Annotated in this window: 80 protein-coding genes and 2 pseudogenes (1 of these 82 only partly in view); 36 read left to right on the forward strand and 46 right to left on the reverse strand. The window is 71.7% G+C overall.

Annotated elements, in window-relative coordinates; all coding sequences use genetic code 11:
- Positions 1-455: the 5' portion of an EF-hand domain-containing protein gene (locus tag ACIBK3_RS41590; protein ID WP_399373410.1), read on the reverse strand. Its footprint begins 58 nt before the window's first position; 455 of the gene's 513 nt are visible here — the first part of the coding sequence; it begins with the start codon at positions 453-455; the stop codon falls past the left edge of the window.
- A 195-nt stretch (positions 456-650) separates the two neighbouring features.
- Positions 651-1031 carry an STAS domain-containing protein gene (locus ACIBK3_RS41595; protein WP_399373411.1) on the reverse strand — a complete coding sequence of 127 codons (381 nt, stop codon included), beginning with the start codon at positions 1029-1031 and terminating at the stop codon, positions 651-653.
- Positions 1032-1401: 370 nt separating this feature from the next.
- Between ACIBK3_RS41595 and ACIBK3_RS41600 the strand changes: the two genes are divergently transcribed.
- The gene (locus tag ACIBK3_RS41600; RefSeq protein WP_399373414.1) at positions 1402-1983 is read left to right on the forward strand and encodes an RNA polymerase sigma factor; all 582 of its coding nucleotides are present in this window, start codon (positions 1402-1404) and stop codon (positions 1981-1983) included.
- Between the two features lie 233 nt (positions 1984-2216).
- Positions 2217-3434: a zf-HC2 domain-containing protein gene (locus ACIBK3_RS41605; RefSeq protein ID WP_399373516.1), complete on the forward strand. Its 1218-nt coding sequence runs from the start codon at positions 2217-2219 to the stop codon at positions 3432-3434.
- Between the two features lie 68 nt (positions 3435-3502).
- On the opposite strand, the gene purU is transcribed toward ACIBK3_RS41605, so the two are convergent.
- Both purU and ACIBK3_RS41615 read right to left on the reverse strand, forming a co-directional pair.
- Positions 3503-4384 carry a formyltetrahydrofolate deformylase gene (gene purU, locus ACIBK3_RS41610; protein WP_399373415.1) on the reverse strand — a complete coding sequence of 294 codons (882 nt, stop codon included), beginning with the start codon at positions 4382-4384 and terminating at the stop codon, positions 3503-3505.
- Between the two features lie 73 nt (positions 4385-4457).
- Entirely contained in the window at positions 4458-4958 is a 501-nt protein-coding gene (locus tag ACIBK3_RS41615; protein WP_399373416.1) for a hypothetical protein, read from the reverse strand.
- Positions 4959-5146: 188 nt separating this feature from the next.
- On the opposite strand from ACIBK3_RS41615, the gene ACIBK3_RS41620 reads away from it, so the two are divergent.
- Positions 5147-6448, forward strand: coding sequence for an ABC transporter substrate-binding protein (locus ACIBK3_RS41620; RefSeq protein WP_399373417.1), 1302 nt, complete (start codon positions 5147-5149; stop codon positions 6446-6448).
- A gap of 46 nt (positions 6449-6494) precedes the next feature.
- Here ACIBK3_RS41620 and ACIBK3_RS41625 read toward each other — a convergent pair whose 3' ends face one another.
- Both ACIBK3_RS41625 and ACIBK3_RS41630 read right to left on the reverse strand, forming a co-directional pair.
- Positions 6495-8666 (reverse strand): hypothetical protein, encoded by a 2172-nt coding sequence (locus ACIBK3_RS41625; RefSeq protein ID WP_399373418.1) that lies wholly within the window; start codon positions 8664-8666, stop codon positions 6495-6497.
- Positions 8667-8902: 236 nt separating this feature from the next.
- Entirely contained in the window at positions 8903-10288 is a 1386-nt protein-coding gene (locus ACIBK3_RS41630) for a transcriptional regulator (RefSeq protein WP_399373419.1), read from the reverse strand.
- A 369-nt stretch (positions 10289-10657) separates the two neighbouring features.
- On the opposite strand from ACIBK3_RS41630, the gene ACIBK3_RS41635 reads away from it, so the two are divergent.
- The 3 genes from ACIBK3_RS41635 (at position 10658) to ACIBK3_RS41645 (ending at position 13876) form a co-directional block, all read left to right on the forward strand.
- Positions 10658-11311 (forward strand): bifunctional DNA primase/polymerase, encoded by a 654-nt coding sequence (locus tag ACIBK3_RS41635; RefSeq protein ID WP_399373420.1) that lies wholly within the window; start codon positions 10658-10660, stop codon positions 11309-11311.
- A 145-nt stretch (positions 11312-11456) separates the two neighbouring features.
- On the forward strand, positions 11457-12251 hold the full coding sequence (locus ACIBK3_RS41640) for an ABC transporter ATP-binding protein (protein WP_399373422.1): 795 nt from the start codon (positions 11457-11459) through the stop codon (positions 12249-12251).
- Positions 12248-13876, forward strand: coding sequence for a transporter (locus ACIBK3_RS41645; RefSeq protein WP_399373423.1), 1629 nt, complete (start codon positions 12248-12250; stop codon positions 13874-13876). The genes ACIBK3_RS41640 and ACIBK3_RS41645 overlap by 4 nt, the downstream gene beginning before the upstream one ends.
- 66 nt (positions 13877-13942) lie before the next feature.
- Here ACIBK3_RS41645 and ACIBK3_RS41650 read toward each other — a convergent pair whose 3' ends face one another.
- Positions 13943-14842, reverse strand: coding sequence for an alpha/beta fold hydrolase (locus ACIBK3_RS41650; protein ID WP_399373424.1), 900 nt, complete (start codon positions 14840-14842; stop codon positions 13943-13945).
- A gap of 638 nt (positions 14843-15480) precedes the next feature.
- Positions 15481-16173, reverse strand: coding sequence for a metal-dependent transcriptional regulator (locus ACIBK3_RS41655; protein ID WP_399373425.1), 693 nt, complete (start codon positions 16171-16173; stop codon positions 15481-15483).
- Positions 16174-16510: 337 nt separating this feature from the next.
- On the opposite strand from ACIBK3_RS41655, the gene ACIBK3_RS41660 reads away from it, so the two are divergent.
- Positions 16511-17266: an SIS domain-containing protein gene (locus tag ACIBK3_RS41660; protein WP_399373426.1), complete on the forward strand. Its 756-nt coding sequence runs from the start codon at positions 16511-16513 to the stop codon at positions 17264-17266.
- A gap of 44 nt (positions 17267-17310) precedes the next feature.
- Here the strand turns inward: ACIBK3_RS41660 and ACIBK3_RS41665 are convergent, their stop codons facing one another.
- Positions 17311-18726 carry a PAS domain-containing protein gene (locus tag ACIBK3_RS41665; RefSeq protein ID WP_399373427.1) on the reverse strand — a complete coding sequence of 472 codons (1416 nt, stop codon included), beginning with the start codon at positions 18724-18726 and terminating at the stop codon, positions 17311-17313.
- A gap of 335 nt (positions 18727-19061) precedes the next feature.
- Between ACIBK3_RS41665 and ACIBK3_RS41670 the strand changes: the two genes are divergently transcribed.
- The 3 genes from ACIBK3_RS41670 to ACIBK3_RS41680 all read left to right on the forward strand — a co-directional run bounded on the left by ACIBK3_RS41670 (position 19062) and on the right by ACIBK3_RS41680 (position 25731).
- Positions 19062-22925: a helix-turn-helix domain-containing protein gene (locus ACIBK3_RS41670; protein ID WP_399373429.1), complete on the forward strand. Its 3864-nt coding sequence runs from the start codon at positions 19062-19064 to the stop codon at positions 22923-22925.
- 273 nt (positions 22926-23198) lie between these two features.
- A complete protein-coding gene (locus ACIBK3_RS41675) occupies positions 23199-24389 on the forward strand; it encodes a hypothetical protein (RefSeq protein ID WP_399373431.1) in 1191 nt (396 codons plus the stop codon).
- A gap of 631 nt (positions 24390-25020) precedes the next feature.
- Positions 25021-25731, forward strand: a complete 711-nt coding sequence (locus tag ACIBK3_RS41680; RefSeq protein WP_399373432.1) for a PucR family transcriptional regulator — start codon at positions 25021-25023, stop codon at positions 25729-25731.
- Positions 25732-26118: 387 nt separating this feature from the next.
- On the opposite strand, the gene ACIBK3_RS41685 is transcribed toward ACIBK3_RS41680, so the two are convergent.
- A complete protein-coding gene (locus tag ACIBK3_RS41685) occupies positions 26119-27219 on the reverse strand; it encodes a citrate synthase 2 (RefSeq protein ID WP_399373433.1) in 1101 nt (366 codons plus the stop codon).
- 232 nt (positions 27220-27451) lie between these two features.
- On the opposite strand from ACIBK3_RS41685, the gene pdxH reads away from it, so the two are divergent.
- Positions 27452-28138, forward strand: a complete 687-nt coding sequence (gene pdxH, locus ACIBK3_RS41690) for a pyridoxamine 5'-phosphate oxidase (RefSeq protein WP_399373434.1) — start codon at positions 27452-27454, stop codon at positions 28136-28138.
- On the opposite strand, the gene ACIBK3_RS41695 is transcribed toward pdxH, so the two are convergent.
- The 11 genes from ACIBK3_RS41695 to ACIBK3_RS41745 form a co-directional block, all read right to left on the reverse strand.
- Complete coding sequence (locus tag ACIBK3_RS41695) at positions 28128-28766, reverse strand: TetR/AcrR family transcriptional regulator (protein WP_399373436.1); 639 nt, start codon at positions 28764-28766, stop codon at positions 28128-28130. The two genes, pdxH and ACIBK3_RS41695, sit on opposite strands and share 11 nt — an antisense overlap.
- Positions 28751-29491, reverse strand: coding sequence for an enoyl-CoA hydratase family protein (locus ACIBK3_RS41700; RefSeq protein ID WP_399373437.1), 741 nt, complete (start codon positions 29489-29491; stop codon positions 28751-28753). Before ACIBK3_RS41700 ends, ACIBK3_RS41695 begins: the two co-directional genes overlap by 16 nt.
- The gene (locus tag ACIBK3_RS41705; protein ID WP_399373439.1) at positions 29488-31056 is read right to left on the reverse strand and encodes a 4-coumarate--CoA ligase family protein; all 1569 of its coding nucleotides are present in this window, start codon (positions 31054-31056) and stop codon (positions 29488-29490) included. Before ACIBK3_RS41705 ends, ACIBK3_RS41700 begins: the two co-directional genes overlap by 4 nt.
- 29 nt (positions 31057-31085) lie before the next feature.
- Complete coding sequence (locus ACIBK3_RS41710; RefSeq protein ID WP_399373441.1) at positions 31086-32240, reverse strand: acyl-CoA dehydrogenase family protein; 1155 nt, start codon at positions 32238-32240, stop codon at positions 31086-31088.
- Positions 32241-32297: 57 nt separating this feature from the next.
- Positions 32298-34151, reverse strand: coding sequence for an acetyl/propionyl/methylcrotonyl-CoA carboxylase subunit alpha (locus ACIBK3_RS41715; RefSeq protein ID WP_399373442.1), 1854 nt, complete (start codon positions 34149-34151; stop codon positions 32298-32300).
- 8 nt (positions 34152-34159) lie between these two features.
- The gene (locus tag ACIBK3_RS41720) at positions 34160-35800 is read right to left on the reverse strand and encodes an acyl-CoA carboxylase subunit beta (RefSeq protein ID WP_399373443.1); all 1641 of its coding nucleotides are present in this window, start codon (positions 35798-35800) and stop codon (positions 34160-34162) included.
- The gene (locus tag ACIBK3_RS41725) at positions 35755-37437 is read right to left on the reverse strand and encodes an acyclic terpene utilization AtuA family protein (protein ID WP_399373445.1); all 1683 of its coding nucleotides are present in this window, start codon (positions 37435-37437) and stop codon (positions 35755-35757) included. Before ACIBK3_RS41725 ends, ACIBK3_RS41720 begins: the two co-directional genes overlap by 46 nt.
- Positions 37434-38228 carry a TIGR03084 family metal-binding protein gene (locus ACIBK3_RS41730; protein WP_399373446.1) on the reverse strand — a complete coding sequence of 265 codons (795 nt, stop codon included), beginning with the start codon at positions 38226-38228 and terminating at the stop codon, positions 37434-37436. Before ACIBK3_RS41730 ends, ACIBK3_RS41725 begins: the two co-directional genes overlap by 4 nt.
- A gap of 109 nt (positions 38229-38337) precedes the next feature.
- Positions 38338-39276 carry an EamA family transporter gene (locus ACIBK3_RS41735; RefSeq protein ID WP_399373448.1) on the reverse strand — a complete coding sequence of 313 codons (939 nt, stop codon included), beginning with the start codon at positions 39274-39276 and terminating at the stop codon, positions 38338-38340.
- A gap of 166 nt (positions 39277-39442) precedes the next feature.
- Positions 39443-40564 (reverse strand): lipid II:glycine glycyltransferase FemX, encoded by a 1122-nt coding sequence (locus ACIBK3_RS41740; protein ID WP_399373450.1) that lies wholly within the window; start codon positions 40562-40564, stop codon positions 39443-39445.
- 119 nt (positions 40565-40683) lie between these two features.
- Positions 40684-43557, reverse strand: a complete 2874-nt coding sequence (locus ACIBK3_RS41745; protein ID WP_399373451.1) for an FAD-binding and (Fe-S)-binding domain-containing protein — start codon at positions 43555-43557, stop codon at positions 40684-40686.
- Positions 43558-44124: 567 nt separating this feature from the next.
- On the opposite strand from ACIBK3_RS41745, the pseudogene ACIBK3_RS41750 reads away from it, so the two are divergent.
- Both ACIBK3_RS41750 and serC read left to right on the forward strand, forming a co-directional pair.
- A pseudogene (locus tag ACIBK3_RS41750) lies at positions 44125-44247 on the forward strand (cytochrome P450); the annotation flags it as partial.
- Between the two features lie 135 nt (positions 44248-44382).
- Positions 44383-45501, forward strand: coding sequence for a phosphoserine transaminase (serC, locus tag ACIBK3_RS41755; protein WP_399373453.1), 1119 nt, complete (start codon positions 44383-44385; stop codon positions 45499-45501).
- Positions 45502-45594: 93 nt separating this feature from the next.
- Here the strand turns inward: serC and ACIBK3_RS41760 are convergent, their stop codons facing one another.
- Entirely contained in the window at positions 45595-46644 is a 1050-nt protein-coding gene (locus ACIBK3_RS41760; RefSeq protein ID WP_399373454.1) for an NAD(P)-dependent alcohol dehydrogenase, read from the reverse strand.
- A gap of 97 nt (positions 46645-46741) precedes the next feature.
- On the opposite strand from ACIBK3_RS41760, the gene ACIBK3_RS41765 reads away from it, so the two are divergent.
- From ACIBK3_RS41765 to ACIBK3_RS41780, 4 genes are all read left to right on the forward strand, one after another.
- Positions 46742-47341 (forward strand): TetR family transcriptional regulator, encoded by a 600-nt coding sequence (locus ACIBK3_RS41765; RefSeq protein WP_399373455.1) that lies wholly within the window; start codon positions 46742-46744, stop codon positions 47339-47341.
- A gap of 219 nt (positions 47342-47560) precedes the next feature.
- On the forward strand, positions 47561-48451 hold the full coding sequence (locus tag ACIBK3_RS41770) for an alkaline phosphatase family protein (RefSeq protein WP_399373457.1): 891 nt from the start codon (positions 47561-47563) through the stop codon (positions 48449-48451).
- Between the two features lie 5 nt (positions 48452-48456).
- Entirely contained in the window at positions 48457-49740 is a 1284-nt protein-coding gene (locus ACIBK3_RS41775) for an MFS transporter (protein ID WP_399373459.1), read from the forward strand.
- A complete protein-coding gene (locus ACIBK3_RS41780) occupies positions 49737-50759 on the forward strand; it encodes a TolB family protein (RefSeq protein WP_399373460.1) in 1023 nt (340 codons plus the stop codon). The genes ACIBK3_RS41775 and ACIBK3_RS41780 overlap by 4 nt, the downstream gene beginning before the upstream one ends.
- 87 nt (positions 50760-50846) lie before the next feature.
- Here the strand turns inward: ACIBK3_RS41780 and ACIBK3_RS41785 are convergent, their stop codons facing one another.
- The 4 genes from ACIBK3_RS41785 to ACIBK3_RS41800 form a co-directional block, all read right to left on the reverse strand.
- The gene (locus ACIBK3_RS41785; RefSeq protein WP_399373461.1) at positions 50847-51110 is read right to left on the reverse strand and encodes a hypothetical protein; all 264 of its coding nucleotides are present in this window, start codon (positions 51108-51110) and stop codon (positions 50847-50849) included.
- Between the two features lie 10 nt (positions 51111-51120).
- On the reverse strand, positions 51121-52011 hold the full coding sequence (locus ACIBK3_RS41790; protein WP_399373462.1) for a hypothetical protein: 891 nt from the start codon (positions 52009-52011) through the stop codon (positions 51121-51123).
- Between the two features lie 104 nt (positions 52012-52115).
- Positions 52116-53618, reverse strand: coding sequence for a cellulase family glycosylhydrolase (locus ACIBK3_RS41795; protein ID WP_399373464.1), 1503 nt, complete (start codon positions 53616-53618; stop codon positions 52116-52118).
- Positions 53619-53791: 173 nt separating this feature from the next.
- Positions 53792-54778: a WD40 repeat domain-containing protein gene (locus ACIBK3_RS41800; RefSeq protein WP_399373465.1), complete on the reverse strand. Its 987-nt coding sequence runs from the start codon at positions 54776-54778 to the stop codon at positions 53792-53794.
- A gap of 98 nt (positions 54779-54876) precedes the next feature.
- On the opposite strand from ACIBK3_RS41800, the gene ACIBK3_RS41805 reads away from it, so the two are divergent.
- From ACIBK3_RS41805 to ACIBK3_RS41815, 3 genes and pseudogenes are all read left to right on the forward strand, one after another.
- The gene (locus tag ACIBK3_RS41805; protein ID WP_399373466.1) at positions 54877-55551 is read left to right on the forward strand and encodes a GDSL-type esterase/lipase family protein; all 675 of its coding nucleotides are present in this window, start codon (positions 54877-54879) and stop codon (positions 55549-55551) included.
- Positions 55552-55572: 21 nt separating this feature from the next.
- Positions 55573-55683: pseudogene (locus ACIBK3_RS41810) on the forward strand (Uma2 family endonuclease); the annotation flags it as partial.
- Between the two features lie 585 nt (positions 55684-56268).
- Positions 56269-57264, forward strand: a complete 996-nt coding sequence (locus tag ACIBK3_RS41815; RefSeq protein ID WP_399373467.1) for an aldo/keto reductase — start codon at positions 56269-56271, stop codon at positions 57262-57264.
- Between the two features lie 161 nt (positions 57265-57425).
- Here the strand turns inward: ACIBK3_RS41815 and thpR are convergent, their stop codons facing one another.
- From thpR to ACIBK3_RS41830, 3 genes are all read right to left on the reverse strand, one after another.
- A complete protein-coding gene (thpR, locus tag ACIBK3_RS41820) occupies positions 57426-57998 on the reverse strand; it encodes an RNA 2',3'-cyclic phosphodiesterase (RefSeq protein WP_399373468.1) in 573 nt (190 codons plus the stop codon).
- A gap of 126 nt (positions 57999-58124) precedes the next feature.
- Positions 58125-59549, reverse strand: a complete 1425-nt coding sequence (locus ACIBK3_RS41825; protein ID WP_399373469.1) for an MFS transporter — start codon at positions 59547-59549, stop codon at positions 58125-58127.
- Positions 59550-59576: 27 nt separating this feature from the next.
- Positions 59577-60014, reverse strand: coding sequence for a MarR family winged helix-turn-helix transcriptional regulator (locus ACIBK3_RS41830; RefSeq protein ID WP_399373471.1), 438 nt, complete (start codon positions 60012-60014; stop codon positions 59577-59579).
- A 173-nt stretch (positions 60015-60187) separates the two neighbouring features.
- On the opposite strand from ACIBK3_RS41830, the gene ACIBK3_RS41835 reads away from it, so the two are divergent.
- A complete protein-coding gene (locus ACIBK3_RS41835) occupies positions 60188-60370 on the forward strand; it encodes a ribbon-helix-helix protein, CopG family (RefSeq protein ID WP_399373473.1) in 183 nt (60 codons plus the stop codon).
- Between the two features lie 127 nt (positions 60371-60497).
- On the opposite strand, the gene ACIBK3_RS41840 is transcribed toward ACIBK3_RS41835, so the two are convergent.
- A complete protein-coding gene (locus ACIBK3_RS41840; protein ID WP_399373474.1) occupies positions 60498-61949 on the reverse strand; it encodes an NCS2 family permease in 1452 nt (483 codons plus the stop codon).
- Between the two features lie 116 nt (positions 61950-62065).
- On the opposite strand from ACIBK3_RS41840, the gene ACIBK3_RS41845 reads away from it, so the two are divergent.
- Both ACIBK3_RS41845 and ACIBK3_RS41850 read left to right on the forward strand, forming a co-directional pair.
- Positions 62066-62365 (forward strand): DUF2530 domain-containing protein, encoded by a 300-nt coding sequence (locus ACIBK3_RS41845; RefSeq protein ID WP_399373475.1) that lies wholly within the window; start codon positions 62066-62068, stop codon positions 62363-62365.
- Between the two features lie 230 nt (positions 62366-62595).
- Positions 62596-64986, forward strand: a complete 2391-nt coding sequence (locus ACIBK3_RS41850; RefSeq protein WP_399373476.1) for an HAD-IC family P-type ATPase — start codon at positions 62596-62598, stop codon at positions 64984-64986.
- Positions 64987-65017: 31 nt separating this feature from the next.
- Here ACIBK3_RS41850 and ACIBK3_RS41855 read toward each other — a convergent pair whose 3' ends face one another.
- The 5 genes from ACIBK3_RS41855 to ACIBK3_RS41875 all read right to left on the reverse strand — a co-directional run bounded on the left by ACIBK3_RS41855 (position 65018) and on the right by ACIBK3_RS41875 (position 72493).
- Complete coding sequence (locus ACIBK3_RS41855) at positions 65018-65860, reverse strand: hypothetical protein (RefSeq protein ID WP_399373477.1); 843 nt, start codon at positions 65858-65860, stop codon at positions 65018-65020.
- 229 nt (positions 65861-66089) lie between these two features.
- The gene (locus ACIBK3_RS41860) at positions 66090-66980 is read right to left on the reverse strand and encodes a hypothetical protein (RefSeq protein ID WP_399373479.1); all 891 of its coding nucleotides are present in this window, start codon (positions 66978-66980) and stop codon (positions 66090-66092) included.
- A gap of 148 nt (positions 66981-67128) precedes the next feature.
- Positions 67129-68007: a calcium-binding protein gene (locus ACIBK3_RS41865; protein WP_399373480.1), complete on the reverse strand. Its 879-nt coding sequence runs from the start codon at positions 68005-68007 to the stop codon at positions 67129-67131.
- Between the two features lie 211 nt (positions 68008-68218).
- On the reverse strand, positions 68219-71353 hold the full coding sequence (locus tag ACIBK3_RS41870; RefSeq protein WP_399373482.1) for a sacsin N-terminal ATP-binding-like domain-containing protein: 3135 nt from the start codon (positions 71351-71353) through the stop codon (positions 68219-68221).
- Positions 71354-71566: 213 nt separating this feature from the next.
- Complete coding sequence (locus ACIBK3_RS41875; protein WP_399373483.1) at positions 71567-72493, reverse strand: DUF3027 domain-containing protein; 927 nt, start codon at positions 72491-72493, stop codon at positions 71567-71569.
- Positions 72494-72784: 291 nt separating this feature from the next.
- Here ACIBK3_RS41875 and ACIBK3_RS41880 point away from each other — a divergent pair, with 291 nt between their 5' ends.
- The 4 genes from ACIBK3_RS41880 to ACIBK3_RS41895 all read left to right on the forward strand — a co-directional run bounded on the left by ACIBK3_RS41880 (position 72785) and on the right by ACIBK3_RS41895 (position 76771).
- Positions 72785-74245 carry an MFS transporter gene (locus tag ACIBK3_RS41880; protein ID WP_399373484.1) on the forward strand — a complete coding sequence of 487 codons (1461 nt, stop codon included), beginning with the start codon at positions 72785-72787 and terminating at the stop codon, positions 74243-74245.
- 451 nt (positions 74246-74696) lie between these two features.
- A complete protein-coding gene (locus ACIBK3_RS41885) occupies positions 74697-75191 on the forward strand; it encodes a hypothetical protein (RefSeq protein WP_399373485.1) in 495 nt (164 codons plus the stop codon).
- A gap of 31 nt (positions 75192-75222) precedes the next feature.
- Positions 75223-75936 (forward strand): futalosine hydrolase, encoded by a 714-nt coding sequence (locus tag ACIBK3_RS41890; protein ID WP_399373486.1) that lies wholly within the window; start codon positions 75223-75225, stop codon positions 75934-75936.
- A complete protein-coding gene (locus ACIBK3_RS41895) occupies positions 75920-76771 on the forward strand; it encodes a 1,4-dihydroxy-6-naphthoate synthase (RefSeq protein WP_399373487.1) in 852 nt (283 codons plus the stop codon). Before ACIBK3_RS41890 ends, ACIBK3_RS41895 begins: the two co-directional genes overlap by 17 nt.
- 31 nt (positions 76772-76802) lie before the next feature.
- Here the strand turns inward: ACIBK3_RS41895 and ACIBK3_RS41900 are convergent, their stop codons facing one another.
- On the reverse strand, positions 76803-77186 hold the full coding sequence (locus ACIBK3_RS41900; protein WP_150947923.1) for a cold-shock protein: 384 nt from the start codon (positions 77184-77186) through the stop codon (positions 76803-76805).
- Positions 77187-77352: 166 nt separating this feature from the next.
- On the opposite strand from ACIBK3_RS41900, the gene ACIBK3_RS41905 reads away from it, so the two are divergent.
- On the forward strand, positions 77353-77601 hold the full coding sequence (locus tag ACIBK3_RS41905) for a hypothetical protein (protein WP_399373488.1): 249 nt from the start codon (positions 77353-77355) through the stop codon (positions 77599-77601).
- On the opposite strand, the gene ACIBK3_RS41910 is transcribed toward ACIBK3_RS41905, so the two are convergent.
- The 3 genes from ACIBK3_RS41910 to ACIBK3_RS41920 all read right to left on the reverse strand — a co-directional run bounded on the left by ACIBK3_RS41910 (position 77580) and on the right by ACIBK3_RS41920 (position 81063).
- A complete protein-coding gene (locus ACIBK3_RS41910; RefSeq protein ID WP_399373489.1) occupies positions 77580-78215 on the reverse strand; it encodes an HAD family hydrolase in 636 nt (211 codons plus the stop codon). The two genes, ACIBK3_RS41905 and ACIBK3_RS41910, sit on opposite strands and share 22 nt — an antisense overlap.
- Before the next feature lie 39 nt (positions 78216-78254).
- On the reverse strand, positions 78255-79364 hold the full coding sequence (locus ACIBK3_RS41915; protein WP_399373491.1) for a hypothetical protein: 1110 nt from the start codon (positions 79362-79364) through the stop codon (positions 78255-78257).
- A gap of 76 nt (positions 79365-79440) precedes the next feature.
- Positions 79441-81063 (reverse strand): substrate-binding domain-containing protein, encoded by a 1623-nt coding sequence (locus ACIBK3_RS41920; RefSeq protein ID WP_399373492.1) that lies wholly within the window; start codon positions 81061-81063, stop codon positions 79441-79443.
- Between the two features lie 184 nt (positions 81064-81247).
- Between ACIBK3_RS41920 and ACIBK3_RS41925 the strand changes: the two genes are divergently transcribed.
- The gene (locus ACIBK3_RS41925; RefSeq protein WP_399373493.1) at positions 81248-83929 is read left to right on the forward strand and encodes a helicase-associated domain-containing protein; all 2682 of its coding nucleotides are present in this window, start codon (positions 81248-81250) and stop codon (positions 83927-83929) included.
- Between the two features lie 81 nt (positions 83930-84010).
- Positions 84011-85654, forward strand: coding sequence for a DNA repair helicase XPB (locus ACIBK3_RS41930; RefSeq protein WP_399373494.1), 1644 nt, complete (start codon positions 84011-84013; stop codon positions 85652-85654).
- A gap of 59 nt (positions 85655-85713) precedes the next feature.
- Here the strand turns inward: ACIBK3_RS41930 and ACIBK3_RS41935 are convergent, their stop codons facing one another.
- Positions 85714-85899 carry a hypothetical protein gene (locus tag ACIBK3_RS41935; RefSeq protein ID WP_030672980.1) on the reverse strand — a complete coding sequence of 62 codons (186 nt, stop codon included), beginning with the start codon at positions 85897-85899 and terminating at the stop codon, positions 85714-85716.
- A 186-nt stretch (positions 85900-86085) separates the two neighbouring features.
- On the reverse strand, positions 86086-87498 hold the full coding sequence (locus tag ACIBK3_RS41940) for an NAD(P)/FAD-dependent oxidoreductase (RefSeq protein ID WP_399373496.1): 1413 nt from the start codon (positions 87496-87498) through the stop codon (positions 86086-86088).
- A 262-nt stretch (positions 87499-87760) separates the two neighbouring features.
- Here ACIBK3_RS41940 and ACIBK3_RS41945 point away from each other — a divergent pair, with 262 nt between their 5' ends.
- Positions 87761-89857: a HelD family protein gene (locus tag ACIBK3_RS41945; protein ID WP_399373497.1), complete on the forward strand. Its 2097-nt coding sequence runs from the start codon at positions 87761-87763 to the stop codon at positions 89855-89857.
- Between the two features lie 48 nt (positions 89858-89905).
- Here the strand turns inward: ACIBK3_RS41945 and ACIBK3_RS41950 are convergent, their stop codons facing one another.
- Together ACIBK3_RS41950 and ACIBK3_RS41955 are read right to left on the reverse strand one after the other, a co-directional pair.
- Positions 89906-90598 carry a copper homeostasis protein CutC gene (locus tag ACIBK3_RS41950; protein WP_399373499.1) on the reverse strand — a complete coding sequence of 231 codons (693 nt, stop codon included), beginning with the start codon at positions 90596-90598 and terminating at the stop codon, positions 89906-89908.
- Between the two features lie 142 nt (positions 90599-90740).
- The gene (locus tag ACIBK3_RS41955; RefSeq protein WP_399373501.1) at positions 90741-91433 is read right to left on the reverse strand and encodes a maleylpyruvate isomerase family mycothiol-dependent enzyme; all 693 of its coding nucleotides are present in this window, start codon (positions 91431-91433) and stop codon (positions 90741-90743) included.
- 107 nt (positions 91434-91540) lie between these two features.
- On the opposite strand from ACIBK3_RS41955, the gene ACIBK3_RS41960 reads away from it, so the two are divergent.
- Together ACIBK3_RS41960 and ACIBK3_RS41965 are read left to right on the forward strand one after the other, a co-directional pair.
- A complete protein-coding gene (locus ACIBK3_RS41960) occupies positions 91541-92200 on the forward strand; it encodes a hypothetical protein (protein ID WP_399373502.1) in 660 nt (219 codons plus the stop codon).
- A gap of 27 nt (positions 92201-92227) precedes the next feature.
- The gene (locus ACIBK3_RS41965; protein WP_399373503.1) at positions 92228-93307 is read left to right on the forward strand and encodes a GNAT family N-acetyltransferase; all 1080 of its coding nucleotides are present in this window, start codon (positions 92228-92230) and stop codon (positions 93305-93307) included.
- Here ACIBK3_RS41965 and ACIBK3_RS41970 read toward each other — a convergent pair.
- Positions 93289-93567 (reverse strand): DUF4031 domain-containing protein, encoded by a 279-nt coding sequence (locus ACIBK3_RS41970; protein WP_399373504.1) that lies wholly within the window; start codon positions 93565-93567, stop codon positions 93289-93291. The genes ACIBK3_RS41965 and ACIBK3_RS41970 overlap by 19 nt on opposite strands.
- Positions 93564-93947 carry a hypothetical protein gene (locus ACIBK3_RS41975; RefSeq protein WP_399373505.1) on the reverse strand — a complete coding sequence of 128 codons (384 nt, stop codon included), beginning with the start codon at positions 93945-93947 and terminating at the stop codon, positions 93564-93566. The genes ACIBK3_RS41970 and ACIBK3_RS41975 overlap by 4 nt, the downstream gene beginning before the upstream one ends.
- Positions 93948-94197: 250 nt before the next feature.
- On the opposite strand from ACIBK3_RS41975, the gene ACIBK3_RS41980 reads away from it, so the two are divergent.
- Both ACIBK3_RS41980 and murQ read left to right on the forward strand, forming a co-directional pair.
- Positions 94198-95073 (forward strand): MurR/RpiR family transcriptional regulator, encoded by an 876-nt coding sequence (locus tag ACIBK3_RS41980; RefSeq protein WP_399373518.1) that lies wholly within the window; start codon positions 94198-94200, stop codon positions 95071-95073.
- 76 nt (positions 95074-95149) lie between these two features.
- On the forward strand, positions 95150-96085 hold the full coding sequence (gene murQ, locus ACIBK3_RS41985; protein ID WP_399373507.1) for an N-acetylmuramic acid 6-phosphate etherase: 936 nt from the start codon (positions 95150-95152) through the stop codon (positions 96083-96085).
- A 32-nt stretch (positions 96086-96117) separates the two neighbouring features.
- Here the strand turns inward: murQ and ACIBK3_RS41990 are convergent, their stop codons facing one another.
- Complete coding sequence (locus tag ACIBK3_RS41990; protein WP_399373509.1) at positions 96118-96516, reverse strand: hypothetical protein; 399 nt, start codon at positions 96514-96516, stop codon at positions 96118-96120.
- 300 nt (positions 96517-96816) lie between these two features.
- Between ACIBK3_RS41990 and ACIBK3_RS41995 the strand changes: the two genes are divergently transcribed.
- Positions 96817-97373, forward strand: a 557-nt coding sequence (locus tag ACIBK3_RS41995; protein ID WP_399373510.1) for an RNA-guided endonuclease InsQ/TnpB family protein, incomplete at its 3' end; no start/stop codon positions are given.

Raw genomic sequence — 97373 nt, forward strand, 5'->3', positions numbered from 1 at the left:
TTGCCGTCGGCGTCCGTGTCGAGGGCGGCGGCGGCCGTGCGGGCGGCCTCCTCGCTCGCGCCGAGGGCCTTCAGCACGCGGGCGGTGTCCTCGACGGTGGCCCGGCCGTCCCCGTCGGCGTCCGCGACGGCGAGCGCCGCGTGCAGGAAGGGGCGGGCGATCTCGGCGAACCGCTCGGGGTTGTCGCGCAGCCGCTTGACCGCGCCGCCCACGAACTCCTCCCGGGTGATCCGCTGGTCCCCGTCGCGGTCCGCTATGCCGGCCATGCCCTGCCAGAACGCCTCGGCACCGATGTACAGGGACTGTCCCTTGTCGGAACGGGCCGCCGTTCCGAACTCGGCGAGCACCGCCTTGGCCGCCACGCTGAAGTCCGCACGGTCGATGTAGCCGTTGCCGTCCTGGTCGAAGGTGGCGAACCGGGCGGCGATCCTGCGCTCGTACTCGCTGCTGACCATGTCTGTTCGGACCGCCTTACTCACGTCGGGTGCATCTGGCACGGAGCGTACGACGGGAAGGTCGCCGAGGGCGCGCGAACGTGACGCTTGTGCCAAGACCGGGGGAATACCGGGACAACGGTGTAGCACTCGCACGGGGTAGCACTCACACGGTGGAGCAGTCACGTCGCCCGGGGCCGGCGGCGCGGACGCCGCTCACACCGACAGCGGGTCCGCGTCCTCCTGGACGGCGGAGTCCACGTCCGGATGGACGTCGAACAGGCGGCGCACGCCCAGCGCGCCCAGCACCCGGTTGACGTGTGAGCCGTCCTCGGCACCCTGGGCCGGGAGTATCAGGCGCAGCCGGCCCTGGCAGGAGCTCATGAGACGGCGGGAGGCGATGAGCACGCCGACGCCGCTGGAGTCGCAGAAGAACACCTCGGAGAGGTCGAGGACGAGACTGTGGCGGCCCTCGGCCACCTCGTCGTGAACCCGCTGCCGCAGCACCGGGGACGTCACCAGATCCAGCTCGCCCGACACCTGGAGCACGGCCCACTCACCCTGCTCACCGCCGGTCACATTGAACGCCACCACCATGCCTTTCGTTCGCCCGAACGTAAACGGAAGCTTTCCCTTCGCTTCCTTGCAGCGCGGCTGCCCAGCGGCCGTTCCCTGAAACACCGGCCCAGAAACGGAAACCGATCGGAAGGGGCTTGTTTTAGTCGACTTCGATCCTGTTCGATCGGGTCTGATCAACCGAGGGCCGGGTAGACGGGGACGAAGGCGAGGCGAGGGTCCCCTACCATCCACGGCTGCCCAGGGGGCGCTCATTGCGACAAAGGGGCGTGCGCTGTCTCAGGTGCCGACTACATTCGAGGAGACGGTGGGCGCAGGCTTGACAGGGACACGGGCTGGTACAGGGCCGGGGACAGAGCCGGGACACGGGCAGGCAGGCTGAGGGGGCCGCATGGCGAAGAAGGACGCACCGCCCCGCTGGGACCGCAAGATGCAGCAGCGGCTCGCGCACGGTGAGGCGGCCGCCCTCGGCGAGCTCTACGACCGTTTCGCTTCACTTGTGCACGGACTCGCCCACCGCGTGCTCGACGATGAACGCGCCGCCGACAGCATCACCCGCGAGGTCTTCGCCCACGTCTGGGAACACCCCGACTCCTACGATCCCAAGCAGGGCCCCCTGCGCACCTGGGTCGCCACCCTCACCCACCGCCTCGCCGTGCAGCGGCTGCGCGCCACCGAGACCGCCGCGCTGACCCAGGAGGGCCGCGGCACCCCCGAGGACCTGGAGCGCAAGGTCCGCCACGCCTCGGTCGCCGCCCGCGCCGACTACATCGTCCAGTCGATGCCCGCCCCGCTGCGCGCCGCCCTGGAGCTGGCGTACTTCCAGCGCCGCGACTACCGCCAGGCGGCCGTCGTCCTCGGCGTCACCGAGGACGAGGCCCGCCGCCGCCTCCGCCTGGGCCTGCAACTCCTCTCCACGGCCCATGACGCCGCCGCACCCGGAGCACCCCCCGGATACGGGGGTGCGGCGTGAACGACGCGGACGGGTTCGAGGCGTATGCCGGGGACGATGGGGACAACGGGACGGACAGGTACGACGACTACGACTACGACGCCTACGACGAGAAGGACGGGAAGGAGGCCGGGGAAGGGGCCGAAGGCTCCGAGGAGCAGAAGCGGTACGGCGCTCTCGGTGACGGCGACGGCGACGGACCGGGGAGCGGCCCCGGCGACGCTCCCGTCCCCGAGCCTCACCGCCCGCCCCGCATCCCGATGCCCCGCGCCTCCGTGGAGAACGGCGGACGTCCGCTGTCCGCACTGGAGGGCCTCGGCGACCTGACAACACCTCCCGTGCCCGCCCCGCCCGCCCCGCCGGTCCTGGAACACCACGTCCTGAAGGCCCTCCTCGGGGCGTGGGCGCTGGCCGCCTGCTCGCCCGAGGAGACCGCGGCCGTCGAGGAACACCTGGGCGGCTGCGGAACCTGCGCGGACGAAGCCCTGCGGCTGCGCGGGGCGGTCGGCCTGCTGCACCGCCCGGAGAGCCTCGATCTCGACCCGGGTCTGCGCACCCGCGTCCTGGGCGGCTGCCTCGACCGGCGCCCGCCGCGGATCCCGGTGCCCGAGTGGGCGACGCCGTACGACGCCGAGACGGCCCGCCTCGACGCCCTGCTCCAGGACATAGGCGACGCCGAGTGGCACGCGCCCGTGCGGCTGCGCTGGTTCCAGGGCGACGGCCCGACAAGCCGCCGTACGACGGTCGCCGGGGTCATCGCGCACCTGCTGACGGTCGACGGCCTGGTCGCGGTCACGCTCGGCCTCGACGACCCGCTGGGCGTCGTCGAGTCGCCCGCCCCGACACCGGCCGCGCGAACCGAGGCGTACTGGCGGGCCTCGCACTTCCCGCCCACCCGCGCGGTCCGGGCCCCCTGGCGGGAGCAGAGCCACGACCTGGTGCGCACGGTGTCGTTCCCGGGCGACGGCGCCGCGAAGCCGGCGGTCTCGTACGGCGACTTCGAGCTGCCGCTGCACGACGCGATGCTGGACCGCGCCTTCGAGTGCTGGGTGCACGCGGAGGACATCGCCGAGGCGGTGGACTACCCGTACGACCCGCCCTCGCCGCGCCACCTCAACCGCATGATCGACCTCGCCGCCCGGATGCTCCCCGGCGCGCTGGCACTCCGCCGCCGCACGGGGCGGGCCGCACCCGCCCCGGGCCGCCATCTCGTCCCGGCCGGCCGACCCGGCCGCAGCCTCCGGCTGGAGATCGAGGGCCTGGGCGGCGGCGACTGGCTGATCCCCCTGGACTCCCCCGCCGCGGTGGGCTCAGCCGACCACGAAGTGGCCCACGTCGCCCTCGACGGCGTCGAGTTCTGCCGCCTGGCGGCGGGCCATGTGTCCCCGACGGAGGCGGCGGCGGGGCAGGACGGGGACCGGGAGGCGATCAGGGACCTACTGTTCGCGGCGGCGTCACTGAGCCGCATGTGAGGCTGGGTGCGGGTGGGCTGTGCCCGCGCGCACCCCCGAACGCCCAGGCGTTCCGAGCCCCCGGACGCCTAGGCGAAGACCACCGTCCGCCGCCCGTTCAGCAGAATCCGCCGTTCCGCGTGCCACTTCACGGCCCGGGCCAGCGCCTGACACTCCACATCGCGTCCGACAGCGACGAGCTGGTCCGGCGTCACGTCATGCCCGACCCGCTCGACCTCCTGCTCGATGATCGGCCCCTCGTCGAGATCCGCCGTCACGTAGTGAGCCGTGGCCCCGATCAGCTTCACGCCCCGGGCATGCGCCTGGTGATACGGCTTCGCGCCCTTGAAGCTCGGCAGGAAGGAGTGGTGGATGTTGATGATCCGCCCGCTGAGCTGCTTGCACAGGTCGTCGGAGAGCACCTGCATGTACCGGGCGAGCACCACCAGCTCGACGTCCAGCTCGCGCACCAGCTCCAGCAGCCGCGCCTCGGCCTCCGCCTTGGTGTCCTTCGTCACCGGAATGTGGTGGAAGGGAATGTCGTACGACCCCACGAGCTCGGCGAAGTCGGTGTGGTTGGACACCACGGCCGCGATCTCCACCGGCAGCGCGCCGATCCGCGCGCGGAACAGCAGGTCGTTCAGGCAGTGGCCGAACTTGCTGACCATCAGGACGATCCGCATCCGGTCCTCGGCCCGGTGGATCTGCCACTCCATGTGGAAGGCGTCACCGATCGCCGCGAAGCTCGCCCGCAGCTTGTCCACGGTCACCGGCGCCTCCGCCGAGAAGTGGACGCGCATGAAGAACAGTCCCGTGTCGTGGTCGCCGAACTGCTGACTGTCCTCGATGTTGCACCCGGTCATGAACAGGTAGCTCGACACGGCGTGCACGATGCCCTGCTTGTCGGGGCAGGACAGGGTGAGGACGTACTGGTCCGCGGGGGCGGGGGCTCGGGTGGACTGCTCGTTCATGCGGCCCAGGGTCCCATATCGGCGGATCGGGGCGTTGTGCCGTCTCGCTCCGCAGACCGCGTACGTCCGTCCCCTACGCGGTGCGCGTCATGATCCGCAGTACCTTGAGGGTGCGCGGCGGGGCGTCCGGTTCGTCGCCGTCGGCCGCCGCCATCCGCACGTGCGCGTCCCGCGCCGCCCGCACCGCCTCCGGCCAGCCGGGGTGGTCGACGTACGCGGAGACCGGGGCGTCGGGCCCGACCTGGTGCATGATCCGCAGCACTCGCAGGACGGCGGTGTCGACGAGCGCCGCTTCCTGGGAGTCCCGGAAGATCGTGCCGACGTACTTCTCGGCGGACCAGTTGTCCAGCCAGGTGTCCTCGACGAGGCGGTACACGGCGTCGGTGACGTCGCCGTACCCCTCGACTCCCGCCAGCCAGACATCCCGCTGGAACACCGGGTCGGAGAGCATGTGCAGCGCCGAGCGCACATTGCTGCGCCAGCGCCACCAGGGCATGTCGTTGTGTGGCATGCCGCCCATGGTGGCCGAGCGACTGCCGCGACGGGAAGAGTTCTCCGAACCTTGCACGGTCATCGATCGTACGTTCCTTTTCCCGGAGGGCTCGCCACCCCCCGCCCGCAGAGGGCTCACCACCCCGTTTCCGGAGGGCTCACCACACTCTTTCCCGGGCAGATCGCCACTCCCCCTGTTCACCTTCACGTCACCCCTCACTAACCGAGGGTCACATTCGGGTTAGTGATGTGACGGAAGCGTGTATGCCCATGACCGGCAGGCGACGCATCCGCAGCACCTTCCTCCCCACGTTCACCCGGCCCGTGAGAGCGGCCGCCGTCTCGGCGGCGGCACTGGTGGCGGGCGCGTCGCTCACCACCGGTTGCGGGGTGGTCCCCGGTGCCACGGGGGGCTCCGGGGACGACCAGATCAAGGTCATGACCTGGGCCCCGGAGAACACCAACGCGACGAACAAGCCCGGCATGACCGCCTTCGCGAGGGCCTACGCCCGCTGGATCAACTCCAGGGGCGGCATCAAGGGCCACAAGCTCACCGTCCTGACCTGCAACGACCACAACGACAGCGTGGCCGCCGCGAAGTGCGCCGAGCGCGCGGTCGACGAGGGCGTCGTCGCGGTCCTCGGCTCCTACAGCCAGTACGCCGACTCCTTCCTGCCGCCCCTGGAGGGCGCCGGCATCCCGTACATAGGCGGCTACGGCGTCACCGCCGCCGAGTTCACCAGCCCGCTCTCCTACCCCGTCAACGGCGGCCAGGCCACCCTCCTGGCCGGTCTCGGCCGGGCGCTCAGCGGCTGCGGGCCCGTCGCACTGGTCCGGCCCGACACCATCGTCGGCGACGAACTGCCCGCCCTGCTCAACTCCGGACTCACCGCCGGCCGGCATCCGGCCGCCAAGGACGTGCGGGCACCGGAGGAAGCCACCGAGTACTCCGGCAAGGCCGGCCAGGCGCTGACCGAGACGACGGCCGACACGGCGAGGCAGGGCTGCGTGGTGCCGGCGCTCGGCGACCGCACCGGCACCTTCATGGACTCCTTCCGGCGCGCCCGCGAGGACTACCCGGCCGTACGGACCGCCATGGTGCTCGGCAACGTCGACCAGACCGAGATCAACGCCTCCGGCGGGAAGTCCGGGCCGTACGAGGGCTCGTACATCACCGGCTGGTACCCGGTGGAGAGCGACACCCGCTGGAACCCGATGAAGAAGGTCATCAGCGAGCAGGCTTTCAACGACGACCGCATCGACGCCGCCGACACCGGTGTGCAGACCACATGGATCGCGTACACCGTCTTCAAGAACCTCGTCGAGTCGCTGGACGGCGACGTGAGTGCCGACGCCGTACGAGGAGCCCTGGACGACGGGGCGAAGGTCACCACGGGCGGGCTGACGCCGACCCTGCAGTGGAACTTCCAGGGCCCACTCGCCTCCGTGGGCTTCCCGCGCCTGGCCAACACGGAGGTGTCCCTGCAGATCGTCCGGCAGGGCCGGCTGGTGCTGGCCAGGAAGGGCTTCACCGACGTCACCGCCACGCTGAAGAACTCCGACCTGGGCTGAGGGACCGGCCGACCGGCACGGATCCCTCAGTCGGTGCGGCTCCGGGTCACAGCTGGGTCGGCTGGCGCTGGGTCAGGCCGTAGCTGCGCGCGATCGCGTTCCACAGCTTGGCCGCCTCGATCTTCTCCTTGCTGGCGGTGCCGCTCGCCCGGTTGCCGGCCAGGGTCTGGCCGGTGGGACGGGCCTGGCCCTTCTTGCAGCCCTTCTTTCCGGCCGCCTGATCCGCCCAGGCCGCGTAGTGGTTGTCCGCCGACGCGGACGCCTGCCAGGCCTTGGTCAGGGCGTCGGTCAGCGCCGCGTTGTCGGGCAGCTTGTCGACCGAGAGCTTGGACAGCCGGGTCACCAGACCGGTGCGCTGCCGGGCGGCACCCCGCAGATCCTCGGCCGCCTGGCCCAGGTTCTTGCAGGACTTCACGGCCTCCACCGAGTTGATCACGGTGGCCCGGCTGCTGCCGCTGTCCGCGAGCAGCTTGTCCAGGGCGACGGCCTGCTCCTTCGCCGGATCGGCGGACGGCGAGGCGGAACCGTCGGACGCGGGGGCCGTGGCGGAGACGGTCTGGTTCTTGGCGTCGCCGCCCTTGTCGCCGCCCCCGCCGGCGAGCAGCGCGCCCGCGCCGATGCCGAGGACGACGATACCGATGCCGACGGCGGCGATCACCGGCACCCGCGACCGGCTACGGCCGCCCCGGCCACCGCCGTGACCGCCGTCCCCGTCGTCGTACGTACCGTGCTGTCCGCCGCCCGCACCGGGCGGGGCGTACGACGGCTGCGCGGACTGTCCGTACGGCGGCTGGGCGCCGGGGACGGACTGGGGCTGCTGGAGAAGCGGCAGCTGCTGGGTCGCCGCGGCCGGGCCGGGCTCGGCACCCGGGCCGCCGCGGAAGAGGTTGTCGAACTCGGCCGGCGGCTGCCGGTCCCCGCCCTGCGGTCCGCCGTAGGGCGCCCCGGGGGGCTGCTGTCCGGGCACCGGCGCGATGTACTGCGTGGGCTCGGCGTCGGGACCGGTGGCGGGCGGGAGCGGTCCGGCGCCCGGCCGGGAGGGGTCGCCCTGCGGTGGCCGTCCCAGGAACTGGGTCGCCTCGGCGTGCGACTCGGCGCCCGTCTCGGGCGGCAGCGCCCCGGGACCGACCGGCGGCAGGTACTGCGTCGCCCCCTCGTCGGCCCCCGCGACGCGCGGGACGTACTGGGTGGCACCTTCGTCGGCGGGCGGCAGCGGAGCCCCACCGGGGGCGCCGTACGCGTCGGCCGGAGGCAGCGGAGAGCCGGCGGGGGCGTGGTAGCGGACGGGCGCCTGCGCGGAGCCGGAGTTCTCCGGGGGCAGGGGCGCACCGGAGCCCGGGGCGTCGTACGCGTCGGCGGGAGGCAGCGGGGAGCCGGCGGGAGCGGCCGGGCCGTACCCGCCGTCGGCCGACTGCGAGGCGGTGTCCGGGGGGCTGCCCTGGCCTACGGGTGGCAGGTAGTAGGAGGTGGGCGGGTCAGCGCTGTGGCCCGTGGACTGCGGCGGGGCACCCGCACCCGAGGGGCCGTAGGCGCCGGCGCCATAGGCCGACGTCTGCCCGCCCTCCGGCGGCAGGGACCGCGACGCCGCCTCCGGGGGCGTGCCCCAGGCGGCGGAGGGCTGGGACCGGCCGGCCTCGGAGCCGCCCCAGGACTGGTCGGCCGGAGCCTGCCAGCCCTGCCCCGGCTGCGGAGCCGGTGCCTGCGGCTGGTCCGGTCCCCACGGGGTACCCCAGGCCTGCCCGCCGGCCGGAGCCACGCCCGACCCGGACTCCTGCCCCGGCGCCTGACCGTGCGGCTGTCCGTACGCCGGTCCCGACGTCTGCCCGTACGACGACGGTCCCGAGGCCTGTCCGTACGCCGATCCGGCCCCTTCGCCGTACGCGGAGCCGGAGCCCTGGCCATAGGCGGAACCGTCCTGCGGGCCGTATGCCGAACCGGACCCCTGGCCGTAAGCCGGCCCCTGCGCCCCGTCCTGCGCCGAACCGGACGCCTGTCCGTACGCCGAGCCCTGGCCCTGGCCGTTGCCCTGGCCCGGGTCGTACGAGTCACCGCTCGCCTGGCCGTACGACGTGCCGGGTGCCTCAGGGGTGGGGCTGTTCGGGCGGCCGTATCCGCCTGTCATGCCCGGCAGCAGGGGTTCCCCGCCGTCGGAGGGCAGCACGATGCCTTCGCGCGCTTCGCGCGCCGAGGGCTCCTCGCCCTGTCCACTCTGCGTCACCGGGACTCCTACGAATGGGGGACCTTCGGAATCGTCGGCTCACGCTACCGGGTCCCCAGAGGCAGGTGCTACGCAGCTCAAGCCCTGACCTGCGTCCCTGTGACCGCCGTAACAGATCCACCAGCCGATCCGGCGGTCGCGGTGACACAACCGCGCCCCCATCCGCTGTTCATGGCCCCCTTTTTCGCACTCGCGCCGTCGTTTCCCGTCCGTTCACTCCCTCGTGGCACCGAATTTCACGCCGCCACCTGAAGATCCAGACGCGCCCCGAACTCCCTTACCACGGGCTCGTCCCGGAACGGCTCCAGCCGCTGCTGGAAGTCGTCCAGGTACTCGGCGCCCCGGTTGGAGCGGAGGGTCTCCAGCAACTCCACCGCCTTCAGACCCGTGTTGCAGGCCTGCTCCACCTCGCGCTGCTGCACCTGCGCGGTGGCCAGCAGGACGTAACCGATGGCCCGGCGCCGGGCCCGCGACTCGGGGTGGCCGTCCAGGGACTCCCGCGCGCACCGCGCCGCCGCCTCGGCCTGCCCCAGGTCGCGGTGGCAGTGCGCCAACTCGTCGGCCAGGTAGGCCTCGTCGAAGTGCGCGATCCACGCCGGGTCGTCCCCGGAGGACGGGTCTGCCTGCTCCAGCGCGTGGACGGCACGGCCGGCGGCCGTCTGGGCCGACCGAGCGTCACCCAGCAGCGCGTGCCCCCGCGCCTCCGCCGCGTGGAACATCGCCTCCGCACGCGGGGTCACGCGCCCACGCGCTCCCTCCTGCGCCGCCCGCGCCAACTGCGCGATCTCCCGCGGGTTTCCGAGCTGCGCGGCGAGGTGGCTCATGGACGCGGCGAGGATGTAACCGCCGTAGCCGCGGTCGCCCGCGGCCTGCGCGAGCCGCAGCGCCTGGATGTAGTACCGCTGGGCCAGACCCGGTTGGCCGGTGTCGACGGCCATGTAGCCCGCGAGCTCGGTGAGTCGGGCCACCGCCGCGAACAGCTCACGGCCGACCGCCTCCCGGTAGGAGCCCGCCAGCAGTCCGGACACCACGCTGTTGAGGTAGTGCACGACGACCGGCCGCACGTGCCCGCTGCCGTACTGGTGGTCCAGGTCGACCAGGGACTGCGTCATCGCCTTGACCGCCGCCACGTCGGACTGCCCCACCCGGGGGCCGGCCGCACGCGCGACCTGCGGGTCGGGCGAGGAGATCAGCCAGTCACGGCTGGGTTCGACCAGCGCGGACGAGGCGACGGACGAACCGGACAGGAAGTCCCGGCGGCCCACGTCACTGCGCCACAGCTCACACACCTGCTCGATGGCCCCCAGCACCGTCGGCGAGAACTGGAGGCCCACGCCCGAGGCGAGGTTCTTGCCGTTGGCCATCCCGATCTCGTCGATCGTGACCGTCCGGCCGAGTTTGCGGCCCAGCGCCTCCGCGATGATCGCCGGAGCACGTCCGCGTGGCTGCTGTCCGCGCAGCCAGCGCGCCACGGACGTCTTGTCGTACCGCAGATCGAGACCGTGCTCGGCGCCGCACATGTTGACCCGGCGGGCGAGCCCGGCGTTCGAGCAGCCCGCTTCCTGGATGAGCGCCTGCAGCCGTTCGTTCGGCTGCCGCGCGACGAGAGGCCTTGCGGCCATGGCGTACCCCCTGTGGCTGCGGTGCCTGCCCACGCACCGAGTTGACGTGTCTTCCACGGACGGACTTCCTGAACCCGCCGGGCTGAACCCGCCGGGCTGAGCTCATCAGGCTGAACTCGTCAGGAACGAAAAATTCCGGCCGTGAAGATCAATGCCCCGCGAACACGGCGACAATGCGAGACATACGAGACATATGAGGATTGCCGGGGTAAAGGCGGTTGCCGCCCCCGTACTTGGCTACCCACCTCACGCCCCGCTTCCTCCCGCGCGCCCCCGCACATGCACCCATGCGCCCCAGATGCGGAATCGATGCCCCTCCCCCGCGCGCGGGGGCCGTAACTCCAGGTGGACGCGGCAGTTGAGTGGAGCGTGGAAGAGACGATCGCGGGCACCGAAGCCGTTCATATTCCGACGCAGCGCGGGGAATCGCTGCTGGACACAGCCGTACGCTACGCCGAGGAGCGCCACTGGGACGTCTTCCCCGGGACCTGGCTGGAAGCCGCCGACGGGGTGCAGCGCTGCTCGTGCGGCGACCCCGCGTGCGCCGCCCCCGGCGCGCACCCCGCGCGCGCGGACTGGGCGACGCAGGCGACCGGCAGTGCGACCGTCGCGCGCCGGATGTGGCAGAAGCAGCCGACGGCGTCGATCCTGCTGCCGACGGGCCGGACGTTCGACGCGATCTGCGTGCCGGAGACCGCCGGGTTCCTCGCGCTCGCCCGGATGGAACGGATGGAACTGATGCTCGGCCCGGTGACCTTGACGCCGGACCGGCGCATGCAGTTCTTCGTGCTGCCGGGCGCGTCGGTGAAGGTACCGGAACTGGTGCGCAAGCTCGGCTGGTCGCCCTCGTCGCTCGACCTGGTCGCGCTGGGCGAGGGCTCCTACGTCGCCGGACCGCCGACCCGGTTCGGGTCCTCGGGCGCCGTGCAGTGGGCTCGCCGGCCGACCTCGGTGAACCGGTGGCTGCCGGACGTGGAGGAACTGATCTCGCCGCTCACCTACGCGTGCGGGCGGGATCGCTGACCTGCCCCCCGAGCGGCGCGCTCCCGGACCGTAGACCTGCCCCCGAGCGGCGCGCTCCCGGACCGTAGACCTGCCCCCGAGCGGCGCGCTCCCGGACCGTAGACCTGCCCCCGAGCGGCGTACTCCCGGACCGTAGTGTTCTGGTATGACGTCGGGAGCAGTGATGGGTTCGGCCGCCGTACGGGTGCGGGGGCTCTGGAAGCGGTTCGGGCAGCAGGTCGCCGTGGCGGGGATCGACCTGGACCTGCCCGCGGGGAAGTTCATCGGACTGGTCGGGCCGAACGGGGCGGGGAAGACCACCACGCTGTCGATGGTGACCGGGCTGCTCCGGCCGGACCACGGATCCGTCGAGGTCGTCGGGCACGACGTGTGGCGCGACCCGGTCGAGGTGAAGGCACGGATCGGGGTACTGCCCGAGGGCCTGCGTCTGTTCGAACGGCTGACCGGGCGTGAACTGCTCGCCTACTCCGGCCGGTTGCGCGGACTGCCCGGCGCCGAGGTCGACAAGCGGGCCGCCCAACTCCTCGACGTCCTCGATCTGGCCGGAGCCCAGCACAAGCTCGTCGTCGACTACTCGACCGGTATGCGGAAGAAGATCGGGCTCGCCACCGCCCTCCTCCACAACCCCGAAGTGCTCTTCCTCGACGAGCCGTTCGAGGGCGTCGACCCGGTCTCGGCCCAGACCATCCGCCAAGTGCTGGAGCGGTACACCGCGTCCGGCGCCACCGTCGTCTTCTCCTCGCACGTGATGGAGCTCGTCGAGTCGCTGTGCGACTGGGTGGCCGTCATGGCCGCCGGACGCATCCGCGCCCAGGGCACCCTCGCCGAGGTGCGCGGCGACGCTCCCTCGTTGCAGCGGGCGTTCCTCGAACTCGTCGGCGCGCACGGCCGGGACACCGGGTCCGACCTGGACTGGCTGGGCGGCGGAGCGGCCCGATGAGCGCCGACAGCACCCCCGGCGCCCGTCACATCACCCCCGCGGCAGCCATCACCCCCGTCGTCGTACGACTGAAGCTGTCGCTGCTCAAGAACGGACTCAAGCAGTCCGCCGGGCGACGAGCCGCGTACATCGGCTCGGCCGTCGCCGTACTGCTCTTCTCCGCCCTGCAGCTCATCGGCCTGATCGCCCTGCGCGGACACGCGCACGCCGCCTCCCTGGTCGTTCTGCTGGTGGCGGTACTGGCGGCCGGCTGGGCGGTGATGCCGCTGTTCTTCCCCGGCGGCGACGAGACCCTGGATCCCACCCGGCTGGTCATGCTGCCCCTGCGGCCCCGACCGCTGGTACGGGCTCTGCTCGCGGCCTCCCTGGTCGGCATCGGCCCCCTGTTCACGGTGTGCGTGCTGGCCGGTTCCGTCGTCTCGGTCGCGCACGGCGCAGTGGCGTACGTCGTCGGCGTCATCGGTGCCGTCCTCGCGCTGCTGGTGTGCGTGGCCCTCGCCCGGACCGTCGCCGTCGCCAACATCCGGCTGCTGACCAGCCGCAAGGGCCGGGACCTCGCGGTCCTCAGCGGACTGGTCGTCGCGGTCGGGGCACAGGTCGTGAACTTCGGCGCGCAGCGGCTGGGAACGAGCGGCCTGGCCCAGCTCGACGGACCCGCCGGGATACTGAAGTGGGTGCCGCCCGCGTCGGCGATCGGGGCCGCGGACTCCGCGAGCGAGGGGTCGTACGGCACCGCCGTCCTGCAACTCGCCCTCACCGCACTCGCGCTGGCCGCGCTCATCGCCCTGTGGTCACGGCATCTGACCCGGCTGATGACCGCACCCGACGGCTCCACCCTCCAGGCCGCCGACGCCAAGCCCCGCGAACGGAACTCGGCAGGGCTGTCCCGTCTCCTGCCGCCCGGACGGACCGGCACGGTCATGGAACGCAGCCTGCGCTACGTGTGGCGCGACCCCAAGACCAAGGCGGCCTGGGTGACCTCCCTCGCCATCGGCCTGATCGTGCCCGTGTTCAACGCCCTCCAGGGCACCGGCTCCCTCTACTTCGCCTGCTTCGCCGCCGGGATGCTCGGCGTCCAGATGTACAACCAGTTCGGACAGGACACGTCCGCGTTCTGGCTGGTCGCGATGACCGTCTCCACCACCAGGGACGCGTACGTCGAACTGCGCGCGCGGGCGCTCGCGCTGCTGGTGATCACCCTGCCGTACGCCACCCTCGTCACCGTGCTGACGACCGCGCTGCTCGACGACTGGCCGAAACTGCCCGAGGTGCTCGGACTGTCCTTCGCGCTGCTCGGGGCCATGCTGGCGACCGGGGCGTGGACCTCGGCGCGCTTCCCGTACTCCATTCCGCAGGAGGGCTACAAGAACGTGGCCCCCGGGCAGTCCGGGCTCGCCTTCATGGCCATCCTCGGCGGCATGGTCTCGGCGGCCCTGCTGTGCGCCCCGGTCATCGCCGGGACGATCTGGCTGAACGTCACCGACGGCGGCGACGAGTGGAGCTGGCTGCTGCTGCCGGTGGGCGCGGTCTACGGGGCTGCGATCACGGTGGGGGGCCTGCGGCTGGCGGCGCCGCGGACGGCACGGCAACTGCCGGAGATTCTGCTGGCGGTCAGCAAGGGGTGACCTTTGGGGCGGGAGTGGCGGCGGACCGGTCGCCCGGACGTCGAGGCGCGTGCCGTCCGGGCGGCGTCAGCCCTTGAGGTCCGTGAGGACGCCGTCCAGGAAGGGTTCGATGGCGCCCCGCCACGCCTGCGGCTGGTCGTAGTGGACGAGGTGGCCGGCGTCCGCGACTTCCGCGTACTCGCCACGGGGCAGGACGCGGACCATCTCCTGCGCCTCGGCGCGGCCCAGCTGACCGTCGAGACCGCGGACGACCAGGGCGGGGCACTGGACCTGGGCGAGCTCCTCCCAGTGCGCGTCGTACACCCAGGTCTCGCGGGACTCGAGCATCTGCTCGGGATCGAAGACCGGGCGCCAGCCGTCGGGGGACTCGTGCATGACCTCGGCGTAGAACTCGCCGCGGGCCGGGTTCGGGCGCTCCACCCAGGGATCGTCCTCGCCGAACCACCTGCGGACGTCGGCGAGCGTGGCGAAGGGGGTGGGCCAGGCCTTGAACCAGTCCTCCCACTCGCGCTGCGAGGCGGCGCCGAAAGCGGAGGCCCGCATGTCGCAGATGATCAGGCCGCGGACCAGGTCGGGGCGCTTCGCGGCGAGCTGCCAGCCGGTCAGGGCACCCATCGCGTGCCCGATGAGGACGGCCGGGCCGAGTCCGAGCTGTTCGAGGGCGGCCTCGACGTCCTCGACGTAGGCCTCGCGGGTGTAGGCGGCCCGTGGCGGCTTGTCGCTCTGGCCGTGGCCCCGCTGGTCGAGGGCGACAGCGCGGTGCCGCCCGGAGAGCCAGCGGGCGGTGGACGCCCAGTGGGAGGCCCGGCCCATCAACCCGTGCAATAACAGCACGCCGGGAGCCCGCTCGCCCGCGCCCGCCTCCCCCGGACCGTCCTTCACCGGATCGGTCTTGGGAGGGTCGCCGAACTCCCAGGCGGCGAGGCGTACGCCGCCCGCCCCGGTCACGTCGATGCGTCGCGCCATAGGTCCTGGCACCCCCCTAGCTCCGCTCGGACCGCTCGCTCCCGCTCGGGGCGGACGGTCCTGTGAACCGCGTCCTGCCTGCCGTGTTCGCCGTGCTGCCCACACCCCTGAAGCGCAGATTCCGTGTGATGCGTCACCCGCAGACTATCGAAAACCTATTCGAAAAGTCGGTTCTCGCCCCTTCTGCCGGACAACACCCCTCGTTCGAGTGACCCCCCTCAAGGAATGATCGCCGCCACCAAGGGGAGATCTTCAGCGGGAGGCGGACCGCTCGGGGACATCGGTCCGCAGGGGATGACCCTGAGAGCTCGGGGCTCCGGGTCAGCACAGGGGAGGACAGGCCCCGGCGCCACACGGCGCCGGGGCCCTCCCCACGTTCACGGCACATCGTCCCCGCCCCCTCACCGGCCGGACGGCGTCACCACCGGCCCGCGCCAAGAGCCCCTCAGGTCATATGCCTCACGCGACAGCCTCGCACGCGAAACGCCCGGGCGCTGCGATTCGGCGCACACGCACCCGTATTCGACGAGATAGCCGAGATACCACAACCACCTCCCGTTTTCCAGGAGTTGACGGCCTGCCTCCTGGAGAACGACGCGGCGACGGCACTCAGGAGCCCGCCCTCCGCGCTCGCCCGCTCAGCGCTTGGCGACGAACACGTGCGAGGCCACGTCCGACGCCAGCTCGGCCGCCTCGCCGCCGCTGCCCACCAGCACCCCGCCCGCCGACTCCGTCACGCTCACCACCGAACCGGGCTGCACACCCGCCCGGCGCAGCGTGTACATCAATTGCGCGTCCGTCTGGATCGGCTCGCCGATCCGGCGCACCACGACCGTCTTGCCGTCGGCACCCGGGTCCAGGTCCGACAGCGACACCATGCCCTCGTCCAGGAACGGGTCGGCACCGTCCTTCTCGCCGAGCTCCTCCAGACCGGGGATCGGATTGCCGTACGGCGACTCGGTGGGGTGCCGCAGCAGCTCCAGCACACGGCGCTCGACGGCCTCACTCATCACGTGCTCCCAGCGACACGCCTCGGCGTGCACCTGCTCCCACTCCAGACCGATCACGTCGACGAGCAGGCACTCCGCGAGCCGGTGCTTGCGCATCACACGCGTGGCCAGCCGACGGCCCTCGTCGGTGAGCTCCAGGTGCCGGTCGCTCGCGACGGACACCAGGCCGTCCCGCTCCATCCGCGCCACCGTCTGGCTGACCGTCGGCCCGCTCTGGTCGAGCCGCTCGGCGATCCGGGCGCGCATGGGGACCACACCTTCCTCCTCCAGCTCGAGGATGGTGCGGAGATACATCTCCGTCGTGTCGATCAGTCCGGACATACGTGCCCCTTGATGAGATCCGCCGGAAGCGCGACAGCTTCGCGGCTCGTGCGCTGGCCCTGGACCCAATTCTGCCGGATACCACCGACAACCGTGCCGCGCCGTTGAAACCAAGGCATTACGGGGAGGTTCCCACGGCTGAGCCGCCGGCACTGTTCCCGGCGGTAACGACGCCACGGTCCCGGCCGCATCGACGACGGCCGCGCCGGACCGCGCCGTATTGACATCCCACTGGTCCAGACCGCACCGTGATCCGCGACACAGACACCCCACCCCGATCCACCCGAGCCACCCCGATCGATCCGATCCACCCTCCTCACGCTCCGAAGGGGCCCGCATGAGCGACGGCACGCTGTCCGGTCAGTTCTTCGACGCCGCGATCGGCCTGCTGCAGCGGGTCCGGGACGAGGAGGCCTCGTCCATCGAAGCGGCCGGGAACCTCCTCGCCGACACCGTGACCGCAGGCGGCCGCCTCTTCGCCTTCGGCGCCGGACACTCCTCACTCGCCGCCCAGGACGTCGTCTACCGCGCGGGCGGGCTCGCGCTGATGAACCTGCTGACCGTCCCCGGTGTCGTCGGCGTCGACGTCATGCCGGCCACCCTCGGCTCCGCCCTGGAACGCGTCGACGGCCTCGCGAGCGCCGTCCTGGACTGCTCACCGCTCCGCGCGGGCGACGCCCTGGTGATCATCTCCCTGTCCGGCCGCAACGCGCTCCCCGTCGAGATGGCCATGAAAGCCCGCGCCCTCGGCATCCGGGTCATCGGCGTGACCTCCGTGGCCTACGCCTCCGAGACGAGCTCCCGCCATGTCTCCGGCACATACCTCAAGGACCACTGCGACGTCGTCCTCGACTCCAAGATCGCGACCGGCGACGCCGAACTCACCCTCGACACCGTCCCCGCCCCCTTCGCCCCCGCCTCCACCGTCGTCACCTCGGCCATCCTCCAGGCGGTCATGGCCACGGCAGCGGGAAGCCTCGCCGACCGAGGCGTCGAACCCCCGCTCCTGCGCTCCGGGAACGTGGACGGGGGACACGAGTGGAACGGGCGGGTGTTCGAGAAGTACGCGGACCGGATCTTCTACCGTCAGTGAGGTACCGCCACTGACGGTACCGCTGCTGATGGCCGGGGCGGGGCCTACTCCCGCCCCACCACCTCGCCCAGATCCAACGCACCGGCGATCCGCACCGCCACATCCTCCGCGTACACCGCGTCGCCCCGCTCGAACTGACTGCGCCCGGCCCCCCGCAGAAACGTCACGACCCCGAGCGTCCGCCCCCGGCTCCGCAACACCGCACACAGCGCGTGCACCGCGTCCTCCGGCCACTGCCGGGCCAGCGCCCACTCCCGCGCCTGAGCCGCCGGCACAGCCCCCACACTCGCCCGCACAGCCCCGATCCGGTCCACGCACTGCAACGCCGGATGCCCCTCCGCATACCGCACCGGCAACCCCGCCTGCCCGGTCAGCGGACTCGGCCCCGGCGCCCCGGAAGGCGTCGCGGCCACCCGCACCAGCCGTACCGTGCCCGTCTCCTCCCCGTCGGCCAGCGCACCACCCGCGACCCGGTCGATCAGCGCATGGTCGGCGAACCCGGCGAGCGCGAAGTCCAGATGAACGGTGGCCGCCTCCAACGGGTCCTCACACTCGGCGGCGGCCCGCGCCGCCCGGTGCAACTGGTTCGTACGGAACCGCAGCAGCGACGCCTCCTGCTCGCTCTGCTTGGCCTCCGTCACGTCCTCGAAGACCCAGCCCACACCCAACGGCACGGGCTCCTCCGCCAGCGGTGACGCCAGCCGGACGAACCCGCACCGCCAGCAACGCCGCGTCTCGCCCTCCGCAGTACGCACACTCACCCAGATCTCGGCAGGCGCCGGCGGCGCACCCTCCGCCAGCACATGAGTGAGCGCGCTCTCCAACTCCTCCACACCCTGCGCCAGCAGATCCCCGAGAGGCCGCCCCAGCACGGACGTACGCCCGACACCGAACGTCCGGGCCGCGTGCGCGTTGACCACGGCGGGCCGCAGATCGACGTCGACGAGCACCACACCCCAGGACGCGTCCTCGAACAACGCCTCACTCAGCGCGATCGACCGCTCCAGATCGATCTGCGTGTGCACCTCGCTGAACGCGCAGTACACCCCGGCGGGCTTCCCGTCCGGCCCCCGCACGGCCGCCGACTGCGTCCGTACGAGCACCCGGCCGCCGTCCTTGGTCAGCAGCGCGAACTCATGCACCTGCCGCCCAGGAGCGTGCATCGCCGACATCAGCCGCGCCTCGACCTCCTCGGCATCGGCACTGCGCACCGCCCACCCGGCGAAGCCGTGCCGCCCCACCGCTTCCTCCGCACTCCAGCCGAGGATCCGCTCCGCCTCACGGTTCCAGTGCGTCACCACCCCGTCCGCGTCGAAGGCGCACAAGGCCGCGTCCATTCCGTCGAGCAGCGCGGCCAGCAGATCCGAGCCGTCCGAGCCGTCAGAACTCTCCGGACCGTCCCGCTCGGGCTCGTCCGGCCCGATCTCGTCGGTGGTCCCACTACGCCGGGAAGCACTCACCTGGACCCCCTGCAGCCTGCCGCGTCCGCACGTACCGCACGTCGGTTCGCTCACCAACAATCATTCAACTCGAACGTGACGCAGCACACACCAAGTTCCCAGAAGATTGAAGGAATCGTTGTACGCCAAAAACGCGTCCCGCCCCGCCGCGTGCCCTCGGTGACGGATGAACGCTGTGGGGCCGGGCCTGGGACGCGACCACAGAAGCCACAGGTCAACCGAGGCTGAACCTCCGGGCCGGTGATCCACATCACGGCGCCCGGCGTTGCCCGTTGCCGGTCGCCCCTGTCAGTGTTCGGGATCAAAGTCGCCCTTGTCGCCCTCTGGGAGTCCCGTTGGGTCGTCCCGAACGCCCGCTGGATCCTGACGCCGGTCCGGTGCAGCGGTTCGCCCACGAACTGCGTCTGCTGCGTCGAGAGGCCGGCCACCCGTCGTACCGCGCGATGGCCCAGCGCACCGGCGTGTCGGTGACCACGCTGTCGCGGGCCGCGGCAGGAGACCGGCTGCCGTCGGCGGAGGTGGTGCTGGCCTACGCGCGTGCGTGCGACGCGGACCCGGGCGAGTGGGAAGCGCGCTGGAAGGAGGCCGCCGGAGAGCAGGCCGCGGCCCGCGACGGCGCGGGCACCGCCGAGGGCGACGCGAAGTCGCCGTACCGGGGGCTGGCCCGCTTCGAGCCCGGTGACCGGGACCTGTTCTTCGGCCGTGACCGCCCGTTGGCCGAGCTGCTGCAGCTGGTACGGGAGCACCGGTTCGCCGCCGTGTTCGGGGCGTCGGGCAGCGGCAAGTCCTCGCTGCTGCGCGCCGGGCTGATCCCGGCCGCACAGGAGACCACGCTCGGCCCGGGACGTCCGACGGCACTGCGGATCCTCACTCCGGGAGAGCGCCCGGCGACCACGTACGGCCATCTGCTGACGCCGAAGGACGGTGACCCCGACACCTGGCTGATCGTCGACCAGTTCGAGGAGGTGTTCACCCTCTGCCGGGACCGGGCCGAGCGCACCGGTTTCATCGACCTGCTGCTCACGGCGAAGGACCCGGACTCCCGGCTGCGCACGGTGATCGCGATGCGCGCCGACTTCTACGGGCGGTGCGCCGAGCACCCGGAACTCGCCGACGCGCTGCGGCACTGCGGCCTCCTGGTGGGGCCGATGAGCCAGGCGGAACTGCGGGAGGCGGTCACCGGCCCGGCCACCGCGGCCGGACTCGTGGTCGAACGCGAGCTGGCCTCGCGTCTCGTCGAGGAGGTCGTCGACCAGCCCGGCGCGCTCCCGATGCTCTCGCACGCGCTGCTGGAGACCTGGCGCCGTCGCCGCGGCCGCATCCTCACACTCGCCGCGTACGAGGCGGCGGGCGGCGTCCATGGCGCCATCGCGGCCACCGCGGAACGCGCGTACGGCACGTTGACGCCCGCCCAGGAGGGCGCCGCCCGCCGTCTGCTGCTTCGGTTGATCGCGCCGGGCGAGGGCACTCCCGACACCCGCCGCTCGGCCACCCGCGCGGAACTGGACGAGTGGTCCGACCCCGAACTTCCGATGGTCGTCGAGCGGCTGGCCGCCGCCCGGCTGCTCGCCCTCGACGGTGACACCGTGGAACTCGCCCACGAGGCGCTGATCACCAGCTGGCCGCGGCTGGGCCGGTGGATCGACGAGGACCGCGTCCGGCTGGTCGCGCAGCGCAGGCTGGGGGAGGACGCCCGCGCCTGGCTGGAACTGGGCCGCGACCCGGGGGCCCTGTACCGGGGTGTGCGCCTGGACCGCGCCGCGGAGCTCTTCGCGCCGGGAGAGCGGTCCGAGCCTTCGCCGGGCCGGCGGTCGCCGGGTGAGCGGTCACCGGGGCAGCCGTCGTCCGATGAGCGGTCACCCGGGCAGCGGTCACCGGGCAAGCCGTCGCCTGACGCCCGGCGCGAGCATCTCACCTCGGCCGAGCGCGCGTTCCTGAACGCGGCACTCGCCGCACGCGACGCGGAGCGGCACGTCGTCGCCCGTACCAGGCGGCGGACCCGGCGCCTGGCCGCCACGCTCTCCGGCCTGCTCGCCGTGGCGCTGGTGATCAGCCTGGTCGCCTGGCAGCAGCACGGCACCGAGGTGCGGGACGAGGAGGACACCGCCGCCCGGCGGGTCGCCGCGGTGTCCGACACCATGCGGACCACGGACCCGCGGTCCGCGATGCTGCTGAGCCTGGCCGCCTGGCGGATCGCGGCCCTGCCGGAGACCCGTGCGGCCCTGCTGGACGCCCTGGCCCAGCCCGAGCGGGATGCGTTCACCGATCCCGCGCAGAGCGACACGGCCACCCGCTTCCTCGTCGGCTCCGGACGCGTCCTGCTGAGTGTCAGCGGGCGGACCTGGCGAACCTGGAGCACCGTCACCCACCGGGCCCTCGCCTCCGGGCGGCTGCCGGCGGGGACCTCGGGGGCCTTCACAGCCGGCCGCGACGGCAGGCTCCTCGAGGTCGACGGCGACTGGGGCGAACGGCTGTGGGACCTCACCTCGGGCCGCTGGGCCGGCCCGGCGCCGGTCTCGTCGCAGAACATGGTCTCCTTCGACGCCGCCCCCCGGACCTACCTCGTCAGCTCCATCGACAAGCCGCGGCAGCAACTGCATGCCGTCTCGGACGGTCGAGTGCTGTTCGAGGCCCGGGCGGACAGCGAGACGAACGTGGCCGCGACGGCCGACGGCCGCCTGGTGGCGGTCTGCCCCGTCAGCGGCCCCCTCCAGGTCCGCGACATCGCCTCGCACCGCGACCTCGCGGGTGCCTGGACAAGAGCGGGCGCGAACACCTGCGGCGACGACAACTCCCGCGTGGAATTCGACCCCCGCGGCCACCTGCTCGCGGCGGTCTCCGAGACGGACGTACACGTCTGGGACACGGCATCGGGACAGCAGGTCGCGGACATCGCCTACCCGGACGCCGCATCCGTGTCCTTCAGCGGGGACGGCGGTTTCCTGGCCGTCTCCGGTCCCGCCGAGCTCTCCGTATGGCGGCTCTCCGCGCCCGATGCCCCCGTCTTCCGCCACTCCCTCAACGACCAGCGGCCGATCGGCGCCATCGCCTGGGACCCCGACCGGCCCGAGGTGCGGTACCTCGAGGGGAGCACGGTGCACACGCTCGCCCTGGGGCCGGCGACCACCTCCGCGTGGCGCGGCACCCCGGTGAGCGCCGCGCTGCTGAGCCCGGACGGCCGTACGCTCGCCACCGCCGAGCAGTCCGCCGGCGGCTACGCGTTCCGGCTGCGGGACACGGGCGACGGCCGCCTGCTCCGTACGCTGCCCGCCGCCCCGCTCTTCGGCGCCGACCACGGAGCCGGGCCGGCGACGGACGCCGTGCCGCTGCCGCTGATGGCCTTCAGCCCGGACGGCACGGCCTTCGCGTACGGCGTCTCCGCATCGGGCGGGGGCGCCTCGGCACAGTCGCTGGCCCTCTGGGACCTCGCACGTGCTCGCCTGCGCACGACGCTGGACCTGGCACCGTCGCGGGCCGCAGCGGCGGAGTACATCGCCCTCGGCCCCGGCGGACGGCTGCTGGTGGCCGTCCGCGACCAGTCCGCCCGCCAGATCGGCGAGACCTGGGACACCACGACCGGCCGCAGGACCGCCGTCCTCGGCGACATGAACCCCGCAGCGCCGGCGCTGCGGCCGGACGGCCGCCTGCTCATCGACGGCGACCGCCTCACCACCCTGTCCTCCGGGACCCGTACGACTCGGCCCCTGGGCCCGGGAGAGGAGATCGTGGCGGTGGCCTTCAGCCCGGACGGCTCCCGGGCCGCGGTCGGCGACGCGTCGGGGCGCGTCGCCCTGTGGGACGGCGACCTCACCCACCGGCTCGGCGTCCTGCCCAACGTCTTCCCCGACCCCCCGGCGAACGGCTCCCCGGAGGCCGTCGGTGCCCTGGCCTTCAGCCCGGACGGCGGCACCCTCGCCGTCGCCGGCGACTCCGGCTCGCTCCAGCTGTGGGACACCGCCGGCCAGCAGCCCCTCGGCAGCGGCCTCACCACCCCCGGCGACGCCATCACCTCCGTCGCCTTCACCCCGAACGCCGCCACCCTCTACGCCACCAGTGCGCACGTCCCACTCCAGCACTACCCCGTCAACCCCTCATACGCAGCCACCTGGATCTGCGCCCGCACGGGAACGACGCTGTCCCCTGCCCAGTGGCACACCTACATCCCCGAGGCCGCCTACCGCAGCGTGTGTGCCCGATGAACGGTGCGGTGCCGCCACCGCGTTGAGCGCCGACCTCCGCGAGCTGCCAGGCCCGCAGCCGAACCAAGAAATCCGACCGGCACCGACATCGGTAATTCCCGGGATATACTCCGGATATACCCGGGAAACAATTCCCGACATTGAATTCAGAGTTCTTCGGATAACTGCCGGGTAAGGTTCCGTCGGGCGAAACAGCGGTCGCACAATCCTCACAGGGAAGAGATCGACTCCGCCGGAGTCGACCAGAATTCAGAGAAACACGGAGGCTGATCCGTGAAGAGATTCCCGAGGATGCGGCTGCGCGCCGTCACACTCCTCAGCAGCGTAATCGCCCTCACGTCGAGCACACTCGGTGTGGGGCTGGCCCAGGCGCCCCAGGCCAGTGCCGACTCATGGGGGTGCGGCGGGCTGATCAACAACAACTTCGCGCACTGCATCGACAGTGAGTCGTCCTATGGGCTGAAGATCGAGGACCCGTGGGTCCCCACGGCCGCCAAACAGAAATACATGGACCAGTCGGTGATCGTCCGGCGCTGCCTGACCAGCTCCAACGCGCATTGCTCCTCGGACTGGAGCAACGGCCGCGACGGCAACATCATGCGTTGGCAGATCCAGAAGATCACCTGGGTCAACCCTCAGATGTCCGACTACACCGACTACAGCCAACTGTCCACCACGAGCCCGGGCTGGGGCTGTACCGCCGGCCACAAGGCAGTCAACACCACGTTCACCCCCGGTCACGGAACCACGTTCGAGTCCTTCGGCTTCCTGCCCGACGTGGGCACCGACAGGGAGTACCACGCGAACTGGCTGAGCAAGGCCTTCAGCGCGAGCGCCGGCATCCTGGGTGACCTCACGTTCGGAGCCTCCACACCGAGCAGTTGGACGCTCGGCGAGACGAACACCGTTGACGTCGCGCCCGGCTCCAAGGGCTGGCTGAACCTCGCCCCGGGCTTCGTCCAGCTAAAGGGCGAAGCCATCCTCCACATGCAGTACCAATGGAACGGTGGGGGCCGCTGGCACCACAAGGACCTTAGGGTCCGGGACACGACGCTCGTGGTGCCCCACACGATCTCCTACAACGGCGCGAAGATCCAGTCCGCCGACGTGGCTTTCCGGTCTGCCTTGATGAACAGCTCGGAGTGGGAAGCTCACTGCCAAGGGCAGTCCCCGAGCCCCTGGCACCACCTGCAGGTCAAGGTCTACCCCAACACCGGGGGAATACTGATCGCGGACCACTCCTCCGGTTACTCCCACTGCTTCGCTGTGCCCCTCAGGAATCGGCCGGCCTGGCTCGACGCCTATGCGTCCAACTACAGGTCCCACGTGTTCCAGCAGGACGACGTCGAGGTGAGCTGGTACCGCACCTCCTTGTGCAGCTACCCCCGTCAGCAGGCGAACCGCCCCACCTTCCGGCACGCGGCGCCGCAGATCGACGGGCTGACCAACTGGTGGATCAAGTAACGCCGGCCACTGAACCCACGGGCAGGTGACTGTCCGGAATCCTGATCCCCGAAGTCGCCCAGGAGAGTTGAAGCGGCGAAGGCACGCCCCCTGATGACGGAGGCGTGCCTTCGCCCGCTCACCGGACCCGGGGGTTGCGGGGCGCTGGGAGCAGGCACGGCACGTCACCCGGTGAAGGTGCCGTGCCGTGCCTGCTGCCGCAGGACCTCAGGACCTCAGGAGCTCAGGACCGCGACGAGTACCAGGCTTGGGTGCTGATCGCGCGGGAGGCGTCACACCGACCGCGACGACGGGCCACAAGACCGCGCACCGCGACCCGAACGGCCGGCCGCGGCCCGGGCCGCCTCCACCGCCCACCGCCTCCACCGCCTCCCGGCCGTACGGCTCGCGTCAGCCGCGGGCGGGCGGAGCGTGCGGGGGCCCGCGGGACCGGACTCCACCCACGATTCCGGGTTGTTTCATCCCCTGAGCTGGGATTGTGCAACAACCTCACCCCCACGAGAGTCCGCTGTATGCCCGGCCGCATCACCCCACGGGTGGTGCAGGCGGGCGGACGCCGGAAGCCCGGCGGCCGCCCGCGACCGTCCAGCCGGCGTTCATCCGGCGTGCACCCGCCGAGGTTAGGAACGACATGACCACTCAACCCCTCCGACAGCCCATACCGGTCCCCGCCCGCACCGGCGGTAGGCCGGTGCAGGTGACCGTGGCGCCGGAGCCGGCCTGGGCCGCTCTCGCGATCAGGGCGAGGGACTGCGCCGGCTCCGCGCTGGCCGCCGTGCTCTGGCGGCGCTTCGGGCCGGCCGCCCAGCTGCGGCTGAGCGGCGGTGGCGGTCAGCTGCTGGCGCCCGCCCCGGACCGGCAGCAGGCCCTGCGGCTGGCCCATCAGGTCCGGGAGGACCTCAGTGACGGGGTGTGGATCTCGGTGGCCTGGCGGCCGTACGAGGAACTGGGGAACGTTGTGTACGAGGTGACGAACGTCCTCACGGTGGTGTGTGCACTGAACCGCAAGCCCGGCGTCTACCAGCTCGGCGACGTGGCAGTGGAGTGCGCGGTGGCGAGCAGCCCGGCGGTGTCCCGGTACCTCGCGGTTCTGATCGAGCCGGTGGTCGACCGTCCGGAGCTGCTGGAGACGCTGAAGGCGCTCATCGCGGCAGACGGCAACCGGGCCCGGGCCGCGTCGGAACTCATCATCCACCGCAGCACCATCGACTACCGGCTGCGACGGATCGAGCAGCTGACCGGCCACTCGCCGACCTCCGTGAGCGGTATGCGGACGCTGTGTACGGCGCTCGCGGCCCACGCTCTGATGCGGCTCCAGCGGACCTCGCCCCAGCAGGGCTGACCGGCCCGGCGCACCCAATCCGCGGCTCCTGCGGCGCGGTGACGGACATGGCTGGGGCAGTCGGCCGGAATCAGCAGGGTCGACATCCGGGAAAACCGGTTGAACGGTCGCCGACGGGTTCTTAAGGTGTGGGCTACACGAGAAGGGAGGTGGTTCGGCAGATGTATGAAATCCGGACGCGTGAGGTGACTGCGGGCTAGCGCCCGTCACCACACCGAGTGCGGTGCCGGACCAGCACGTGAAAGAAGCGTGCAGCCGGCCCAATCCCAAGCAGTCACCCGACCCGCGAGCTCGCCGGTACGTCCGGCCGGCTTCTCCGCCGTGAGGCGGAGGGACCCCGAGCTCGCGGGTCGTCTGCGTTCGCGGACAGGGCAGGGCGGGGCGGGTTCAGTGGGCGATGTCGCCGTAGCCCTCGATCTCCTGGGGGCCGCGTGTGCCGGGGCCGATGTAGCGGGCCGACGGGCGGACCAGGCGGCCGGTGCGCTTCTGCTCCAGGATGTGGGCCGACCAGCCGGCCGTGCGGGCGCAGGTGAACATGGATGTGAACATGTGGGCCGGAACCTCGGCGAAGTCGAGGATGATCGCGGCCCAGAACTCGACGTTGGTGGCGAGGACGCGGTCGGGGCGGCGGGCGTGGAGTTCGGCGAGGGCGGCCTTCTCGAGGGCCTCGGCGATCTCGAAGCGCGGGGCGCCGAGTTCGCGGGCGGTGCGGCGCAGGACGCGGGCGCGGGGGTCCTCGGCGCGGTAGACGCGGTGGCCGAAGCCCATGAGGCGCTCGCCCTTGTCGAGGGCCTGCTTGACGTAGGCCTCGGCGTCGCCGGTGCGTTCGATCTCCTCGATCATGTGGAGGACACGGGAGGGGGCGCCGCCATGGAGGGGGCCGGACATGGCTCCTACGGCGCCGGAGAGGGCCGCGGCGACGTCGGCGCCGGTGGAGGCGATGACGCGGGCCGTGAAGGTGGAGGCGTTCATGCCGTGTTCGGCCGCCGAGGTCCAGTACGCGTCCACGGCCGCGACATGTTTGGGGTCGGGTTCGCCGCGCCAGCGGATCATGAAGCGTTCGACGACGGACTGGGCCTTGTCGATCTCGCTCTGGGGGACCATGGGCAGGCCTTGGCCGCGGGCGGACTGGGCGACGTAGGAGAGGGCCATGACGGCGGCCCGGGCGAGGTCCTCGCGGGCCTGCTCGGCGTCGATGTCAAGGAGTGGCTTGAGGCCCCACACGGGGGCGAGCATGGCGAGGGCGGACTGGACGTCGACGCGGATGTCGCCGGAGTGGACGGGGATGGGGAAGGGTTCGGCGGGCGGCAGGCCGGGGTTGAAGGCTCCGTCGACGAGGAGGCCCCAGACGTTGCCGAAGGAGACGTGGCCGACCAGGTTCTCGATGTCGACGCCCCGGTATCGCAGGGCGCCGCCTTCCTTGTCCGGTTCGGCGATCTCCGTTTCGAACGCGATGACTCCTTCGAGTCCGGGTACGAAGTCGGACATCAGGCGGCTCCTCGTGATGTGTGCGACAGGTGGCTCCGGGGGATCCACGGTCCGTGCGGGGACTCGCGGTCCTGGCGATGAGCCCGGTGGTGCCCCGTGCGGCCGACGGTCATCCACCGGGAGGACATCTGCACCATATCCCTGAGTGCCACCCTTGGGGAGGGTCAGCGGCACTCAGTGCCATTTTCATGTCCGGGGCTGTCGCCGATACGGCGGGATGCCCGCGGATTCGATGCGGCAGGATGACCATGTGAAGGACGCAGACGCCGTTTCCCCCGATCCCGCCTCGATGCGTCAGCATTACCGGGCGGAGGGGCTCGCCGAGGCCGATCTGGCCGCCTCGCCCGTGGAGCAGTTCGCGCGGTGGTTCCAGCAGGCCGCGACGGAGGGCCGGTTGTTCGAGCCGAACGCCATGGTGGTGTCCACGGCGGATGCCGAGGGCCGGGTCAGCTCCCGTACGGTGCTGTTGAAGCACTTCGACGAACAGGGCTTCGTCTTCTACACCAACTACGGCTCCCGCAAGGCCCGTGACCTGGCCGAGAATCCGCAGGTCGCGCTGTTGTTCCCATGGCATCCGATGGCCCGGCAGGTCATCGTGACGGGCGTGGCCCGGCGTACCGGGCGGGACGAGACGGCGGCGTACTTCCGTACGCGTCCGCACGGGTCCCAGCTGGGTGCCTGGGCGAGCGAGCAGTCGTCGGTGATCGCGGACCGTGCCGGGCTGGACGCGTCGTACGCGGAGCTGGCCGCCCGTTATCCGGAGGGCGGGCAGGTGCCGGTGCCGCCGCACTGGGGTGGTTTCCGGGTGGCGCCGCGGACGGTGGAGTTCTGGCAGGGCCGGGAGAACCGGCTGCATGACCGGTTGCGGTATGTGGCGGAGGCGGACGGGAGCTGGCGGGTGGAGCGGCTCAGTCCGTGAGGACCGTGTCCAGGATCCGTGCCCACTGCGCCACGACCCGTTCGCGGCGGCCGGTGTCGTCCGTGAGCAGGTTCGCGAGGCCCAGGCCGCGGGCCATGTCCAGCAGGCCCTGGACGGTTTCGCGGACGCCGGGGCGGGTTTCGTCGGCGCCGAGCAGGTCGACGGCTATGCGGTGGGTCTCGCGGCCGACGTGGGCCTCCAGCTCCGTGACGCGTGGTCTTAGGGGGGCCTCGTTGGAGGCGGCGACCCACAGGTGGAGGGCGGCGCGGAAGAGGGGGCCGGTGTAGAGGTCGACCAGGGCGGAGACGACGGCGTGGCGGTCGCCGGTCGCGCCCTGGGGGAACAGGGCGCGCAGGGCGGTGGAGCGTTCCTCGGCGACGTATTCGACGGCTGCGGTGAAGAGGTCCTCGCGGGTGGGGAAGTGGTGTTGGGCTGCGCCGCGGGAGACGCCGGCGCGTTCGGCGACGACGGCGACCGTGGAGCCGGTCCAGCCACGTTCGGCGAGGCAGGCCACGGCGGCTTCCAGGAGTCGTTGCCGGGTGGCCCTGCTGCGGTCCTGCTTGGGGACACGCTCTCCGGTCACGCGCTCACCCGGCACGTGTTCGATGGCGCTCACAGCAGTACCCATGGTGGATCCCGTCGTTCGAGAAAAGCCGTCATCCCCTCGCGGGCCTGCGGGGAGGAGAACAGCCGGGCCGAGAGCGCGGTGAGGGCGGCCGCGTCTCGGTCGAAGGCTTCGAGCACCCTAGCCGTGAGCAGCTGTTTCGTCTCGGCCAGAGCTTGGGGTGCGGACTTGCGCAGGCCGTCCAGGACGGGTGCGAGTACGGCGTCCACGTCGTCGCCCGCCGCTGTCAGGAGGCCGATGCGGGCGGCTTCGGCGGCGTCGAAGCGCTCGCCGGTGAGGTAGTGGCGGGCGAGGGCGCGCGGGTCGGTGCGGGGGATCAGCGGGAGTGAGATGACGGCGGGGGCGACCCCGATGCGTACCTCCGTGAAGGCGAAGGTGGATGCGGTGGAGGCGGCGGCGATGTCGCAGGCGGCGAGCAGGCCGAGGCCGCCGGCACGGACATGGCCGGTGACCCGGGCGAGGACGGGTGAGGGCAGTTCGATGATCTGGCGCAGGAGGGCGACGAGCGCCTGGGGCGGCGGTGGGTCGCGCAGGTCGGCGCCCGCGCTGAAGGTGGTGCCGGTGTGGGTGAGGACGATGGCGCGTACGTCGTCGTCCTCGCCGTTCTGTTCCAGGGCGTCGGCGAGTTCCTGTACGAGGGCCGCCGAGAGGGCGTTGCGGTTGTGCGGCGAGTCCAGGGTGAGGGTGGTGATGCCGCGTTCGTGGGCGGTGTGGACGAGGGTCGTCATGGGTGCTCCCTCAGGCGGCGGCGCAGGATCTTGCCGGAGGCGGCGCGGGGTACGGCGTCGATGAAGGTGACCTGGCGGACGCGTTTGTAGGGGGCGACGCGTTCGGCGACGTACATCATGACCTCTCCTTCGGAGAGGTCGGGCGCGGTGGGCCGGCGGACCACGTGGGCGTGCGGGACCTCGTTGCCGTCGTCGTTGTAGACGCCGATGACGGCGGCGTCGGCGATGCCGGGGTGGGTGAGCAGGAGTGCTTCGAGTTCGGCGGGGGCCACCTGGAAGCCCTTGTACTTGATGAGTTCCTTGACACGGTCGACGACGAAGGTCCAGCCGTCGGCGTCGACGTGGCCGACGTCTCCGGTGTGCAGCCAGCCGTCCTTGTCGATCATCTGGGCGGTGGCGTCGGGGTGGCCGAGGTAGCCCTTCATGATCTGGGGGCCGCGGATGAGGATCTCGCCGGACTCGTCGGTGCCGAGGTCCTTGTCGGGGTCGTCGAGGGAGACGACCCGCATCTCGGTGCCGGCGATGAGCTTGCCGACGGTCCCGGGGGGCGCCTCGCGCATGGCGTCCCGGGGGACGACGTGGGTGCCCGGGGACAGTTCCGTCATGCCGTACGCCTGGCCGACGGGCGGCAGGCCGAGGCGGTGCGAGCAGGCGGCGGCCAGGCGGGCGTCCAGGGGGGCGGCGGCGCTGATGATGTACTTCAGGGACGACAGGTCGTACTGGGCGACCAGGGGGTGTTTGGCGAGGGCCAGGACGATCGGCGGGGCGACGTACAGGCCGGTGATGCGGTGGTTCTGGATGGCCGCGAGGAAGGTCTCCAGGTCGAAGCGGGGCAGGACGACGACGGTGGCGCCCTGGCGCAGGGGTGCGTTCATGAGGGCAGTGAGGCCGTAGATGTGGAAGAACGGCAGCACGGCGAGGATGCGGTCGCCGGGGCTCGCCGGCATGACCGGTTCGAGCTGGGCGAGGTTGGTGGCGATCTGGCGGTGCGTGAGCATGACGCCCTTGGGGATGCCGGTCGTGCCCGACGAGTACGGGAGTGCCGCCACGTCCTGGGCGGGGTCGATGTCGATGCGCGGCTCGGGGGCGGCCGAGGCGAGCATGTCGATGAGTGAGCGGTGTCCGGGCGCGCTGTCGCAGACGAAGATCTCCTGGACGCCGCCGGCGATTTCGGCGGCCCTGCGGGCGCTGTCCAGGAGCGGCGAGACCGTGACGATCCAGCGGGCGGCGGAGTCGGTGAGCTGTTTGGCGAACTCCTCCGGCGTGGCGAGCGGGTGCACGGGCGTGACGGAGGCACCCGCGCGCGTGGCGGCGTAGAACGCGGTCGGGAAGGCGATCGTGTTGGGGCTGTGCAGGGCGAGGACGTCGCCTTTGCGGACGCCCGCCTCGGCGAGGGCGGCGGCGACGCGGCGGTGGAAGCGGTCCAGCTGGTCGTAGGTGAGGGTGGTGCCGTCGGTGCCGTCGATCAGGGCGGGGGTGTCACCGAACGCGGCGGCGCGGCCCAGCACCGCCTCGTAAATGGGGAGGTCTACGGGCGGGACGTCTGCGTACTCGCTGCGGAACATGGTTCCTCCTCGCGCGACAGGGCGCCCGGTCAGTACGACTTGGGCAGGCCGAGGGTCTGGTGGGAGACGTAGTTGAGAATCATCTCCCGGCTGACTGGGGCGATACGAGCCACGCGCGAGGCCGTTATCAAGGAGGCGAGCCCGAACTCGCGGGTGAGGCCGTTGCCGCCGAGGGTGTGCACGGCCTGGTCGACGGCCTTCACGCACGCCTCCCCCGCCGCGTACTTGGCCATGTTGGCGGCCTCGCCCGCGCCGGTGTCGTCGCCGGCGTCGTACAGGTGGGCGGCCTTCTGCATCATCAGACGGGCCAGTTCGAGGTCGATGTGCGCCTGCGCGAGGGGGTGGGCGATGGCCTGGTGGGCGCCGATGGGGGTGTCCCACACGGTGCGGTCGCGGGCGTAGGCGATGGCCTGCGCGAGGGCGTAGCGGCCCATGCCGATCGCGAAGGCGGCGGTCATGATGCGTTCGGGGTTGAGACCGGCGAAGAGCTGGAGCAGGCCCGCGTCCTCGTCGCCGACGAGCGCGTCCGCGGGCAGTCGTACGTCGTCCAGGGTCAGCTCGAACTGCTTCTCCACCGCGGTCAGTTCCATGTCGATCTGACGGCGCTGGAAGCCGGGGGCGTCGCGGGGGACGATGAACAGGCAGGGCTTGAGGCGGCCGGTGCGGGAGTTCTTGTCGGACGCGGTTTCGGTGCGGGCGACTATGAGGGTGGCGTCGGCTGTGTCGACGCCGGAGATGAAGACTTTGCGGCCGGTGAGAAGCCAGTCGCCGGTGTCCGGGTCGCGGCGGGCCGTGGTGGTGATGCGGTGGGAGTTGGAGCCGGCGTCGGGTTCGGTGATGCCGAAGGCCATGGTGCGGGTGCCTTCGGCGAGTCCGGGGAGCCACTCGTGCTTCTGTTTTTCGGTGCCGAAGCGGGCGATCACTGTGCCGCAGATGGCTGGGGATACGACCATCATGAGGAGGGGGCAGCCTGCGGCGCCGAGTTCTTCGAGGACGATGGAGAGTTCGGCGATGCCGCCGCCTCCACCACCGTATGCCTCCGGCAGGTTGACGCCGAGGTAGCCGAGTTTGCCTGCCTCGGACCAGAGGGCCTGTCGGTCGTGGTTGCGGCCGTGGCGGTTGCCGAGGGCGGCGACGGCGGTTCGTAGGGCCTTCTGTTCTTCGGAATCCGTGGTGGGGGGCATGGGGCTCCTTCCCGGGTGCAGGTTGTGTGTGGTTGCTCGCGCACTTCCCCGCGCCCCTTAGGTTGGCTGTACTACCGCCAGCAGTTCACCGACCGTCACCTGGTGACCAGGCGCCACTCGCAGGGCGCTCAGCGTCCCCGTGACCGGGGCCGTGATCCTGTGTTCCATCTTCATCGCCTCCAGCCACAGCAGGGGCTGGCCTGCCTGTACCGCGGCTCCCTCGGTCAGGCCCTCCGCCACCCGGACCACCGTTCCCGGCATGGGGGCCAGCAGGGAGCCCGGGGCGTGCTGGGTCGTCGGGTCCGGGAAGCGGGGCAGGGCGGTCAGGGCGTCCCCGTTCACGTACACCTGGTCGCCGTACCGCGCCACCGCGAACTTTCTCCGCACGCCCGCCTCTTCGAGTACGACCAGACGCGCGTCGGCGTGGACGACGCGGACCCCGTCCGCCTCCAGGCCCGTCCTGGTGTGCCGGTAGTGGACCTCGATCTCCTCGCCCGCGCTGGTCGCGTAGCGCTTGGTGTGGGGCTGGGAAGGGACGTTGCGCCAGCCGCCGAAGCGGGAGCGGCCGTGGGTGTCGGAGAGGGCGGCGGCCAGGGGGGCGTGCGGGTCGGGGGTCGGCTGGGTGAGGTCGGGGAGGTGGCGGTCGTAGAAGGCGGTGTTCATGCGGGCGGCGGTGAACTCGGGGTGCCGTAGCGAGCGCAGGAGGAGGTCACGGTTGGTGACCGGGCCGTGGAGGCTCGTCTTCTCCAGGGCTCCCGCGAGTTTGCGGATGGCCTCCGCGCGCGTGGGGGCGTGGGCGATGAGCTTGGCGAGCATGGGGTCGTAGTGGACGCCGATGGTGTCGCCGGCTTCGTAGCCCGTGTCCAGGCGGACGCCGTCAGGGACGGTCAGCTGGTGCAGGGTGCCGGTCTGGGGGGTCCAGTCGCGGGCGGGGTCCTCGGCGTAGAGGCGGGCCTCGACGGCGTGGCCGGACGGGAGCGGTGGGTTTTCCGGCAGTTCGGCGCCTTCGGCGATGCGGAGTTGGAGGGCGACCAGGTCGAGGGCGAAGACGGCTTCCGTGACGGGGTGTTCGACCTGGAGGCGGGTGTTCATCTCCAGGAAGTGGGGTCTGTCGTCCGCGATCAGGAACTCGACGGTGCCGGCGCCGGCGTAGTCGACGGCCCGGGCGGCGCGTACGGCCGTGTCGTACAGCTCCTGGGTGAGTTCCTCGGAGAGTCCTGGTGCCGGGGCTTCCTCGATGACCTTCTGGTGGCGGCGTTGGAGGGAGCAGTCCCGGGTGCCCAGCGGCCAGACCGTGCCGTGGGTGTCGGCGAGGATCTGCACCTCGACGTGCCGGCCGCCTGCCTCGCCCCCGAGGTACGGCTCGATGAACACCTCGCCGTCGCCGAACGCGCTCGCCGCCTCGGCGCGGGCGCCTTCCAGGGCGGCGTCCAGGTCGTCGAGTCGGCGTACGACACGCATCCCGCGCCCCCCGCCGCCCGCGGCCGCCTTGACCAGGACCGGCAGGTCGGCCTCGGTGACTCGCGCGAGGGACGTGATCCCCAGCAGCTTCTTGGCGCGCGTCTTGGACGCCATCGCCTCGATCGCCTCGGGTGGCGGGCCGATCCAGCGCAGGCCCGCGTCGAGGACGGCGCGGGCGAAGTCGGCGTTCTCGGAGAGGAAGCCGTAGCCGGGGTGCACGGCGTCGGCTCCGGCGGCGAGGGCGGCCTTCACGATCAGGTCGCCGCGCAGGTAGGTGTCGGCGGGCGACGCGCCCGGCAGTCGTACCGTCGCGTCGGCCAGGCGCGCGTGCAGGGCGTTGTCGTCGGCGTCGGAGTGCACGGCGACCGTTCGGATGCCCAGCTCACGGCAGGTGCGGACGATGCGGCAGGCGATCTCGCCCCGGTTGGCGACGAGGAGTGTCGTGATCAAGGGGTTCCTCACATCCGGAAGACGCCGAAGCCGCCGCGCGTACCCTCGTACGGCGCCGTGTGGATGGCCGACAGGCACAGGCCGAGGACCGTGCGGGTGTCGCGCGGGTCGATGACGCCGTCGTCGTAGAGCCGCCCGGACAGGAACATGGGCAGCGACTCGGACTCGATCTGCTGCTCCACCATGGCGCGCAGGGCGGCGTCCGCGTCCTCGTCGTACGGCTGTCCCTTGGCGGCGGCCGACTGCCGGGCCACGATGGAGAGCACGCCCGCGAGCTGCTGCGGGCCCATGACGGCCGACTTGGCGCTGGGCCAGGCGAAGAGGAAGCGGGGGTCGTAGGCGCGGCCGCACATGCCGTAGTGGCCGGCGCCGTAGGACGCGCCCATGAGGACCGACAGGTGGGGCACCCGGCTGTTGCTCACCGCGTTGATCATCATCGCGCCGTGTTTGATGATGCCGCCCTGCTCGTACTCCTTGCCGACCATGTAGCCGGTGGTGTTGTGCAGGAAGAGGAGGGGGATGTCGCGCTGGTTGGCGAGCTGGATGAACTGGGCGGCCTTCTGGGACTCCTCGCTGAACAGGACCCCCTGGGCGTTGGCGAGGATGCCGACCGGGTAGCCGTGCAGGGTCGCCCAGCCGGTGGCGAGGCTGGTCCCGTAGAGGGGCTTGAACTCGTCGAAGTCCGAGGCGTCGACGACGCGGGCGATGACCTCGCGCGGGTCGAAGGGGGTACGCAGATCCCCCGGGACGATGCCGAGCAGCTCGTCCTCGTCGTACTTGGGGGGCGCGGCCGGACCGGGATCGGCGTACGCCTTGCGGTGGTTGAGGCGGGCGACCACGCGCCGCGTCTGCCGCAGGGCGTCGTGTTCGTCGACGGCGAAGTGGTCCGCGAGACCCGACACGCGCGCGTGCATCTCCGCGCCGCCCAGCGACTCGTCGTCGCTCTCCTCGCCGGTGGCCATCTTCACGAGCGGCGGCCCGCCGAGGAAAACCTTGGCACGGTCCTTGACCATGATCACGTGGTCGGACATGCCGGGGATGTACGCCCCTCCGGCCGTGGAGTTGCCGAACACGACGGCGACGGTCGGGATGCCGGCGGCGGAGAGCCGGGTGAGGTCGCGGAAGATCGCGCCGCCGGGGATGAAGATCTCCTTCTGGGAGGGCAGGTCGGCGCCGCCGGACTCGACCAGGCTGATGCAGGGCAGCCGGTTGGCGAGCGCGATGTCGTTCGCACGCAGGGCCTTCTTCAGGCTCCACGGGTTGCTGGCGCCGCCGCGCACGGTCGGGTCGTTCGCGGTGATCAGGCACTCCACGCCCTCGACGACCCCGATGCCGGTGACCAGGGAGGCGCCGACGGTGTAGTCGCTCCCCCAGGCCGCCAGCGGGGACAGTTCCAGGAAGGGGGTGTCGGGGTCGAGGAGCAGCTCGACGCGTTCGCGGGCGAGGAGTTTGCCGCGCTTTTGGTGCCGTTCCACGTATTTCGGGCCGCCGCCCGCCAGTGCCTTCGTGTGCTCGGCGGCCAGTTCGTCCAGTTTGGCGAGCATCGCGTCGCGGTGGGCGCGGTAGTCGGCGCCGGAGGTGTCGAGGGTGGAGGTGATGACCGTCAAAGGAGGGCCTCCGGGATGTCCAGGTGGCGGGAGCGCAGCCATTCGCCCAGCGCCTTGGCCTGCGGATCGAAACGGTGCTGGGCGGCGACGCCCTCGCCGAGGATTCCCTCGACGACGAAGTTCAGGGCACGGAGGTGGGGCAGGACGTGGCGGGTGACCCGCAACCGGCCGCTCTCGGGGATCAGGTGCCGGAAACGGTCGACGGTCAGCTCATGGGCGAGCCAGCGCCAGGCGTCCTCGGACCGGGCCCAGACACCGACGTTGGCGTTCTTGCCCTTGTCCCCGCTGCGGGCACCGGCGACGAGGCCGAGGGGGGCGCGGCGGGTGGGCCCCGGCGGCAGGGGCTGGGGCAGGGGCGGCTCCGGAACGTCCTCCAGTACGACGGTCTCGTGGGCCGGGGACACGGGGATCCGGCGTCCGTCGTGGAGGACGGCCACATGGCCGACGGCACCATGGGGGACGTACACATCCTCGAAGACCCCATAGGGTGCGCCCTTTCCAGGTGGCGCCAGCACATGGAACCCGGGGTAGCTGGCGAGCGCCAGTTCCACGGCGGCACCGCTGAGCGCCCGCCCGACGACCTCCTGGTCCGCGTCCCGTACGACGAGCCGCAGCAGGGCACTCGCCAGTTCCTCGGTCGAGGCGTCGGCGCGGTCGGTGCGGACGAGGTCCCAACGGATCTCGGCGGGCGGTGACTTGGCCAGCGCGTCCGCCATCTGTTCGCGCACCAGCGCGGCCTTCGCCTCGATGTCGAGGCCGGTGAGGACGAAGGTCACCTCGTTGCGGTAGCCGCCGAGACGGTTGACGCCGACCTTGAGGGTCGGGGGCGGGGCCTCGCCGCGTACGCCCTCGACGCGCACCCGGTCGGGGCCGTCCTGGGCGAGCCGTACGGTGTCGAGGCGGGCGGTGACGTCGGGGCCGGCGTACCGGGCGCCGGAGGTCTCGTAGAGGAGCTGGGCGGTGACCGTGCCGACGTCGACGAAGCCGCCGGTGCCCGGGTGCTTGGTGATGACGGCGGTGCCGTCCTCGTGGATCTCGGCGAGGGGGAAGCCGGGCCGTCGCATGTCAGGGGGGCCGTCACGGAAGAACGCGTAGTTGCCGCCGGTCGCCTGCGTCCCGCACTCCAGGACGTGTCCGGCGACGACGGCCCCCGCGAGCCGGTCGTGGTCCCCGGGCTGCCAGCCGAAGTGGGCGGCGGCGGGCCCGGTGACCAGCGCCGCGTCCGTCACCCGGCCCGTGACGACGACGTCCGCGCCCTGGCGCAGACAGGCCGCGATGCCGAACCCGCCGAGGTAGGCGTGGGCGGCGAGGCTGCCGGGGTGGGCGGCGGTGAGGTCGTCGCCCTCGACGTGCGCGACCCGGACGGGAAGTCCGAGCCGGTCCGCCAACTCCCGCACCCTGTCGGCGAGTCCGGCGGGGTTGAGGCCGCCCGCGTTGGTGACGATCCTGACCCCGCGCTCATGGGCGAGCCCGAGGCACTCCTCCAGCTGTCGCAGGAAGGTGCGGGCGTAACCCGCGCCGGGGTCCTTGAGACGGTCGCGGCCGAGAATGAGCATGGTCAGCTCGGCGAGGTAGTCGCCGGTGAGGACGTCGAGTTCGCCACCGGTGAGCATCTCGCGCATGGCGTCGAAGCGGTCGCCGTAGAAGCCGGACGCGTTGCCGACACGCAGGGGAGTCACCGGCCCGCTTCTTTCGGCGGGCGTCCGGTGCCGGGCGGGCCCGCGAAGGCCTGGGCGATGTCCAGCCAGCGGTCGGCGTCGGGGCCGTCGGCGCGCAGGGCGAGGTCGGCGCGGTGGGCGCGCTGGGTGACCAGGAGGCAGAAGTCGAGGGCGGGGCCGGTCACCCGCTGGGCGGCGTCTTCGGGGCCGTACGTCCACGGGTCGCCGCCGGGGCCGACGAGTTCGACGCGGAACGCGTCGGCGGGCGCGGGCAGGCCGTGCACGGCGAAGGCGAAGTCCCGGGCACGCACACCGATCCGCACCACATGCCGAAGACGGTCGGTGGGGCTACGGGTGACCCCCAGCGCGTCCGCCACGTCCTGACCATGGGCCCACGTCTCCATCAGGCGCCCGGTCGCCATGGAGGCGGCGGACATCGGTGGGCCGTACCAGGGGAAGCGGGCGCCGGGCGGTGCGGCACGCAGGGCGGAGTCGAGTGCGGTACGGCCCTCGCGCCACCGGGCGAGCAGTTCGGCGGGCGGGAGTCCGGCTCCCTCCTCCGCGCCTTCGTCGACGAACGAGTCGGGAGCGGCGAGGGCCTTCTCCGCCAGCGTCCGGAACGCGTCCGCGTCGGTCACCGCCAGCAGGGCCGAGTGGTCGGTCCAGGCGAGGTGGGCGATCTGGTGGGCGATGGTCCAGCGGGGCGCGGGGGTGTCGAGGGCCCATCGTTCGGGGCTCAACTCGGCGACGAGCACGTCGAGTTCGTCGCTCTCGGCACGCAGGTCGTCGAACACGGGCGTCGGGTCGGCCATGGGGCGAGCATGGCAGCGGGGCCAGAAACAAGCAAGCGCGCTTGCATGGATTTATTGCCGGGCCCCGGACCCCGATCCCCCCGGACCCGATGCCTCGGACCCGATCCCCTCAGCCTTCGGTCCTCTTCGCCTTCCCCCGCCCCACCTGCGTCCGTACCGCGCCCATGCTCGCCGCGATGACCAGGGCGATCGCGGCGGCCTCGGTGACGGTCAGGGTCTGGTCGAGGATCAGGAAGCCGGCGGTGGCGGCGATGGCCGGTTCCAGGCTCATGAGGATCGCGAAGGCGGAGGCGGGCAGGCGGCGCAGGGCGAGCAGTTCGAGGGTGTAGGGGAGGACGGAGGAGAGCAGGGCGACCGCCGATCCCAGGGCGATCACCGTGGGGTCCAGGAGCTTCGCGCCCGACCCGGCGATGCCGAGCGGCAGGAACACCAGCGCCGCGACCGCCATGGCGAGCGCGAGCCCGTCGGCCTGCGGGAAGCGGCGGCCCGTACGCGCGCTGAAGACGATGTACGTCGCCCACATCGCGCCCGCGCCCAGGGCGAAGGCCACGCCGGCCGGGTCGAGACCGGAGAAGTCTCCGCCGCCGAGGAGGAAGACGCCGGCCAGGGCGAGCGAGGCCCACAGCACGTTGATCGCGTGCCGGGAGGCGAGGACCGAGAGCGCGAGGGGGCCGAGCACCTCCAGGGTGACTGCGGGGCCGAGGGGGATGCGGTCGAGGGCCTGGTAGAAGAGGCCGTTCATGGCGGCCATGGTGAGGCCGAAGACGACGACCGTGCCCCAGTCCGCACGGGAGTGGCCGCGCAGCCGAGGGCGGCAGACCACGAGGAGTACCACGGCTGCCACCAGCAGCCGCAGCGCGACCACGCCGAGCGCGCCCGTCCTCGGCATCAGGGTCACCGCGAGGGCCCCGCCGAACTGCACCGAGACCCCTCCGGCGAGCACCAGGCCCACCGGGCCGAGAGAGCCGCGGCGGGGCGGGGCACCGACCGGGGCGGAGGCGCCGGCCGGCGCGGGAGTGACCGGGGTGGGGGTGGAGGGGGTGCTCACGGGGCCTTCCGGGGGCGGCTAGCAGGTGGCTGGATCGACGGCTCGAGGCCGTTCATCTCACTGTACGACGGAGTCCAGGGTAATGGACTCCGTCAGGTGCGTGAACCTTTTTTGCCACTGTCCCAGAAGCCGCCTTCAGGGGACGGCGCGGCCGGCGCGGTCGGTTTCAGCGCCGGGCCATGTACAGCCGCAGGGCCTTGTGCAGCAGCCGGTTGAGCGGGAAGTCCCACTCCCCGAGGTACTCGACGGCCTCGCCTCCCGCGCCCGTCTTGAAACGCAGCAGGCCGAGCAGGGGGTCGGACTCCTCCACGGTGTCGGTGATGCCCCTGAAGTCGTAGACGGCGGCGCCGAGTTCGTGGGCGTCGGTCATCATGCGCCACTGCAGGGCGTTGCTGGGCTGGACCTCGCGCTTGCGGACGGCGGAGGCACCGTAGGAGTACCAGACGTGGTCGCCGACGGTGAGCATGGTGGCCGCGGCGAGGACGTCACCGTCGTGGTGGGCGAGATAGAGCCGCATGCGGTCGGGGTGCTCGGCGGTGAGCGCGGTCCACATGCGCTGGAAGTAGGGCAGCGGGCGCGGGAGGAAGCGGTCGCGTTCGGCGGTCTCGGTGTACAGCTCGTAGAAGGCGGGGAGGTCGTCGTATCCGCCGCGGACGACCTTCACGCCGGCCTGCTCCGCCTTCTTGATGTTGCGCCGCCACTGCTGGTTGAGGCCGTGGCGGATGTCCTCCAGCGACCGTCCGGCGAACGGCACCTGGCAGACGTACCGGGGCTGGCCGGCGGCGAAGCCGTGCTCGCCGCCGGGTGCGGACTGCCGCCAGCCGGCCCGGTGCAGGCGTTCGGCGAGGTCGACGGCGCGTGGTTCGGTCGAGGTGGCCTCGACGTCACGCAGACGGCGGGCGCCCGGATCGGCGATCGCCGCCTTCACGGCTTCGGCGCTCCAGCGGCGTACGACGACCGGCGGCCCCATCCTGACCGTGAAGGCCCCCTGCCGCTCGAGGTGGGCGACCATCGGCTTCAGCCAGCCGTCGAGGTCGGCCGCGTCCCAGTCGATCAAGGGGCCCTCGGGCAGGTACGCGAGGTATCTCCGCAGCCTCGGCACCGGCCGCAGCAGCGCCAGCCCGGCTCCCACGAGACGCCCCTCCGCGTCGAACCAACCCAGGCTCTCCGCCCGCCAGTCCGGCTTCACCTCGCCCCACGACGGGACCTGCGCAGGGCTGGCGGAGGGGCGGGACGCGACGAAGCCGAGGTGCTCGTCGCGCGTGATGGTCCGGAGGCGGAGAGGCATGCGCAGGCTCCTTGACGTGGGTGATTTCGTCAGAGTAGGAGCCAGGTACGGCCGTCCCGGGGTCCGGACACCTCCCCCCAGCTCATCCATCACGTCCCTTCACCTGTCCGGCTCCCCCCTCACGTCTCCTCACCCTCCAGCGCCTCCGCCAGTACCTCCGCAAGGTGTCGTCCCCGCACTCCCGCCAGCTGCTCCAGTTGTGTCCGGCAGGAGAAGCCGTCCGCCAGGACGACCGCTGCTTCCGGCGCTTGACGCACCGCCGGGAGGAGCTGGTCCTCCGCGCAGGCGCTCGACACCTCGAAGTGGCCTTTCTCGAAGCCGAAGTTGCCCGCGAGGCCGCAGCAGCCGCCGCTGAGTTCACCGGTCAGGCCGGCGGCGGCGCGCAGTCGGCGGTCGGGGGCGTCCCCGAGGACCGCGTGCTGGTGGCAGTGGGTCTGGCCGGTCGCCGGGCGGTCGACGCGGGGCGGGGTCCAGTCGGAGGCGTGGCGCTCCAGCGTCTCGGCGAAGGTGAGGACCCTCGCGGCCAGGCGGGCGGCGCGCGGGTCGTCGTGCAGCAGCTCCGGCAGGTCGGTGCGGAGGGCGGCGGCGCAGCTGGGCTCCAGAACGACGACCGGGGCGTCGGTCTCCAGCACCGGGGCCATGAGGTCGAGGGTGCGGCGCAGCACGGTGCGGGCGCGGTCGAGCTGGCCGGTGGAGACGTACGTCAGGCCGCAGCAGACGCGGCCGCGGCCCGGCGTGAAGGGGTTGAGGAGGGCCGACCTGCCGTCGCCCACCTCTCGCCGCCCCCGCGGTCGTAGCGTCGGCGGCAGCGCCACCCGCAGGCCGGCCGCCTCCAGTACCCGTACGGCGGCCCGGCCCACGGACGGCGAGAGGTGCTCGGTGAAGGTGTCCGGCCACAGCACCACCAGCGCGCCGGAGTTCCGGGAGGCCCCGGCGGGCGCCCGCCCGCGCCACCACCGGCTGAACGTCTCCCCCGCCACCCGGGGGATCCGCCGCTCCCCCGCGATCCCGCCCAGCCGCTTCGCCACGGCGGCCGACGGGCCCACCGCCGCCAGCGCGTTGACCACCGCCCCCGCCCGCGTCCGGGACACCCACCGCAGCCACACCGGCAGCCACCCCATGCTGTAGTGGGCGGCCGGGCGGCGGCGCCCCTTGTAGTGGTGGTGGAGGAACTCCGCCTTGTACGTGGCCATGTCGACCTCGACCGGGCAGTCGGAGCGGCAGCCCTTGCAGGACAGGCACAGGTCGAGGGCGTCCCGCACCTCCACCGACTGCCAGCCGTCCGTCACCAGCTCACCCGCGAGCATCTCGTGCAGCAGCCGGGCCCGCCCGCGTGTGGAGTGCTGCTCCTCGCCGGTCGCGCGGAAGGACGGGCACATGACGGAGGACCCGGACCCGGATGTCGTACGGCATTTGGCGACCCCCACGCAGCGGCGGACCGCGGCCGAGAAGTCGCCGCCGTCGGCGGGGTAGCCGAAGGCCACGTCCACCGGTTCGCGCGGGAGGACGGAGAAGCGGAGGTTGGAGTCGAGGGGTGCCGGGCGGACCAGCATGCCGGGGTTGAGCAGGTCGTCGGGGTCCCAGACCGCCTTCGCCCGCTCGAACAGCGCCACCGTCTCGGCGCCGTACATCCTCGGCAGCAGTTCGGCCCGCGCCTGCCCGTCGCCGTGCTCCCCGGACAGCGAGCCGCCGTGTGCGACCACCAGGTCGGCGAGGTCCTCGGAGAAGCGGCGGAAGCGGGCCACGCCCGGCTCTGTCAGCAGGTCGAAGTCGATGCGGACGTGGATGCAGCCGTCCCCGAAGTGGCCGTACGGCGTGCCGCGCAGGTCGTGGGAGGTCATCAGGTCCCGGAAGTCCCGCAGGTACGCGCCCAGTCGGGCCGGTGGGACCGCGCAGTCCTCCCAGCCGGGCCAGGCCTCGGAGCCGTCGGGCATCCTGGTCGCCGTACCGCTCGCGTCCTCGCGGATGCGCCACAGGGCCCGCTGTCCGGCCGGGTCAGTCACCACCAGCGCGTCGAGGACGTCCGCCGCCCGCACGATCGTCTCCGCACGCGCGCGTGCCTCCGCCTGGGTGTCGCCGCCGGTCTCCACGAACAGCCAGGCGCCGCCGCGGGGCAGGTCGGCCGGGGAGGGCACGAGGTCGGCGGCCATGCCCTCGACGGTGAGAGGTCGGTGCGGCAGCAGGCCCGCCGCCGCTTCCGCCGCCGCGCTCTCGTCGGCGTACGCCAGCACGGCCAGCGCCCGCGCGCGGGGCGCCCGGACCAGTCGTACGACCGCCTCGGTGAGGACGCCCAGGGTGCCCTCCGAGCCGCAGAAGGCACGGGCGACGTCGGCGCCGTTCTCGGGCAGCAGGGCGTCCAGCGCGTAGCCGGAGATACGGCGGGGCAGCTCGGGGAAGCCGGTGCGCAGCCTCGGCAACTCCCCCTCCACCAGAGCCCTGAGGCCCTCGGGAGCGCCCTGCCACCCCTGCCCCAGCCGCAGCCTCGCACCGCGCGCGGTGACCACCGACAGCTCCCGCACACTGTCCGCGGTCGTCCCCCACGCCACCGAGTGCGAGCCGCACGAGTTGTTGCCGATCATTCCGCCGAGCGTGCAGCGGCTGTGGGTGGAGGGGTCGGGGCCGAAGCGCAGGCCGTGCGGGGCGGCGGCCTCCTGGAGGCGGTCGAGGACCAGGCCGGGCTGCACGACCGCGGTGGCCTCCTCCGGGTCGAGCGACAGCAGACGGTTCATGTGCCGGGTGAAGTCCAGGACGACGCCCGTTCCGGTGGCCTGCCCGGCGATGGACGTGCCCCCGCCGCGCGGCACGACCGGCACCCCGCGCTCCCGGCACACCTCCAGCACGGCCGCCACGTCGTCGGCGTCCCGCGGGGCGACCACCCCGAGGGGCACCCGCCGGTAGTTCGACGCGTCCATGGTGACCAGCGCCCGGGACGTGACGTCGAACCCGACCTCGCCCCGGACGGCCCTGCGCAGCTCTGCCTCGAGATCCGTCATGCACCCAGGGTGCATCCGACCACCGACGACGAGGCCGGTTGTCCACAGGGTTCTTGATCCAAGGGATCGGTTGTCCACAGGACCGGTTGCACCGCCGCAACCCGCAACCGGTCCCGCACCGCAACCCCGGCCGGACCGGGCACCACGAACGGCGCCGCCAACTCCCGCAGCCCACCCGCCCACCCCCCACCCGGCCGAAGGGCTCCGTCACGGCAGTCAACGAGCAGCCTCAGCAAAGGTCACCCATTCGACCCAAGAACTCCCGTTCCCTCCCGAGAGAGAAAGCCCACAACACACCCCAGGGCGCAGGAGGCCCTCCCGAACCAATCCCATCCAGCCGCCGCACGGTGCCCCCGGCGCTCACTCATGCTCACCAGAAGTCACTCCTACCCAGTACTCCGGCAGCAGTTACTCCCCCGCCTCCAGGCGGACAGCGCCGCGCCGGGGCAGACGTTCGGGCCGTGCACGAAGGAGATGTCATGCCGGGCCGGGTGTCGGACTCGGCGACGACGAGGGTCACCAGGCCGAAGGGACTGTCGGGCCCGGACCGGGTGCGCCCTTGGGTGAGGGGGGCGCTGCCCGCCGCTGTACGAGCGCTTCCCGCGGCTGGATCTGGCGGTCCCGGCGAGCGAGCTGCGCAACAAGCCGGTGGTGACCCAGAACGACCTCTTCGAACTGCCCGTACGACTGACCTCTCAGCCCCTGACCAGTCATAGATCCCCACAAGTCCAAACAGGTCCACGGGCCGGAGAAATCTTCGGAGAACTCGTCTCATCGAACGGACACGTTTCCGTCCGGTTTCGCCGAAGAGATACCCTCCGGCTCGTGGCCGACATCCAGATTCCCGCTGACATCAAGCCCGCCGACGGACGCTTCGGTGCGGGTCCCTCCAAGGTGCGCACGGAGGCGCTGGACGCACTCGCCTCCACCGGGACGTCCCTCATGGGCACCTCCCACCGCCAGGCCCCCGTCAAGAACCTGGTCGGTAAGGTCCGCGAGGGCATCTCCGAGCTGTTCCAGCTCCCCGAGGGCTACGAGGTCGTCCTCGGCAACGGCGGCTCCACCGCCTTCTGGGACGTCGCGACGCACGGCCTGATCGAGAACAAGTCGCAGCACCTCAGCTTCGGCGAGTTCTCCTCCAAGTTCGCCAAGGCCGCGAAGCTCGCCCCCTGGCTCGCCGAGCCCACGGTCATCTCCGCCGACCCCGGCACCCACCCCGAGCCGCGGGCCGAGGCGGGCGTCGACGTGTACGCGTACACGCACAACGAGACGTCCACCGGTGTCGCCGCCCCCATCAAGCGGGTGCCGGGCGCGGACGCCGGGTCCCTCGTCCTGGTGGACGCCACCTCCGGCGCCGGCGGCCTCCCGGTCGACATCGCCGAGACGGACGTCTACTACTTCGCCCCGCAGAAGTCCTTCGCCTCCGACGGCGGCCTGTGGATCGGCGTCTTCTCCCCGGCCGCGATCGAGCGCGCCGAGCGGATCCACGCGTCCGGGCGCCACGTGCCCGAGTTCTTCTCGCTCCCCACGGCGATCGACAACTCCCGCAAGAACCAGACGTACAACACCCCGGCCCTCGCCACCCTGTTCCTCCTGAACGACCAGCTGGAGTGGATCAACGGCCAGGGCGGCCTCGCCTGGTCCACGGCCCGCACCAAGGACTCTTCGACCCGCCTGTACGGCTGGGCGGACGACTCCAAGTACGCCACCCCGTTCGTCACCGACCCGGCCCAGCGCTCCCAGGTCATCGGCACCATCGACTTCTCCGACGAGATCGACGCCGCCGCAGTCGCCAAGGTTCTGCGTGCCAACGGCATCGTCGACACCGAGCCCTACCGCAAGCTCGGCCGCAACCAGCTCCGCGTCGCGATGTTCCCGGCGATCGACCCGGCGGACGTCGAGGCGCTGACCAAGTGCGTCGACTACGTGATCGAGAAGCTGTAGTCGAACAAAGCGGTCAGCCGCTTCCAGCGGTACGACGACGAGGGCGCCCGGTGACCACCACCGGGCGCCCTTTCGGTTCCCGGCCCCCGCCGCTCAGTCCAGGTCGGACATGTCGAGGACGAAGCGGTAACGGACGTCGTTGCGCCGGAGACGGTCGAGGGCCTCGTTCACGCGCGCCGAGGGGAGCAGTTCGATGTCGGCGGTGATGCCGTGCTTGGCGCAGAAGTCCAGCATGGCGGCGGTCGCGGGCCTGCCGCCGCTGCCCGCGGAGCTGAGCTTCTTGCGTCCCACGAGCAGGTCGGTGGTCTCCACGGTGATCGGTCCGAGGTGTCCGAGGTGGCTGAGCGTGCCGTCCATGGCGACCAGGCGCAGGTAAGGGCCGAGGTCGTGAGGGGCGGACACGGTGTCGATGACGACGTCGAACCGGTCGCGGGCGTCGGCCATCTGTTCCGGGTCGGTGGAGACGATGAGACCGTGGGCACCGAGACGACGAGCGTCGTCGGCCTTGTCCGCTGAGCGGCTGATGACCCAGGTGTCGGCGCCGAGCGCCGCGGCGATCTTGACCGCGAGGTGGCCCAGGCCGCCCAGTCCCGCCACCGCGACGCGGGTTCCGGGCCCCACGCCGAGGGCGTGCAGCGGTTCCCACACAGTGATCCCGGCACAGAGCAGAGGAGCGGCGGCGGCCGGATCGAGACCGGCGGGAAGAGGGTGGGCGAAACGGTCGCGGACGACGTACTCGCGGGAGTAGCCGCCCAGCGTGGTCGATCCGTCGTGCCGGTCGATGCCGTCGTAGGTCAGGGTCGGGAAGGCGTGGCAGAAGTTCTCCTGACCGTCCCGGCACATGGCGCACTCACCGCAGGAATCGACGATGTTGCCCACCGCGACCGGGTCGCCGACGGTGAAGCCGGTGACGGCGGGGCCGGTCTCGGTCACCACGCCCGTGAACTCGTGCCCGGGCACCAGCGGCCGGCCTCCTTCGCCGCCATGGCCGCGGGCCCTGACGGCGTGCAGATCGGAGTGGCAGACACCGCAGTAGTCCACCCGGACCGCGAGGTCGTCGGGGCGCAGATCGCGCCGTTCCAGTGGTATCCGCCGCAGCGTCGTCGACGGACCTTCCACCTGCCAGCCAACGGTGTTCCTCATGGCACTTCCCCTTACAGACAGACTGGTTGGTTTATTTGAGGTTAGGGCGACTTCGGCCATCAGGCAAACCAACTGTTCTGTTTGATAGCCTGGGGTCATGGCGGATCAGCCCCTGACCTCGCGCGGAGCCGCGACGTACCGGCGCATCCTCGATGTGGCGACCCAGGAGTTCGCCGAGCACGGGATCGCCGGAGCGCGCGTCGAGCGGATCGTGGCCGCCGCACGCACCAACAAGGCGCAGCTCTACGCCTACTTCGGCAGCAAGGAAGGGCTCTTCGACGCCATCTTCTTCGGCTCGCTGGAGCGGATCGTGAACGTCGTCCCGATCGACGCCGCCGACCTCGCGGACTGGGCCGTACGCCTCTACGACGAGTACCTCCGCCGCCCCGACCTCATCCGACTGGCCACCTGGGCACGCCTGGAGCGACGCCCGGCCGGGCATCTGGTCGACGACCGCGACCGCCTCGACGACCCCAAACTGCGCGCCATCGCCGAGGCCCAGGCCGCCGGCCTGGTACGGCAGGGAGACCCGTTCGACGTCATGGCCATGGTGATCGCCATGTCCATGGCCTGGTCACCGGTCAGCAATGTCTACGCGGCAACCGCGCAGGAGCCCCCCGAACTGCACGAGCAGCGCCGCACCCTGCTCCGCGAGAGCGTCCGCCGCGCCATGACGGCCGACCAAAAGGGCGTCTGATGTGGACGAAATGCCCCGAGCGTGGCGTGCCGCGAGGGAAGGCGCACGCTTGACGTGAGTTTTGCCGCGATGGGGATCCCTTTGCGCGGGCTTTGCCCGGCGGGGCCCATCGTTCGTCTGATCTTCCCTCACAACGCGCGGCCGGGTTCCCGGTCGGGCACCTAGGGTTACGGCGCTGCCACCCCCCGTACGTCCGTCACCGCTGTCCGGAGGACAGGTATGACCGCCGTCAAGGCCGCCAAGCCCAGCAGACGTCCCCTCGCCTCGCTCGCCGCAGCCGTAGCCCTCACCGCCGGTTCGATCGGCCTGTGGGCCGCGACCGGCTCCACCGCTCAGGCCGCCGCTCTCCCCACCCCCGACCACGTCGTGGTCGTGGTGATGGAGAACCACGCCTACTCGCAGGTGATCGGCAGCTCCAGCGCCCCGTACCTCAACAACACCCTCAAGGCCGGGGGCGCCAACCTCACCCAGTCCTACGGCCTCACCCACCCCAGCGAGCCGAACTACTACATGCTGTTCTCGGGCTCCAACCAGGGCCGCACCGACGACAGTTGCGTCAGCGTCGGATCCATCTCCAAGCCCAACCTCGCCTCCGAGCTGATCGCCGCCGGGAAGACCTGGGCGAGCTACAACGAGTCGCTGCCCAGCCAGGGTTCGACGACCTGCAGCAGCGGCAACTACGCGCAGAAGCACAACCCGTGGTTCGGCTTCTCCAACGTGCCGACGAGCACCGCGAAGACCATGACGCAGTTCCCGACCGACTACACGACCCTGCCGAAGGTCTCCTTCGTCGTCCCGAACCTGTGCAGTGACATGCACGACTGCTCCGTCTCCACGGGCGACACCTGGATCAAGAACAACCTGGGCGCCTACGCCACCTGGGCCAAGACCCACAACAGCGTCCTCGCGGTCACCTTCGACGAGGACAACAAGCTGTCCGGCAACCGCATCCCCACCGTCCTGTACGGGCAGCACGTCGCCGCCGGCAGCTCCAGCGCCACCACCTACAACCACTACAACGTGCTGCGCACCGTGGAGGACCTGGCCGGTCTGACCGCGCACGCGGGAAACGCCGCCTCGGCGTCCGACATCACCGGCATCTGGAACTGACGCCGGTGTATCTCGCGGACTCCCGCGGTACGAAGGCCGCCGTCGCCCCGGACTCCGGTCCGGGGCGGCGGCCGGCCGCCGTGCCCGCCACCGTGCTGGCCCTCGGTGCGGTCAGCCTCATCACGGACGTCTCCTCGGAGATGGTCACGGCCGTCCTGCCGCTCTACGTGGTCACGGCCCTCGGCCTGTCCCCCCTCGGTTTCGGTGTCCTCGACGGCATCAACAACGGCGTCGGAGCCCTGGTACGGCTGGCCGGCGGCCACCTCGCCGACCGGGGAGGCCGCCGGCACAAGGTGGTGGCGGGCCTCGGCTACGGCCTGTCGGCGGTGTGCAAGCCACTGCTGCTGTTCGCCCACACCCTCCCCGTGATCAGCGCCGTCCTCGCGGTCGACCGCACCGGCAAGGGGCTGCGCACCGCTCCCCGGGACGCGATGATCTCGCTGTCCACCGAACCCGAGCACCGGGGACGGGCGTTCGGGGTGCACCGCGCCATGGACACCACCGGCGCGCTGCTCGGCCCGCTCGTCGCGTTCGCCGTACTGCGGGCCACCGTCGACGGCTACGACGCGGTCTTCGCGGTCAGCGGCTGCGTGGCCACACTGGGCGTCCTGGTCCTGCTGCTCTTCGTGCCCCGCCGCACCGCCCCCGCCGACGCCGTACGCCTTCCCGAACCGCCCCCGGCGCTGCGCGACTCGCTCGCCCTGCTGCGTCTGCCGGGCCTGCGCCGCCTCACCCTGTGCGCGGCCCTCCTCGGCCTCACCACCGTCAGCGACTCCTTCCTCTACCTCCTGCTGCAACGCGAAGGGAACCTGCCCGCCCATCTGTTCCCGCTGCTGCCGCTGGGCACGGCCGCCGTCTTCCTGCTGCTGGCCGTCCCGCTCGGCGCGCTCGCCGACCGCGTCGACCGCCGCCGGCTCTTCCTGGCCGGCCACGGCGTTCTGCTGCTCGGCTACGGACTGGTGCTCTCCCCCTGGCACGGCGTCCCGGCCGTACTCGCCGTCCTCGTCCTGCACGGCACTTTCTACGCGGCCACCGACGGCGTACTCGCGGCCGCCACGGCGGGAGCCGTCCCCACACGGCACCAGGGCGCCGGGCAGGCGCTGGTGGGTACCGGCCAGGCGCTGGCCCGGTTCGGCTGCTCGCTCGTCTTCGGTGCGGCCTGGAGCGTGTGGGGCGGGCGGACCGCCCTCGCCGTCACCGCCGCCGCGCTGGCCGTCAGCGCCGTCGCGGCCTCGTTCCTGCTCCGTACCGCCGATGAGACCGATGACGCTGATGAGGTGTCCGCGTGACCAGAACCGCCCGTCTGACGTTCCTGCTGGCCGCCGTCCTGCTGCTCGGGGCGGTCGGTACCGGGGCGGTGCTGCACGCCGCCCACCGGTCGGGCATGCGTGACCGGCAGCAGGCGGACGGGCCGACCGTTCGAGCCGGTACCGTCTCGCTCCGGCCGACGACCGGCCGCCGACTCCTGGTACGCAACCTGGCCTGGGGCCCGCACCGGGACGAGATCGCCGCCGTCCCCGCCGACGACCCACGCGGGCCGCGCACCGCGTCGGGCGTCAAGTGCCTGCGCTTCCACGCGGCCGCCGGAACCGCCATCTGTCTGCGGGCCGTGCACGGTGCGCTGGAGGACACCTACCGAGCGGTGGTGCTCGACTCGCACCTGCGCGAACTCCACCACTTCCCGGCCGCGGGCATTCCCACCCGGGCCCGGGTCTCGCCCTCCGGCCATCTGGTCGCCTGGACGGTCTTCGTCAGCGGGGACTCGTACGCCGGCACCGACTTCTCCACCCGCACCGCCATCGTCGACACCCGCACCTGGGCGATCGACGACAACCTGGAGACCTTCCACATCACCAAGGACGGCCGTCCCTACCGCGCCGCCGACACCAACGTCTGGGGTGTCACCTTCGCCGACGACACCCGCTTCTACGCCACGCTGGCGACGGGCGGCCACACGTACCTCGTCCGCGGCGACGTGACGGCACGCACCCTCACCACCCTGCACCGCAACGTCGAATGTCCGTCGCTCTCCCCCGACGGCACCCGGATCGCCTACAAGAAACGCGTCGAGGGAGCCTCCCCGGACGCTCCCTGGCGCCTGTACGTCCTGGACCTGCGCACCATGAAGGAGACCGCGACCGCCGAGCAGCGCAACATCGACGACCAGGCACTGTGGTCCGACAACTCCACTCTGGTGTACGCCCTGCCGGGCGACTACGGCTCGGACCTGTGGACCGTCCCCGCCGACGGCACCGGCGCGGCCCACCGACTGATGGCCTCCGCCGTCGCTCCCGCGTATCTGGGGTGACGGACGGGCCGGGGCCGAGCGGGCTTCCAACGCTTCCGACGACGAAGGGCGCCCTGGGGGAGTACCGCGGGGCGCCCTTCGTAGCTCCTACTCCTCGGCGAACAGCTCCTCGGCGCTCGTCACGCTCAGGGAGCGGCCGAGCCAGGCTCCCAGCACGTCCAGATCGGTACAGCCCATGACCCGGCCCCGGACTGGGTCGGAGATCTCGATACCGCGCGCGCCGAGGACGCGGAGGATGGCCTCGGCACGGCCCTTGGCCTCGCCCTCGGCCTCGCCCTTGGCCCGGCCTGCGAGCCATGCCTCTTCCACGATCGTGCCGCTGCCGGGAAAGTTCGGGGTGTAGGTGGCCATCAGTTGCCTCCTACTCCTCGGCGAACAGCTCTTCGGCGCTCGTCACGCTCAGGGAGCGGCCGAGCCAGGCTCCCAGCACGTCCAGATCGGTACAGCCCATGACCCGGCCCCGGACTGCGTCGGAGATCTCGATACCGCGCGCGCCGAGGACGTGGAGGATGGCCTCGGCACGGCCCTTGGCCTCGCCCTTGGCACGGCCTGCGAGCCATGCCTCTTCCACGATCGTGCCGCTGCCGGGAAAGTTCGGGGTGTAGGTGGCCATCAGTTGCCTCCAAAGGTCACGGGCCGGGCCGTCGCCCAGGCCGATTTCAACATATTCCGCCCAGTCATCACTGCCTTCGTCCCGGCCCGCCAGCGCTGCCGCAAGCGCCTCCAGTATCGCAGGCAGACCCGGGTCCTTGGCGTGAGCGAACGCGGAGAACACGGCGAGTGGAACGTCCTCCGCGGCCTCCTCCGGATCGGTGATCGCGGACAGGTTCCCGGGCCCGAGCACCAGCGGGAACACGAGCATGCTGGTGTGGAAGCGGCGCCCGATCCGGATGGGCTCCGCCGCCCACGCGGCCGTCGCCTTGTCCCTGCAGAGCACCACGAGGATGGGCGGCAGCCTGTACTTGGCGTGCATGTGCGCCAAGTAGTACGTCCAGCTGTTGCGTTTGTCCGGGTCCGGCTTGCCCTGTGACTCGACGGCGAGCAGGAACCCGCCCTCGTCGTCGGGCACATGGACCCGGAAGATGCTGTCCACTCGACGCTCCATCGGCTTGATCTCGGTGAGATCGGTGTCCAGGAGATCGATCGAGGTGTAGTCGGGGAACGAGATGCCCGCCCGGGGCAGGACCCGGGCCACCAGCCCCGGGTCCTCCCGGAAGATCCGGTGCATCGCGTCGTGTGGTGAGCTGACCATGCGACGGAACGTAACCGGGAGAACACACACTCCACGGTCATACGGCCGCGTGATCATCCGGACGGGTGAACACACCGCTGACTCACGTCAGTTGCGGGCTGCTCTCACGTCGCCGTACAGCTCACCGCCGGCACACCCGCACCCCCGGGCGCGCCCCCGAACCCGAAGCTCGCCGTACCGCCCGGCGCGAGCGCCCCGTTGTGTGAGGCGTTCACGGCGCTGACCGTCGACCCGGACTGGGTGTACGACGCGTTCCACATGCTGGTGATCTTCTGGGCCCCGGGCCAGGCCCACGTCACCTTCCACGACTTCAGCGCGGTCGTGCCCGAGTTGGTCACCTTCACCTCGGCGTTGAAGCCGCCGCCCCAGTCACTGCTGACGGTGTAGGCGGCGGTGCAGGCGGCCGTGCCCCCGCCGGGATCACCGGGGTCGCCCCCGCCCGCCGGAAACCCCGGCGCCTTGACGCTCGCCAGATAGCCGTCCTTCACCGTGTCCACCGTCTGCCAGTCGTCCTTCAGAATCCCGCCCGTGTCACCGGAGTTGGGGTTCCAGGACCAGAAGGTCCAGTGGAAGGAGTCGGCGCCGTACGTCGACGTCGGCCGCAGGTAACTCACCAGCGCCGCCAGCCACTTCTGGTCGACCGTCGACGTCAACGTCGTACCGAACTCGCCGACCCAGACGGGGGCGATGTTCTGCTTGAAGATGTAGCCCCAGTACTTGTCCCAGATGCCGGGCATGTTGTCCGGGAACGACGGATCGCTGAACCAGCTCTGCTGGGCCACGCTGGTGGCGTAGTCGTGGGCGGAGTACACGACCCGGTTGGCCACGTCGAGTTGCACCGGGTACTGGGCCACGCCCATCAGGTTGCCGCCCCACCAGCCCGAGACGCCGTTGTACGTCTGCACGCCCTCGACGAAGATCAGCAGGTCGGGGTTGACGGAGAGCACCGCGTTGCCCGCACGCTGGGCGGCCAGGCGCCAGTCACGGCTCGTGTCGCCGCAACCCCAGCAGGCGGGGTCGTGGGGCTCGTTGTGCAGGTCGATGCCTACGACGGTCGGGTTGCCTTTGTAGCGGGCCGCGAGGGACTTGAGGTTGGCGATCCACGTCGACTCCGGGACCGCCGCCGTGTACCAGAGCGCCGACTGGCCGCCGGCGTCCGGGCGGTGCCGGTCCAGGATGACCTTGAGGCCGTCCTGGCCGGCGTACGCGACGATCTTGTCCAGTACGCCCAGCGGGTTGAGCCCCTGGAGGTCGGCGTTCTTGCCGCCGGAGAAGTCGATGCTGTCGGTGACGGCGCCGCTCTTGAGGATGTCGTCGCTGTAGGGGATGCGCAGGGTGTTGTAACCCAGCGACCTCATCTGGTCGATCATGCTCTTGTAGTCGCGGGACCACAGGCCGTGGACGACGTTGTTGCTGGTCTCGAAGCCGAACCAGTTGATCCCGGCGATCCGGACCGACTGCCCGGCCGCGTCCAGGATCTGACGGCCGCCGGTGTGCCAGTAGCCGGCGCCGGACTCCGCCGCGTGGGCCGTCTGCGCGCCGGCCCCCAGGGGTAACAGGAGCGCGGCCGCCACCGCGCACAGCGCTCTTCGCAAGCTGCGGAACATGTCGCTGCTTCCTCTCGGGAGGCGCGGGCCCGGAACCAGTGGGAGCGCTCCCACAACCCCGCACCTCCCATGGAAGTCAGACTGCATGAACGCGTCAAGAGGTTTGACGTCACCTTGTCGGCGACCGTCGCCGGCCCGCGGCGCACCCGAAGCAGCGGGGGTGCGGCGGGGACTCAGGAGCGCCGGAACAGCCGCCGCAGACCGAACAGGGCCGCGGCGGCGGCGACCACGACGATCGCGCCGGTCTTGACGTTGCCGTCCAGGCCGTCGCCGGTTCCCGTGCTGTCGCTGATGCCGTCCGCGGAACTTCCCTTCCCGGACGGTGACTTGGACCCACCGCCCCCGGGCGCGTCCTCCGGCTTCACGGGACTGTCCGTCCCCTCCGCGCCGAACATGAGCGTCTTCCCGTCGTCGGTGTAGGTGACGGACTCGCCCTGGCCCAGGAACGGCACGCCGAGCCGCTCCAGCCGCTTGATCCTCCCGCCGTTCCAGTCGTAGGCGATCGCCCCGAAGTAGCTGCGTACGACGAGTTGTTCACCGTCGGGGGACAGGGCGGCGTCGGTGGCTTCCAGGTCGGGGACGGGGGCGATGGGCTTGAAGATGTTGGTCCCGGAGGTGGAGAGGCCGGCCGGACCCTCGTAAAGGTGGCCGCCCTTCTCGTTCTTGTCGACGATGTAGACGCGCCCGGTCCTGGGGTGCACGACGAGGGACTCGGCGTTGCGCGGTCCGTCCGAGTACTTCACGACGTACTGCGTGGCCCGGATCGTCTGGTCCCGCAACTGCTCGGGCTCGGGCAGTTTGTAGATCCACACATAGGGCCAGCTGCCGCCGAGGTTGTCGCCGATGTCGCCGACGTAGATCTGGTTGCCGGGGCCGATGGAGATGGCCTCGACGTCACGGGGGCGCCCCACACCGGTCAGCGTGACGGTCGCGACGGTCTTCCCCGTCCTGCTGTCGACGGCGTAGATGAAGGCGCCGTCGTCACTGTCGTTGTGCGTCCAGTAGATGCCGGGGTGCTGCCGGGACGCGGCCAGTCCGCTGGACTCGGTGATACGGGGGTCCGAGATGGTGAACCCCTCGTCCCCGTCCGCGGCGGCGGCCGGCAGGGCGAGCGCACCGACGAGGAGGCCCGCGGCGAGGAAGGCAAGGGAGCGACGCATGCCCCAAGACTGCCATCCCGCCCGCGCGGTACGGCGCGTGGCAGGCCTCACACCCTCGCGCGCCCCGCCCGCACGCGGAGATCATCCATGATGAGCGGATGCTCAGGATCATGCCGGTCGGCGACTCCATGACGATCGGGAGCGCGGGCGAACACACCTGGCGCTACCGGTTGTGGCGCCACCTGTGCACGACGTACGACGGCCCGTTCACCCTGGTCGGCCCGCGCGAGACGCTCTACGACAAGGCCTCCGACGCCCCCACGTCGTACGCGTACGCCGACCCGGACTTCCCCCGCGCCCACCTGGCCGGCTGGGGAGAGGGCTGGCAGCACATGGCCCCGCTGATCGGCGAGGCGGTACGGCAGACCCGGGCGGACCTCCTGCTCGTCTCCCTCGGCCTGATCGACCTCGGCTTCTACACGAACGCGGAGCAGACGGCGGAAAACGTCCGGGCCTTCGTGGCGGCGGCGCGGGAAGCCAACCCGCGTGTGGGCATGGTCCTGCTACCGGTGATCCCGAACGTCCGGGCCCAGTCGGACCCCGGCTTCGCCGCCCAGGTAGCCCTCTTCAACGACCTGTTGGCGAAGACGGCAGCCGACCTCGACGAGCCGCGCTCACCGCTCCTGCCGGCGTCGACCCCGTCGTCGTACGCCGTCCACACCGACACCTACGACGGCACCCACCCCAACGCGAGCGGCGAGCACAAGATCGCGGCGGCGTTCGCGGACGCGATGCACCAGAGCTGGGACCTGGGGAAGCCTTACGGGGACTGAGCTCCCCGAGCACGGCATATGCAAGGCACGGCCCAGAACGACTACGGCCCCAAGAAGACGGCGTACGCGCTGGCAGAAGTCCCCGTGTACCTCATCGCCGATACCTACCAGGGCAGGTGCCACCTCTTCACCGGGTTCCTCCGAGGATGCCTCGGCCTTCAGGCCGGGGAGGTATCGGACTTCTGCGGAGCAGGGCCGGAAGCGGGATTTCGCCGCCAGGGCGAAACACCGTCCACGTGATCGGGTAAGCTGCACGCCGTGCGTTGCGAGAACCAAGCGCGTACACCGTGCTGATCGAGAGCCAAGACAGCACATGCACCTCCAAGCTTTGCCGTATCAAACCGGGCTGGTTTCAACCCGGCTGGTGTTGATCGTGGAAGACCTGTCGGGTCGCTGACCCGCAGGCAGCGTGAGCCAGGAATCCCCCTGCTTGAGCTGGGGGAGGATTCAACCAGCCCAAGGACGGCGAGTACGTCAGCGAACTGTCCGTGGCCTTCGGGGCGGACGTCGACATGACCACCACCCACCTCGGTCTCACCCTCAGGACCGACGAGTTCCCCCGCGACTGACCGCCCCCGGCCTCAGTGCGCGAACGGCGGCTCGAAACACCCCGACTCCGGGTACGGCCCGTCGATATCGACGTCGAGGTCTTCAAGGCATGACTCTGCCATGAACGCACTTGCCTGGAGCGCACTCCAAGACGTTGGCTGAGTGGTCATGGAGTACACGCAGCTTGGACGCACAGGACTCAAGGTCAGCCGGCTGGTGCTCGGCACCATGAACTTCGGTCCGCAGACCGACGAGGCGGACAGCCACGCCATCATGGACGCGGCGCTCGACGCGGGGATCAACTTCTTCGACACGGCCAACGTCTATGGGTGGGGCGAGAACAAGGGCCGTACCGAGAGCATCATCGGGAACTGGTTCGCCAAGGGCGGCGAGCGGCGCGACCGGGTCGTGCTCGCCACCAAGGTCTACGGCAACATGGCCGCGGACGGCACCGCCGCCTGGCCCAACCACGACAAGCTGTCCGCCCTCAACATCCGGCGGGCCGTGGACGCCTCGCTGAAGCGGCTGCAGACCGACTACATCGACGTCTACCAGTTCCACCACATCGACCGCGCCATTCCCTTCGAGGAGATCTGGCAGGCCATCGACGTGCTGGTCCAGCAGGGGAAGATCCTCTACGTCGGCTCCTCCAACTTCCCCGGCTACAAGATCGCCCAGGCCAACGAGATCGCCGCCCGCCGCGGTGGCACCATCGGGCTGGTCAGCGAGCAGTGCCTGTACAACCTCGCCGAGCGCCGCGCCGAGATGGAGGTCATCCCGGCCGCGCAGGAGTACGGCCTCGGGGTCATCCCCTGGTCGCCGCTCCAGGGCGGTCTGCTCGGCGGTGTGATCAAGAAGGAGGTCCAGGGCGGGCGTCGTGCCTCCGGACGGGCCGCCGACACCCTGGCCAACCCCAGCTCACGCGCGCAGATCCAGGCCTACGAGGACCTGCTGGAGAAGCACGGGATCGAGCCCGGTGAGGCCGCGCTGGCCTGGCTGCTCACCCGCCCCGGTGTGACCGGCCCGATCGTCGGCCCGCGCACCGCCGAGCAGCTCGGCTCCGCCCTGCGCGCGGTCGAGCTGGAACTGAGCGAGGAACTGCTGACCGGCCTGGAGGAGATCTTCCCCGGGCCGGGCCCGTCTCCGGAGGCCTTCGCCTGGTAACCGAGCGCCGACGCTGACAACCGACGGCTGCGAAGAAGGGGTGACCGGCGGTGGCCGGGCGTTACCTGCCGACCACCGCCGCCACGGCCACCACCACGAACATCAGCACTAGCACACCGGCCATGATCCGGTTCCGGGTTTTCGGGTCCACGCCATCGAGCCTAACCGGCCGCCTCCAGCGGCCAGCGGCCGACCGTCTCGTAGCGGGGCTGCTCGCCCGGCACCCCCGACGTCGGCAGGCTGCTGCGGACCAGGGCCAGCTCGTCCACTGTCCAGGTGCGGCTCCTGAATTCCTTCAGCGCCGCCAGGTACGGCCGCACCTCCACACTCTCCCGGCTGCGGGCCACCGTCAGGTGGGCCTTGTAGCGACGGTGCTCCCCCATCGGCAGGCCCGCCTTCCGCGCCGCCGCCTCGGCACGGTCGGCCAGCAGACGCATCGCCTGTACGTCGCCCTCGGCGCCCGCCCACAGCGCCCGCCCGTGCCCGAACTGCCCGCCGCCGCGCAGCGCCAGCGGGAAAGGCGCGGTACGGTGCGCCGCCCGCGCCAGCCGTGCCGACAGATCCGGTACGAGGTCGTCGTCCACCTCGCCGTAGAACGCGAGCGTGAAGTGCCAGCCGGGCCGGCCGGTCCAGCGCAGCCCGTCCGCCCCGGGGAGCTTACGCAACCCGGCGACCTGGGCGGCGAGTTCGGTCGACACGTCCTCGGGGGGCAGCACCGCGGCGAAGAGTCTCATGAACACCAGCCTGGCAGCACGAGGGCCCGGTGCGGTGGCAAGGCCGCACCCGGCAGGGTGGGGTCTGCTACAGCAGGGCGTGGTTGCTACAGCAGGTTGTGGACTGCGCAGCAGTTTTGTGGACTGCTACACCGCCGCCGCCAGTCGCTCGCGCTCCCGGGGCACGAACCGTACCCGTGGATGCCCTCCGTTCCAGCCGACCGACAGCCGTAGGTTGCCGACGCGGGCCAGGACCAGGGCGATGGCCACGGCCGCGGCGGCCGAGACGGCGCCGCCCGCCGCCAGGCCCGCCCGGACGCCGTACGCGTCGGTGATCCAGCCGGCGATCGGCGCGCCCACCGGGGCGCCGCCCATGAACACCATCATGTACAGGGCCATCACACGGCCCCGCATGGCCGGCGCGGTGGTCAGCTGGATGCTGCTGTTGGCGGTGACGTTGACCGTCATGCCGAACATCCCTATCGGGGCCATGAGCAGGGCGAACAGCCACAGGGACGGGGCGATCGCGGCCACCGCCTCCATGGTGCCGAAGGCCACCGCACCCGCGATCAGCACCCGCATCCGGGCCGTACCGCGCCGGGCCGCGAGCAGGGCGCCCGCCAGGGAGCCGACCGCCATCAGGGTGTTGAAGAGGCTGTACGAGCCGGCGCCCGCGTGGAAGACATCGTTGGCGAAGGCGGAGAGGTAGACGGGGAAGTTGAAGCCGAAGGTGCTGACGAACCCGGCCAGCACGATGGTCCAGATCAGCTCCGGACGGCCGGCCACGTAGTGCAGCCCTTCCCGCAGTTGCCCCTTGCCGCGCGGCGCCCGTTCGACGACGTGCAGTTCACGCGACCGCATCATCAGCAGACCGGCGAGCGGCGCGACGAAGGACAGGCCGTTGGCGAGGAACGCGTAACCGGTGCCCACGCCGGTGATCATCAGGCCGGCGACCGCCGGGCCGACCAGTCGGGCGGACTGGAAGTTCGCCGAGTTCAGGCTGACCGCGTTCTGCAGCTGCCCCGGGCCGACCAGTTCGGAGACGAAGGTCTGGCGGGCCGGGTTGTCGACCACGGTCGCGAGACCCACGGCGAAGGCGGCGACGTAGACGTGCCACACCTGGACGTGGCCGGAGAGGGTGAGGACAGCCAGGAAGATCGCGGTGAGGGCCATCGCCGACTGGGTGACCAGCAGCGTGGGCCGCTTGCGCAGACGGTCGACCAGGACGCCGCCGTAGAGGCCGAACAGCAGCATCGGCAGGAACTGCAGGGCCGTCGTGACGCCGACGGCGGTCGAGGAGCCGGTGAGGCTGAGGACCAGCCAGTCCTGGGCGATGCGCTGCATCCAGGTGCCGATGTTCGAGACGACCTGGCCGGCGAAGAACAGGCGGTAGTTCCTGACCTTCAGCGAGCTGAACATCGAGGACTTGCGGGTGCCCTCGGACGAGGCGGCAGGTGTCTCGGGAGTGCGCTTCTCGGGGGTGCGCTTCTGAGGAGTGTGCTTCTCGGGGGCGGGCGGGGATTCGTGGGTGGCAGGTGCGGGGGCGGAGTCTGCTCCGGGTCCCGAACTCAAAAGGGGTCGCCTCCTCGTGAACGCTGCTTACAGGTGTGCGAGCTTCTCCAGTACCGGGGCGGCGGCGCGCAGCTTGGCCCACTCGTCCTCGTCGAGGCCGTCGACCAGGGTGGCCAGGAAGGCGTTCCGCTTGCGGCGGCTCTCCTCGAGCATGGCCTCGGCCTGCTCGGTCTTCGTGACGACCTTCTGGCGCCGGTCCTCGGGGTGCGGCTCCAGACGGACCAGCCCCTTGGCTTCGAGCAGCGCCACGATGCGGGTCATCGACGGCGGCTGGACGTGCTCCTTGCGGGCGAGTTCACCCGGGGTGGCCGGGCCGTAGAGGGAGAGCGTGCCCAGTACCGACATCTCGGTGGGGCTCAGCGACTCGTCGACCCGTTGGTGCTTGAGCCGACGGGACAGGCGCATCACGGCGGAGCGAAGGGAGTTCACGGCGGCAGCGTCGTCGCCATGGGTGAGGTCCGGCATGTCTTTAGCGTAACTCATTACCCTCGCTAAACAAGCTGGGGCGCACGAGGATTCCCGTGACTCGGGACACGGAGACCCGATCCACGCCCAGATCCACAACGATCTACACCCGAACGGGTGAATCGGCGGCGGAAAGTGAACGTCACCCGGAGCCCGCCCGCGACCCTCGTGTCATGGGGACCAGCGTGCTCAGCCTGCGGATGGACGGGGAGCTGCTCGAGCGGCTCCGGCACCATGCGGCGAGAAGGGGAATGAGCGTCCAGGACTACGTCGTCCGGACGCTCGTTCGCGACGACTTCGACGAGCGGTTCCAGGCCGCCGTCGAGGAGACGGAGAAGTTCTACGGGGTGACGTGAGGATGAGCGGTTCTACGGGGTCACGTAGAACGAGCGGCTCTACGGCCTCGTAGAACGAGCGGCTCTGCGGGGTCACGTGAGGCCGAGCGGCTCTACGGCGTCACGTGAGCCGGACGGCTCTACGCGGTCAAGTGAGCCCCAGCGCCGGCATCAGGTAGTAGAAGGCGAACACCGCCGAGACGGCGTACATCGCCACCGGGATCTCCTTGCCGCGGCCGGCCGCCAGGCGCAGCACCACGAAGGTGATGAAGCCCATGCCGATGCCGTTGGTGATCGAGTAGGTGAACGGCATCATCACCATGGTCACGAAAGCCGGGATGGCGATCGTGTGGTCGGCCCAGTCGATCTCCTTGATCGAACCGGCGAGGATCAGGAACCCGACCGCGAGCAGGGCAGGGGTGGCGGCCTGGGACGGCACCATCGTGGCGACGGGGGTCAGGAACAGCGCTACGGCGAACAGCGCGCCCGTGACGACGTTCGCGAGCCCGGTGCGGGCGCCCTCGCCGACGCCCGCCGTGGATTCGACGAAGCAGGTCGTGGCCGAGGAGCTGCCCGCGCCGCCCGCGGCGACCGCGATGCCGTCGACGAAGAGGACCTTGTTGATGCCGGGCATCTGGCCCTGGGCGTCGGTCAGCCCGGCCTCGTCGCTGACGCCCATGATCGTGCCCATGGCGTCGAAGAAACAGGACAGCAGCACGGTGAAGACGAAGAGGATGCCGGTCAGCACGCCGACCTTGTCGAATCCGCCGAAGAGGCTGACCTTCCCGATCAACCCGAAGTCGGGGGAGGCGACGGGGTTGCCGGGCCACTTCGGGGTCGTCAGGCCCCAGGACGGCACCTTCGCGACCGCGTTGATGACCACGCCCAGGACCGTCATGGTGACGATCGAGATGAGGATCGCGCCGGACACCTTGCGGACGATCAGGGCGAGGGTGAGCAGCGCGCCCAGGACGAAGACGAGCACCGGCCAGCCGTTGAGGTGGCCGTCGCCGCCGAGCTGGAGCGGGACGGTGGTGTGGGCGACGTCCGGGATCCGGGAGACGAAGCCGGAGTCGACCAGGCCGATCAGCATGATGAACAGGCCGATGCCGATGGAGATGGCCTTGCGCAGGCCGTAGGGCACGGCGTTCATCACGCGTTCGCGCAGGCCGGTGGCGACGAGCAGCATCACGATGAGGCCGGCCAGGACGACCATGCCCATCGCGTCCGGCCAGGACATCCGGGGCGCGAGCTGGAGGGCGACGACCGAGTTCACGCCGAGTCCGGCGGCGAGCGCGATCGGCACGTTGCCGATGACGCCCATGAGGAGCGTGGTGAACGCCGCCGTCAGGGCGGTCGCGGTGACCAGCCGGCCGTTGTCGAGCTGGTGCCCGTACATGTCCTTCGCGCTGCCGAGGATGATCGGGTTCAGCACGATGATGTAGGCCATCGCGAAGAAGGTGGCGAAACCGCCGCGGATCTCGCGGGGCAGGGTGCTGCCCCGTTCGGAGATCCGGAAGTAGCGGTCGAGGGCGCCGTGGGCGGGCCCGGCTCCCGGCTGTTCAGGGGCGGGGGCCTTGGCGGGGGCCGAGGTGGACATGTTGTGTCGTTTCCTACGATGAGAAGCGGTCGGGCACAAACGGTTTCAGTATGAACGTATAACGCCGGACACAGCTATCTGCGCGCGTAGACCTGATCGCCTCGTAAGCTGTCCCCATGGCCGTGTCTTCTTCGGGATCCCCCAAGCGTGAGGCGCCGGAGCCCCTGGAGGGCCCGATCGTCCCGACCGTCGTCGGCGGCACGATCCTCTGGTTCGCCCTCTTCCTGGTGCAGCTCCCCTTCTACGGCTGGTTCGACGACCACGGACACACCTGGTGGCTGTGGACCTGCCTGGCCGGGGCCGGGCTGGGGCTGATCGGCATCTGGTACGTCCGTCGCAGGGACGCGGCGATCAAGAGCGCGGCGTCCGCACAGGCACCTGCGCAGGAGCCCGCTCAGACCCCGCCGGCCGAGTAGGCACCGGCGACCGAGCAGGCCCCGCCGACCGAGTACGCACCCGCGCATGGCGCACCCGCGCCCGACCGATCAATCCGCCAACCCTTAGGGCGGTCAACCGGTCAACCGGTCAACCCGGTGCACCGGTCTACAACCACGGCACCATTTGCCCCCGCCTCACCTCCTCCCCAGGTCGGATCTTCCGCCCATTCGGCGGGTGAAGCCTCAAATCCGCACGTACCGTCGAATGCATGACGCACATCGACGCGGGCGCCGAACTGGACCCGGTGCACCCCACGACGGCCCCGGCGGTGACCGGTCTCACCGCGGCCGAGGTCGCGGAGCGGGTCGCGCGGGGGCAGGTCAACGACGTTCCGGTGCGCAGCAGCCGGTCTCTGCCGGAGATCGTCCGGGCGAACGTCTTCACCCGGTTCAACGCGATCATCGGCGTGCTCTGGCTGATCATGCTGGCCGTCGCGCCGATCCAGGACAGCCTGTTCGGCTTCGTGATCCTCGCCAACACCGGCATCGGCATCGTCCAGGAGTGGCGGGCGAAGAAGACCCTGGACTCGCTGGCCGTGATCGGGGAGGCCCGGCCGACGGTACGGCGGGACGGGACCGCCTCCCGGGTCGCCACCAGTGACATCGTGCTGGACGACCTCATCGAGATCGGGCCCGGCGACAAGGCCGTGGTGGACGGGGTGTGCGTCGAGACCGACGGGCTGGAGATCGACGAGTCGCTGCTGACCGGGGAGGCCGATCCCGTGGTCAAGCGGCCGGGGGACCCGATCATGTCCGGGAGTTTCGTGGTCGCCGGCGGGGGCGCGTTCCAGGCCACCAAGGTGGGCCGCGAGGCCTACGCCGCCCAGCTCGCCGAGGAGGCCTCCCGGTTCACGCTCGTCCACTCCGAGCTGCGCTCCGGCATCTCCACGATCCTCAAGTACGTGACGTGGATGATGGTCCCGACCGCGATCGGCCTGGTCATCAGCCAGCTGTTCGTCAAGAACAACGACTTCAAGGACTCCATCGCGCGAACGGTCGGCGGCATCGTCCCGATGGTCCCGGAGGGGCTGGTCCTCCTCACCTCCGTCGCCTTCGCCATCGGCGTCATCCGGCTCGGCCGGAAACAGTGCCTGGTGCAGGAACTCCCGGCCATAGAGGGCCTCGCCCGCGTCGACACGGTCTGCCTCGACAAGACGGGCACGCTGACCGAGGGCGGCATGGACGTCACCGAGGTGCGGGCGCTGGGCGACGGCGACCCGTCGTACGTGCACAAGGTCCTCGGCGCGCTCGGCGAGTCCGACCCGCGGCCCAACGCCTCCCTGAAGGCGATCATCGACGCCTACGCGGACGCCGAGGACTGGCGGTGCACCGAGTCGCTGCCGTTCTCCTCCGCCCGCAAGTACAGCGGCGCCTCCTTCAGCGAGGGGAACGGGGAGAGCAGTACGTGGCTGCTGGGCGCCCCCGATGTGCTGCTGCCCGACGACGACCCCGCCCTCGCCGAGACCGGGCGGCTCAACGAACAGGGCCTCAGGGTGCTGCTGCTCGCCCGGGCCTCCCGCGACCTCGACGACCCGGAGGTCGCCGCCGGGGCCCGGCCCGCCGCCCTCGTCGTACTGGAGCAGCGGCTGCGCCCGGACGCGGCAGACACCCTGCGCTACTTCGCCGAGCAGGACGTCCACGCCAAGGTCGTCTCCGGGGACAACGCGGTGTCGGTGGGCGCGGTCGCCGCGAAGCTCGGGCTGAACGGCTCCACGGTGGACGCGCGCCGGCTGCCCGCCGACCGGGACGGCATGGCCGAGGCCCTCGACGAGGGCACGGTGTTCGGGCGTGTCACCCCGCAGCAGAAGCGGGACATGGTGGGCGCGCTGCAGTCACGCGGGCACACGGTCGCGATGACCGGTGACGGCGTGAACGACGTGCTCGCGCTGAAGGACGCCGACATCGGCGTGGCGATGGGCTCGGGCTCGGAGGCGACCCGGGCGGTGGCGCAGATCGTGCTGCTCGACAACAGCTTCGCGACGCTGCCGTCGGTGGTCGCGGAGGGGCGCCGGGTCATCGGCAACATCACCCGGGTGGCCACGCTGTTCCTGGTGAAGACGGTCTACTCGGTGCTGCTGGCCGTGTTCGTGGTGTGCTGGCAGGTCGAATACCCCTTCCTGCCCCGCCACCTGACCATGCTGTCCACCCTCACCATCGGCATCCCGGCGTTCTTCCTCGCCCTCGCCCCCAACCGGGAACGAGCGCAGCCCCACTTCGTCCGGCGGGTCATGCGGTACTCGGTCCCCGGCGGGGTCATCGCCGCGGTCGCGACCTTCGTGACGTACCTGATCGCCCGCCACCACTACACCGGCAGCGGCGCGTTGGACGCGGAGACGAGCGTCGCCACACTGACGCTGTTCCTGATCTCCATGTGGGTACTGGCGATCATCGCCCGCCCCTACACGTGGTGGCGGGTGGTGCTGGTGGTGGCGATGGGCGCCGCGTTCCTTGTGGTGCTGGTGGTGCCGTCGCTTCAGGACTTCTTCGCGCTGAAGCTGGTCGGCATCACGATGCCGTGGATCGCGGTGGGCATCTCGGTGGTGGCGGCGGTCGCCCTGGAGGTGGCGTGGAAGTGGGTCGACCGCCGCGTTCCGGCTTGACGGCTGACGCTTGTCGGTCAGCGGTCAGCGGTCAGCTGACGTCGACGTAGTCACCGGCGGCGCTGACGGCCGGGGTCGTCGAGGTGCCGGCGAAGCTGAAGCGCCAGTAGCCGTCGTACGTTGCCGTGGCAGTGGCCTTCACATTGCCGTACGAGTCCGAGGTCACCGTCTTGACGGTGGTGTACGTGCTGGTGCCCGCCTTGCGGAACTGGAGCTTGACCGGCTGGCCGGTGTAGCCGTGGTACTTGCCGTCCTCCCAGTTCGCGCGGGACAGCTTGCCCGTGGAGGTGATGGTCTTGCCCTTGGTGACGGGCTCGGGACCGGCGTTGACGGTCAGCGCGGAGTTGCGCTGCACCAGCGTGGTCGCGAGGGGGCCCTGGTCCTTGTAGCCGACCTTGCTGTAGTCGATGCTGCTGCTGGACGGGTCCTGCCCGTTGAAGGCGATCGCCTCGGCGGCGCCGTGCCAGGTGCCGGCGTCCGCGTTGGCGAGCGCGCCGTCGGCCGGGTGGATGTCGACGGAGCCGGTGCAGTTGGCGGTGGTCGACGAGGTGGCCGTGCAGGTGGAGGAGTCGTCGTCGTAGACCTCGTTGGTCGGGTCGTCGAACGTGCCGCGGTAGATGAAGGCGTCGGTGAAGAAGTCGTCCGCCGTGATGTCGACGCCCGTGCCGTGGGTCAGCGTGTAGGTGACCTTGGCGGAGACCACGTTGGTCGTGCCGACCTTGATCGCGGAGGCGATCTTGAAGTTCGAGAAGCTGACGTCCAGCGTGTACGGAGTGCCGGAGTCGGCCGCCTGCGCCGCCGGGACGGCGAGGGCGGTCAGGGCCAGGGCGCCGGTCACGGCGGAGACGGCGGCCATTTTGGCTCTTGTGCGCATTGCGTTCCCCTGAAGGAGAAGTGATCTAGGAGCCTGTTGGCTCAGGCGATCAGATCCGTGAGGGGTGGAGTTGGTTGTAGCCGAGCGGCTCGATTTGGCCTGTCCATGGGTAAGCTTTGACGTTTGCATAAGGAAAACGGAATGTCGGCCTCAGGTGGCTGAACCGGCTGGGCCGAGGCCGACGGGCTGAGGCCGACGTCCCGCTTCTGTCGGGCGAGGTGCCGCCGGATCAGCGCACGTCGACGTAGTCACCGGCGGCGTTGACCGCCGGGGTCGTCGAGGTCCCCGCGAAGCTGTACCTGAAGTAGCCGTCCACGGACGCCTTCACGGTGGTGCTCAGGTTGCCCTTGATATCGGTCTTCACGGTCTTCACGGTCGTGTAGGTGCTGGAGCCCGCCTTACGGAACTGCAACTTCACCGGCTGGCTCGCGTACCCCGCGTACTTGAGGGTCTCCCAGTTGGCCCGGGCCAGCTTGCCGGTGACCGTGACGGTCTTGCCCTTCTTCACCGGCTCCGGCGAGGCGTTGACCGTGAGCTTGGAGGCCCGCTGGACCAGGATCTTGCCGAGCCCGCCCTGCGCCTTCTGGCCATGGGTGCTGTAGTTCATGGCCAGCCCGCCGCCCGACCAGGTCCCGGCGTTGGAGTTCGCCAGATAGTCCTCGCCCGGGTCGATATCGATCGCGCCCTTGCAGGTGGCGGTGGTCACCGAGGTGGCGGTGCAGGTGGCCGGGTACTCACCGGCCAGCATGTTCTCCGCGTTGTCGAGCGACGAACCCTTGTAGATGAAGGGTCCGTTGGCGAAGTTGTCGGAGGTGATGTCGATGTCGGCGCCGTGGGTCAGCGTGTAGGTGGCCGTGACGGAGACACGGGCGGTCGTACCGACCTTGACCGCCTTGGCGATCTTGAAGTTGGAGAAGCTGACGTTCGGGGCGGGCGGCTCGGCGGCGGCACGGAACGCGGTTCTGCCCGAACCGGACGAGGCGGACGACGTGCTGTGCGCCAGCGCCTGCGCGGCCCGGGCACGGTACGAGGAACTGTCGGAGGCCTGCGCCGCCGGGACGGCGAGGGCGGAGAGAGCCAGGGCGCCGGAGACGGCGGCGACGGTGGCACGAGTGCGCATGCGTTTCCCCCAGGAGAGAAGGGCCCCGACGGTGGTCGTGCCGCCGGGGCCCTGATGACCATGGAGCCGTGTGGCTCACATGGTCAGATGCGCGAGGGACGGAATCGGTTCGCCCGTTCCGCCGCGGATCGTGCGAGGAACGCCTCGCTCATCGCACGTCGACGAAGTCACCCGCGGTGGTGACCGCCGGGGTCGTCGAGGTACCGGCGAAGCTGTACCGGAAGTAGCCGTCCACGGTCGCCTTCACGGTGGTGCTCAGGTTGCCCGTGGAGTTCGTCTTGATGGTCTTGACGGTGGTGTAGGTGCTGGAGTTCTTCTTGCGGAACTGCAGCTTGACCGGCTGGCCGGTGTAGCCGTGGTACTTGCGGTCCTCCCAGTTGGCACGGGACAGCTTGCCCACGACCGTGATGGTCTTGCCCTTCTTCACCGGCTCCGGCGAGGCGTTGACCGTGAGCTTCGACAGCCTCTGGACCCGGTGGGTCTTGTAGGAGTCGTTCCAGTAGACCTCCTCGTCCTTGGCCAGGGCGCCCACCCTGACGTGCCAGGTGCCGGCCAGCGCGTTGGCGTACAGGTCGCCGACCCCGTCGTCGGTGTTCAAACCGGGTGCGACCGGGATGGTGAGCTTGCACTTCGACGTCGTGGCGCTGGACGCCGTGCAGGAGGCGACCTCCTCCTTCGGCACGAGGAGGCCGTCCATGCCGTCCTCGACGTTCGTGCCGTGCCAGAGGTCGATGTAGGCGTCCTCGATGCCGCTGGGGTGGCTGGCGGTCAGGGACACGGCGATGGTCTTGGCGACGGTGGTGCCGAGAACGATGTCCTTGCCGGCGTTCACCGTCACGTTCGAGACGGTGGGCTCGGCGGCGGCTGCCCTGAACGCCGGCTTGGCGGACGAGGTGCCGAACCGCTCCGCGGCGCTCGGCCGGTCCAGGCTCACGTCGCTCTGCGAGCCGGCCTGGGCCGCCGGGACGGCGAGGGCGGAGAGAGCCAGGGCACCGGTGACGGCGGCCACGGTGGCACGTATACGCATGTATTCCCCACGTGGAAGGAGGGCCCCGGCACCGATCGTTCCTGACGGCTCGTCATCGACGCGGGGACCCAAGTGATACGAGTCTGTTGACTCATGTGAAGAGATCCACACCGAATGTGAAAGGTTGTACGACGGAGATGAATTTTTGGAGCGAACACCCGTGGAGTGAGCGGCAGTTGCCCGGAACATCCCGTCGGTGACGGTCTGCGCGTCAGTCGAACCAGCGGTCCCGGGCCAGTTCCTGCGTCCGGGACGGATCCTCCAGCAGCGCCGCCACCTCGAACCGCCGTGGCCACTGGCCCGCCGCCCAGGCGAGGCCGGCTGCCACACCCTCCAGGGTGGCGGCGTGCAGGGTGCCGTCGCTCGTGAGGCGCCAGTCGATCTCCACGCCGTCGACGAAGAGTTCCTCGTGTTCGACGTATGTCGCCGGGGTCCGCGCGCCGAGGAGCACCCGTACCGGCTCCGGTACGTCGTGTTCCGTGCCCTCGGAGTCGACCTCGCCCGTGACGGACTCGCTCAGGCGCCGCACCTGGAACAGCTCGGCGAGTTCGGCGGCGCGGGCGGGGCGCACGGGGAGCAGCGGGACACCCTGAGTGAACGGCAGCAGGTCGGGCGAGTCGACGACCACGGCGTCGGCCGCGTCCACCACCTCGACCCGGCCGTCGGTCACGGCCCGCAGCTCGTCCGGCAAGGTCACCTGCTCGGGATCCAGGTCGGCCAACGCGCTGTAGAGGCCGTGCAGTTGGGCGCCGGTGACGTCGCGGTCCGGGTCGGCGAGCCGGTCCAGGAGTTCGGCGGCGCCGCCGGGCTCGTCGAGCAGCGCGGCGACCGACGTCCGTACTCCCAGCGCCCGCAGCACCTGTTCGTCGTCGAACCCGGTCGCGTCGGCCTCGTCGTACAGCCCGCGCAGGAGCGGGTCGCCGCCGGCGGCGAGCAGACCGGCCGGGCGGCGGCCGTCGAGGACCGGATTGCCGCGCAGCCACCAGGCCGTGTACGGCCGTACGACCTCGTGCGTGCCGTCGGGCAGCAGGATCCGCACGGGCTGGACGAGGGCGTCACGCAACGGCGGCTGCGACAGCAGGGCCAGGGCCTGGGGCCACTTGTCCTCGTCCACCAGGTCCAGGTCCCGTACGGCGACCAGTTCCGTGGCGACCGGCGGTACGGGGGTGTCCGGGAAGCGGTCGAGGATGTCCTCGCACCACACGTCCACGGCGTCCAGCAGCCCGGCGTCGTCGGGCTCCGCGAAGTCGCTTTCGCGGGGCTCCAGTTCGTCGGGGTCGAGGACGACGTCCGTGGCCCGGACGAGGGCGAAGGTGGCGAGCACCCCGCAGGCGGCCAACGGCTGCTCGCCCCACTTCTGCGCCAACTCTGCTTCCACCGTGGCGAGTTCGTCCTCGCGCATGATCTGGTGGAAGGGGCTGCCGGGGAGGACGAGTTCGCCCGCGGGGGCCAGTTCGCCGTCCTCGTCGGGCAGCGCGAGCGCGCCGAGCCAGGGCTCGTCACCGGGCTCCAGGCCCGCGTCCCGGACCAGCGTGAGGACGGTGTCGGCCAGTTCCTCGGCGTCCGGCACGTCCTGCTCCCAGTCCAGCCCGCCCTCCTCGTCCAGCGAGGCGGCGACGGCGGCCCGGACCTGCGGTGTCGTGAGCACCGCGCGCGCGGTCGCGGGCAGTGCGCCGAGCTTCTCCAGGAGCGGGTGGGCGGCGTCCGGGTGAGCGACCTTGAGGCCGAGCCGGGCGAGGACCTCGGGGTCGACGGGGGCGCCCTCGGAGGTGGGCAGCAGCACCTGGCGGGGGCCGATCGTCGTCCGCCCGTCGGCAAGGGGCACGGGCAGCCCGGACAGCCGGTCCGGATCGACCCCGGCGAGGCTGTCGTAGAGCCGCCGCCACCAGTGCGGCGCCTTCTCCAGCCCGGCCAGCCGGTCCACGGCATCGGTCAGCGGGACCCGGGCGACCCCCAACGTCCGCAGCTGAACGCGTCGTTCGAGGCCGGCGGGGAGCAGGGTGGGCAGCACCTCGGCGAGGACCCGTACGGTGTCGCTGCCCGCGCCCTCCACCACTTCCGCGTCCCGGGGGCGGAGCGACTCGGGCAGGTCCTCGTCTTCGTCCTTGCCTTCGGAGGGTTCCGCCGCGGGCGGCAGGAAAGAGGTCCGCGGCAGCCGTTCGAGGATCTCCTGCCGCAGCGCCCCGTCCAGCTCGCCCTTGCCCAGCGGGCCGGGCACCAGGTCGATGATGCCGGTGGTCACCGGGCGCCAGCCGGCGAGGAGTTCGGCGTACGCGTCCGCCGCGCGCCGCACCAGGAAGTCGGTGAGCGGACCGGGGGCCGCGTGCCGGCGGGTGGTGTCCAGCGGGAACGACGCGATGAGCAGGGCGGGGACGCCGAGAGGTTCGTCGCTGGGGGTGGGGGCGTGTACGACCGGGCTGGTGCGGGGCCGGGCAGGTGAGCCGTCGGCGTCGACCGGCACGGCCCAGGTGACCGACCAGTGCGGCCGCAGCCGCTCCTCGACGGGCCGGTCGGCGAGCAGCTCCGGCGTGAGCGGCCCGTACGCGGCGGCCGTACGCCAGCGGGTCGTACCGTCCCGTGAGTCCTCCACGACGGTCAGGTCGCCGTCCGCGCGGCGGCGCAACGTGCGCGGGGTGCCGTCACCGGTCTCGATCACCACCTCGTCCAGCCCGGGCAGGGCGAGCAGGAGGGCGTCGTCCACGGCGTCCAGCAGACGCTCCGCGAGGTCGGCGGCGGCCGCGTCGCGCAGGGGCAGGATGACGGCCGTGTCGTACGGGTCGGGGGCGGTGCCCTCGGCGGCGAACGGGAGCCGCAGCAGGGGCACGTGTCCGTCGCGGCGGCGGATCTCGTCGCCCAGTGAGGGGCTGTGCCGGGCCACGTCGGCGGCGAGTTCCCGGGCCTCGGCCAGGGACCAGCGGACCCCGCCGTGCCGGCCGACGACGGCGGGCTCGTCGGTGACGGACAGCACGGCGGCGAAGCCGACGCCGAAGCGGCCGATGGTCCTCTCGTCCGTGTCGCGCTTGGCCGAAGCCCGCAGCGTGGCCAGGGACTCCACGCCCGCCGCGTCCAGCGGGGCGCCGGTGTTGGCGGCGACGAGGACACCGTCGCGCAGGGTGAGACGGAGCCGGCCGGGGACACCGGCCCGGGCGGCGGCGTCGGCGGCGTTCTGAGCGAGCTCCACGACGAGCCGGTCCCGATACCCGCCGAGGACAAGATCCTCCTCGGCGTTGGCGTCCTCACGGAAGCGGGCGGGACTGGTGGCCCAGGCATCCAGCACGCCTCGCCTGAGACGAGCGGTACCGAAAGGATCCGCACCTTCGGCCGCGGGCCGCACGAACTTGCTCACGTTGACTCTCCTCATCGGCGTGACGATGAAGGTACCGCGCGGTGCGCCGACGCCGGTTCGAAGGGCGTCCCGCGCCGATGCGAGCGCCGCTGGGGCTCCGCCCGAGGTCAACTCTTCAACCCACCGCGCCGGGTGGTGGGTGCGCATGGGCCGGGGGCCCGGGGCGGAGCCCCATGGACGCGCACCCGCACCCGTCCCGGAAACCCCGGAAAGCTACGAGTGGCCCAACTCCGCCGCGTCCTCGTCGGAGACGTCCGGTACGGAGCCGGAATCACGAGCCGGCCGCAGCGGGAACGGGTCCACTGTCGTCTCGTCGATCACCGGCGGGGCCGGCCGCGGCGGCTTCGGCATGACCGCCGCCTCGGAATGCCCGCCGCAGCCGTATGCCAGCGACACCAGCCGGCCGTCGGCCGGCGAGAACTCGTTGGCGCAGATACCGAAGGCCTGTCCCAGCGAGCCACCGATCGGCACAAGGAATCCACAGCTCACACACGAGGCGGGCGCGGCCTGCGCCATGGGGGTCTTCGCGCCGTACGACTCCTCCCACCGGTCGGCGGCGACGTGCAGGCCGTAACGCGAGAGCACCCTGGCCCGGCGCATGCCGAGTTCCTCCGCGACCGCGGCGATCGATCCGCGCGCGGGAACGGCGGGCAGGCTCGACGGGGCGCCCGGCGTGACCTCCGCGTCCTCCGCCTCGACCAGCTCGGCCATCTCCTCGGAGACGGGGGCGTTGGGCAGCGGCTCGTCGTCGCCGGTGTAGCCGGGCTCCAGGCGGAGGTCCTCGGCGTCGGTGGGGAGCAGATCGCCGGGGCCCATGTCGCCGGGCCGCAGGCGTTCGCTCCACGGCACCCACTCGGGGGCGAGGAGGGCGTCCGGGCCTGGGAGCAGGACCACCTCGTCCAGGGTGACGATCTTCGCGCGGGAGGCGCGGGCGACGGTGACGGCCCAGCGCCAGCCCCGGTACCCGAGTTCCTTGCACTCGAAGAAGTGCGTGACGACCCGGTCGCCCTCGGACACCAGGCCCGTGTGCTCGCCGACGACGCCGGGCGCGGCGGCCTCCTCGGCGGCGGCGCGGGCGAGGTCGACGGCCTCGGCGCACAAGCGGTCGGGGGTGCGGCTTCGCGTGGTCGCTGCGCTCACAGGTATCGCTTCTCTCCTACGCCGTCTCTCGGGTGCGTCTGCCTGTCGGCGACGGGGCGGACGGAGCGGACCTGGGGACCGCGTCGACGTCCACGCCCGCTCACGCTCGGGCGCACCTCTACCACCCATTCTGCGGGATGGCTGAGATACGCACGCTACCTGCTCCGGTGCGCCTGGCCTACACCGACGGGACTGTTCCCGGTCAGATCGCTGACAGATCGCTGTCAGAAGTGCGCGTCCATACGCGCGGTAACCGCACTACGCAGAGCTTTCTCGGGGCACTATGACGGGGTGGCAGCCGCGAAGACGCCCCAAGGTGCCACCGGGTTCGGTGGGTCCAAAGGGCTCAAAGGGATCAAAGGGAACAAAGGAAGCAAGGGGAGTGGCCGAGGCGGCGGTTCGGGCCGGATGAACGGCTCCCTCCGCTCGGTCGGCCGCGCCCTGCACCTCCCCGTCACCGGCCCGGCCCGCGGCATCCGCAAGGTGACCCACGCGCACGGGGCCGGTGAGTCCGGGCTCGGCAAGCTGATCGAACTGCACGGGGTGAACGGCGCCGGCGACGTGATGATCACCGTCGCGCTCGCCTCCACGGTGTTCTTCTCGGTGCCCACGGACGAGGCCCGCGGCCGCGTCGCCCTCTACCTCGCCATCACCATGGCGCCCTTCACGGTCCTCGCGCCGGTGATCGGCCCCCTCCTCGACCGTCTTCCGCACGGCCGCCGCGCGGCGATGGCGGGCGCGATGCTCGCCCGGGCACTGCTCGCGCTCGTCCTGTCGGGCGCGGTGATCAACGGCAGCATCGAGATGTACCCGGCCGCGCTCTGCGTCCTGGTCGCGTCGAAGGCGTACGGCGTCGTGAGAAGCGCCGTCGTACCCCGTCTTCTGCCGCCCCGGTTCTCCCTGGTGAAGGCCAACTCGCGGGTCACCCTCGGCGGGCTCCTGGCGACCGGGATCGCGGCGCCGATCGGGGCGGGGCTCCAGGCGATCGGACCGCGCTGGCCGCTCTACGGCGCCTTCGTGATCTTCGTCGCGGGTACGTTCCTGTCCTTCACCCTGCCGCCGAAGGTCGACTCGGCCAAGGGCGAGGACGTCGCGCTGCTCGCGGCGGACGAGGAACACCTGCACGGTCCGCATCTCAAGCCGGTCAAGCGGCCCGGACTGCGCACGGTCGGCATCGCCGTCACCCACGCCCTCGGCGCCAACGCCGCCCTGCGCTGCCTGTCCGGCTTCCTGATCTTCTTCCTCGCCTTCCTGCTGCGGGAGCATCCGCTCACCGGCGAGAGCGCGGCGGTGTCGCTGGGGATAGTGGGCGTCTCGGCCGGCGCGGGCAACGCGATCGGTACGGCGGTCGGGGCATGGCTCAAGTCCAAGGCACCGGAGATCATCATCGTGACGGTGGTGGGCGTGGTACTGGGCACGGCCATCACGGCGGCGATCTTCTTCGGCGCGTTCCTGGTGGCGTGCCTGGCGGCGGTCGCCGGGTTCTCGCAGGCGCTCGCCAAGCTGTCCCTGGACGCGCTGATCCAGCGGGACGTACCCGAGCAGGTGCGTACCTCGGCGTTCGCCCGCTCCGAGACGCTGCTGCAGATGGCCTGGGTGTTCGGGGGCGCGGTCGGCATCGTGATGCCCCTCAACGGCACCCTGGGCCTGTTCGTGGGCGCTGCCTTCGTCGCCATCGGCTGGCTGGCCACAGTCAAGGGCCTCCTGACGTCGGCCCGCCACGGCCCCCCGGCCAAGCCGCGGGTGGCGTAGGGAGCGTCGCGGGTCCCGGGCGCGCGGGGCCCCGCCCCGGCCGGCGCGTCGAGAGCCTCCGGCGCGGGGTCGTGAGCGCCCCGGCCCGTGCAGAGACCCTCCGGCCCCGGGGGTGAGCGCCCCGGCCCGCGCAAGGGACCGTCCCGGACGGCGCGGATGCGTCCCGACGCAGGTGAGCAGCGTTGCGGGCCCCGTCCGGACCGACCCGGCGGCGGCCCAGGGCGGGTCCCGGACGCTCCGGTGCATCCCCCGCGGCGGCAGGTCGGGGACGGCCTCCCGTGCATCCCGGGCGGCACAGAGACCTCCGGACGACGCAGCGACCCCCGGATGACGCAGGCCCGCCCCGGCCGGCGCGGTGAGAGTCCTGCCGTGACATGGCGGGCGTCACCGGTTCGGCACGCCGCGCACCCCGCGTGGAGGCGCCCGTGGGTGTGCCCGATAGCCTTCGGCCATGACCACGATGCAATCCGCTGTGCGACGCCGCCGCGCTGTCGCCGCCGCCGGCGCCGTATCCGCCGGACTGCTCGTCCTGTCGGCCTGCGACAAGCCGACGCCGCGCACCACCGTGACGGTGGGCAGCCGCTCGGTGAGCGCCGAGGCCAAGTGCTACGACGACGGCAAGGACATCGGCCGCCAGGAGGCCACCAAGTGCGCGCTGAAGAAGGCGTCGGACGCGATCGAGGTGCCGCAGAGCGAGACGCTGCGCATCGGCGTCGACCCGGAGATCGCGGACACGGGCTGGGCTCTGTGGATCAACGGCCAGCAGGTCACCAGCGTGTACAAGAAGACGTACTACTCCTTCCAGGGCGTCGACCTGTTCGCCGACCAGCAGGGGCAGGCCGCGCCGAAGACGCTGTACATCAGCATCGTGCAGCAGAACAAGGCCGCCCAGAGCGACCAGTTCAAGGGCGTGTGGAACTTCAAGCTGGAGAACGCGGACGCCTGAGCGGCGCCCGCGTCAGCGTCCGCGTACCGTCATGCGCGTCCTCGTAGCCACCGCGGTCCCGGTCGAACGGGACGCGGTGGCTCGCGCGTTCCCCGGGCCCGTACGGGAGGTGCCGCTTCCCGGCGTGGTCCTGCAGCGGCTGCCGGGAGGGTACGACCTCCTCGCCGCCGGTGTCGGCCCCGCCCTCGCCGCCGCCTCCACCGCCACCGCCCTCACCGCCGCCGCCCTCGAAGGCGCCCCCTACGACCTGGTCGTCTCCGCCGGGATCGGCGGCGGATTCCTGCCGGACGCGCCCCTCGGCTCGCTCGTCGTCGCCGACGAGATCACCGCGGCCGATCTGGGCGCGGACACGGCCGACGGGTTCGTACCGGTGACCGAGCTGGGGTTCGGGACCGTCACCCATCGTCCGCCGGAATCACTCGTACGAGAGGTCGTGTCGGCGACCGGAGGGCGTGCCGGCACCGTGCTGACCGTGTCGACGGTGACCGGGACCACCGCCCGGGCCACCGCACTGCGCGCCCGCCACCCCCGTGCCCTCGCCGAGGCCATGGAGGGCTTCGGTGTCGCCGAGGCCGCCGCCGCGCACGGCGTACCGGTACTGGAACTGCGCGCGGTCTCCAACCCGGTCGGCCCGCGCGACCGCGCCGCCTGGCGCATCGGCGACGCGCTGACCGCCCTCACGGCCGGCTTCGGGAAGCTCCCGCCCGCACTGGAGAGTTGGACCCCACATGACCGCACTCACTGAGCCACTGCAGATCGCGTACTCCCCCTGCCCGAACGACACCTTCGTCTTCGACGCGCTGGCCCACGGCCGGGTGCCGGGCGCCCCCGCGTTCGACGTGACGTTCGCGGACATCGACATCACCAACGGCATGGCCGAGCGCGGCGAGTTCGACGTGCTGAAGGTGTCGTACGCCGTGCTGCCGTACGTCCTCGACGAGTACGCCCTGCTGCCCTGCGGGGGTGCGCTCGGCCGGGGCTGCGGCCCGCTGGTGCTGACCCGGGAGCCGGGTGCCGACCTCACCGGCCGTACGGTCGCCGTGCCCAGCGAGAAGTCGACGGCGTACCTGCTGTTCCGCCTGTGGGCCGCGGACACGCTCTCCGGGGTCGGCGAGATCGTGGTCATGCCGTTCCACGAGATCATGCCCGCCGTGCGGGACGGAAAGGTCGACGCGGGACTCGTCATCCACGAGGCGCGCTTCACGTACCGGAACTACGGGCTGCACAAGCTCGCGGACATGGGCGAGCACTGGGAGGCGACGACCGGGCTGCCGATCCCGCTGGGCGCCATCATCGCGAAGCGTTCTCTCGGCACGGAAACGCTGACAATTCTGGCCGATTCCATTCGTACGTCCGTCCGGGCGGCCTGGGACGATCCCGAGGTTTCCCGCCCATATGTCATGGAACACGCGCAGGAAATGGACCCGGCCGTCGCCGACCAGCACATCGGGTTGTACGTCAACGAGTTCACCGCCGACCTCGGCGAGAACGGCTATGCGGCGATCCGGGGCCTGCTCACCCGTGCGGCGGCCGAGGGGCTGGTACCGCCCCTCGGCCCGGACGCGCTCGATTTCCCCTGAGGCTTCCCTCGAGGGTTCCGCTGAGGCGCGGTCACACGTCCAACTGGTCGGCGACCGCGCGCAGCAGACCGGCGATCTTCTTGCCGGAGACCTTGTCGGGGTAACGGCCCTTCTCCAGCATCGGGGTGATGTTCTCCAGGAGGGTCGTCAGATCCTGGACGATGGAGGCCAGTTCGTCCGGCTTCTTGCGGGTCGCGGCGGCGACGGAGGGCGTCGGATCGAGAACCGTCACGGAAAGTGCCTGGTCACCGCGCTGCCCGGCGACCACTCCGAACTCCACTCGCTGCCCCGGCTTGAGTGTCTCGACTCCGGCGGGCAGGACTGAGGAATGGACGAAGACGTCCCCGCCGTCGTCACGGGAGAGAAAGCCGAAGCCCTTCTCACTGTTGAACCACTTGACTTTGCCGGTAGGCACGTCTGTCCTCGTCCTCGTACTCGTCGGGAAAAACCGCTTCTGGAAACGGCTCTTGATAGCACTTGGGCGGGTCGTCGGGACCCGCCGGTACCAAGGCTAATGGTCTTGAGGCCGGTGACAAGACGTCGCCGGGTTGTTCCTTCGCGCTGGGAACTACCCTGGTCGGGTGCGTGACAAAACCCAAACGAATTCCGCCGAGCCCGGTGACCGACTGATCCGTACCGGTGCGGTCGTGTTCTTCATCGGTGCCGTGGCCACTCTCGTCACCGTGGCCCCGTTCCTTCTCGGCACGACGCCTTTTCCGACGTACATGTTCGGGCTGAGCATGCTGATGGCCGTCGGCTTCCTGCTGGCCGGGGCGGGGGTGCTCCGGTCGGTCGCGGCGGGCCGCCGTCAGGCCCGGGCCGGGCGGTAGGACGCGAGCCACTGAGGGAACTCCGTGAGATCGGTCAGGACGACGTCCGCGCCGGCCGCGGCCAGCTCGTCCTTCTCGTACGGGCCCGTGGCCACGGCGACCGAGAGGGCGTCGGCGGCGCGGGCGCCCCGGATGTCCCCGAGGTGGTCGCCGACGTACACGCCCGCCCCGTGCTCGCGCAGCGCCTGCGCCTTCTGCTCCGCCCACAGGTCGCCGACGACCGCGTCCGGCTCGATGCCCAGGTACTCCAGGTGCAGCTTGGCGTTGGGCTCGTGCTTGGCGGTGACCACGAGGGCCCGCCCGCCGGCCGTACGCACCGCGGCGATCGCCTCGCGGGCACCCGGCAGCGCGGGCGTCGGCCCGATCGCGATCGTGGGGTACATCTCGCGGTAGAGGTCCGCCATGGCCGGCACCTCCTCCGCGGGGAACCAGTGAATCAGCTCCTCGGCGAGCGGCGGCCCGAGCCGGGTGACCGCCAGGTCGGCGTCGATGTACGTCCCCGTCCGCTCGGCCAGCGCCAGATAGCAGGCGCGGATGCCGGGCCGGGAGTCGATGAGCGTCATGTCGAGGTCGAAGCCGACGGTGGGGGCGGAGGGCGAGGTCGCGGAGGACATGGGGATCATTCTGCCCAGGCCCGCCGACCGTGATGTGTCCTACCTCCGCCGCTGTGACCGCCACACCAGGAACAGTGCCGATGCCACGGCCGCCCCCCGCACCACCCAGGGCCAGGTTTCGGCGATCGCGGAGCTCATGTGGTCCTCGGCGATGGGCCGGCCCCAGCGGCCCTCGGTGCGGCCCCACAGCCAGACGACGCCGGCCGTGACGGAGAGGCCGGGCAGGATCACGACGGCCCACTTGGTCTCGGCGTCGGTCAGCCGGCGGGAGGCGTAGGCGATGGCCCAGCCGAGGACGAGGGCGATCCAGTTGCCGAGGACGGCACCGGCGACGAGGAGGCCGGCGGCGAGGAGGAGGAAGGGGTTGCTCCAGCCGCCGGCCGTGCCCCGCAGGGGCAGGGAAAGGAGGCGGCGCCGAGTGGGTACGACGGTTTCCCCGGCCTGGGCGGCGGGCGCGGTCCCCGCGGCCCCGGCGCCGGTCTTCAGGGGCTTCCACCAGGTCCGGCGGGACCTGCTCGCGGCCTTCTCCACGGCCGGGGCCGGCGGCGCCGCGGCCTCCTTCTCCAGGGCGGGTGGCTCCTTCGGCGGCGGGGGCCTGAGGAGTTCCGGGATCTCCACGCCGCCGACGAAGCCGGGCACGCTGTCCCCGACCCCGAACGGGCCGCTGTCCACCCGCCACCAGTCGGGCTGGGACAGGCTGTCCCCGAGCTCGTCCAGGCCCGCGAGGTGGGGCGAGGACGTGTTCTCGGGCACGGCGGGCCGCGGGGAGGTCTCAGCCGGGCGAGGGCGCGGTACGGCCCGCCGCAGCCGCTTGGACCGGCCGGTGTCCTCGGTCGCGGCGTTCCCGTCGTCCCCGTCCGGCTGTACGGGCACGGCGGCGACCGGGGCCTCGGGAGCGCCCCCGGTGCCGGGTCCGTCGGCGCCGCCGCCCGCCGCGGCGACGACCTCGTGGGGGCTGCCGAGCCGGGCGATGATGCGGCGGACCGCGGCGGGGCTGTCGACGGTGACTTTCGCGCGCCGCCGGTCAATCTCGTTGCGCAGTTCGGAGACCAGGCGCATCCGGGTGGACGACGGCAGCTGCCGCTGCTGGGCCACGTCGCCGACGCGGCTCAGATACTCGTAGACGACCTGGTCGCTCTCGATACCCACGAAGTCCCCTCCGGGGTCGGTGCCTTGGATACCCCGCGAGTCGACGTTAGCGCAGGGTGGGCGGCGTGCGCGTGGGTCAGGTCGGCTCGCACACGTACGGGTTCTCCACTTCCGAGCACAGGCGGTTGCCGTACTCGCGCAGGACGTCCCGGCCGCCCTGGTCGGTGAGGTACGTCAGGAAGGCGGCGGCGATGGAGCCCGCGGGCGGTTCGCCGTAGGTGTAGGCGAACTCGGTCTGCCAGTACGGATAGTCGCCGTTCTCCACGGCGTCCAGCGTGGCCCGCTGGCTGGCGATCGGCAGCTGGATGAGGTGCCTGTCCTTCTTGACCTTGGCGGCGGCACTGCTGACCTCGCTGTAGCCGAGGCCGCCGGGCGTTCCGGCGACCGTCTCCAGCATGGTCTGCGTGCTGTCGACCTCGCAGGTGCCGTACGCGTCCCGGTCCAGGGCGGCGCAGTTGTCCACGGTGGCCTGGGGTGGCTGCTTTCCGTGCAGGACGCGTTCGACGAGGGCGCCGCGGGTTCCGGAGCCGATGTGCCGGTTGACGAGGTGGATGGGGACGTCGTCGCCGCCCAGTTGGGACCAGTTCTTCAGTTTTCCGCCGTACAGGCGCCGGATCTGGTCGGGAGTCAGGTTCTCGACACCCGCGTCCTTGTTGATGACGAGGGTGAACACGGAGTAGGCGATGGCCCGGCTCAGCACGCGGGGGTGGTCGCCGCCGACGATGCCGTCGGTGAAGGTGAGGCGGTCGCCGAGCCCGTCGCCGACCTCGATCTTCTGGTCCCGGCCGGCCTGCTCCAGGTCGGCGAGGCCCTCGCCGCTGCCGTCGAAGGTGCCCTCGCCGACGGGGATGCTGACGTCGGCGCCCTGGCAGGCCTCCTCGTAGCGTGCGGCGGCCTCCCGTACGGCGGGTGCGAAGGCGGTGGAGCCGTTCACGTGCAGGGTTCCGCCGACGCAGTCCAGCGGGGTGCGGTTCTCGGGCAGGAACAGCGTGATGCTCTGGGCGACGACCGCCAGCGCCAGCAGCCCGATACCGACCCAGGCCGGCCGGGAGGCGAACACATGACTCTCGGTCCTGGCCAGCTTGAACTTGAAGTACCGGACCAGCGGCTCGAACCAGCGGCGCGGCCCGCCGACGGCGCCGACGAAGACCGGCCTGGGGAACGGAGCCCCGGTGTCGTCCCCCGACCAGCGCTCCAGCACGACGAGCACCTTGTACTCGGCCCGCAGCGGGAGCTTCGCCTTCGGCAGCTTGACGACTCCCTTGCGTACGGCGTCGTTGTCGGCGGTCTCGACGTTCTCGTACCCGAACCCCTCGGCCTCCGGGGTGAAGAAGTTCTGCAGCTCCGGCTGGCTCAGGTGGGTCACGACGAGGCCGGCGACCTGGCGGTCCCGGAAGGTGACCTGAATGCCGCAGGGGTCGCTGCCGCTGGTCAGGTAGTCGACGTCCTCGATCGGCGCCGAACCGGCGTTCTCTATCCGCAGCAGGACGAACGAGGGGTCCTTCAGCCGGTGACCGTCGCGCTGCATGTCCCGCAGCACCCCGGCGTACGGCGACTGGGTCGCGTCGGCGGCCAGCGCGTCCATCTGCACCCGGTAGCCGAGGCGCTTGCGGCCGACGACGGCGAACTCCCAGAGGAACGCCAGGGACGGGATCGCGATACTGACGACGGCGACCCAGTTGTCGAAGCCGAGGTCCACGAGGATCCCCCCATCCCGTTGAACACTCATGCAGTTGGCAGGGAGCCCAGGGTGACGAGTGCGGGCCGAGTGCTGCCAGGGCTGCGACGATCCGCCGAAGGAAATTCATGCGGGCGCCACCTGGGATACCTTCCGTTCGCCTGGTGTGCACCCGGCCGACGGGCCACCCGCTACCGTTGACCGGATGAGCAGCGATGAGAAGCCGGCGACGCCCCGGTCCCTCGCGGAGGATCTCCGCGCCCGGGACGACGGGTCCCTCGCCGCGCTGCTGCGCGCCCGCCCCGACCTCATCACCCCCGTCCCCTCCGACCTCACCCAGCTCGCCACCCGGGCCGGCACCCGCGCCTCGGTGGTCCGCGCCCTGGAGCGGCTGGACCGGTTCGCGCTGCAGACGGCCGAGGCGCTGGCCGTGGCGGCGGACCCGGCCTCGTACGAGGAACTGCTGGGGCTGATGGCGGGCGACGCGGGCGACCCGTCGGTCACCGCCGCGCTGCCCCGCGCCCTGGGCACCCTGCGCGAGCAGGCCCTGGTGTGGGGCGCCGACGACCGCCTCCGGCTCGTCCGCACCGCCCGTGAACTGCTCGCGCCCTCCCCGCACCACCCGTCCCCGACCGGTCTGGGCCCGACCGTGCAAGAGGCGACGGCGGGCATGTCACCCGGCCGTATCCAGGAACTCGTGACGACGGCCGGGCTGCCCACGACCCACGACTCGGTGTCCGCGGTCACCTCACTCACCACGCTGTTCACCGACCGCAGGCGGATGGCGAAGCTGCTCGCCGTGGCCCCGGCCGAGTCCCGGGAGGTGTTGAACCGCCTCGTCTGGGGCCCGCCGTACGGGCAGGTCACCGCCGACCCCGCGGCCCATCTGCGCTGGCTCCTGGACCGGGGGCTGCTGCTGCCGACGGCGCCCGGCACGGTCGTACTCCCCCGCGAGGTGGCCCTGCACCTGCGCGAGGGCCGCGCGCACCGCGCCGCCGAGCCGTTGCCGCCCGCGGTGGAGGCCGCCGCCACGCACCGTCCGCAGGTGGTGGACGCGACGGCGGCCGGGCAGGCGTACACCGCGCTGGCGACCGTCGAGGAGCTGCTGAAGGACTGGGACGAGGGCGGCCCCGCGGTGCTGCGGGCCGGCGGTCTCAGCGTCCGTGACCTGAAGCGGACCGCCGTCGCCCTGGACGTCTCCGAGCCCATCGCCGCCTTCTGGGTCGAGCTCGCCTACGCGGCCGGCCTCATCGCCTCCGACAACGAGGCCGACGAACGGTACGCGGCGACCCCGGCCTACGACGAGTGGCTGGAGCAGCCCCCGGCCCAGCGCTGGACCCGCCTCGCCGAGACCTGGCTGGCGGCGACCCGGACGCCGGGGCTGGTCGGCGGGCGGGACGCGAAGGAACGCACGTTGTCGGCGCTCGGACCGGGCCTCGACCGCTCGGCCGCCCCCGAGGTACGGCACCGGGTGCTGGCCTTGCTGGCCGGGCTGCCGGAGGGGACCGCGCCGGCCGCCGAGTCGGTGCTCGCCCGCCTGCGCTGGGAGCGCCCCCTGCGCGGCCCGCAACGGGACGACGACCTGCGGGCCCGGCTCGCCCGCTGGACGCTGACCGAGGCGGAGCTGCTGGGGGTGACGGGCCGGGGAGCGTTGTCGGGGCACGGGCGGGCGCTGATCGGGGCGCCGGCCGGGAAGCCGTCGGCGGGCGGTTCGCCCGGGACGGCGAAGGCCGGGGGCCGTCAGGCGGGGAGCGGGGCCGGCGCCTCCTCGGGTCCTGGCGACGGCTCGGCTCCCTCGTCGGGTCCTGGCGACACGGCTGCTGCCTCGTCGGGTCCTGGCGACACGGCTGCTGCCTCGGGTCCTGGCGACAAACTGCCCGTCCACCATCACGCGGTCCCGGCACACGCCCTGTCACCCCTCTCGCCCCTCTCGCCCCCCGAGCAGGCCGTCGCCTCCGCGGCGGCCGCCCGGCTGCTCGCGCCCCTCCTGCCCGAGCCCCTGGACCACGTGCTGCTCCAGGCCGACCTGACGGCGGTGGCGCCCGGCCCGCTCCAGCGGCCGCTCGCGGACCTGCTGGACGTGCTGGCGGAGGTGGAGTCGAAGGGCGGGGCCACGGTGTACCGGTTCACGCCCGGCTCGGTACGGCGTGCGCTCGACTCCGGCCGGACCGCCTCCGACCTGCACGCCTTCCTCGCCGAGCACTCCCGTACGCCGGTCCCGCAGCCGCTCGCCTACCTGATCGACGACGTGGCCCGCAGGCACGGCCACCTGCGGGTGGGCGCGGCCTCGGCGTACGTCCGCTGCGACGACGACGCGATGCTCAACGAGATCATGGCCGACAAGCGTGCCGCGGGCCTGCGGCTGCGCCGGCTGGCCCCGACCGTGCTGGCCACCCAGGCCGACCCGGCCGCACTCCTCGACGGTCTGCGGGCGATGGGCTTCGCCCCGGCCGCCGAGTCCGCCGAGGGCGACGTACTGATCACCCGCGCCCTCGCCCACCGCACCCCGCCCCGCACGGCCCCCGAGCCGGTCCCGGACGGCCCGCCGGCCCCCGACCCGAACCTCCTGACCGCCGCGATCCGCGCCATCCGCGCCGGCGACCTGGCCTCGACGGCCCCCCGCAAGGTGACCGCGGCCGACCCGGCCGGCGGCGAACTCCCGCGCACCAGCGCCGCCGAGACCCTCGCCACCATGCAGGCCGCCGTCCTCACCGGCGAGACCGTCTGGATCGGCTACGTCAACGCCGAGGGCTCCGCCACCCAGCGCGTCATCGCCCCGATCCGTGTCGAGGGCGGCTTCGTGACGGCGTACGACCACACGGCGGACGAGGTCAGGACGTACCCACTGCACCGCGTGACCGGGGTGGCGGAGCTGGCGGACGACTGACCCGCTTCCGCGCCCCGTACGGCACACTGGAGGTTTGGCCGTGCAGAGCCACGCCGGCCACAGGCAGAAAGGCAGCCGCGCGTGAATGGTCCGCTGATCGTCCAGTCCGACAAAACTCTGCTCCTGGAAGTCGACCACGAGCAGGCCGGCGACTGCCGTCGGGCCATCGCGCCGTTCGCGGAGCTGGAGCGGGCGCCGGAGCACATCCACACCTACCGGGTGACGCCGCTGGGGCTGTGGAACGCGCGGGCGGCCGGGCACGACGCCGAGCAGGTCGTGGACGCGCTGGTGCAGTTCAGCCGGTATCCCGTGCCGCACGCGCTGCTGGTGGACATCGCCGAGACGATGGACCGGTACGGGCGGCTGACGCTCAGCAAGCACCCCGCGCACGGACTCGTGCTGACGACCACCGACCGGCCGGTGCTGGAGGAGGTGCTGCGGTCGAAGCGGATCGCTCCGCTGGTCGGCAACCGCATCGACCCCGACACCGTCGTCGTGCACCCCTCCGAGCGCGGGCAGATCAAGCAGACGCTGCTGAGACTGGGCTGGCCGGCCGAGGACCTCGCCGGGTACGTGGACGGCGAGGCGCACGCGATCGAGCTGGACGAGAACGGGTGGGCCCTGCGGCCCTACCAGAAGCAGGCCGTGGAGAACTTCTGGCACGGCGGGTCGGGCGTGGTCGTCCTGCCGTGCGGGGCCGGCAAGACGCTGGTCGGGGCCGGGGCCATGGCTCAGGCGAAGTCGACCACGCTGATCCTCGTCACCAACACGGTGTCGGCCCGGCAGTGGAAGCACGAGCTGGTGAAGCGGACCTCGCTGACCGAGGACGAGATCGGCGAGTACAGCGGGACCAGGAAGGAGATCCGGCCCGTCACCATCGCCACCTACCAGGTGCTGACCACCCGCCGGAAGGGCGTCTACCCGCACCTGGAGCTGTTCGACTCCCGGGACTGGGGACTGATCCTCTACGACGAGGTGCACCTGCTGCCCGCGCCCGTCTTCAAGTTCACGGCGGATCTGCAGGCGCGGCGGCGGCTCGGGCTGACCGCGACGCTGGTGCGGGAGGACGGACGCGAGTCGGACGTGTTCTCGCTGATCGGGCCCAAGCGGTTCGACGCGCCGTGGAAGGAGATCGAGGCGCAGGGGTACATCGCGCCCGCCGACTGTGTCGAGGTCCGGGTGAACCTCACCGACTCCGAGCGGCTCGCGTACGCCACCGCCGAGACGGAGGAGAAGTACCGCTTCTGCGCCACGACCGCGACCAAGCGGAAGGTGACCGAGGCGATCGTGCGACGGTTCGCCGGGCAGCAGATCCTCGTCATCGGGCAGTACATCGACCAGCTGGACGAGCTGGGGGAGCATCTCGACGCGCCGGTCATCAAGGGCGAGACCTCGAACGCGCAGCGGGAGAAGCTCTTCGAGGCCTTCCGGCAGGGCGAGATCAGTGTGCTGGTGGTGTCGAAGGTCGCGAACTTCTCGATCGACCTGCCGGAGGCGACGGTCGCCGTCCAGGTCTCGGGCACCTTCGGCTCCCGGCAGGAGGAGGCGCAGCGGCTGGGACGGGTGCTGCGGCCCAAGGCGGACGGGCACCAGGCCCACTTCTACTCGGTCGTCGCCCGCGACACCCTCGACCAGGACTTCGCCGCGCACCGGCAGCGGTTCCTGGCGGAGCAGGGGTACGCCTACCGGATCATGGACGCGGACGAGCTGCTGGCGGAGAGCTGACCTGGCCGCCAGAACCGGGTCACTTGCGCCTTGACCCGATCACTTGCGGCTGAACCGGGTCACTTGCGGCGGACGCCGGCCTCTTCGCCGTATTCGCCGAGGACCATGACGTCGAAGGCGGCGCCCGCGAAGACCTTCACGGCTCGCAGGGCCTCGCCGACGACATGACGGTGGCTGCCGAGGACAGGGGTCGCGCCGGCCGGGCGGGGCGGGCGCGGAGCTGGGGTGATGGTTGCTGCGCTCATGACTCCATGGTTGCTCCTCCGACGTGGGAACCGCATCGGTCTGCGGGGCCAACCCGAGCGCTCACCGCGTAGTACTTGCGGTTGACGCCTCCGCCCTCAGGGTGGAGGGGTTCCCTTACCCCTCCCCCTAGGGGTCGGCCCCGCAGGATCGGCTCTTCCAAGGGGTCGGCGGCTTCGGTCAGGCCCTCACGGCTTGGCCGCCTTCCGTTCCGTCTCCGTCAGGGGCGGGCCCTGCAGATGCGGCTTCTTCGGGCCGAACAGCATCGGGACGAGCATGTCGGCGGAGAAGAGGCGGGTGGCCGGCTTCTCCAGGCTCATGACATCCAGCAGGGCGCCCAGAGCCCGTGGGTTGCGGGCGCCGGTGGCGACGGCCCGGTCCACGAAGGCGGAGAGGAACCTCTCCAGGGCGGTGGGCGGTGTCCGGCTCGCGCCGGGATAGCGGGCGTCCTGGCCGACGGCCAGGTCCCAGGCGGCGGCCACCGGGCGGACGGCCGCACGCTGGAGGCGGCGCCCGGTGCCGGGCGCGGTGAGGGGCGTGGCGCGCAGGACGTCCCGGACGGCGAGGGCGCTCTGGGCGGCGACGGTGATTCCGTGGCCGTAGACCGGGTTGTATCCGGCGACGGCGTCCCCGAGGACCGTGAAGCCGTCGGGCCAGCGCGACATCTTCTCGTAGTGGCGGCGCCGGTTGGCGGTGCTGCGGGTGGTCATCACATCGCTCAGCGGAGTGGCGTCCTTGATCAGCTCGCCGACGACCGGGTCGCCGAGCCCGAGGGCGAAGTCGACGAACGCGTCCGGGTCACCGGTGGGTTCCCCGCCCCGGGTGCCGGCGAGGGTGACGATCCAGCGGCCGTCCTCGATCGGGAGGATGACGCCGCCGCGGCCGGGGGCCTTGGCCGGGTTGGCCTGCACGCTGACGAGCGGGAAGTCGGCGTCCGCGGTCGTGCCCGGGGCGCGGTAGAGGCGGGTGGCGTAGGCGAGACCGGCGTTGACCTCGCGTTCGGCGACCTGGGGCAGGCCGAGGTCGGTCAGCCAGCGCGGGGCGTGGGAGCCGCGGCCGGAGGCGTCCACGACGAGGTCGGCGGTCAGGACCCGCCCCTGGTCGTCCCGGACGCCGGTGACCCGGCCGCCCTCGCCCTCCAGCGCCGACACCGTCGTACCCGCGCGGAGCGTGACGCGGGCGTCGGCGAGCACCCGCTCCCGGATCACCGAGTCCAGCAGGTCCCGTGAGCACAACAGGATGCGGTGGTGGGTGGCCCGGAACCGCCGGAACCAGAGCTCGTTGGGGGCCCGGCAGACCATGTCGCCCGTGGCGTGGACCAGCCGGGCACCCCGCCCGACGATCTCGTCGACCAGCCCGGGCAGTAACGCGTCCATCGCCCGCACTCCGCCGCTCCAGACCAGGTGGGCGTGGCGGGCCTGCGGCACCCCGCGCCGGGGCACCGGCCCGTCCGGGAGCAGGTCGCGTTCGACGACGGTGACGTCGGCGAACCCGGCGAGCGCGGCGGCGGCGAACAGACCGGTGACGCTGCCGCCGACGACGAGTGCGGTGGGGCGACGGGGGGCGAGCTGTCCAGTCCGTCCGGGTGATCCTTCCGGCATGTGGTCTCACACCTCAACTCTCATAGGTAGGCGGCGAGTTCGACGACGAGGCAAGAGGAGTGTGAGCTCCCCCCGAAGGAAACCGCAGCCTACTTCCGGGAAAACCCGTTGGCTGCCGCCTGCTGAACTCACCTACAATCTCCGCTCTTGCCCGCCTCCCGCACGGAGTGCAGCCGCCCGGACGGAAACCGGCCGGCAACCCGCAACCCGCCACTGCGGATCCCGCATCCGCGTATCCCGCTGGCCCCCCGGAGGCACCCCCTTGTCCAGGCCGCCCACGCCCGTCGGCGACGACCCCCTCGACCCCCTCGACCCCCTTGACCCTCTCGAACCCCTCGCCCGAGAACGCGCCCACCTTGCCCACTCGCGCGCCGCCCTGCGCTCCATGCGGGAGGACGTCCAGTCGCTCGACATCAGCGACGTCACCGCGAACTGGGTCAACGCCGAGGTCCTCTCCCGCCAGATCGACGAGCGGATCAAGGCCCTCGCCGACCTGAGTGACACCCCGCTGTTCTTCGGCCGCCTCGACTACCTGCACGCTCCGGGCGCCGAGCAGGCGGAGGGGGCGGAGGGCGAACGCTTCTACATCGGGCGCCGGCACGTGCACGACCACGACGGCGACCCGATGGTCATCGACTGGCGTGCCCCGGTCTCGCAGCCGTTCTACCGGGCCTCCAAGAAGGACCCGATGGACATCGCGCTGCGCCGCCGCTTCGGCTACACGGGCGGCGACCTCACGGCGTACGAGGACGAGCGCCTCTCCGACCCGGCCGATCCCTCGGGGGCGGCCGTCACCAGCAAGTTGCTCCAGCAGGAGATCGAACGCCCGCGCGTGGGCCCGATGCGCGACATCGTGGCGACGATCCAGCCCGAGCAGGACGAGATCGTCCGCAGCGGTCTGGGCGGGACGGTCTGCGTGCAGGGAGGTCCGGGAACCGGAAAGACGGCCGTCGGTCTGCACCGGGTCGCCTACCTCCTGTACGCCCATCGCGAGCGCCTCGCCCGCACCGGCACCCTGGTCATCGGGCCGAACCGGTCCTTCCTGCACTACATCGAGCAGGTGCTGCCCGCGCTCGGTGAGCTGACGGTCCGCCAGGCCACGGTCGACGACCTGGTCGCGCACGTGGAGGTGCGCGGTACGGACGACGCGGCGGCGGCGATCGTGAAGGGCGACGCGAGGATGGCGGAGGTACTGCGCCGGGCCCTCTACTCGCACGTGACGATGCCCACCGAACCGGTCGTCGTGGTGCGCGGCTCGCGTCGCTGGCGTGTCCCGGCGTACGAACTGGAGGACATCGTCCGCGAGTTGCTGGACCGGGACATCCGCTACGGCGCCGCCCGTGAGGCTCTTCCGCAGCGCATCGCGCACGCCGTGCTGGTGCAGATGGAACGCTCGGGGGAGGCCCCGGACGACCGGGTCCAGGACGCGGTGGCCCGCAACGCGGCGGTGAAGGCGGCGGTCAAGCAGGTCTGGCCGCCGGTCGACCCGGCGAAACTCGTCCTGCGCCTGCTCACCGACGCGGACTTCCTCGCCGTCCACGCGGACGACGTCCTCGGCGAGGACGAGCAGAAGACGATCCTGTGGGCGAAGCCGGTCCGCAGCGTCAAGTCGGCCCGGTGGGCGCCCGCGGACGCGGTGCTGATCGACGAGGCGCAGGACCTGATCCAGCGCACGCACTCGCTCGGCCATGTGGTGCTGGACGAGGCTCAGGACCTCTCCCCCATGCAGTACCGGGCCGTCGGCCGCCGTTGCACGACCGGCTCGGCCACCGTCCTCGGCGACCTCGCCCAGGGCACCACCCCCTGGGCCACCCGCAGCTGGGACGAGGCGCTCGCCCACCTCGGCAAGACGGACGGCGTGATCGAGGAGCTGACGGCCGGTTTCCGCGTCCCGGCCGACGTCATCACGTACGCCTCCCGCCTCCTGCCCCACATCGCCCCGGGCCTGACCCCGGTCGCGTCGGTCCGTGAGAATCCGGGCTTCTTCGACCTGCGCGGGATCAGCGACACCGCCGAAGTGGTCGCCGCGTGCGAGGAGCTGCTGCGCAACGAGGGCTCGACGGGTCTGATCGTCGCGGACGCCCGTGTCCCGGCCCTGACGGAGGCGCTCAGGGCGGCGGGCATCGGCCACCTGTCCCCCGGCGAGGAGACGACGTACGAGACCCGTCTCACCCTGGTCCCCGCCTCCCTTGCCAAGGGCCTGGAGTACGACTACGTCGTCCTCGACGAGCCGCAGGCCGTGGTCGACGGCGAACCGGACGAACGCACGGGCCTGCGCCGCCTCTACGTCGCCCTCACCCGAGCCGTCTCGGGCCTGATCGTGACCCACACGGCCCCACTGCCACCGCAGCTCTCGTAGGCCAGGAGGGGCTCGGCCCTGGTGGGCCAGGAGGGGCTCAGCCCGGACTCACGCCCCGTCCAGCACGCCCCGCCACTCCGCGACCGCCTCCACCGAGACCCCCCGCTCCCAGCCCCCGGGCCGCGCGGCCCCGCCGATGTGGAACGCGTCGATCCCGGCGGCCATCAGTCGCGGCACATGGTCCAGCCGCAGCCCGCCGCCCACCAGCAACCGCTGCTCGTAGCCCGGCTCCCCACCGCGCCCCGCCTCGTGGAGCAACGTGGGGAGCCCGGCGTCCACCCCGGCCGCCGAGCCCGCCGTCAGATACGCGTCGAGCCCCGGCAGTCCGTCCAGCTGCTTGCGCAGCGCGTCCCGGTCGGCGGCGTGGTCGATCGCCCGGTGGAACGTCCAGCGGCAGCCGTCCAGTACGGCCACCACGCGCTCCACGGCCGCCAGGTCCACACCGCCGTCACCGTCCAGGAACCCGAGCACGAACTCCTGGGCCCCGGCCTCGCGCAGTTGCCCGGCGACCCGGGCCAACGGTTCCACGTCGGCCGCCGCGAAGCCGTCCGACAGCCGCAGCATCACGCGCAGCGCGATGTCGACGGAGGCCCGGATCCGCGCGAAGGTCCCGACCGGCGGGGTGAGCCCGTCCGCCGCCATGTCGGTGACCAGTTCGAGACGGTCCGCGCCTCCGGCCTGGGCGGCGACGGCGTCCTCGACGTCGAGGGCGATCACCTCCAGAACTGCACGCTTGCTCATGGGACCCCATTCGTCTTCGGGCGGCTACAGGTCTAGTCCAATTCCAAGACTACGCCCGCGCGGGGACCCGATCAGCCGATCCGCCCCGAAGCCCTCACCAAAGCTCTCACCGGAGCCCTCACCGGAGCCCTCACCGGAGCCCTCACCCGAAGATGTTCAACTCCCCCTCCTCCGCCCCTGCCAGCTCGTACGACGCCCCGCCCACCGGCCGCCCCGCGTACAGCCGTACGAGGGTCGCGGCGTCGCCGATGAACCGTGCCGGGGTCCGCTCCCCGGACACCCCGCCCAGCCGCAGCGGTTCGTCCATGTCGTCGAGGTCGGCCTGGAGCGGCACATGGCCCTTCTCCCGGGTACGCCGCACCAGCAGGGTCAGCGCGTCGGGCAACCCGGGGCCTCCATACGCCCCCGGCTCCCCCAGCGCCTCGCGCACATCGCCGGCGTGGATCCACTCCCCCAGCCCGACCATGTCCAGCGCCCCGCCCGCCTCGGCGATCACGGGTCCGGCCCCGGTCATGCCCCGCTCCAGCTCGTCCAGGACCCGCGCGTTCGGCCACTGGGCCCGCTCGGCGATGTCCCGGTCGTTCGACTCGGGCGAGAACACCCCCTCCTCGAACCGGCCCTCCACCACCCGGGTCAACACGGCCGAACAGTGCGCGAGCGCATCCCGCACGCTCCACCCCGGACAGGCCGCGACCGGCAGCGCGAAGTCCCGGTCGGGCCGGGTCCGCAGCAGCGGGACGAGGGCGTCGCGTTCGGTGGCCAGCAGCCGCCCCGGCAGTTCCGGATCACGATCGCCGCCGGACGTCGCAGACGTCGTAGAAGTCGTAGAAGTCATGGCCACCACGCTAGGGCTCGCCGCGGAGATCGCGGGAGAAGGGATCGCGGTAGGAGATCACCGGAGAAGAGGATCGCGGGAGAAAGGGATCACGGGAGAATGGGGGCATGGCCGATCCCGACGCCCTGCGCATCCGTTTCGCCCGTGCCCTGGAGGGAGCCCGGGGCCCCGAGGCCGCCGGCCCCGACCCCGGGCCGTACGCCGATGACCTGCTCGTGCGCTGGCAGGAGCCGCAGCGGCGCTATCACACGCTCACGCACCTCACCGCGGTGCTGGACCGCATCGACGTCCTGATCGACGTCCTGGAGGAACACGGCGCCGACCCGGACGTCGTACGCCTGGCCGCGTGGTTCCACGACGCGGTCTATCTGCCCGACCGCTCCGAGAACGAGGAACGCTCGGCCCGTCTCGCCGAGCGGGCCCTGCCCGAGGCCGGGGTGCCGGCGGCGAAGACGGCCGAGGTGGCCCGACTGGTCCGTCTCACCGTCAGCCACGACCCGGCCGACGACGACCCGGACGGCCAGGTCCTGTGCGACGCCGACCTCGCGATCCTCGCCGCCCCGCCCTCCGCGTACGCCGCCTACACGGCCGCCGTCCGCGAGGAGTACGGCTTCGTCCCCCCGGACGCCTTCCGCGCGGGCCGCGCCGCCGTCCTGCGTCAACTCCTCGATCTGCCAAGGCTGTTCAGGACGCCGTACGGGGCGGCGGAGTGGGAGGCGACCGCCCGCTACAACATCGCCGCCGAACTGGAAATGCTGTCGACCTGAGACAGCCGCCCACCTACCCTGCACCCCATGCGCGCATTGGGTGGGGAACGGGTGGAGCAGGCCGTCGCGGATGCCGTGGCGGTGCTGCGGACGGCGACGGAGCGGGACTGGGAGGGGCCGCGGGCGGGGCGGCTGGAGTGGAGCTGCCGGCACACGGCGGAGCACATCGCGGGCTGTCTGATCGCGTACGCCGGCCAGCTGGCGGGCCGCGCGCAGGACGCGTACGTCCCCTTCGAGATGACCCTCGACGACGGCACCGACAACGAGGACGTGCTCCAGGTCGTCGAGACGACGGGCGCGCTGCTCGCCGCCGCCGTCCGCACCACCCCGCGCGAGGTGCGCGCGTTCCACCCGTACCCGTTCCGCAGCGCGAACCGGGAGGGCTTCGCCGCGATGGGCGTCGCGGAGGTTCTGCTGCACACCCACGACATCGCCGAGGGCCTGGGGCTGCGGTACGAGCCACCGGCCGAGCTCGCCAAGTACGTGCTGTCCCGGATCTTCCCGCACGTCCAGCCGGGCCCCGACCACTGGCGCACCCTGCTGTGGGCCACCAGCCGGGACGAACTGCCCGGCCGCGCCCCGGTCACCGAGTGGCGCTGGAGCAACAACCTCGTCCTCCCCGCCGACCGCCTCACCCTGCAGGGCGTCACCCCCGCGGCCGCCGCCGACCTCGCCGCGGGCGGCGACGGCGGGTTCGAGTGGCTCGGGGACCGCGGCCCCTTCGAGGGCACCCGGCAGGCGGCCGGGATGGTGCTCAAGGCGTACCGGGCGGGGGTGCACCGCCCGGAGTTCGGGCTGTTCGTACTGGTCCGCCGCGAGGACGGTCTCGCCGTCGGCGCCATGGGCTTCCACGGTGTCCCCGACGAGGAGGACAAGGCCGAGATCGGCTACGACCTGGTGGAGGGCGCCCGCGGCCACGGCTACGCCACGGAGGCGCTGCGCACCCTGGCGCGGTGGGCGCTGGCCCGGGACGACGTACGGTCCCTGTTCGCGACCGTGGACCCCGACAACGCCCCGTCCCAGGCGGTACTCGGGCGCATCGGGTTCACGCGGGTGAACCAGGACCTCGACGAGGAGGGCCTGCTGGCTTACGAACTGCCGGCCTGAGTCCGCCCCTTGGGCCGGCGCAGGCCCGCCCCCGTGAGCCTGCGCACCAGCTCCTTGGACCCGACCTCCACCGCGCCGGCGGCCACCACGTCCGCGTACCGGTGGGAGGGGATGTCGTAGTGGTCGCGCTCGAAGGCCCGGGGCGGGACGCCCAGTTCCGCGGCGAACGCGTGCAGTTCGTCGAAGGAGACGTCGCTGACCAGGTGGGACCACATGCGGCCGTGGCCCGGCCAGGTCGGGGGGTCGATATAGACCGTCACGACGAGGCCGCTCCGCCGGTCGCGGTACCCAACGCGCCCACCGCCGCGACCTTCACGCCGGCCTTGTGGCACACCCAGTGCGGGTCGGGGCCGAGTTCGGGTTCGACGTCCAGGGCGTGCGGGCCGCCGGAGGGGCAGACCGGGCACAGCGGCCAGCGGCCGTAGCTCTCCAGCAGGGCGTCCTGTACGTCCTGGGCGACCAGCCCGGCCACGAACTCCGCGCCCTGCGGCCACTGCTCGACCCACCAGCGCCGCTGTACGACCGAGTCCTCGACCATGGACACCACGTCGGCGGCGGCCACCTCGCCCGCGGCCAGGTCGGCGAGCACGAGGGCGCGTGCCGCGTGCAACGCCTGCTCCAGGGGGCTGATGGGATCCATGCACCCATTGTGCGCACTCTTGACCCCAACACCGAGCCGAAAATATCTTTCAGGTGTGACGCGCGAAGTGAAGGAAATTTTCGGGCAGGAATCCGGGCGGGGAGCAGGACGGGATTCCAGGCGGGGTTCCGGTCGGGATCCCGGGCAGGGATCCGGCCGCGGATCCGGCCAGGGCGCCGGGCAGAGTTCCGGCCAGGGCTCCGGCCGGGGGTCCGGCCACGGCTCGGCGGGAGCGCGGCCGGCGTCCGACATCGCCCCGCCCGCACCCGCCGCCCTCGCCGCCAAGGTGCGCACGCTGGCCCCGTCGATGACCCGTTCCATGCAGCGGGTCGCCGAGGCCGTCGCCCACGACCCGGCCGGCTGCGCCGCCCTCACCGTCACCGGCCTCGCCGAACTCACCGGCACCAGCGAGGCCACGGTCGTACGCACCGCCCGCCTCCTGGGCTACCCCGGCTACCGCGACCTGCGGCTCGCGCTGGCCGGCCTCGCCGCCCAGCAGCAGTCCGGCCGCGCGCCCGCGATCACCACCGACATCGCGGTCGACGACCCGATCGCCGACGTCGTCGCGAAACTCGCCTACGACGAACAGCAGACCCTCGCGGACACGGCGGCCGGCCTGGACACCGTGCAGCTCGGCGCGGCCGTCACCGCGCTGGCGGCGGCGCGGCGGACCGACGTCTACGGGGTGGGGGCGAGCGGGCTGGTCGCCCAGGACCTCACCCAGAAGCTGCTGCGCATAGGGCTGATCGCCCACGCCCACAGCGACCCCCACCTCGCGGTGACCAACGCCGTGCAGCTCCGGGCCGGGGACGTCGCCATCGCGATCACCCACTCCGGATCCACCGGGGACGTCATCGAGCCGCTGCGGGTCGCCTTCGAGCACGGCGCGACGACGGTGGCGATCACCGGGCGCCCGGACGGTGCCGTGACCCAGTACGCGGACCACATCCTGACGACGTCCACCGCACGGGAGAGCGAACTGCGTCCGGCGGCGATGTCGTCACGGACCAGTCAGCTGCTGGTGGTGGACTGTCTCTTCGTGGGCGTGGCGCAACGGACGTACGAGACGACGGCACCGGCACTGTCGGCGTCGTACGAGGCACTGGCACACCGGCATCGGCGCTAGGGCCTGTTGCGAAAGTGGCCCTAGGACCCCCACAGGAAGACACCACACAGCGCATCAGAAAGAGCCACCTCTCACCATGACCTCCACCTCCGACCCCCGTGATCTCCAGGCCCAGTTGGAATCCCTCACCACCGAGGCCTTCCGCCCCGAACTCGCCGACATCGACCAGCTGCCCACCCTCGGCATCGCCCGGCTGATGAACTCCGAGGACGCCACCGTGCCCGCCGCCGTGGCCCGGCGGCTGCCGGAGATCGCCGCCGCGATCGACGCCGTGGCCGAGCGGATGGCGGGCGGCGGCCGGCTGATCTACGCGGGCGCGGGCACCGCAGGACGGCTCGGTGTCCTGGACGCGTCCGAGTGTCCGCCCACCTTCAACACCGCCCCGGAGCAGGTCGTCGGGCTGATCGCGGGCGGACCGGAGGCCATGGTCACCTCGGTCGAGGGCGCCGAGGACTCCGCGGAACTGGCCCGGGCCGACCTCGACGCTCTCGCACTGGCCCGCGTCGACACGGTGGTCGGCGTCTCCGCGTCCGGCCGCACCCCGTACGCCATCGGCGCGGTGGAACACGCCCGCAAGCAGGGCGCGTTGACCATCGGGCTGGCCTGCAACGCGAACAGCGCCCTCACGGCGGCAGCAGAGCACGGCATCGAGATCGTCGTCGGCCCCGAACTCCTCACCGGCTCCACCCGCCTGAAGGCGGGCACAGCCCAGAAGCTGGTCCTGAACATGCTCTCGACGATCACGATGATCCGCCTGGGCAAGACGTACGGGAACCTGATGGTCGACGTCCGAGCCTCCAACGACAAACTCCGCGCCCGCTCCCGCCGCATCGTCGCCCTCGCCACGGGCGCCCCGGACGACGAGATCGAACGGGCCCTGGCCGCCACCGACGGCGAGGTCAAGAACGCGATCCTGACGATCCTGGCCGACGTCGACGGCCCGACGGCGGCCCGCCTTCTGGAGGACTCGAACGGCCACCTGCGGGCCGCACTGGCGGCGGCGCGGGACTGAGAAGCACCTGGAGTTGCCGTTGCCGAACCGCCTCAAGACGGAAGCCGGCTCTCCCCGTTGATCCTCCGCACCCGCTCCCGCAGCACCTCCGCCTGCGGCGCGGGCCCGGTCGACTCCGGCGGACAGTCCCACTCCCGCCCTCCGGCGACCGGCCGCAACTGCACGCACCCGCCGACGTGCCCCATGACCTCCCCGATCCGCCCGTCCCGCACGTCGACGACATGCGCCCCCACCGCCGGCCGCTCCCCCCGCAGCACGGAGGCCAGCCGCTCGGCCGTCCGTACGTTGCACCGCCCCAACTCGACCAGGGCGAACGGCTCGTCACTGGCACCGGTCACCGGATCGACCCGCAGGGACGGGAGCACGACTCCCACGCCCACGAGGGCCTCCCGCACGGACCTCACGATGTCTTCGGTCGACCGCAGAACCATCCGCCTACCTCACGCTGAGTTCGCCATTCACCTGTTTCTTGCGAGAGGCCCCGGCATTCACGCCGGGGAGGAATCGCATCCGGGAACAGCGAGCGGAGCGTCGCCGCGTCCGGTTCAGGGCACGGAGCGCCCGTGCCGCTGCCGGTGTCGCTGAGGTGATGCGAACGCGTGTGCCTGTGATCGCTGGTCGGTGTGGTGGCTGTGGGATCGGGGTGCGTGTGTGCGGCTGTCGTACATACGGTCTTTCGGAGGGTTCGGGGCGGCGCAGTGTTCCGGCCGGAGTCCGTGAAGGGGGGCGGGGTGGCGCAGGTAACGGTGGCTGCGGAGGTCGGGCATGCCCGGTACACCTACCGGCTGCGCCTGTCGTCCACCGCCCGCACGGCCCTGGGGGCGGAGTGGGACCGGTGCCGGTGGGTGTGGAACGAATGCGTGGCCAAGTCCAGGGCCGTGCACCTGCACAACAAGGTCACCGGTCAGAAGGCCACGTGCGGTCCGGCTCAGCTCGACAGGATGCTGACCGAGGCCCGCGCCCGCACGCCGTGGCTGCGTGAGGGCTCGTCGGTCTGCCAGCAGCAGACCATCCGCGACTTCGGCCGCTCCCGCGCCAAGGCACACAAGGACATCTCAGAGCGTCTGCCCATGGCGCGCCGGGCGGGGATGCCGAAGTGGAAATCCAAACGCGAGGCACTGCCGACCCTCAACTACACGCGGCGCGGGTTCCGGTTGAAGGACGGCCGGCTGCACCTGGCCGGCGGCATCGTCGTGGCGGTGGTGTGGTCGCGGGAACTGCCGTCCGAGCCGTCCTCGGTGCGCCTGTACCAGGACAGCCTCGGGCACTGGTACGCCTCGTTCGTCGT

It is taken from the genome of Streptomyces sp. NPDC050287 (genome assembly GCF_044459385.1).
Lineage (GTDB): Bacteria > Actinomycetota > Actinomycetes > Streptomycetales > Streptomycetaceae > Streptomyces.

Excerpts from the sequence above, each read along its gene's own strand:
- ACIBK3_RS41885 (WP_399373485.1), top strand. The coding sequence starts at position 74,697 with ATGACCACGATGCAATCCGCTGTGCGACGCCGCCGCGCTGTCGCCGCC.
- ACIBK3_RS41600 (WP_399373414.1), top strand. The coding sequence starts at position 1,402 with ATGGCGAAGAAGGACGCACCGCCCCGCTGGGACCGCAAGATGCAGCAG.
- ACIBK3_RS41990 (WP_399373509.1), bottom strand. The coding sequence starts at position 96,516 with ATGGTTCTGCGGTCGACCGAAGACATCGTGAGGTCCGTGCGGGAGGCC.
- ACIBK3_RS41940 (WP_399373496.1), bottom strand. The coding sequence starts at position 87,498 with ATGCCGGAAGGATCACCCGGACGGACTGGACAGCTCGCCCCCCGTCGC.
- ACIBK3_RS41865 (WP_399373480.1), bottom strand. The coding sequence starts at position 68,007 with ATGCGTATACGTGCCACCGTGGCCGCCGTCACCGGTGCCCTGGCTCTC.
- pdxH (WP_399373434.1), top strand. The coding sequence starts at position 27,452 with ATGCGGCAGGATGACCATGTGAAGGACGCAGACGCCGTTTCCCCCGAT.
- ACIBK3_RS41710 (WP_399373441.1), bottom strand. The coding sequence starts at position 32,240 with ATGCCCCCCACCACGGATTCCGAAGAACAGAAGGCCCTACGAACCGCC.
- ACIBK3_RS41770 (WP_399373457.1), top strand. The coding sequence starts at position 47,561 with ATGACCGCCGTCAAGGCCGCCAAGCCCAGCAGACGTCCCCTCGCCTCG.
- ACIBK3_RS41835 (WP_399373473.1), top strand. The coding sequence starts at position 60,188 with ATGGGGACCAGCGTGCTCAGCCTGCGGATGGACGGGGAGCTGCTCGAG.
- ACIBK3_RS41910 (WP_399373489.1), bottom strand. The coding sequence starts at position 78,215 with ATGTCCTCCGCGACCTCGCCCTCCGCCCCCACCGTCGGCTTCGACCTC.
- ACIBK3_RS41655 (WP_399373425.1), bottom strand. The coding sequence starts at position 16,173 with ATGTCCGGACTGATCGACACGACGGAGATGTATCTCCGCACCATCCTC.
- ACIBK3_RS41695 (WP_399373436.1), bottom strand. The coding sequence starts at position 28,766 with ATGGGTACTGCTGTGAGCGCCATCGAACACGTGCCGGGTGAGCGCGTG.
- ACIBK3_RS41860 (WP_399373479.1), bottom strand. The coding sequence starts at position 66,980 with ATGCGCACTCGTGCCACCGTCGCCGCCGTCTCCGGCGCCCTGGCTCTC.
- ACIBK3_RS41790 (WP_399373462.1), bottom strand. The coding sequence starts at position 52,011 with ATGGTCAGCTCACCACACGACGCGATGCACCGGATCTTCCGGGAGGAC.
- ACIBK3_RS41805 (WP_399373466.1), top strand. The coding sequence starts at position 54,877 with ATGCTCAGGATCATGCCGGTCGGCGACTCCATGACGATCGGGAGCGCG.
- ACIBK3_RS41895 (WP_399373487.1), top strand. The coding sequence starts at position 75,920 with ATGACCGCACTCACTGAGCCACTGCAGATCGCGTACTCCCCCTGCCCG.
- ACIBK3_RS41815 (WP_399373467.1), top strand. The coding sequence starts at position 56,269 with ATGGAGTACACGCAGCTTGGACGCACAGGACTCAAGGTCAGCCGGCTG.
- ACIBK3_RS41615 (WP_399373416.1), bottom strand. The coding sequence starts at position 4,958 with ATGACCGTGCAAGGTTCGGAGAACTCTTCCCGTCGCGGCAGTCGCTCG.
- ACIBK3_RS41645 (WP_399373423.1), top strand. The coding sequence starts at position 12,248 with ATGAGCGCCGACAGCACCCCCGGCGCCCGTCACATCACCCCCGCGGCA.
- ACIBK3_RS41745 (WP_399373451.1), bottom strand. The coding sequence starts at position 43,557 with ATGACGGATCTCGAGGCAGAGCTGCGCAGGGCCGTCCGGGGCGAGGTC.
- ACIBK3_RS41765 (WP_399373455.1), top strand. The coding sequence starts at position 46,742 with ATGGCGGATCAGCCCCTGACCTCGCGCGGAGCCGCGACGTACCGGCGC.
- ACIBK3_RS41640 (WP_399373422.1), top strand. The coding sequence starts at position 11,457 with ATGACGTCGGGAGCAGTGATGGGTTCGGCCGCCGTACGGGTGCGGGGG.
- ACIBK3_RS41975 (WP_399373505.1), bottom strand. The coding sequence starts at position 93,947 with ATGGATCCCATCAGCCCCCTGGAGCAGGCGTTGCACGCGGCACGCGCC.
- ACIBK3_RS41830 (WP_399373471.1), bottom strand. The coding sequence starts at position 60,014 with ATGCCGGACCTCACCCATGGCGACGACGCTGCCGCCGTGAACTCCCTT.
- thpR (WP_399373468.1), bottom strand. The coding sequence starts at position 57,998 with ATGAGACTCTTCGCCGCGGTGCTGCCCCCCGAGGACGTGTCGACCGAA.
- ACIBK3_RS41800 (WP_399373465.1), bottom strand. The coding sequence starts at position 54,778 with ATGCGTCGCTCCCTTGCCTTCCTCGCCGCGGGCCTCCTCGTCGGTGCG.
- ACIBK3_RS41855 (WP_399373477.1), bottom strand. The coding sequence starts at position 65,860 with ATGCGCACAAGAGCCAAAATGGCCGCCGTCTCCGCCGTGACCGGCGCC.
- ACIBK3_RS41720 (WP_399373443.1), bottom strand. The coding sequence starts at position 35,800 with ATGGCTGCGCTCCCGCCACCTGGACATCCCGGAGGCCCTCCTTTGACG.
- ACIBK3_RS41700 (WP_399373437.1), bottom strand. The coding sequence starts at position 29,491 with ATGACGACCCTCGTCCACACCGCCCACGAACGCGGCATCACCACCCTC.
- ACIBK3_RS41935 (WP_030672980.1), bottom strand. The coding sequence starts at position 85,899 with ATGAGCGCAGCAACCATCACCCCAGCTCCGCGCCCGCCCCGCCCGGCC.
- ACIBK3_RS41965 (WP_399373503.1), top strand. The coding sequence starts at position 92,228 with ATGCGCGCATTGGGTGGGGAACGGGTGGAGCAGGCCGTCGCGGATGCC.
- ACIBK3_RS41950 (WP_399373499.1), bottom strand. The coding sequence starts at position 90,598 with ATGAGCAAGCGTGCAGTTCTGGAGGTGATCGCCCTCGACGTCGAGGAC.
- ACIBK3_RS41925 (WP_399373493.1), top strand. The coding sequence starts at position 81,248 with ATGAGCAGCGATGAGAAGCCGGCGACGCCCCGGTCCCTCGCGGAGGAT.
- ACIBK3_RS41785 (WP_399373461.1), bottom strand. The coding sequence starts at position 51,110 with ATGGCCACCTACACCCCGAACTTTCCCGGCAGCGGCACGATCGTGGAA.
- murQ (WP_399373507.1), top strand. The coding sequence starts at position 95,150 with ATGACCTCCACCTCCGACCCCCGTGATCTCCAGGCCCAGTTGGAATCC.
- ACIBK3_RS41840 (WP_399373474.1), bottom strand. The coding sequence starts at position 61,949 with ATGTCCACCTCGGCCCCCGCCAAGGCCCCCGCCCCTGAACAGCCGGGA.
- ACIBK3_RS41740 (WP_399373450.1), bottom strand. The coding sequence starts at position 40,564 with ATGCCTCTCCGCCTCCGGACCATCACGCGCGACGAGCACCTCGGCTTC.
- ACIBK3_RS41650 (WP_399373424.1), bottom strand. The coding sequence starts at position 14,842 with ATGGCGCGACGCATCGACGTGACCGGGGCGGGCGGCGTACGCCTCGCC.
- ACIBK3_RS41730 (WP_399373446.1), bottom strand. The coding sequence starts at position 38,228 with ATGGCCGACCCGACGCCCGTGTTCGACGACCTGCGTGCCGAGAGCGAC.
- ACIBK3_RS41960 (WP_399373502.1), top strand. The coding sequence starts at position 91,541 with ATGGCCGATCCCGACGCCCTGCGCATCCGTTTCGCCCGTGCCCTGGAG.
- ACIBK3_RS41795 (WP_399373464.1), bottom strand. The coding sequence starts at position 53,618 with ATGTTCCGCAGCTTGCGAAGAGCGCTGTGCGCGGTGGCGGCCGCGCTC.
- ACIBK3_RS41620 (WP_399373417.1), top strand. The coding sequence starts at position 5,147 with ATGACCGGCAGGCGACGCATCCGCAGCACCTTCCTCCCCACGTTCACC.
- ACIBK3_RS41685 (WP_399373433.1), bottom strand. The coding sequence starts at position 27,219 with ATGTCCGACTTCGTACCCGGACTCGAAGGAGTCATCGCGTTCGAAACG.
- ACIBK3_RS41705 (WP_399373439.1), bottom strand. The coding sequence starts at position 31,056 with ATGTTCCGCAGCGAGTACGCAGACGTCCCGCCCGTAGACCTCCCCATT.
- ACIBK3_RS41850 (WP_399373476.1), top strand. The coding sequence starts at position 62,596 with ATGACGCACATCGACGCGGGCGCCGAACTGGACCCGGTGCACCCCACG.
- ACIBK3_RS41760 (WP_399373454.1), bottom strand. The coding sequence starts at position 46,644 with ATGAGGAACACCGTTGGCTGGCAGGTGGAAGGTCCGTCGACGACGCTG.
- ACIBK3_RS41890 (WP_399373486.1), top strand. The coding sequence starts at position 75,223 with ATGCGCGTCCTCGTAGCCACCGCGGTCCCGGTCGAACGGGACGCGGTG.
- purU (WP_399373415.1), bottom strand. The coding sequence starts at position 4,384 with ATGAACGAGCAGTCCACCCGAGCCCCCGCCCCCGCGGACCAGTACGTC.
- ACIBK3_RS41955 (WP_399373501.1), bottom strand. The coding sequence starts at position 91,433 with ATGACTTCTACGACTTCTACGACGTCTGCGACGTCCGGCGGCGATCGT.
- ACIBK3_RS41660 (WP_399373426.1), top strand. The coding sequence starts at position 16,511 with ATGAGCGACGGCACGCTGTCCGGTCAGTTCTTCGACGCCGCGATCGGC.
- ACIBK3_RS41595 (WP_399373411.1), bottom strand. The coding sequence starts at position 1,031 with ATGGTGGTGGCGTTCAATGTGACCGGCGGTGAGCAGGGTGAGTGGGCC.
- ACIBK3_RS41845 (WP_399373475.1), top strand. The coding sequence starts at position 62,066 with ATGGCCGTGTCTTCTTCGGGATCCCCCAAGCGTGAGGCGCCGGAGCCC.
- ACIBK3_RS41630 (WP_399373419.1), bottom strand. The coding sequence starts at position 10,288 with ATGGCCGCAAGGCCTCTCGTCGCGCGGCAGCCGAACGAACGGCTGCAG.
- ACIBK3_RS41680 (WP_399373432.1), top strand. The coding sequence starts at position 25,021 with ATGACCACTCAACCCCTCCGACAGCCCATACCGGTCCCCGCCCGCACC.